The organism is Blastococcus sp. SYSU D00868 (assembly GCF_054050575.1).
In genome coordinates, this window is sequence record NZ_JBJGZO010000010.1 from 1 (window position 1) to 115,343 (window position 115,343).

The following is a 115,343-nucleotide window of genomic DNA, read 5'->3' on the forward strand; positions in this document are numbered from 1 at the left end:
GGCCGCCGGAGGGTGCGCGACACCCCACCCCCCCCCCCCCCCCCCCCCCCCCCCCCCCCCCCCCCGCCCCCCCCCCCCCCCCCCCCCCCCCCCCCCCCCCCCCCCCCCCCCACTCCGCTCAGGCGGCGGTCAGGACGACGGGGCCCTCGTCGGTCACCGCGACCGTGTGCTCGACGTGCGCGGCGCGCCGGCCGTCGGCGGTGATCACCGCCCAGCCGTCCTTCTTGTGCTTGTAGCGCTCCTCGCCGGCCAGCAGCATCGGCTCGATCGCCAGCGTGCTGCCGGCGTGCAGCCGGACCCGGTCCAGGCCCACCGTCGGCCGGTTCGGCACGAACGGCGGCTCGTGCATCGAGCGGCCGATGCCGTGCCCGCCGTGGTCGGGCAGGTGCGCGAAGCCGTGCCGGCGGGCCACCGTGTCGATGGCGGTGGCCACGTCGAGCAGGGTGGCGCCCGGGACCGACGCGGCGATGCCCGCGGCGAGTGCTTCCTCGGTGGCGCGCACCAGCCGCTCGTCCTCCTCGCTGGCGGCGCCGCCGACGAGCAGCGTGATGGCCGCGTCGCCGTTCCAGCCGTCGACGATCGCGCCGCAGTCGATGCTCAGCACGTCCCCCTCGTGCAGCCGCCGCCCGCTGGGCCGGCCGTGCACGACGACCTCGTTGGGCGAGAGGCACAGCGCGCCGTTGTAGGCCGTCGGCGCCCACGCCGGCTTGTAGCCGAGGAAGGACGACGTCGCGCCCGCCTCGCGGATGCAGGTCTGGGCCAGGTCGTCGAGGTCGCGCAGCTTGACCCCGGGCAGGGCGGCGGCGCGCACGGCGGCCAGCGTCTCGGCGACCACCCGCCCCGCGTCGCGCATGGCGTCGAGCTCGAGGGCCGTGCGGCTGGGCAGGGTCGTCGTCTCCACGCCGTCCACGGTACGAGGGCCGCGCCGCGGGCCCTCCCCGTGCCCGGTCAGCCGCGACCGACGTCCCGGGGGTCCGGCGTCCGGAACGGCGGGTCACCCGCGTCGCCCGGGGACGGCGCGGGATCACCCTCGGCGCGGTCGGGGTCCTCCCCCTCGATGCCGAAGCCCGCGGCCGGCGGTGGCGCCCCCGTCCCGGCGTCGGCGGCGGGGATGCCGTCGTCGTGCTTCGGCAGGTGCGGCTCGAGGGGCGCGGACATCGACATGGACCGGCGCTACCCGGGACGGCGGACGCCCGTTCGGGCGACCAGGTGAACAACAGGTGGACAGCGGGCATACACCGGGCCCGAGCCCGCCGGCGACGCCACGGGGAGGCGACGAGAGGAGCGACGACATGACGACGACGCACCCGGCACGCAGCGCCGACCGCCCCGGCGCCGACGGCCGCGACGAGACCCGCGCCGAGCGCATCGACCGCGAGCTGATGGAGCTGCTCAACGAGCTGCGGGTCGCGCTCCCCGGCGTCCAGTTCCTGTTCGCCTTCCTCCTCGTCGTCCCGTTCCAGCAGGGCGGGGAGCGGATGACCGACTTCCAGCGCGACGTCTACTTCGTGACGCTGCTCGCCGCGGTCGTGGCGACCGCCCTGCTCATCGCTCCGGCGGCGCAGCACCGGGCGCTGTTCCGGCAGCACGACAAGGAGGACCTGCTGCGCCGCAGCAACCGCAACGCCTTCCTCGGCCTGACCGTCCTGGCCGTCGCGCTGGTCTCCGCGGTCCTGCTGGTGACCGACGTGCTGTTCAGTCTGTCGCAGGCGCTCGTGGCGGCAGCGGTGGTCGCCGTCCTGGTGGGCTGGCTGTGGATCGGCAGCCCGATCGTCCAGCGGGCGCGGGGCTCGCGGGCCGGCTGACCCCGCGCGCCACCCCCCATCACGGGTGTTCCCCGCGCGTCGCCGGTCCTGCAGCACCCGCGACCCGCGAGGAGCACCCGCGAGGCGAGACCTCAACCGGGGACCGGTCGGCCCAGCGCCCGGCAGATGGCGTCGGCGACGTCGTCGGGGTCCTCGTGCTCCCAAAACCGCAGCACCCGCCAGCCGAGCCCGGTCAGCAGGACGTCGACGCGGCGGTCGCGGGCGACGTTGGCGGCGAGCTTGGCCGCCCACCACCCCGCGTTCACCCGCGGGAGGTGACCGCACGTGGCGCACCCGTGCCAGAAGCAGCCGTCGAGGAAGACCACCAGGCGGCGTCCCTTCCACACGAGGTCCCCGCGGCTGCGGGTCTGCGGACGGGGACGGACGTCGACGCGGTAGCGGACACCGCGCGCGTGCAGGCGCCGGCGCACGGCCAGCTCGTGTGCCGTGTCGCGGCGCGGCTGACGGCGGAACCGGCGGGCCACCACCTCGGACGACGGCGGCGGCGCGGGACCCGGGTCGCGCACCTGTCCTGGACCCACCCGTCACCTCCCGCCGCCGGCAGCGGCACGGTAGGCGCGCGGGACGACGGTCCCGCGGAGCCGGGGGAAGGCTCCCCTACCCTCCCCGTGTGGCGGCGGGAACGGTCGAGGGCGAGCGGGCGCCGGCTCCTCCCCGCGCCGCCCGGGGACGACGGTGGGCGCCGCTGTCCGGGCTCCTCCCGCCGCTGCTGCTCGTCCTGCTCGGCTCGGTGCTCCTCGGCGCCGGGCACGGGCTGTGGTTCGACGAGCTGTTCACCGCCGAGGTCGGCCGGCTGCCGGTCGGCGACATCGTGCACGCGGCGGTCAGCGGCGAGGCGACGACCAGCTACCTGAGCGGGATCCCGCCCTCGTACAACGCCCCGTACTACCTGGTCGTCTCCGCCTGGACCTCCCTCCCCGGGCTGGACGGCGACACGTCGCTGCGGGTGCTCTCCCTGCTGGCGGCCGCGGGCGGCGTCGCCCTGCTCACCCGCGCGGTCACCCGCCTCGCCGGGCGACCGACCGGCGTCCTGGCCGGGCTGACCGTCGCCGCCAACCCGCTGCTGCTGGAGCAGGCCGTGGAGGCGCGCAGCTACGGGCTGGCCGTGCTCGCCACCGGCGGCGCGCTGCTCGGGCTGGTCCGCCACCTGCAGGACCGGCCCCGCGGGCTGCTGCTGTTCGGCCTGGCCGGCGCCGCGATGGGCCTCATGCACTGGTACGCCGTCACGGTCCTGGCCGCCTTCGTCGTCGCCGCGGTGCTGCTCCGCGGCCGGCGCGCGCTGCCGGTCGTCGTCGTGGGCGCGCTGGCCGCGCTGCCGGCGGCAGCCCTGGTGGGCATGAACCTGCTCAACGGCACCGGCGGCCGCAACGCCGAGCACCTGCGCGACACCGGCGGCACGCTGGCCGACCTCGCCGTCGAGGCCTGGGCCGGCGGCCGCACCCCGCTGCTCTACCTCACCGTGGCGCTCGCCGTCCTCGGCGCGGTCCGCGGGCGCGGGGTGCGGGTGCTGGGCGCCTGCTGGGTGCTCGTGCCGCTCCTGCTGCTCCTGCTCGCCGAGCTGGCGCGCCCGGTCTACCTGCCGCGCTACCTGCTGGCCGGGCTGCTCGGGCTGGGCGTCCTCGCCGCGGCCGGCGCGCTGGCCGTGCCGCGCGGGGCCCGCGCCGCCGCGGGCGCCGTCCTCGTCGCCTTCTCCCTGCTGGCCGCCGCGCCGCTGGCCGACCGCGAGCCCCGCGAGCAGGCCGACCGCCTGCTCGAGTCCCTCGTGGCGATGCACGCGCCCGGCGAGCCGGTCGTCGCCGCCGACCTGCGCTCGGCCATGGGGCTGGATCACTACGTGCGCACCCGCGAGCCGGAGCTGCGCCCCGACCTGCTGCTCCCGCCCGACGACGCCCCGCCGGGCGCCGACCGCGTGTGGCTGGTGCGCCGGCAGCTGCCGGGCGGCTACTCCTCGACCGACGACGTCGACCTGCTGACCGCCGCCGGGCTGACCCTGGCCCGCGAGTGGTCGTTCCCGGGCAGCAAGACCGACCTGGCGCTGCAGCTCTGGACCCGGTGACGCCCCGGGACCGATGAGTCCGCCGGGCCGGGCGCGTCCTTGCTGGCGCACCCGTGCGGCGACCCCCGCCGGACGGGACCGGGGAGGTGGGCTCGTGACGGCGCACCGCCGCGACGGGGCACCCGCCGCCCGGGCCGACCCGGCCGTCGAGGCCGTCGGCCTGGTTGCGGGGGTCGGCGGCACCCGCGCCCTCGACGGCGTCGACCTGTGCGTCCCTCCCGGCAGCGTGCACGGCCTGCTGGGACCGGCCGGGGCGGGCAAGACGACGGCGCTGCGCGTGCTGGCCGGCCTGCTGCCCCCCGCCGGCGGCTCGGTGCGGGTGCTCGGGCACGACGTCGGCACCGAGGCCGCGGCCGTCCGCGCCCGGGTCGGCCGCACCGGGCGGTCGGCCGGCTTCGACGAGGAGCGCAGCGGGGCGGCCAACCTGCGGCAGCTGGCCCGGCTGCTCGGCTACTCGCGGCCCGCCGCGGTGATGCGGACCGGCCAGCTGCTCGCCGGGTTCGGGCTGTCCGAGGCGGCGGAGCGCCGGCTCGCCACCTACACCCCCGCGATGCGCCGCCGCCTCGACCTCGCCGCGAGCATCGTCGTCCGCCCCGACCTCGTGCTCCTGGACGAGCCGACCACCGACCTGGACCCGCACTGCCGCGCCGAGGTGGCCGCCGTCCTGCGCGCCCTGGTCCGCGCCGGGACGACGGTGCTGCTGGCCACCCGGGACCCGCGCGAGGCCACCCGGCTCGCCGACCGCCTCACCCTGCTGGAGGCCGGCCGCGTGGTGGCCGAGGGGACGCCGGCGCAGCTGCGGACCGCCGCCGCGCTCCCTCAGTGACGACGGTGCCGCAGCGCCCACCGCAGGGACCGGACCGACTGGGCCAGCCGCGCGCGGCCGGTCCACGCCGACCGGCCGCTCGGCCGGGGGTCGCGGGCCACCGGCACGCTGGTCACCGGCCGGCCGGCCAGCCCCACGGCGAGCACGACGCTCGGCGCGGCCTGCGCCAGCACCGCCGCCCGGACCGCCGGCCCCATCGCCAGGAAGGCGCCGGCGTCCGGCGGCAGCCCGGTGAGCCGGGCCGCGACCCGGCGGTGCACGGCGCCGGTCACCCGGCGCAGCGGCGAGGTGTAGGTGCCGCGCCGGCCGGCGAAGACCGCCTCGACGTCGCCGGCGGCCAGCCGGTCCAGCAGCAGCGGCACCGCCTCGGGCGGGTCCTGCAGGTCGGCGTCCAGGCAGACCCACTGGTCGGCGTGCGGCTCCGCCGACAGCCCCTGCGCGATCGCCGCGTGCTGGCCGACGTTCTCGGTCAGCACGGTCGCGGTGATCCGCGGCTCGTCGTGCGCCAGGTCGTGCGCCACCCGGGCGCTGTCGTCCGGCGACCCGTCCACGACCAGCCGCAGCCGCCAGTCCCGGCCGGCCAGCGCCGCACCCAGCCGCTCGGCCAGGGCCGGCAGGGTGTCGGCGTTGCCGTAGACCGGGACGACGACGGCGACGCGGGCGCCGCTCACCGGTACTCCTCGGCCCAGATCCGGCGCAGGCCCTCCTCCAGGCCCACGGTCGGCCGCCAGCCGAGCAGCCGCGCCGCGGCCCGCGGGTCGCACACCCAGTCGGCGGTGTCCCACGAGCGGCCCGGGTGCGCGCCGGGGGCGGTGGCGATCGGCCGCCCGGTGGCCCGCTCCGCGGTGGCGACCAGCTCGTCGGTGGCGGTCTGCCCGCCGGTGCCGATGTTGAGCACCTGCCCGGCCGGCAGGTCGTCGGTGGTGGCCGCCCGCACGCAGGCGTCCACCACGTCGTCCACCCACACCCAGTCCCGCCGGCTGACCGCGGCCGGCAGCGGCACGGTGCCGCCGTCGCGGGCGGCGGCGAGGACCACCGGCACCAGCCGGGTGGGGTGGTCCCCCGGCCCGTACACCTGGAAGGCCCGCAGCACCGCCGACCGCACGCCTCGCTCCGCGGCGGCCGCCTGCAGCAGCAGCGAGCCCGCGGCCTTGGTGGCACCGAAGAAGCCGCGCGGGCGCAGCGGCGCGTCCTCGGTCAGCGGCGCCGGCCCGGCCGCGTACTCGGTGGAGGAGCCCAGCCGCACCACCGCGCGGCAGCGGTCGGGCAGCGCGTCGACCAGCCAGGGGCTGGTGTTGACCGCGACGGTGGCGGCCCGCTCGGCGGCGGTCGCCTTCGCCCGCCCCGCGGCGAGGGAGAAGGCGACGTCGGGGTCGGCGGCGCGCACGGCGGCCGCGCCGGCGGCGGGGTCTGCCAGGTCGACGTCGGCCCGGGTCAGGCCGGTGACGTCCCAGCCGTCGGCCCGGAGCCGCCGCACGAGGTGCCGCCCGACGAAGCCGCCGGCGCCGGTGACGAGCGCCCGCACGTCAGGCCGGGGCGGTCACGGAGGAGGCGGGGGCGGCCCGGCCGGTCACGGCGGCGACGAAGTCCTCCCGGCGGCCGGCGGCGAGGACCGGGTCGGCGGCCGCCAGCTCCCGCAGGCCCGCCAGCAGCGCCGGCACCTCGACGAACGGGTCCCGGCCGGCCATGTCGGCGGTGAACGACCGGCGCAGGAAGGTGAAGTCGGTGCCGAGCCGGACCAGCTCGGCGGCCAGCAGCTCGCTGGGCACCGGCGCGCCGCCGCCCAGCAGCGTCAGGCCGCCGACGCCGAACGGCTGCGCGACCGCGGCCCGCACGGCGTCGACCGTGCCGTCGACCAGCGGCTGGAACAGGGAGGTGCTGCGCCGGTCGATGCGCAGGTCGTTGAGGCCGACGTAGAGCCGCGACAGCGGCCGCCGGGCCAGCGCGGCGACCCGGTCGACGGCGTCCTGGGTCTCCACCAGGATGCCCACCCCGCAGCGGCCGGCGACCAGGTCGAGGGTGCGGTCGACCTCTTCGGTGCCGCGCACCATGGGCAGCAGCACCTCGTCCGCGCCGGCGGCGACCGCGTCGGCCACCTCGCCCGCCGTCCAGGGCCCGTACCCGTTGACCCGGCACAGCAGCCGGCCGTCGGTGGCCGCCCGCATGCGGACGAGGTCGTCGAGGGTGTCGGCGTTGATCTGGGTGCCCTCGCCGCGCTGCCGGCGGTGCTTCCCGCGGCGTTCCCAGTCGACGACGATCCCGGCGGCGCCGGCGGCGACGACGTCGCGCCCCCAGCCGGGGTCCACGGTGAAGAGCAACAGGTCCACGGCTCGTGAGCTTAGGCACACCTAAGCGTTTCCGTGCGACCGCGTTCCCCGGGGCGCGCCGTCAGCCGGCGGCGGGCACCTGCGGGGGCAGCGCCGGCGCGGGGGCGGGATCGCCGGCGTCGCCGTCCGGCCGACCGGCCGGGGCCGCGTCCACCGGGAACGGCAGCGCCCCGCCGAGCACCTCGATCGCCACCTCGTCACCCGGGGCGGGCAGGGCCCGGCCCTCCAGCCGGGCGCTCACGGTGCGGCCGGAGGGCAGCTGCAGCCGCACCCGGGCGTCGTGGCCGAAGAAGTCGACCGCGGCCACGCGCGCGGCCACCGCGCCGGTGTCGGGCGCGGCCAGCCGCAGCTGCTCCGGGCGCAGCAGCACGGCGGCGGGGCCGTCGGCGAAGCCGTGCTCGAGCGGCAGGACGCCGAGCTCGGAGTGCGCCCGGCCGGCCCGGACGTCGGCGGACAGGACGACGGCCTCGCCGACGAACGTCGCCACGTCGAGGTCCCGCGGGCGGCGGTACAGCGTCCGCGGATCGGCCAACTGAACGAGCCGGCCGCCGCGCAGCACCGCCACCTGGTCGGCCATCGACAGCGCCTCCGACTGGTCGTGGGTGACCAGGACGGCGGTGGCGCCGGTCGCCGCCAGTGCGTCGGACACGGCCCGGCGGGTCTCCTCGCGCAGCGAGGCGTCGAGCGAGGAGAACGGCTCGTCCAGCAGCACCAGCGACGGCCGCGGCGCCAGCGCCCGGGCCAGCGCGACCCGCTGCTGCTGCCCGCCGGAGAGCTGGTGCGGCGAGCGGTCGGCCAGCGCGGCGTCCAGGCCGACCAGCGCCAGCAGGTCCGCGACCAGGGCGCGATCGCGCCGCTGCCGCCGCGGGAGGCCGAAGGTGACGTTGCCGGCCACCGTGAGGTGCGGGAACAGCCCGCCCTCCTGCGGCACGAAGCCGATCCCCCGCCGCCGCGCCGGCACCCGGCGCCCGCCGCCGGCGACCACCCGCCCGCCGAGCTCCACCGTGCCGGTGTCCGGGTCGTCGAAGCCCGCGACGATCCGCAGCAGCGTCGTCTTGCCGCAGCCGGAGGGGCCGAGCAGCGCCGTCGTCGTCCCGGTGGGCACGTGCAGGTCGATGCCGGTCAGGACCGGGGTCGGACCGTAGGACTTGGTCACGTCCAGGACGGTGAGGGCGCTCATGTGGTCAGACCTCGGCAGGGCACTCAGGTCGTCAGACCGGATCGGACATCGCGGGAGAGCAGCACGGTAGCCGGGGCGGACAGCAGCACCATGACGAGGGCGTACGGCGCGGCGGCGCCGTACTCCAGGGCGCTGCTCGACGACCAGAACGCCGTCGCCAGCGTCGTCGTCCCGGTCGGGGCGAGCAGCAGGGTGGCGGTCAGCTCGGTGACGACGGCGAGGAACACCAGCGCCGCGCCGGCGCCGATGCCCGGGGCCAGCAGCGGCAGCGTGACCCGCCACAGCCGGGACGGCGCGGAGGCGCCCAGCGACGCGGCGACGTCGTCGTGCAGCTGGGGCGACTGCTCGACGGCCGCCCGCACGGTGACGATCGCCCGCGGGAGGAACAGGATCGCGTAGGCGGCCAGCAGCACCGGCACCGTCTGGTACAGCCACGGCGTCACGCGGATGCTCACCGTGACCAGCGCCAGCGCGATCACGATGCCCGGCACCGCGCTGCCCAGGTAGGTGCTGCGCTCCAGCAGGGTGCTGACCGGGCCGCGGCGGCGCACCGCCAGCCAGCCGGTGGGCAGCGCCATCGCGGTGGTCACCAGGGCGGCGACGGCGGCCAGGCCCAGCGTCGAGCCGGTGGTGGTGGCCAGCTCGCCCAGGTCGAGCTCGGTCGAGGCACCGCGGACCAGCCAGGTGACCAGGCTGGCCAGCGGCACCACCAGCGCCAGCCCGACCAGGGCGGCCACCCCGGCGAGGGCGGGCGCGGTGAGCCCGCCGAGCCGCACCGGCCGCGGCGGGCGGGCGACCCCCGCGCCGGTGCGGGCGTACCCGCGGCGGCCGCGCAGCCGGATCTCCGCGACCAGCAGGACCAGGCAGAGCAGGACGAGCACCCCGGCCAGCGCGGTCGCGCCGGGGCCGTTGAACGTGGCGCGGTACTGGTCGTAGATGGCGGTGGTGAAGGTCGGGTAGCGCAGCATCGCGAACGCCCCGAACTCGCCCAGGACGTGCAGCGCGATGAGCAGGCCGCCGCCCAGGACGGCGACGCGCAGCTGCGGCAGCTGCACCCGCCGGAACACCGCCCAGGTCGACAGACCCAGGCCGCGGGCGGTGTCCTCCAGCGCCGGGTCCAGCCCGCGGAACGCGGCGACCGCCGGCAGGTAGACGAACGGGAAGTAGGACAGCGACACCACCAGCAGCGCGCCGCCGTAGGTGTCCAGGCCCGGCAGCAGCGAGATCCAGGCGTAGCTGTTGACGAACGCCGGCACCGCCAGCGGCGCGACCAGCAGCACGTGCCACACCCGGCGGCCGGGCAGCGCGGTGCGCTCCACCAGCCACGCCGCGCCGACCCCGAGGACGGCGCAGACGGCCACCGTGCCGGCCACCAGCCGGGTGGTGTTCCACAGCAGGTCGGCCACCCGGCGGCGGAAGACCAGCTCGGAGATGCCGCTCCAGCCCATCTCCACGGCGCCGGTGACGATGTGGCCGAGCGGGACCAGCGCGAGGGCGGCGACGGCCGCGGCGAGCAGCAGGGTCACCGGCGAGCGGCGCAGCTCGCGCAGGCCCGCGGGCGCGCGCCGGCCCCGGGGCACCGGCCGGTCGGCCGGCGTCCCGGGGGCCGGGAGCGACGCCGGGGCGCTCAGAGCAGCCCCACCTCCTGCATGAGCTCGGTGACCCGCTCCTGGTCCAGCCCGCCCGGGTCGACGTCGGGGGCGCCCAGGGTGTCCAGCGGGGGCAGCGCCTCGGCCGAGGCGACCCCGGTGCCCACGGCGTACTCCAGGGCGGAGCTCTGCGCGAGCCGCTCCTGCGCCTCGGGGCTGGTCAGGTACTCCACCAGCCGCTGGGCGTCGTCGGGCTGGTCGGAGGAGGCGAGCACGCCGGCGCCGGAGACGCTGAGGAAGGCGCCGGGGTCGGCGTTGCCGAAGAAGTGCAGCGCGGCGTCGTCCCCGCGCAGGGCGTTCTCGGCCTGGTCCCGGTACCAGTAGTAGTGGTACATGATCCCGGCGTCGATCTCGCCCTCGTCGGCGGCGGTCATCACCGCGGTGTTGCTCTGGTAGACGTCGGCGTTGCGCTCCAGCCCCTCCAGCCAGGCCCGGGTCTCGTCCTCCCCGCGCAGCGCCAGCACGGCGCTGACGATGGCCTGGAAGTCCGCGCCGCCGGCGGCGATGCCGATCCGGCCCTCCCACGCGGGGTCGGCCAGCTCCATGATCGACGCCGGCAGCTCGGCCTCCGGGAGCTGCGCCGGGTTGTAGACCAGCACGGTGCTGCGCGCGGCGAAGCCGGTCCAGGTGCCCGACGCCGGCCGGAACTGCGGGCCGACCTGGTCGAGGGTCGCCTGCTCCAGCGGGGCGAGCAGGCCCTCGCGGTCGAGCACGTCGATGGCCGGGCTGTTCTCGGTCAGGTAGACGTCCGCGGGCGAGGCGTCGCCCTCCTGGATGATCTGGTTGGCCAGCTCCGCGTCGTTGCCCTCGCGGAACTCCAGCTCGATGCCGGTCTCCTCGGTGAAGTCCTCGAGCATCGTCCGCACGAGGCTCTCGTGCTGGGCGCTGTAGACGGTGAGGGTGTCGCCGTCCGCCCCGGCGGTGCCGCCGCAGGCGGCCAGCGTCCCGGTCACGGTGAGGGCGGTGAGAACGGCGGCGGTCGCGCGCCCAGGGCTGTACACGGGTCCTCCAGCGATACGTAGGCCAGCCACACCTAAGCAGAAGACGGTACCTCCGCGGCCACCCGGCGCCGTGGGCTACAACGGGCGGGTGGCCGCACCCGTCTTCCGCACCGCCCCCTTCGCCGACCTGACCCCGTTCGAGGTCTACGCCCTGTGCCGGCTGCGGGTCGACGTCTTCGTCGTCGAGCAGCAGTGCCCCTATCCGGAGCTCGACGGCCGCGACGTCGAGCCGGCCACCGTGCACCTGTGGGCCGAGGTCGACGGCGAGGTGGCGGCCACCATCCGGGTCCTGGACGACGGCGCGACGCGCGCCATCGGGCGGGTGGCGACCGCGCCGGCGCACCGCGGGCTGGGCCTGGCCGCGCAGCTCATCGAGGCCGGCATCGCCCTGTGCGACGGGTACCCGATCACGCTGGGCGCCCAGGCGCACCTCGAGGGCTGGTACGAGCGGTTCGGCTTCCGGCGCAGCGGACCCGGCTACGACGAGGACGGCATCCCGCACGTCCCGATGCGGCGCGAGCCGGCCTGACCCCCGCTCACCGCCGGGCGACGCGGCGGACCTCGGGCTGCACGCCGTCGCTCTTGTGCACGTTGCTCGACCAGACCGGCTCGGGGTGGGTGTCGGCGCCGGCGGCGACGTCCTCGGCGGTGCGCAGCTTGGCCACCTTGTGCACCAGCACGCCGAAGCCGATCTTGGCGATGACGTCGGCGACCGAGTAGGCGACCTGCATCGCGGTGTACCAGGCCGGCGTGACGTCGGCGAAGACCGGCACCGCGTAGACCAGCGGGTAGATGCCGAAGCTGCTGAGCAGCACGATCGTGGCGTTGCGCAGGCTGGTCGCCGCCTCGGCACCCATGGTCGGCAGCGACGCGCGCACCGCCGCGATCAGCGCCACGTAGAGGTAGGCGAAGAAGGCGGTGCTGATCAGCCCCCAGACGACCAGCGCGAGCCGGTCGCGCCCCTCCCCCACCACCTGGGCGCCCACGTATCCGGTGACGATCATGAGGAAGGCCGCGGCCATCGCCCCGGCCCGCACCCGCCGGGCCCGCGCGCCGGCCAGCGAGCACACGGCGAGCAGCTCGACGGTCAGCAGCGGCACGGTGACCGACCAGTCGATGTACCGCGTGCCCTCCGTCGTCCGGGCCTCCTCGGTCGGCGCGTACACCCCGTCGACCAGCCGGAAGCCGCCGTCGACGTCGGACCAGAGGACGGCGTACGCCACGGTCGCCACCGCGGCCAGGCACACCGCCGCGTACGCCGAGGGCCGGTACCGCGCCGACACCTCGTCCCGGCTCACCAGCGCGTACAGGAAGTAGGCCAGCAGCGCCAGGCCGGCGCCGAGCACCGCGAACTGGACGACGTCGTACTGGCCGGGGGTGAGCGTCTGCAGCTCGGGGGCACGGCTGTCGGCAGGGTCCACGGGTCAGCTCCGGGGGGACGGCGGGCGGGATCCCCCGGCAGTCCCCCCGGGTCGGTGCCGCCACACCCGCGGCGGGCACCATCGCCGGCGTGGACGACGCCGACCTGCTGCGCGCCGTCGCGGCGCGGCTCGAGGCCCTGGCGGCCCGGACGACGCGGGGCGACTGGCGCACGACGGGCCTGCTCGCCAGCCGGCCGGAGGTCGTGGCGGTGCGCCCGGACGGCGGGCGGGAGCACGTGGCCGAGGCCCGGGCCGGGTCCGGCCCGTGGATCGCCGCCCTCTCCCCCGCGGTCGCCGCGCCGCTGGCCGCCGCGCTCCGGGCCGCCGCCGCGGACCCCGCCGGGGCGCCGGAGCTGGTCGCGCTCGCCGCGGTGCTCGCCGGCCGGCTGGGGGTCGCCGACGCCGGCCTCCGCGGCGTCTGACGACCCCGGTCAGGTCGCGGCGGGCGCCAGGTCGGCGGCGCCGAAGGCGGCGTCGAACCGGTCGCACCAGATGACGACGCTGGTGAAGCCGGTGGCGTCGACGCCGGCGGGCACCACGTAGTTCTGGTCGCCGACGTTGCCCTTGAGCGCGCCGAGGTCGACGAACTCGTCGTCGAAGGCGGCCTCCGTGCCCGCGGCGGGGTTCTGCGACAGGTAGACGTACAGCGCCGGGCCGTTGGAGGTCTCGAAGCCCTCCAGGCGCACGATCACCTGCCCGTCGGGCAACTGCACGACGCGGGCGGTGCCCACGGTCTCGTGCTCCCGGGAGACGAACGTGCCCGTCGCGAGGTCCACCGGCTGCGCCGGCGCGGACGGCGTCGCGGTGCTGCCGCCGGTGCCGCCGTCGCCCCCGCCCGCGTTCTGCTCGGCGGCCGAGGGCGCGGCGGCGGTCGGCAGGGCCTCGGACACCTCGTCGTCGTAGAACAGCTTCTGCGGCTGGAACCAGACCAGCACGAACGCCCCCAGGGCCGCCACCACGAGAGCCGCCGTCAGCCAGGCCCAGGTCCTCCGCCGCATCGCCACGGCGCGGCAATGTAGACGCCGCGCCGGCGTCCGGACAGGCATCCGCGCGCGGGCTCCGCGTGCCCTCCGGCCGGGGCGGGTAGGGGCCGGCGATGGCTGACGACACGACCCCGGGTGGCTTCGCCGGCCGGCTCGGCATCCGGGTGGCGGACACCGGGGACGGCGGCGCGCGGCTGGCCTTCGAGGTCACCGACGAGCACCTCAACCCGGCCGGGACGCTGCACGGCGGCGTCCTCGCCACCCTCGTCGACACCGCGATGGGTCAGGCGGTGCGGACGGTGACCGGCGAGGGCGACGTCCCGGCGACCAGCCAGCTCACGGTCACGTACCTGCGGCCGGGCAGGCCCGGACCGCTCGAGGTCACCGCCGCCGTGCGCACCCGCGGTGAGCACCTGACGGTCTGCGAGGCCGACGTGGAGCAGGACGGGAAGGCGGTCGCGCACGCCGTCGCGACCTTCGCGCTGCTGCACGACCGGGCCTGAGGCCGCCGCTACTCCGCGGCCACCACCCCGGCGACGGCGGCCGGGGCGGGGCCGGCCCCCTGGTCGTCGCGGCCGCCGACGCGGTCCTGGTCGTGCGGATCGTTCGGGGACTGCGACACGACTGCCTCCGAGCACGGGTGCCGCTCCACCGTGGCAGCCGGCTCTGGGCCGGCGGAGCCGTCCGGACATGCCAGGCGGGCGCCCCCTCACACGTGCCGTGCGCGAGGTGGCGCGGGAGGGGCACGATCGGGGCATGACCACCGCCACCTGGAACGGCACCGTGATCGCCGAGTCCGACGACATCGTCACCGTCGAGGGCAACGCCTACTTCCCGCGCGCGTCGGTGCGCGAGGACGTGCTGCGGCCGTCCGACACGCACACCACCTGCCCGTGGAAGGGCCAGGCGTCCTACTTCTCGATCGAGGTGGACGGGCAGGTCAACCGCGACGCGGCGTGGTTCTACCCCGAGCCGAAGCCGGCGGCGGAGGAGATCACCGGGCGGGTGGCGTTCTGGCGGGGCGTCGAGGTCCGCTGACGCCCTCGGCCGCCTGAGACCGCGGCCCGGCCGGGCGCGGCGTGGTCAGCGGCGGGGGCGGGCGCCGGCCAGGTCGCGGGCCGACGCGGCGTCGTCCGGGTCGAGCGCGCGGCTGCGCTCCTGGTGCTCGATGAGCCGGTGGTAGGCCGTCCAGGCCTCCTCGGGGGCGACGTCCAGCGCGGCGGCGATCTGGTCCCACCCGGCCCCGCCGCGCAGCGCGGCGCGGATGCCGATCAGCTGGCTGTCGCGGGCCTTGCGCGCGATGACCTCACCGAGGGCGAGCAGCTCGAGGGACTCCGGGACGTCGAGGTTGGTCTCGGTGTCGCGGATGGCGCTCCAGTCGTCGGGGTCGTCGCCGGCGACGGTGTTGAGCGTGGCGGCCCCGCTGTCCCGGCGGCTGAGGAAGTCCAGGCGGGTGGCGGCGGTGTTCAGGGAGAACTCCCGCTCGAGGGCCTCGGGCGTGATGTACATGGCCTCCACCATGCCCCGGCGGCGCCACCCGCGGCGAGCCGGGACGACGCGACGCCGGACACGCCGGCGCTCAGCGCGGCGGCGCGTAGTCGGCCGAGATGCCGAGCTCGGCCGCGATCCGCTGCATCTCGGCCTCGAACATCGGCTCCGGGTCGTCGAGGGCGAACCGCAGGTGGCCGAACACCTCCATGCAGACCATGCCGTAGAGGCGGATCCAGCAGGAGAGGAAGACCGACATCACGCCCAGGGGCAGGGCGACCGGCAGCTTCGCGCACCAGGCCCGCAGCTGGGCCTGCAGCTGCGGCGAGAGCTCGTCGTCGGCCGGCACCGGGAACGACCGCTCGCGGTGGACCTGGGCCATGAGGGCGGCGAAGACGCCGCCGAACCGGGCGCCGGCCTCCTGCTCGGGAGCCGGCGGTGCGGGCGGCGCCGGCACCATGCCGACCGGGGCGCTGCCGAACAGCAGCCCGAACTCGGCTGGGTGGCCGGTGGCCCACGACCGGAACGCCCGCGCGGCGGCGAGCAGCTGCGCCCCCGGCCGCGGCGGGACGACGGCGTCGCGGGCGGCCTCGAGGTGGTCGGACAGCTCGTCGTAGAGGTCGGCGACCAGGCGGTCGAGCAGGTCCTCGCGGCTGGCGAAGTAGCGGTAGAGCGCCGGCGCGCTCATCCCCATCTCGCGGGCGATCGCGCGCAGCGCCAGCCCCTCGGGACCGGCGTCGACGAGCAGCTTGCGGGCGGTCCGCAGGATCTCCGACAGCGTGTCGGCGCGTGCCCGCTCGCGCCGCGAGCCGATCCCGGCGACCTCCGACATCGCGTCCTCCCGACGGACCGCTTGACGACAGTGAACGGTGTATGCACAGTTATCGGCGTTAGCTAACGCCGTTCACTCAGTCTAGCCGCCTCCCGAGGAGGACCCGTGTTCGAGACCCTCGGTCGAGTGGTGTACCGGCGGCGCCGAGCCGTCGTCGCCCTCGCCGTGCTCTTCCTGGTGGTCGCCGGAATCTGGGGCACCGGCGTGTTCGGCCGGCTGACCGGCGCCGGCTTCGAGGACCCCGACAGTGAGAGCTCCCGCGCCGCGGCGCTCGCCGAGCAGGAGCTCGGCCGGGACGCCGCCGACGTCGTCGTCCTGTACTCCGCCGACTCCGCCACGGTCGACGACCCCGCCTACCGGGCGGCCGTCGAGGAGTCGCTCGCCGCCCTCCCGCAGGACCTGCTCGCCCGCACCACCACCTACTGGGACGGCGGCGGCGAAGCGCTGGTCAGCGACGACCGGCGGGAGACCTTCGCCGTGCTCACCCTCGCCGGCGGGGCGGACGACGCCGACGCGGTGGCCGCCGTCGACGAGGCGCTCGAGGCCGCCGCACCCCCGGGGCTGCAGACGCAGCTGGGCGGGGCGGCGGTGGTGAACGCCGACATCTCCGAGCGGGTCAGCGCCGACATCGCGCGGGCCGAGACGATCTCCATGCCGGTGCTCGCGGTGCTGCTGGTCGTCGTCTTCGGCAGCCTCGCGGCGGCGAGCCTCCCGCTGGCCATCGGCGGCACGGCGATCCTCGGCGCCTTCCTCGCGCTCCGCGTCATCAGCGGGTTCACCGACGTCTCGGTGTTCGCGGTCAACGTGGTCACGATCCTGGGCCTGGGCCTGGCCATCGACTACGGCCTGTTCGTCGTCGGCCGGTTCCGCGAGGAGGTCCGCCGGCGGGCGACCGTGGAGGACGCGCTGGCCGCCACCATGGCCACCGCCGGGCGCACCGTCGCCGTCTCGGGGATCACCGTGGCGCTCTCCCTGGCCGGGCTGCTCGTCTTCCCGCAGGTGTTCCTGCGCTCCATGGGCTTCGGCGGGATCGCCGCCGTCCTCGTCGCGGTCCTCGCCGCGCTCACGCTGCTGCCGGCGCTGCTGGGGATGCTCGGGCACCGGGTCGACGCGCTGTCGGTCCGGCCGTTCCTCCGCCGGCTGCGCCCTGGCCGGCGCGCCGCCGTCGCCGACCCGGCGCGCGAGGGCGGCTGGGCCCGCGTCGCGCGCGGCGTCATGCGCCGGCCGCTGCTGGTCTCCGTCGCCGTCGTCGCGCTCCTGGTCGCGCTGGCCCTGCCGTTCCTGCGGGTCCAGTGGGGCGCGATCGACGCCCGGGCGCTGCCCGCCGGGACCGAGAGCCGCGTCGTCTCCGAGACCATCGAGCGGGACTTCCCCGCCCCGCCGGCCGCGCCGATCGACGCGGTCGTCACGCTCGCCGACCCGGTCGACTCCCCCGCCGGGCGCGCTGCGCTGGACGGCTACCTCGCCGACGTCGCCGCCGTCCCGGGCGTGGACGGCGTGGCCGTGACCGGCGCGGAGGGGACGACGGCGCGGGTGGCGGTCGGCTACGACGGCGACCCGGCCGGCCCCGCGGCCCGCGACCTGGTCGGCGCCGTCCGCGACGTGCCGGCCCCGGACGGCGGCGCGGTGCTCGTCGGCGGCGAGAGCGCCGTGATGACCGACCTGCTGGACAGCCTCGGGTCGCTGCTGCCGTGGATGGCGCTGCTCGTCGTCGCGACGACGTTCGTGCTGCTGTTCCTGGCCTTCGGCTCGCTGGTCCTGCCGCTCAAGGCGGTGCTGGTGAACGTCCTGTCCTTGGGCGCCTCGTTCGGCGCGCTGGTCTGGATCTTCCAGGAGGGCAACCTCTCGGGGGTCCTGGACTTCACCCCGACCGGCTTCGTGGAGGCCACCCAGCCGATCCTCGTGCTGGCCATCGTCTTCGGGCTGTCGATGGACTACGAGGTCTTCCTGATGTCGCGGATCCGCGAGGAGTACGACCGCACCGGCGACAACGCGGCCGCCGTGGCCACCGGCCTGCAGCGCACCGGCGGGGTGATCACCAGCGCCGCACTGCTGCTGGTCGTCGTCATCGGGGCGTTCTCGCTGTCGGGGATCACCTTCATCAAGATGATCGGCGTCGCGATGGCCATCGCCGTCGTCCTGGACGCGACCGTCGTCCGGCTGCTGCTGGTCCCGGCCACGATGCGGCTGCTCGGGCGGGCCAACTGGTGGGCCCCGACGCCGCTGCGCCGGTTCCACGCCCGCTACGGCATCCGCGAGGGGGACGGCGACCCCGTCCCGGCACCCCGGGAGCCGGAGCTCGCGCCGGTTCCCTGACCCCGGACCCGGCCGCGCCGCACGTCGTGCGGCGCGGCCGGGCCGCTCGGCGGGCGGGCCGCGGGCGTGCGCCAGGTGTCGGGGCGGCCGCGGTCGTCGTCCCTCGCCGCGTCCTCACCGCAGCGCGTCCTCCTTCACCGCAGCGCGTCCTCCCTCACCGCACACCGCGAGGGAGGACACCGCACGATCAGGTCACCTGATCCCAGCGGGCGGGGCGCTCAGCGCGCGGGCACCGCCGGCGGGACCGGCGGCTTGCGGCGGGTCTCGATCCGCAGCACCGGCTGCGTCAGGGCCAGCAGCTCGGTGCCGCAGGAGACGCAGAAGCGGCCACGCTGGTCGTGGGTGCCGCAGGTGGGGCAGGGCACGGGTTCTCCTCGCTCCGGGAGTCCGACGGGACTCGGGGGTGGCAGACGTTGCCACGCCCGGCCCGCGGCGCCGTTCCGGGTGGGGCGGGTGGGACGACTCGTCAGCCAACCGTCACGCGGGGGCGGCGGCGGGCCGGCCGGCACCGCCGTGGGGCGTGCGACTCGTGGGACGGCTGCGTCCGTACGAGACGGTCGGTACCCGAAAAGGGTCAGACTCGGTTCCGCCTCCTTGTCGGAGCGCACACGAACCCTCACGCTCTGTACCGAGGTCGGAGGTGCCGACCATGAGCCACGGGGGACCTCGTGACCACTGAGCAGTTCTCGAACGCCACTCCGCAGCCCTACGGCGCCGAGCAGCAGATGTACCCGCAGCAGCAGCAGCCGGTCTACGCGCAGCCGGCCGTCTACGTCCAGAACGCCCCGAGCAACGGCCTGGGCACCGCCGGCTTCGTGACCGGCCTGCTCGGCCTGCTGTTCTGCTGGGTCCCGGCGCTGGGCATCGTGCTCGCCCTGCTGGGCGTCATCATGGGCGGCGTCGGCATCTCGACGGGCAAGAAGAAGGGCGCGCCGACCGGCCTGGCCATCGCCGGCCTGGTGCTGGGCATCATCGCCCTCATCCCGGCGATCATCTTCATCAGCGCGGTCGCCTCGGTCGGCGCCTCGCTCTGACGACGCACGGCGGGGTCGCGTGACCCCGCCGCACCGGAGCGCCGGAGGACCTGCTCGACGCAGGCCCTCCGGCGCTCCGCGCGTTCCCGGGCCCGGCGGTCAGCGGGCGCCGTCGACCGGCTCCCCGACCAGCGCCGCGAGCCGGTCCAGGTAGGGCACCTGCCCCTTCACGAGCTTCTCCCGCGCCTCGGCGAGGCCGAACCAGGCGGCCCGGTCGATCTCCGGGAACTGCTGCACCCGGCCCGACCGCGGCGGCCACTCGAGCGGGAACGCGTTGCTCCGGCAGGTGGCCGCGTCGAGGTCGCCCTCCGCCGTCCACACCGACAGCACCTTGCCCGAGGCGCGCAGCTCGCCCAGCGGCCGCAGCTCGTCGGCCGGCACCGGGCTGCCGAGCTCCTCGGCGAACTCGCGGCGCGCCGCCACCTCGGCGTCCTCCCCCTCCGCGTACTCGCCCTTGGGGATCGACCAGGCGCCGGCGTCCCTGCGCGCCCACAGCGGCCCGCCCATGTGGCCCAGCAGCACCTGGAGCCCGGCCGGGCCCCGCCGGTGCAGCAGCACGCCCGCGCTCCGTCTCGGCATCCGCCCACCCTGGCACGGCCGGACGCCGGGTCAGCGCGGGGCGGCGCCCCGCGCGGTGCGGGTCCAGCTGGAGCGCACCCGCACGATGGCGGTCGCGGCGGTCCGGGCGCAGGCGGCGCAGCGGCCGCGCGGGGTGCAGGACGGGCAGGGCATCGGGGCCTCCCTCGGATCCGGGTGCCCGCACGGTGGCAGACCCGCGCCCCCGCGCACCGCGCCGACGCGCCCCGAGACCAGGACGTCACCCGCCCGACACGCGCCGTTCCGACGCCGGCCGGGTCAGGGGCAGCGGGCGCCCCCGTTGCCCTGCCCGTTGCCGCTGTTGCCGCGGCCGCTGTTGCCGTTGGCCCGGCCGGCGCACCCGTCCGCCGGGTCCGGAGCCGCCGGCGCGGGATCCGCCGACGGCGCCGCGGGCGCCGGAGGAGGCGCCGGCACGACCGCCGCCGACGACGCCGGCGCGCCCACCGGCTCGGGAGCCGGCGTCGTGCCCGTCGCCGGCGCGGCGGACGGGGGCGTGCGCCAGGCGCGCGGCGACGGCGTCGGGCGGGGCTCCTCGGAGACCTCGGCCGGCAGCCGCACCGCCGCCGCCGGCGGCTCGTCCACGCCCGGCGGGACGAGGACGGCGAGCCCGGCGACGGCCGCCAGGAGGACGGCGACGGCGGCGGCCGGCCACCCCTGCCACCACGGCGCGCGCGGCGCCCGGTGCCGCGATGACACGGCCATCCGCTCGGTGTCGACGTCCGCGAGGGGGGCCGGGTCGGGGTCCGGCGGGCTGCTCGGCATCGGTGCGAACGTACGGCCGTCCCGGCCCGGGCGCGGGTGCCGCACCGCCGTCCCGCGCAACGATCCTCCCCGTCCGTCACACCAGTCCCAGACGCGGGCCGGGCCTGACCGGACCGGTCCGTCCGGACCGGTAGACAGGACGCCATGAGCACCACTCCGGTCCGCCCGGCGCCTGCCGCCCCCGGCAACGCGCGGCCCGCCGTGGCGATCTCGGCGACGACCAGCCCCGTGCTGTCGTACGCGCTGGCGCACAACCGGGTGCCGGTGGTGTCGCGGCTGGCGCTCACCAACCACGGCGGCGCGGCGTCCGCGGCCACGGTGCGGCTGGCGGTGCGCGACTCCGAGGGCCCGATCGGCGGCGCGGTGGAGCGGCTGGTCGACCTCGACGCCGGCCGGACGACGGTGCTCGGCGACGTCGGCCTGGTCATGGACCCGGCGGCGATGCTGCAGATCGACGAGCAGCGGCCCGGCTCGATCGAGATCGACGTGCTGGTGGACGGCGAGGACGTCGCCGGCACCGCCGCCCCCGTGCAGGTGCTCGCGGCCAACCAGTGGCTGGCCACCCCGGTGCCGCTGGCGCTGGAGATGCTCGCCGCGCACGTGCTGCCCAACCACCCGGCGACCGGCGCCCTGGTCGACGAGGCGAGCGCGCTGCTCGCCGAGCGCACCGGCGACCCGTCGGTGCAGGGCTACCAGTCCGGCCCGGAGCGGGTCGACGAGATCGTCGCCGCGCTCACCACCGCCATGGCCGCGCGCGGGATCCGGTACAGCGAGCCGGCGGCCAGCTGGGCCGACGTCGGGCAGAAGGTGCGCACCCCCGGCGACGTGCTCGACGGCCGCGTCGGCACCTGCCTGGACACCGTGGTCGTGCTGGCCGCCGCACTGGAGCAGGCCGGCATCCGGCCGCTGCTGTGGATCGCCGACGGTCACGCGTTCCTCGGCTACTGGCGCGAGGAACGCGGCGCCGAGTGCGCGGCCACCACCGACGTCGCGCCGCTGGTCAACCTGGTCGACCTGGGCTACGTCCGGCTGGTCGAGACGACGCTGCTCACCAGCCGCGCCGGCGACGCCCCCACCCCGGACCCCGACGAGCTGCACCGCGCCGCCTACTCCGCCTGGCTGGCCGGCGCGGCGGGCGGCACGAGCCTGGACCGGGTGCTCGGCGTGACCGACGTCCACCGCGCCCGCCGGGACGGGATCGTGCCGCTGCCGGCGCGCACCCGCGGCCCGGACGGCACGGTCCAACTGGTCGAGTACCGGCCCGCCACGCACAGCGTCGCCGCCCGGCCGGTCGAGCGGCCGGCCCTCCCCCAGCTCAGCCGGCACGGCCGCCCCGAGGCGCCCGCGCGGGTGCAGCAGTGGAAGAACAGCCTGCTCGACCTGTCGCTGCGCAACCGGCTGATCAACTACACCGAGCGGTCCGGGCTGCCGCTGACCGTGCCGGGGGCGTCGCTGGCCGCGCTCGAGGACCTGCTGGCCGCCGGCACCGCCGTCACGCTGCTCCCGGCGGACCGGCTGGCCGCCGTGCAGCGGGAGCGCGGCGCCGCCACCGCGCGCGACCTGCCCGAGGAGCTGCTGACCGAGACGCTCACCGAGCGGCGCTCGGTGCACGCCGACGTCACCGAGGGCGGCTACCTCCCGCGGCTGCGCGGGCTGGCCTACAAGGCCAAGACGGTCCGCGAGGAGACCGGCGCCAACAACCTGTACCTGGCGCTGGGCAGCCTGGTGTGGGAGCTGGACGGCCGGCCGCTGCGCTCGCCGCTGGTCCTGGTGCCCGTCGTCCTCACCCCCGCCTCCCGCGGCGGCGGCTACCGGCTGACCCTGGACGACACCGGGACGAGCACGCCGAACTACTGCCTGCTGGAGAAACTGCGCCAGGTGCACGGCCTGGTGGTGCCCGGGCTGGCCGAGCCCGACGGCGACGGCGCCGGCATCGCGCTGGACCGCGCCCTGCACGCCATGCGGGAGGCGCTCGCGGAGGCCGGGCTGCCGCACCGGGTCGAGGCGACCGCCGACCTCGCCGTCCTGCAGTTCGCCAAGTACCGGCTGTGGAAGGACCTCGACGACCACTGGGCGGACTTCGCCGAGAACCCGCTGGTCGCGCACCTGCTGCACGAGCCGACCGAGCCGTTCGCCGACCCGGCGCCGGACACCGCCGGCCGCGTGGACCTCGACGAGCTCGCCGCCTCCTGCCCGGTGCCGGCCGACGCGTCGCAGCTGCGCGCCATCGCCGAGGCCTCGGCCGGCCGCACGTTCGTGCTCGAGGGCCCGCCCGGCACCGGCAAGTCACAGACCATCACCAACCTGCTGACCCGGGCGGTCGCCGACGGCAAGCGGGTGCTGTTCGTCGCCGAGAAGCGGGCCGCGCTCGACGTGGTCGCCCGCCGCCTGGACGCCGTCGGCATGGGCCCCTTCGCGCTCGACCTGCACGACAAGGGCAGCAAGGCCGCCGCGGTCCGGGCGCAGGTGCAGGCGGCGCTGGAGCACGCGGTCGCCGTCGACGAGCAGGGGCTGGCCACCGACCGCGAGGACCTGCACGCCGCCCGCCGCACGCTGGCCCGCTACGCCGAGCGGCTGCACGCGCCCAACGCCGCCGGGCTGTCCTACTACTCGGCGCGGACGGCGGTCCTGGCCGCCGGCGACGACGCCCCGGTGCTGCCGGTGCCGCCGACCGTGGTCGCGGCCGCCGCCGCCGACGACCTGACCGCCGTCCGCCACGCCCTGGCGCTGCTGCCCGACGTCGCCGACCTCGCCCGCCCCTCCCCCCGGCACGCGTGGGCGTTCGTCGACACCCCGCAGGTCGACCTGCTCGCCGCGCAGCAGACCGCCGCCGCCGTGGACGCCGCGATCCGCGCGCTGCCCACCGAGGAGCACCTGGCCCGCGCGCTGCGCGAGGTGCGCACCCCCGCCGACCTGGACGGGCTGGCCCACCTGCTGGCGGGCCCGGCGACCACGCTCGACGTGCTCGACGAGGTGCCGACCGAGCGCTGGGCGACGGCGACCGGCCAGGTGCTCGGCGAGGTCGCGGCCTTCGCCACCGGCGTCCACCCCGGGCTGGACGTCGCCACCCCCGAGGCGCTCGCCCTGCCGCTGGCCGACCTGTACGTCGAGGCCCAGACCGCGCAGGCGGCGAGCTGGCTGGCCCGCCGCGGCGGCCTGGCCGCGGTCCGGGAGAAGCTCGCGCCGGTGCTGCGGCCCGGCGTCAAGCTGCGGCTGCGCGACGTGCCGGACCTGACCGCCGCGCTGTGGCGGCTGCAGCAGGCCGCCGGCATGCTCGCCGCCCGCGCCGCCGTCATCCCCGGACTGTCGGTGCCCGCCGGCTGGAACCCGATCCTCGAACCGGACCTGCTCGAGGGGCAGGTCGCCTGGCTGCGCCGCTCCGGCGCGCTGGCCGACAGCGCCAGCGAGTTCGCCGTGCAGCTGCGCCGCTACGTCGTCGCCGGGCCCGGGCCGGACCCGGCCGCCGCCGCGGCGGTGGGCCGGCTGCGCGACGCGCTGACCGCGCTGCTCGCCGTGTGCGGCAGCGACGCGCGGCGGCTGGCCGCCTGGTGCGCCGACGACGGCCTGGTGTTCCGCTGGACGATGACCCGCCCCGAGCGCGGCGTCGAGCACACCGGCCTGATGTCGCTGCGCCGGTGGGTGTCGCTGCTGGACACCCTCGAGCCGCTGCGCGCCGCCGGGCTCACCGACGCCCGGACGGCGCTGGTCCGGGGCGAGCTCCCCGCCGACGACGCGCTGCGGGCCTTCGAGCTCGGCGTCGCGCGGGCCTCGGTGGCCGAGCGGCGCGACGCCTCCGGCCTGGACGCCTTCGACGCCGAGGTGCACGAGAAGGCGATCGGCCGGTTCGCCGCCGCCTCCCGCGCGGTCCGCCGCCACCTCACCGCCGCCCTGCCCGCGGCGCTGCTGGCCGCCCGCCCCTTCGACGCGCACACCGGCGACGGCCGCGTCGGCGGGCTGCAGCGCGAGCTGGCCCGCTCCCGGCGGGGGCTGGGCGTACGCGGGCTGCTCGAGCAGTACGCCGACCTGGTCACCGCGGTCATGCCGTGCGTACTGGTCAGCCCGGACTCGGTGGCCCGCTTCTTCCCCGCCCGCGCGGGGCTGTTCGACCTGGTGGTCTTCGACGAGGCCTCGCAGATCCGGGTGGCCGACGCGGTCGGCGCCCTCGGCCGGGCCCGCGCCGCGGTCGTCGTCGGCGACAGCCGGCAGATGCCGCCCACCTCGTTCGCCGAGCCGGTCACCGGCGGCGAGGACGACCCGGCCGACCTGCTCGGCAGCACCGTCGAGGACGAGGAGTCGATCCTCTCCGAGTGCGTGCAGGCGCGGGTGCCGCGGCAGTGGCTGTCCTGGCACTACCGCAGCCAGGACGAGTCGCTCATCGCCTTCAGCAACGCCAGCTACTACGACAACCGGCTGTCGTCGTTCCCCGCGCCGACCCACGGGCGGCCGTCGGCCGAGCCCGACGGGCGCGGCATCTCGCTGGTGCGGGTCAACGGCACCTTCCACCGCTCCGGCGCCGGCCGGCTGCTGCGGACCAACCCGATGGAGGCCAAGGCCGTCGTCGCCGAGATCCGCCGGCGGTTCGACGCCTCCCCGGACCGGCTGCCCTCGATCGGCGTGGTCACCTTCAACGCCCAGCAGCGCTCCTACATCGAGGGGCTGCTGCGCGACGCCGACGACGACCGCCTGGTCGAGGCGCTGGACCGCACCGACGGCGAGGGCCTGTTCGTCAAGAACCTGGAGAACGTCCAGGGCGACGAGCGCGACGTCGTCTTCTTCTCGACCGCGTTCAGCGTCAACGACCGCGGCGTGCTGCCGCTGAACTTCGGCCCGCTCAACCGGGTGGGCGGCGAGCGGCGGCTCAACGTGGCGGTCACCCGCGCGCGGCGGCAGGTCGTCGTCTTCACCTCGTTCGACCCGGCGCAGCTGCGCGCCGAGCAGACGGCCTCGGTGGGCGTGAAGCACCTGCGGGCGTACCTGGACCTGGCCGCGCACGGCCCCGACGCCCTGCCGCGCGAGGCCCGCCCGCTCACCACCCTGGACCGGCACCGCGAGGAGATCGCCGAGGCGCTGCGCGGCCGCGGGCTCGGGGTGCGCACCGACGTCGGGCTGTCGGAGTTCCGGGTCGACCTGTCGGTCGGCGCGGCCGACGCCCCCGACCGCCCGGTGATGGCCGTGCTGCTGGACGGGCCGGCCTGGGCGCGGCGGCGCACGGTCGGCGACCGCGACGGCCTGCCGGTCGAGGTGCTGTCGGGGATGCTCGGCTGGCCCGCCGTGGAGCGGGTGTGGCTGCCCTCGTGGCTGCGCGACCGCGACGCCGTCCTCGACCGCCTGGTGGCGGCCGTGTCCGCCGCAGCCCCGACGGCCGCCCCCGCGCCGGCGCCCTCGCCCGCTCCCGCGGACGGAACCCCTCCCGCGGCCGAGCCGGTGGTCGCGCCGGTGCCGCGGGTGCGGCCGGTCCTCGCGGTGGTGGACGACGGCCCGGCGCCCGCCCCCGCGGGGCCGGCCCCGCTGTCGCCCGCTCCCCCGCTGGCCGCCGTGCGGTCGGCCCCGGCCGCCGCGGTGGCGCCGGTGCACGTGCCCGCCGCGGCGCCGCGCGCCGAGCTGTCGGTGGTGGAGGCGCTCCCGGCGCCCGTGACCGCCGAGCCGGAGCCCGCCGAGCCGGAGCCCGCCGAGCCGGAGCCCGCCGAGCCGGAGGCCGCCGCGCCGGAGCCCGTGGCCGCCGCGGAGCCCGTGCCGGCCCGCCGTCCCGCCGCCCGCCGCGCGGCCGCTCCGGCTCCCGCCGGCGAGCAGCGCTTCACCCCGTGGGCGCCCAAGCCCGCCGGCGAGCGCAAGGTCCTGGACCAGCTGGCCGACGCGAGGACCGCCCGCGCCGTCCGCCGGCTGCTGCTGGCCGGCGTCCGGGCCGAGGGGCCGGTGCACCGCGACCGGCTGACCCGGCTCGCGGCCGCCGCCTACGGGCTGACCCGGGTGACCGAGGCCCGCCGCGACGCGCTGCTGGCGCTGCTGCCGGCCGACCTGCTGGCCGGCGACTTCGTCTGGCCGGCGGGCGTGGACCGCGCCGGCTGGACCGGCTTCCGCCGCCAGGCGACCAGCGGCGACCGCCCGCTGGAGCACGTGGCGCCCGAGGAGGTCGGCAACGCGATGGTGGCGCTGTGCCCGGCCGGCGGCACCACCGCCGAGGGGCTCCTGCCGCGCACCGCCGAGGTGTTCGGCTACCGCCGCCGGACGCCGTCGCTGACCCCGCTGCTCGAGGCCGCTCTGGCGCAGGTGCTGGAGTCCGGCCGGCTGGTCCGCACCGACGACGGCGCGATCGTCCCGCCGGGGCCGGTCCCCGGCTGATCCCCCCGCGCCACCTGCCGCCCGCCCCCTGGCCCGGATGCCCCGCCGTGGCGCACACTCGCTGCCTCGTCACGGAGGAGGGTCCATGCGCGAGCCCGGGCGAGGTGCCACCCGGCGAGGCACCGGGCTCGCGGCGTTGGGCGTGGCGATCGCGCTGGGCGGCTGCGGGAACGACCCGCCGACCGACCCGGTCCCGGCCGCGCCGGCGTCCCCGTCCGCGGCCGATCCCACCGGCATGCCGGCCGGATCCGCCGTCCCCGATGCCCTCCCCGGCTCGCCGCCGGAGGTGGAGGCGGCCCTGCTCACGACCGACGACCTGGGCGCGGGCTGGACCGACCTCGGGCCCGTGCCGCTGGAGGAGCGGGGCTCTCCTGGCTGCCCGCAGGCCGGGGTCATCTCGGCCGGGGAGGACCCGGCGCGGCTGGGCGAGGCGCAGAGCTACTACGCCGAGGACGACCCGGACGTCGTGACCTTCGGCGAGTCGGTCTCGGTGTGGGCGTCGGCCGACGTGGCGCGGGAGCGTCTGGCCACCTTCGCGTCGCAGGCGAGGGAGTGCCGGTCGTTCGAGCAGCAGGTGCTCGACGGCAGCACGGTCACGGTGCGGACGGAGGAACGCGACGTACCACCGCTGGGCGACGAGGCCGTCGCACTCGTGCAGAGCTTCGAGCTGTCCCCGGAGCTCACGGTCCTGCGGGACGTCGTGGTCGTGCGGATCGGCGACGCGCTCGTCCTCGTGGACGGACCCGACGTGGCCGAGGGCGACGAGACGGCCGACTCCCAGCGGCAGCAGTTCGACGAGCTCGCCGCGCAGGCGGTCGAGAAGGCCGCCCGCGCCCTCTCCTCCTGACCCGGCCCCGTCGCGGGTGCCGGCGGGGCGCTCGGCGAGGATGGCAGCGTGGACTTCACCGCCGATGTCGCCGACGCCGTGGAGCGGCTGGCCGGCGTCGCGCACCGCACGCCGCTGCAGCGCAACGCCCGGCTGTCCGCCGCGACCGGCGCCGAGGTGTGGTTCAAGCGCGAGGACCTGCAGGTCGGCCGCTCCTACAAGGTCCGCGGCGCGTACACGACCATCAGCCGGCTCGACGACGCCGCCCGCGCCGCCGGCGTGGTGTGCGCCAGCGCCGGCAACCACGGCCAGGGGGTCGCGCACGCGTGCGCCGTCCTCGGGGTGCGCGGCTACGTCTTCGTCCCGGGGACGACGCCCCGGCAGAAGCGGCAGCGGATCACCGCGCTCGGCGAGGGCACGGTCGAGCTCGTGGTCGCCGGGGACACCTACGACGACGCGGCCGCCGCCGCGGCCCGGCACGCCGCCGCGACCGGCGCGACGCTGGTGCCGGCCTTCGACGCGCCGGGCACCATCGCCGGCCAGGCCACCGTGGCCGTCGAGCTGCTGGCGCAGCTGCCCGCGACGCCGGACGTCGTCGTCCTCCCCGTCGGCGGCGGCGGGCTGCTCGCCGGCGCCGGCGCCTGGCTGGCCGAGCACAGCCCGCGCACCCGGCTGGTCGGCGCCGAGCCGGCCGGCGCGGCGAACATGGCGGCGGCGCTGGCGGCCGGGCACCCGGTCGAGCTGGCCGAGATCGACACCTTCGTCGACGGGGCGGCGGTGCGCCGCGCCGGGGACCTGACCTTCCCGATGGTGCGCGACTGCGGCGCGGAGCTGATCACCGTCCCGGAGGGGCAGATCTGCACCGAGATGCTCGACCTGTACCAGGTGGACGGCGTGATCGCCGAGCCCGCCGGCGCGCTGGCCACCGCCGCGGTCGCCGGCGGCCACGTCGCGGTCGAGCCCGGGCAGACCGTCGTCTGCCTGCTGTCGGGCGGCAACAACGACGTGAGCCGCTACGCCGAGGTCGTGGAGCGGTCGCTGGTGCACCGCGGGCTCAAGCACTACTTCCTCGTCGAGTTCCCGCAGGAGCCCGGCGCGCTGCGCCGCTTCCTCGACGAGGTGCTCGGCCCCGACGATGACATCGTGCTGTTCGAGTACGTCAAGCGGGACAACCGGGAGACCGGCGCCGCGCTGACCGGGATCGAGCTGGGCAACGCCGGGGACCTGACCGCCCTGCTCGCCCGCATCGAGGCCAGCCCGCTGCGGATCCAGCACCTGGCCCCGGGGACGACGGCCTACCGCTTCCTGGTGTAGCGGAGTCGCTCGAGTGCGGTCTCCGCACCCGAGCGACTCCGCTCAGGCCACGCGGCCCAGGCCCAGGAGGGTGACGTCGTCGCGGTGCGAGGGGTCCAGCACGGCGAGGACGGCGTCGAGCAGCCCGGACACCTCGGCCCCGCCGGCCGCCGCGGCCGCCTCCAGCGCGGCCAGCCCGGCGTCCACGGGCTCGCCGCGCCGCTCGACCAGCCCGTCGCTGAACAGCAGCAGCCGCTCGTCGCCGGTCAGCCGCAGCCGCGTCTCGGCGTAGTCGGCGTCGTCGAGGACGCCCAGCGCCGGTCCGCGGCCGGCGCGCAGGAACCCGCTGCCGGTCGACAGCACCGGCAGGTGCCCGGCGCTGGCGACGGCGACCTCCCCGGTGGCCGGGTCCAGCTCGGCGACGACGACGGTCGCCATCTCGCCGGGCAGCAGCGCGGTGAGCAGCCGGTTGAGCTCGCCGAGCGCGGCGCCGGGACCGAGGTCGCGCAGCAGCGTCGCCCGCAGCGCGTGCCGCAGCTGGGCGGTGACGGCCGCGGCGGACAGGCCGTGCCCGGCGACGTCGCCGAGCACCAGCGACACCCGGCCGCTGGGCAGCGGCACCAGGTCGTACCAGTCGCCGCCGACCACGTCGTCGGCGCTGGGCAGGTAGCGGGCGGCGAGGTCGACGCCGGGCACCTTGGGCAGCTCGTCGAGCAGCAGGGTGCGCTGCAGGGCCGCGGCCATCCGGTTCTCCTGCGCGACGCGGACCCGCCCGGCGGCGGCCACCTGCCCGCCCAGCGCCCGGGCGGCCGCCACCTCGTGCTCCCGCCACGGCCGGGCGGTGCCGCGGACGGTCTCGGTCCACGCCTCGAACGACCGCCGCGGGGACAGCCGCCCGCTCGCGGTGACCTCCGTCTTGTGCGGGTTGCCGCCCCAGGTCACCTCGCGCGGGGTCTCCGGCCGGAACCAGGCGAGGAAGTCCCCGCCGTCCAGCCCCACGGCCAGCACGCCGCTGGCGACGCCGGCGAGGTCGGCGGCCGCGGGCAGCACCCGGGGCAGCGCGTCGGTGACCGGCGTCCCCGCCGCCAGCAGCGCCTCCACCAGCGGGCCGACCCGCTCCGCCGGCGGCGTCTCGCCCAGCAGCCGCAGCCGGCCGTCCAGCCGCACGGCCGCCCCCGCGGCGGGCAGCAGGTCGAGCACGGTCGGCCGGCTGGTGTCGTCGGCCTCGGTGAGCGCCGGCAGCGGCGTGCGCCCGGCGCGGCCGACCGCCGCGAGCAGGTCCGCCGAGCGCTGCGCGACGCCGACGACGTCCTCCTGCGCGGCGGCGGCGGCCTTGGTGGGCAGCAGCAGCGAGGCGGTGCGGCCGAGGAACTCCGCGGCCACGCGGTCGGGGTAGGAGGGCCGGCGCGGCCCGGCGTAGTGGTGGCAGGCGATGAGGCCCCACAGCCGCCCGCGCTCGATCAGCGACACCGACATCGACGCGACGACGCCCATGTTGGCCAGGTACTCCAGGTGCACCGGCGACACGCTGCGCAGCATGGAGCCGGCCAGGTCCAGCGGCTGGCCGGCGCCCGGCACGGCCGGGGGCTGCAGCGGCACGCGCGCGTAGCGGGCGTCGGGGATCAGCCGCAGCCAGTTGGTGGCGTACAGCGCCCGCGCCTGGGCCGGGATGTCGGCGGCCGGGTACCAGAGGCCGAGGAACGGCTCGAGGTCCGCCCGCCGGTCCTCGGCGACCACCTCGCCGTTCCACTCGGCGTCGAAGCGGTAGACCATGACCCGGTCGAACCCGGTGAGCCCGCGCACGTCCCGGGCCAGCACCGCGGTGAGCTCCTCCAGGGTGGCCGTGTCCGACAGCCGCTGCAGCACCGACGGCAGCCGGCGGTGCCACACCGGGCCGGCCTCGGCCGCGCCCGCCAGCGGCTCCCACTCGGTGACCAGCAGGCCGCCGGCGCGGTGCACCACCAGGTCGGCGGGCCCGCCGGGCAGCTCCACCCGCAGCGGGTTGAGCTCCGCCAGGTCGCCGGCCAGCCCGGCGCGCAGCCGCGCGGTGTCGGCCGGGTCGAGCAGGTCGCCCAGCCTCGCGCCGGCCGGCTCGCCGCCGAGGACCGCGGCGGCGTTCGCCGAGGCGACGACGACGGCCAGGTCGGGCTCGGTCACGGCCAGCAGGGCCCCGTGCGGCTGGATCGCCCCGGGGACGGCGATCGGCTCGTCGGCGCAGCGCAGCAGCGCCTCGGCGAGGAGGGTCTGCTCGGCCGTGCTCTCGGCGGGGGTCACCGACCGACCCTACGAGCCGACTCCCCCGCCCGCGAACCCCGCCTTCTCGACGATCGGCACGGCCAGGTGCAGCTCGAGCAGGTCGAGCACCAGCCGCACCGGGCGGTTGTCGGCCGGGCAGACCACCTGCAGGCCGACGCCGAGTTCGCCGCAGTGCCGCGCGGTGCGGGTGAGCTGCCGCGCACCGGAGGAGTCGAGGAACGTGGTCTCGGTCAGGTCGACGACCAGCGACGTCGCGCCGGACTCGAGCGCGTCGGCGACGGCATCGCCCAGCTGGGGGGACGTCGCGATGTCGAGCTCACCGCGGACCCGGAGCGCCGAGTGCCCCTTGACGGTCGTGCGCTGGACCTCGAACTGCACCGACTCCCAGCCTCTCGCCCGACGTCCGGCCCGCTGCTCCTCAACAGACCGCCCCGGTTCCCGCTACACCGTAGGCGTCACCCGTCCCGGTGTCGCGACAGGTCGCCCGACCGGTCGGCATCCCCCCAGGTTGAGGGGAGGAGCCTCCCCCCGCGCGGGCGCTGCCCCCGCGGGGCGCGGCCAGCACCCTCGTCCTCGCCGATGTCGTCCCGCCGTCAGGAGCCGCCGTGAAGACGCTCACCCTGCTCGCGCTCGCCGGTCTGGGAGCTCAGCTCGTGGACGGCAGCCTGGGCATGGCCTACGGCGTCACGTCGACGACGCTGCTGCTGGCCATCGGCACCAACCCGGCGGCCGCGTCGGCCACCATCCACCTCGCCGAGATCGGCACGACGCTGGCCTCGGGCCTGTCGCACTGGAAGTTCGGCAACGTCGACTGGCGCGTCGTCGCCCGGGTCGGCGTCCCCGGCGCGATCGGCGCCTTCACCGGCGCCACCGTGCTGTCCTCCCTGTCGACCGAGCTCGCCGCCCCGGTGATGAGCCTGATCCTGCTCTCGCTGGGGATCTACCTGCTGGTCCGGTTCACCCTCCGCGGGATCGACCGGCGCAACCTGGGCAAGCCGGTGCGCACGCGGTTCCTCGGCCCGCTCGGGCTGGTCGCCGGCTTCGTCGACGCCACCGGCGGTGGCGGCTGGGGCCCGGTGGGCACGCCGGCGCTGCTGGCCAGCGGCCGGATGGAGCCGCGCAAGGTGATCGGCTCGATCGACACCTCCGAGTTCCTCGTGGCGCTGGCCGCCAGCCTCGGCTTCCTGGTCGCCCTCGGCAGCCAGGGCATCGACTTCGCCTGGGTGGCCGCGCTCCTCGTCGGCGGGCTGATCGCCGCGCCGATCGCCGCCTGGCTGGTGCGGCACGTGCCGCCGCGGCTGCTGGGCTCGCTGGTCGGCGGCGTCATCGTGCTCACCAACAGCCGCACCCTGCTGCGCAGCGACTGGGTGGACGCGCCCGACGGCGTCCGCTACGCGGTGTACGCGGCCATCTACCTCGTCTGGGCCGCCGCGGTCGCCTGGTCCTTCCTCGAGTACCGCAGGGACCGGGCCCTGGAGTCGGCCGACGCCCTGGCCGCGGAGGCCGCGGCCCTCACCCGGTCCGCCGCGAGCGGGTCCCGCGGCTGAGCCCGCCCCCCGGCCCCTCCCCCGCGGATTGGGGGGCCGGGGACCCCACGGGCGCGTCTGTCCCGCCGTCCCGCCACCGCCGATGGTGGTCCCACCACGGTCCAGCACCCCAGCCGACACCAGGAGCGATCCGGATGCAGCCGAACGACGGAAGCCAGGCCGTGTGCCCCTTCAGCGGCGCGGGCGGCGGGAGCCGGATCGCCCGGCGCGGCTTCCTCACGGGCGCGATGGCCGCGGCGATGACCCCCGCCCTCGCCGGTCTCGCGGGCACCGCACGCGCCGAGGAGGCGCCCCTCCCGACCGACCCCACCGCCACCACGGAGCCGGCGCCGGTCCCCGCCGAGACCGCGGCGCACGCCGTCGGCGACCCGCGGGGCGCGGACATCGCGGTGCGCACGGACCGCAGCCAGGAGGCCCGCTTCGGCCTCATGTTCAAGACCCTGCCGGCGTACGCCCCCACCGACGGGCTGCTGCTCTGGCTGGCGGCGGACATGAACGACCAGAAGCCGCCGCTGACCGATGTCAAGGACAGCGACCGCGCGTTCGACAACCCCGGCATGCCGGCCGGCTACATCTACTTCGGCCAGTTCGTCGACCACGACATGACGTTCGACAAGACCCCGCTGAGCCACCGGCTGCAAGACCCGCTGGCCATGCGCAACTACGACACCCCGTGGTTCGACCTCGGCAGCGTCTACGGCAAGGGCCTCCAGGGCAGCCCGGAGCTGTACGAGCAGGACCCCGCCCGCCAGGGCTGGCTCAAGGTGAACCCGCACGACGACCTCGTCGACCTGCCGCGCGACGACCGGGGCGCCGCCTACCTGGGCGACCCGCGCAACGACGAGAACCTCATCGTCGCCCAGCTGCACACCGTCTTCATCCGGCTCCACAACAAGTTCATGAGCCAGGGCATGACCTACGCCCAGGCGCGGCGGCAGACCCGCTGGCACTACCAGTGGCTGATCGTGAACGACTACCTGCCGCGCATCGTCGGCCGCGACGTCGTCAGCAGCCTGATCCGGCGCGACGGGACGATCAAGTACACCGGGACGCTGTACCGGCCCACGCACCCCGAGAACCCGTACATGCCGATCGAGTACTCCGGGGCCGCCTACCGGTTCGGGCACAGCATGATCCGCGCCGAGTACGAGATGCAGGACGGCCACACCGTCCCGATCTTCGGCGCCGACGGGTTCGAGGACCTCCGGGGCAACCGGCCCATCCCGGCCAACCTGTGGGCCGACTGGAACTACTTCTTCGACATCCCGGGCCTCGAGCCGCCGGACGACCGGAACATGGCCCGGCTCATCGACACCGACATCTCCCTGCCGCTGTACACGCTGCCCTCCACGGTCGTCGCGCCCAGCAGCAAGGCCATCGTGGCCCTGGCCGAGCGCAACCTCCTGCGCGGCAAGCGGCTCGGCCTGCCCTGCGGCCAGGACGTCGCCCGCGCCATGGGCATCACCCCGCTGACCAACGAGCAGCTGGGCCTGCGCCAGCCGGGCTGGGGCGGCAAGGCGCCGCTCTGGTACTACGTGCTCAAGGAGGCCGAGCTCGTCAACGCCGGCCGCCGGCTCGGCCCCGTGGGCGGGCGGATCGTCGCCGAGACCATCCTCGGCATCATGGCCCTGGACCCCGAGTCCTACTTCAACCTCAAGCCCGCCTTCCAGTGGCAGGAGCGCAAGACGATCGGCGACCTGATCCTGCTCGCCGACGCCCTGGACCCCCGCTCCCGCATCGTCCTGCCCGACGACGAGGTGCAGGAGACCGGCCCGCTGCCCCTGGCGCCCGACGAGCAGATCAACCCCGAGGCGACCACCCCGGTGAGCTCGCTGTCGCTGGTCGAGTGACCGGCCGCGTCCCGCAGGAGTGGGGCAGCCGCGGGGCGGCCGGCGGAGCTACCGTGCGCACCCTCGACAGCTGACGAACCGACCAGGAGGACGACCGATGTCTCGAGCTGTGGTGACCGGCGGCGCCGGTTTCCTCGGATCCCACCTGTGCGAGGCGCTGCTCGACCGGGACGTCGAGGTGCTGTGCCTCGACAACTTCCTGACCGGGACCCCGGCGAACGTGCAGCACCTGCTGGAGCGCCCCGGGTTCCGGCTGGTGCGCGCCGACGTGACCGACTACGTGCACGTGCCGCAGGACGTCGACTACGTCCTGCACTTCGCCTCCCCGGCCTCCCCGATCGACTACGCCGAGCTGCCCATCCACACGATGAAGGTGGGCTCGATCGGCACCCTGCACACCCTCGGCCTGGCCAAGGAGAAGGGCGCGCGCTACCTGCTGGCCTCGACGTCGGAGACGTACGGGGACCCGCTGATCCACCCCCAGCCGGAGACGTACTGGGGGAACGTGAACCCGGTCGGTCCGCGCGGCGTCTACGACGAGGCGAAGCGCTTCGCCGAGGCCCTGACGTCGGCCTACCGGCGCACGCACGGGGTGGACACCGCGATCGTCCGGATCTTCAACACCTACGGTCCCCGCATGCGGCCCCGCGACGGCCGGGCCATCCCCACGTTCATCCGGCAGGCACTGGCCGGCGAGCCCATCACCGTCGCCGGCGACGGCAGCCAGACGCGTTCGGTCTGCTACGTCAACGACCTCGTCGAGGGGCTGATCCGCTTCCTGCTGTCCTCCGAGCCCGGCCCGATGAACATCGGCAACCCGCACGAGTACCCGGTCATCGACCTGGCCCGGCGGATCGTCGAGCTGACCGGGTCGACCTCCCCGATCGAGTTCATCCCGCGCCCCGAGGACGACCCGACGGTCCGCCAGCCGGACATCGCCCTGGCCCGCCGGACGCTGGGCTGGGAGCCGCAGGTGGCCCTGGACGAGGGCCTCAAGCGCACCATCGACTGGTTCGCCCAGCACCCGGAGGTGGTCGGCGCCCGGCGCTGACCCGCGGCCGGCCGCCGGTCAGCGCCGGCGGCCGCGCAGCGCCTGCGCGACCGAGACGGCGCCGCCGGCCAGCACCAGGCCGGCGACGACGCCGACCAGCACGCTCTGCCGCAGCGACCCGTTGGCCCGCTCCTCCGGCAGCTCGGCCGCGGTGCTGACGAACGCGAGGGCCTGCGGGTCCTCCATGACCCGCAGGTCGACCGTCAGGCCGGCGATCTGGTTGTTCACCCGGCGCAGGTCGTCCTCCACCGGGTCGAGGACCGGCGCGAGGCCACGCTGGATGGCCAGCCGCTGGTTGAGCAGCCGGGAGAGCTCGACCGGGTCGGTCTCCGCCGCGACGGCCTCGTCGAGCGCGGCGACCGGCGCGAGGATCTCCGCCTGACGGAGCAGGAGCAGGTTCCGGTCCTCGATCAGGAGGTCCAGCAGCTCCCTGCTGTCCGCGACGTCGCTCTCGTGCCGGACCGTCACGTAGGTCTCCGCCCAGGTCTGCGCGGCCTCCTGGGCCTCCCGCGCGCTGTCGGCCTCGGCGACGAAGACCAGGGAGCTGGAGACCGGGACGCCGGGGTCCAGCGGCCGGCCGCGCACCTCGACCTCGGCCTCCTCCCCGGCGGCCTCCTCGGCCAGCTCCCGGAACTCGTCGCTGTCCACGTACACGAGCTCGGAGCTCGGCGAGCGCACCAGCGCGCCGGCCGAGGCACCGCTGGTCCGCGGGAACAGCTGCCCGCTCTCCTCGGTGCGCAGCAGCACCTCGGCCTGGGCGCGGTACACCGGCTCGATGACGTACAGCGAGCCGATGGACGCCGCGAGCACCACGACGAAGGTCAGCAGCGCCAGCCACCACCACCGCCGCAACGCACGCAGGTAGTCGCGCAGCCCCGACCCGTCGTCCTCCGCCACGCCGTCCCCCCGCTGTCCGTCGGCGCGCTCCGCCGACGGGCGCGTCTCCGCACCGGCAGTCTCGAGCACGGCGGCAACGTACGGGATCCGGCAGACCTACGGAACCGTCCGCGTCACTGATCCCACCCTCTGAGTGACCGACCCAGCAGGTCGCTCAGGACCGCGTTCGGCTCCGCGAAGCGCTCCCGCAGCCGCGCGGCGGTCCCGGGGTCCAGGGGCGGCAGCGACGCCGGCTGCTCGTTGAGCCGGTTGACCAGGTGCCGCACCCGGTAGAGCGTGCGGCTCGGGACCCGGGCCGCGAGCCGGCGCGCCGGGCTCCCCGGCCGCTGCACCGCCAGGAACGCCCGGGCGAAGCGGGCCGACCGCGGCGCCCGCCCCTCGTTGTGCCGCCTCGTCACGTCCGGCTCGAACGGCGCCAGCCCGGCCAGCTCGAACAGCTCGGCGCAGATCCCCGCGGCGCCGGCGCGCAGGTCGTCGGACAGGTACACCCGCAGCCGCTCCGGCGGCACGGTGTCCAGCAGCACCCGCACGTGCGGCGCGTAGACGCCGTTCCCGACGTACTGCATGTCCCGCGCCTGCGGCGGCGAGCTCACCGCGCGGCCCGGCTCGCGGGCCAGGCCCTCCTCGAAGGTCGCCGCGTCCTCCCAGCCCCGCAGCCGGGCGTAGTAGAAGTGCGAGTGCGCGCGCCGGACGGGGTCCCGGAGGACGGCGACCACGACCGCCGGGGTGCTGTCGACGACCCGGCGCAGCGCCACCGGGTCGTACATCGCCATCGTGTGCTTGGCGACCAGCGGCCCCCCGCCGGCCCCCGGGGGGTAGTACTTGTCGACGGCGTACCCCCAGCCGTGCCCGAACTCGTCGTCCCGGCCGAAGAACGGCATCTCCCGGTGGACGTGGGCGGTGACCTCGGGGTGCTCCGCCAGGTACTGGAACAGGGCGGTGGACCCGCTCTTCGGGGCACCGACGATCATCAGCCTCGGCCCGGCACGCATCCACCGGATGGTAGGGCCGGACGGCGGCCGCGGGCGGTCCACCCGCGCGGAGGACTCCGCAGCGCCCGCTCCGCTGCTTTACTGTCCCGCACCCGCGCCCGAGGTGGAGGAGCGCGGACCGGCGGAGGATGCGGTGGGCCCCTCGAGCGGCGCGGAGGCGCGGTCGTGATCGTGCCGGTGCTGGCCGTGCTCGCGTCCGTCGTCGTCTGGGCCCTGGTCTACCGGAGCCTGGTCCGCCACCCGCTGGACGCGATGGCGATCACCCTCTACTACCTGGCGCTGCAGCTGCTGGTCCGGCCCCTCGTCCTGGCGGTCGGCCTCGACAGCCCCTTCCCCACCACGCTGTTCGAGGACCGCGACACCGAGGCCCTGCTGTTGCGGGGCCAGCTCGTGGTCACGCTGTTCCTGGTCGCGCTGTGGGCCGGCGCCCGCCTGCTCACCCCGCTGGTGCGGCCGGTGGCGGTGATCTTCCCGCAGTCGCGCGGCCCCCTGGCGCCGCGGACGCTCGTCGTCCTCGCGGTCGTCCTCACGGCGGTCGCGTTCCTCGCGACCGTCCTCCTGTGGGTTCGCTACGGCGGGCCGGCCGGGCTGCTCCGAGCCGCGAAGGTCGACCGCGACCTCACCGACAGCCGGGCGCTGCGTGCGATCCCCATGCTGGCGGCGCTCGTCGGCATCGCCGCCTTCTTCTCCGTCCGGCGGGGGTCGCTGCAGCGCATCGCGGTCCTGGGGCTGATCGCGGTCAACGGCTACCTCAGCTGGACGTGGGGCGCCCGCGACGTCCCCGTCCTCTCCGTGGTGGCGCTGCTGGCCGGGGCGCTGGTCTTCGGTGCCGCCGGGCGCCGCGCCGCCGGCCGTGCCGACGGGCGCTGGCTGCGCGACCCCCGCTGGCGCCGCGGCTTCCTGCTCGTCCCGGTCATCGCGCTGCTGCTGGCGTTCTCCCTCCGGGCCGCCCGCGACACCGTGCTGTGGGGAGAGCTGGCCTCCACCATCGAGGGGCAGGGGACCGTCCGTCAGGTCGCGGTCGCCACCAACAACACCTTCTACGACTCGCTGCTGCTCTACCTCGACGACTGGCCCGACGTGTACGACTTCACCGGCGGGGCCGACTTCGTCGACGGGTCGGTCGCCGCGCTGCCCACGGTGCTGGTCGGCCCGCAGGACGCGTTCGTCTCCCCCGCGGTCCAGCTCGCGCAGACCTACATCGACCGCAACAACGGGTTCCCCGCGACGGCGGTCGGCGACTGGTACGTCAACCTGGGCGTCCCGGGGGTCCTCCTGGGCGGGCTGCTCGCCGGGCTGGTCGCCCGCGCCGCCCAGTTCGCCTTCCGCCGGTTCCTGCGCGACCCGCTGGTCTGGGGTCTGAGCCTGGTGTTCATGATCCGCATCTTCCCGGGCGGGGTCTGGGCCACCTCGCCACCCAAGTGGGTGGCGATCGGCCTGCCGCTCATCGCGTTCACCGTGCTGGTGAACCTGTTCGTCCGCCGGGCGGACGAGCGCCGCGCCCTGGCAGCGCCCCCGCCGTTGGGTGCCGACGGCGCGGCCGGCGTCCCCGGGGTGTCCGGTCGTTGACCGCTCCGCTCGCGCCCGGGCCCGGGGAGGCCGGGCAGCGTCAGGCGCTGCGCCGGGACACCACCCTGACCGCGGTGGGTCAGCTGCTCGCCGTCGGCAGCGCGTTCCTGGTGACCCTGGTCGGCGCGCGGGTCCTGAGCACCGGCCAGTTCGGCGCGCTGTCGTGGGCGCTGAGCTGGCTGACGTTCCTGACGGTCCTCGCCCAGGTCGGGCTCACCCAGGTGGCCACGATCGCCTTCTCCCAGCGGGCGCGGCGGCTCCACCTCGCCCTCTTCGGACGGCTCCTCGGGGCCCTGGCGGTGGGGACCGCGCTCACCGCGGCGCTGTGGCAGGGGGCCCTGGGGCCGGCGACCGCTGCCGCGGGCGACCCGGCCGCGGCGTACCGGCCACTGGTCCTGCTGGTGACGCTGTGGCTGCCGGTCGCGGCGGTCGGCCCCGTGCTGGCGGACGTCCTGCGTGCACGCGGCCGGTTCGGGGCGGCCGTGGCGCTCGGCGAGCACGTCCGCCGCGTGGTCCTCGTCGTCGTCCTGCTGGCGGCGGCGTCCGGTGCCGCCGGCGCCGCGACCGCGCGGACCACCCTGGCGTGGACCCTGGCCGCCGAGTGGGTGGTGTACCTCGTCGGGCTGCTGCTCGTGGCCCGGCTGCTGGCCGCGGGCGTCGGCCGGCACGCGGCCGGCCTCGGGCCGGGCGACGAGCCGGCCGGCGGCGCGGTGGCCGACGGGCCCGACCCGGGCGGCTCGCCGTGGGGGCTGCTGCGGTGGGGCAGCACGTTCGCCCTGGCGACCCTGGCGTCGGTGACCGTGCCGCAGGCGGGGGTGTGGCTGCTGGCCGTCGTCGCCCCGGTCGAGGAGGTCGCGGTCTTCTCCGTCGCGGTGCGGATCGCGGTGCTGCTCGCCGTCCCGACGGCGATCGGCATGCGCACCCTGGCCCCACGCATCGCCGCCGCCGCGGCCGCGGGCCGGTTACCGGCGCTGCACGAGCCGGTCCGGCGGTTCGCGGTCTGGTCGACGGTCGTCACCGCGCTGGCCGTGGTCGTCCTCGCCGCCGCGGGGCAGGTGCTGCTGCCGGCCGTCTTCGGCGAGGAGTACGAGGCCGCGCTGGCACCGGCGCTGGTGATGTGCGCCGGCGTCCTGGTCAACGCCTGGACCGGGCCGTGCTCGGTGGTGCTCTCCCACGCCGGCCGGCAGCGCGTCGTCGCGGTCAGCGCCCTGCTGTCCGCGCTCGCCTTCGCCGGGCTGGCCGTGTGGTGGGGCGGGATCGGCGGCGGCACCGGGGTGGCCGCCGCCGCCGCGGTGGCGATGAGCTCGCGCAACCTCGTGCTGGCGCGGGCCGCGTACCGGACACTCGGGATCCGCACGGTCGCGTTGCCCGCACGGAGGAGGTCGTGATGGCCGGTCCGCAGTTCCTCGTCATCGGCGCGGCGCGGTCGGGGACGACGGCGCTGTACCAGTACCTGGCCGAACACCCGCGGCTGTTCCTCACCGAGCCCAAGGAGCCGCACTACTTCGCGCTGGCCGGCACCACCCCGGCGTTCACCGGCCCCGGCGACCGGCAGACCATCAACCGGCTCGCGGTCACCGGCACCGACGCCTACCTCCGGCTGTACGAGGGGGCCCGGCCCGACCAGCTGCGCGGGGAGGCGTCGGTCTCGACGATGTACTTCCCCGAGGCCCTCCCCCGGGTCCGCGAGATGGCGCCCGACGCCCGGCTGGTCTGCCTGCTGCGCGACCCCGTGGACCGGGCGCTGTCCGCCTACGGCTTCATGCGGACCCGCGGCTGGGAGCCGTGCGACACCTTCGAGGAGGCGCTGGCCGACGAGCCGCGCCGGATCGCCGCGGGCTGGCACCACATCTGGCACTACACGGGGATGAGCCGGTACGGCGAGCAGCTGCGGCACGCGCTGGAGGTGTTCCCCCGCGAGCAGCTGCTGGTGCTGCGGCACGAGGACATGACCGCCGACCCCGACGCCGTCCTGGCCCGGGTCTACGCCCACCTCGGCGTGCCGCCGGTCCCGCGCACCGTCGCCCCGGACCCGCACCGCTCGGGCCAGCCGCGCAGCCGGTTCCTGGGCCGGGTGGTGAGCACCCACCACCCGCTCAAGAAGCTGCTGTCGCCCGTGGTCCCGGTGTCGCTGCGCCGGCGACTGCGCCGGCGGATCGTCGCCCGCAACATCGTGCGGATCGGCTACCGGCCCGAGACCCGCCGGGAGCTGGTGCAGGCGTTCACCCCCGACCTCGACCTGCTCGAGCAGGTGACCGGTCTGGACGTGGCCGCGTGGCGGGACCCGGAGCGGCGGGCGAGCGGCCGCGGATGAGCGCCACCGGCGGACGCCTGTTCATGACGCTGCGGCTGCCCGACCGCACCGGCGCGGCGAAGATGGCGCTGGAGTTCGCCCGGGCGCTGCGGGCGGACGGCTTCGACCTGACGCTCGTCCACGGCCCGGCCCCGCGCACCGGCCCGAGCATCCTCCCCGACCTCGCGGCCCTGGGCGTCGCCACCGTCCCCGAGCCGCGCCTGGAGCGGCCCTGGGACCCGCGCCTGGTCGGTGCCCTCGCCGACCGGGTCCGCCGCGACGGAGGCCGGTGCGTCATCGGGGTCAACCAGCGCGACCGCGGGCCGGCCCTGCTGGCGGCCCGCCGCACCGGCGTGCCGGGGGTGCTCATGGTGCAGAACCAGCACCACTTCTGGGGCCCGCGCCCGCTGGCCGCCCTCAAGCGGCGGGGCTACCGGTCCGTCGTCGCGCGGGCCACCACGCTGGCCGTCTGCACCTCCACGGTGGTGCGCGACGAGATGGTCGCCTTCGGCGTGCCCGCCGACCGGACCGTCGTCCTCCCGAACGGCATCGCGGTGCCGCCGCCGGTGGAGCTGACCGGCGAGGAGCGTGCCCGGCTGCGGGCCGAGATGGGCGCCGGGGAGGGCGACGTCCTGCTGCTCAACGTGGGGCGGCTGGACCCGCAGAAGGGCCAGGACGTCCTGCTCGACGCGCTCGCCGGCCTGGCCGCGCCGGTGCACGTGGCGCTGGTGGGCTCGGCCGGCGACTCGGTCGCCGCCCGGCGGACGGCGGACTTCGCGGCGTCGCTGCACCGGCGGGTCCGGGACCTCGGCCTGGCGGGCACCGTCACCTTCCTCGGCTGGCGGGACGACGTCCCGCGGCTGCTGGCCGCGGCCGACGGCTACGTGCACACCGCCCGCTGGGAGGGCCCGGCCCTGCCGCTGGCGGTGATGGAGGCCATGGCCGCCGGCTGCCCGACCGTCTTCACCGACTGCTCGGGCCGGCCGCCGGTGTTCGCCGAGGGCCGGGACGGGCTGATGGCCCGCACCGGCGACTCGGCCTCGGTGCGGCAGCGGATCGGCGAGCTGGCCGCGCTGACGCCCGGGGACCGCGCCGCCATGGGCGCCGCCGGCGCCGCGCTGATCCGCGGCCACTACCGGGTCGAGGACCTCGGCCGCACGTTCAGCGGGCTCGTCCGCGGCGTGCTCGGCGACGGCCGGCCCGCCGGCTGAGCAGCTGGTCGTAGAGCGCGACGTGCGCCCGGACCATCTCCTCCGGCGTGAAGTTCTCCAGGAAGCGGCGCCGCCCCGCCGCGCCCAGCCGGGCGGCCAGCTCCGGGTCGGTGAGGACGCGCACCAGGTCGCGGGCGAGGTCGTCGACGGCGCCGGCGGGTGACAGCAGCCCCGTCTCGCCGGCGACGACGACCTCGGGGATCCCCTCGACGGCGAAGCCGACCACAGGCTTGGCCGCCGCCATCGCCTCCAGGTTGACGATGCCGAACGCCTCCCACCGCGAGGGGATCGCCAGCACGTCGACGGCGCGCATGACGTCGGCGAGGTCGTGCCGCCACCCGGTGAGGTGCACGCGGTCGGCGACGCCGAGCTCGGCGGCCAGGGCCTCGACCTCCGCCCGCCGGGTGCCGTCGCCCACCACGACGACGTGCGCGGCGGGCACCGCCGCCGCGACGGCGGGGACCGCGCGCACCAGCAGGTCCACGCCCTTCTGGTCCTCGATCCGGCCGACCAGCGCCACCAGCAGCGCCTCGGGCGGCAGGCCGAGCTCCGCGCGCAGGCGGGCCCGATCGGCCTCCGACGCGTCGCCGACCGTCATGCGGCTGGAGTACGGGATGACCGTGACGTCCGCCGGCCGGAACAGCCGCTGCCGGACGCCGACGTCGCGGATGAACCGGGACCCGGCGACGTAGTGGGTGGTGACCAGCCCGAGCACGCGCTCGACGAGACGGAACAGGGAGCGCTTCGGCTGCGGCACCCCGTCGTGGCCCGCGTAGGCGTGCAGCATGTGCACGCGCACCGGCGTGCCGGCCGACCACGCCGCCACCCGGCCCATCGCGCCGGCCACCGACGTGTGGGTGTGCACGACGTCGTAGCGCCGCTGCCGGATGTGCGCCCGCAGCCGCAGGAACTGGCGGAGCAGCTCGACCGGCCCGTCCGGGGTGGCCTGCTTGAAGTGGCCGGTGCCGTGCGAGGGGGCGTAGTCGACCACGGGCAGGCCGCTGGCCCGGATCGCGTCGTCCAGCGGGCCGCCGCCCGACAGCGCGATCGTGACGTCGAACCGGTCGGCGGGCAGCAGGGCGGCCAGCTGCAGCAGGTGCTCGGCCGAGCCGCCGACGGTGATGCCCGTCAGCTGCAGCACCCGGATGCGGTCGCTCACGGCCGCCCCTCCCCGACCGCCGCGGTCGGCCACACCGTCAGCCGCCGGCCGAGCAGCTCCTCGAGGTCGCGCACGTCGCCGGCGAGGTCCGCGGCCAGCCGCGCGCGGGTCGCCGGGTCGATCGTCGTCCGGTCCAGGTTCGCCGTGCGGATCCGCTCCCGCTGCCGCTGCGGCACCGCCGCGGTGACCGCGCGGCGCAGGGCCGGGGAGCGCCGCAGGGCGTTCAGCGCCGAGGTGACCGCCCGGCTGCGCGGCAGGCCGGAGGCGTTGACCCGGCGCGAGGGGTCGATGGCGACGTCGGGGTCCACGTCGAGGAACTCCAGCACCCGGCGCAGCTGACCGGTCGGGTCGGCGGCGAACTCCTCCTGGACGACGACGAGCAGCCGGTCCCCGAACCGCGCGGCGAAGGGCGCCAGCTGCTCGGCGTAGCGGCTGAGCCGGGCCAGCTGCCACATGTGGCTCCACCCGGCGCGGGTGCGCTCCTCCTCCGCGGCCAGGCACTCCTCGAACGTCCCCGCGTCGTGTCCGCGCGACCGCAGGTACGACCAGCTGGAGAAGGCCCGGTCCACCGGGTCCCGCAGCATGACCACCAGCCGGCAGTCCGGCGCGCAGAACCGCTCGACGGCCGGGACCGCGGCCTCCGGGTACGCGAGGGTGGTCACCGACCCCTCCCCCCGCCGCCGCTCGGAGCGGCCCCGGAAGAGGTCGCGCCACGTCTGCTCGTCGCGGACGACGGTCCGGTTGATCAGGTCGTCGTCGCCGAGGCCGGTGAACCGCGGCGCGCCCCCGGGGAAGGCCAGGAAGTGCGGCTCCTTCGGCGTGGACACGAAGACGTCCGGGTGCTCGCCGAGGAACGAGGTCAACGCGGTCGTCCCGCTGCGGGCCGCCCCGATGACCAGGAAGTCCGGGGCGCCCGTCACGGGCCGGATGCTACCGGCGCGCGGCCCGTCCGCCCGGTCCTCCGGCGCCGCCGGCGACCCCCCGCATTGGGGTGCCCGGCGACCCACGGCCGGGAGTGTGAGCGGAACGGCCTGAGCCGGAACCTTCTCGGCAGACGAGAGAGGCGGGCAGGCGATGACCGAGGTGTACGAGGGCCGGCGCGGATCCCTGGACGCGGCGCACACGGAGCCGGACGTCCGGGCCGTCGAGCTGACCGCTCCGGCCCTCGCCGCGGCCGACCTCCTCCTGCCCGAGCGCGAGCCGCGGGACCACCGCTGGTCCATCCGTGCCGGCCTCGTCGCCCTGGACACCGCCGCGCTGGCCCTGCCGGCCGCCTGGCTGGGCCTCGACCGCGCCGTCGTCCCCCTCGTCGTCGTCACCCTGCTGGTGCTGGCGGCGGGCGGCGCCTACCGCCCCCGGATCACCCTGAGCGCCCTGGACGAGGCGCCGCGGCTGCTCCCCCGGCTGGGCCTCGGCCTGCTGCTGGTGGCCCCGTTCGCGTCCCTCGCGGGCGGCGACCCGGCGCTGGCGGTGCACGCGCTGTGGGCCGTGCCGTGCTTCGTGGTGGGTCGCGGCCTCGGCTACGCCGCGATCCGCAGCGCCCGGCGGCACCGGCTCGTCGAGGAGCCCACCCTCGTCGTCGGCGGCGGCCGGCTGGGCATGGACCTGCTGGCCACGATGCAGGAGCACCCCGAGCTGGGCCTGCGCGGCGTCGGCTTCCTCAGCGGCGGCAGCCCGCTCGACGACCGCGAGCCGCTCGGCCGGATGGACGACCTCGACCTGGTGCTGGACACCTACGGCGTCCGCAAGGTCGTCGTCGCCTACGGCCCCACCCGGGAGGCCGAGCTGGTCGGTCTGGTCCGCAGCGCGGCGCTGCGCGACATCGAGGTGTACGTCGTCCCGCGGTTCTTCGACGTGGGCACCGCCGCCGGCGGCCCGGACGTCGAGGACCTGTGGGGCATCCCGCTGCACCGGATGCGCCGGGCCGCGCTGCGCCAGGGCGTCTGGCGGGTCAAGCGGCTCATCGACGTCGTCGTCTCCGGGACCGCCCTGACCCTGCTGTCCCCCCTGCTGCTCCTGCTCGCCGGTGCGGTGCGGCTGAGCGGTCCGGGGCCGGTGCTGTTCCGGCAGCCCCGCACGGGCCACGACGGCGAGCAGATCTCGATCCTGAAGTTCCGCACCCTCCGGGTGGCCGCTCCGGAGCAGCACCCCGACCGGCTCGGGTCGGGCGGCTCGACGCGGAGCACCATGCACGCCCGGCAGATCGACGTCGAGCAGCGCAAGACGCGCATCGGCAACCTGCTGCGCCGCACCAGCCTCGACGAGCTGCCGCAGCTGTGGAACATCCTGCGCGGCGACATGTCCCTGGTCGGCCCGCGCCCCGAGGAGTGCACCTACGCCGCCCAGTTCGCCGACACCGTCTACGGCTACCGCGACCGGCACCGGCTGGCCGTCGGCCTGACCGGCTGGGCCCAGGTCCACGGCCTGCGCGGCGAGACGTCGATCGAGGAGCGGGCCCGGTTCGACAACTCCTACATCGAGCACTGGTCGCTGTGGCGCGACGTCGTGATCCTCGTCCGCACCGTCGGCGCGGTGCAGCGGCAGGCGTTCAACACCGCCGTCCGCTCGGCCACCAACCGCTGACGCACCCCCTCCCCTCCCCCTCCCGCTCGGGCGCAGCCCTGCCCGACCCTCCGGAAACGGAAGACCAGATGACCCTCCGCATCGCCAGGACGCCGTCCTCCCGGGGCGCCGCCGACGGGCGGCTCGGCCCGCTGGTGAGCCGCCGCAGCTTGCTGTTCCTCGGCGCGGCCGGCCTCGCGAGCATCCCGCTGGCCGGCGCGACGCCGTCCACCGGCTCCGGCTCCGGTCTCGCCCTCGCCGGGGACGAGGACGACGTGCTCGACGCCCGCGACTTCGGCGCCAAGGGCAACGGCAGCACCGACGACACCCGGGCCCTGCAGCGGCTGCTCGACTCCTCGGCCCGCCGCGGCGCCGTCGCCTTCGTCCCCGCCGGCACCTACCGGTGCACCACCGGCCTGCTGCTGCGGTCCGACGTGCAGCTGCAGCTCGACCGGCGCGCCCGGCTGGTCAAGGACTGGGCCGCCCCGCCCGGGATGATCGACGCCTTCCTCCGCAACGCCGACTTCGCGGTGAAGTCCAACCGGGTGCGGATCACCGGGGAGGGCAGCATCGGGGCGGCGGACCACAGCCGCACCGGCGTCGTGCTCGCCCTGTACGGCGACGACGTCGAGGTCTCGGGCATCACCGTCGACACCTACGCCGGCGGGCAGGCGGTCATGTACGGCGGCGACCGCGGCCGCATCACCGGCATCACCGTCCGCAACAGCGCGGCCGAGACCGGCACCGGCGGCATCCGGGTGATCGGCGGTGAGGACTTCCTCGGGACCGGGTGCCACGTCGAGTCCGGCGACGACTGCTTCCAGTTCGTGCCGATCGGCAACCCCGAGGCCGAGCCGACGCTCTACAACCGGACCATCTCGGGGGGCAGCTTCGTCGGGTGCACCGGCGTCAGCTCCGTGAGCCGGTTCCTGGTCGCCCTGCTGGAGTACACCGGCGGGGACCCTGGGACGACGGACATGGACGCCTCGGTGGTCGACTGCTCCTTCGTCGACTGCCACGGCGCGGCCGCCAACCGGGGCATCGTCGTGAAGAACACGCACAGTCGCGGAGCCATCGAGCGGGTCGCGTTCACCGACTGCACGGTCGACATGGCGAGCGCGCCCGACGCCTCCACCCAGGAGATCCGGGTGCAGACCGACCCGGCGTCCCGGGGCGCGATCCGCGACGTCACGTTCACCCGCACGGACGTCCTCAACCCGCGGAACAGCACCTTGCGGGCCGGCGGGCCGAACATCAGCGGCCTGACCTTCGACGGCTGCACGCTGACCGCGCCGTCGGGCGCCGCCCCCATGATGGTCGTCGTCGACGGCACGGACCGGGCGCGGTTCACCGACTGCACCTTCGTCGGCGCCGCCGGCAAGCGGCACCTCGTGGCCGGGCCCACGACCGCGGTCACGGAGCTGTCCGTGGAGAACTGCCGGTTCACCGGGATCGACGGCGCCTGGGCGGTCGACGTGCTCAACGGGGCCGGCGTCCGCATCGCGGGCTCGACCTTCCAGCCGGCCGCGGGGAGCACCACGGCCCGGGCGATCCGGACGTCGCCGACGACCAGCGGCGTCGTCATCGAGGGCAACGACTTCACCGGGATCACCAACCCCACTCCGATCACCGACCGCGCCGTCGGCACCACCCTGAGCAGCAACCGCGGCCTCTGAGCCGCTCCCGTGCCGGGCGCCTGGCGCGCCCGGCACGAAGACCCTGGTCCTGACGGCGATCCGTCGTCATCGTGACCCGTACGGCGGCCGGCCGCAGGGGCCGGGCGCACGAGCCCGCGCAGCGTCGCGCGTCGGAACGGGGATCCCATGGACGACGGACCGCACACCGCCGACGAGGCCGACGGCCCGGACGCCGGCGGGGAACCGCATGCCGAGGAGGTCACCCGCCGCGCCGTCCTCGCCGTCAGCGGAGGCCTGGCCGCCGTCCCGGTCCTCGACTGGCTCACCCCGGACCGGGCGGCCGCGGCCGGGACCCTGTACGCGCGCGACTTCGGCGCCACCGGCAACGGCACCAGCGACGACACCGCGGCGATCCAGCGGCTGGTCGACGCCAGCGCGCGGCAGGCAGCGGTCGGGGTGCTCCCGGCCGGCACCTACCGCTGCACGCGCAGCCTGCTGCTGCCGCCCGGCGCGCAGCTGCAGCTGGCCAGCGGCGCGCGGCTGCTCAAGGACTGGGCGGCCGCCCCCGGCCTGGCCAACGCCTTCCTCCGCAACGCCGACTTCGCCGTCCGGTCCAGCGGCGTCCGGATCACCGGGCCCGGGACGATCGGCGCCCGCGACCACAGCCGCACGGGCGTGGTCATCGCCCTCTACGGCGACGACGTCCTGCTGCGCGACCTGACCATCGACACCTACGCCGGCGGGCAGGCGGTCATGTACGCCGGCGACCGGGGCCGCATGGACCGCGTGCGCATCCGCAACAGCCGGGCCGAGACGGGGACCGGCGGCATCCGCGTCCTCGGCGGCGCGGACTTCCTCGCCACCGCGTGCGACGTGCAGTCCGGCGACGACTGCCTGCAGTTCGTGCCCATCGGCGACCCGGCCGCGCTGCTGTTCGACATGAGCATCACCCGCGGCACCTTCTCGGGGTGCACCGGCACGAGCACGGTGAGCCGGTTCATGGTCGCCCTGCTCGAGTGGACCCGCGGGGACGGCGGGATGTCCGCGTCGGTCACCGACTGCGCGTTCACCAGCTGCCGCGGGGCCGGCACGGACCGGGGCATCGTCGTGAAGAACACCCACAGCTCGGGCGCGATCGCGCGGCTGCGGTTCACCGACTGCGCCGTCGACATGGCCCGCGCGGCGAACGCGGGCACGCAGGAGATCCGCATCCAGACCGACCCGGCCTCCGGCGGCACCATCCGCGACGTGACCTTCACCCGCACCGACGTCACCCGGCCCGTCAACAGCGTGCTGCGCATCGGCGGGCCGAACATCAGCGGCGTCACCTTCGACAGCTGCACGTTCCCCGCGCCGTCCGGCACGGCCGACGCGGTGGCCGTGGTCGACCAGGCCGACCGGGTGCGGATGGTGCGGTCGTCCTTCGCCGGCGCACCGGGCAAGCGGCTGCTCGTCGCCGGCCCGATCGCCCCGGCGACGGCGTTCGCCGTCGAGTCCTGCCGGTTCACCGGGATCCCGAACGCCGCCTGGGGGGTCGACCTGGTCGGCGCGCCGGGCGCCCGCGTCGCCGGCTCGACCTTCCAGCGGGCCACGGGGACGACGACCGCCCGCGCCGTGCGGGTGTCGGCGGCCTCCCCCGGCGTCGTGATCGAGGGCAACGACCTCACCGGCCTGAACAGCTCACCGAAGATCACCGACAACGCGGCGGACACCGTCGTGCGCGCCAACCAGGGCGCCTGAACCGGCCCCCGGGGCCCGGCTCCTCACGCCCCGCAACGGGCCCCTGACCTGCAGCAACACCAACGACTCGGCCCCCCCAACATGGGGTGCCGACGCGTCCCCCTGTTACGGCTGTGACGGAGCGGTCTCCCCCCGGAGCATTCGGAGTGCCTCATCCGGGAGGCATCGACCACGGGAGCCACGATGGAGACGCCGACCCTCAACCGACGGGACATGCTCAAGCTGTCCGCCGCGGGGACCGCCGCGATGGCGATCCCGCTGCACAGCGCCCTGTCGGCGGCGAGCGCCTCGACGCTGCCGGCGAGCAGGATGCCGGTGCCGTACACCCAGACCTTCAAGGCGCCGCCGGTGCTCGAGCCCACGGTCAAGGACGACATCCGCGACGACGTCTACGGCTTCGTCCCGGCCGACTACGTGCCGCCGGCCGGCAGCGAGCACTACCCGGGCGAGCCCATCCGCGGCAGCCAGTACCTCGGGACCGACTACTACCGGATCACCGAGACCAACGTGCAGGCCCAGATCATCCCGGGCATGTGGACCAAGCTGTGGTGCTACGCCGGGCACAAGCCCGACGGCAGCCTGATCCGCTCGGTGCCCGGCCCGACGATCCGGAGCTACCTGCAGAAGGACCCGGTCACCGGCAAGAAGATGCCCCGGCGCACGGTCATGCAGGTCGTCAACGAGCTGCCCCGCATGCACCCGACGATGGGCTACGTCCCGTGGACGTCGCTGCACCTGCACGGCTCGCCGTCCAAGCCGCAGTACGACGGCTACGCCGGCGACCTCACCAACCCCGGTGAGTGGAAGAACTACGAGTACCCGAACAACTGCACCCCGCGGACGCTCTGGTACCACGACCACGGCGTGCACCACACCGCGCAGAACGTCTACATGGGCCTGGCCGCCCAGTACCACCTGGTGGACGAGGACCTCGAGCGGTCGCTCGGCATCCCCCGCTACATGCGGGAGAAGGCGACCCCCGGGCACCCGCTGTTCGGCAAGCCGCAGTACGAGTTCCCGATGATCCTCAGCGACGCGATCTTCAACACCGAGGGCCAGCTGCTGTGGAACGACGACGGCGAGTCCGGGGTCTACGGCGACGTCGTCCTCGTCAACGGCGTGGCGTGGCCGAACATGCCGGTGGAGCCCCGCAAGTACCGGTTCCGGATCCTCAACGGCGCCCTCGCCCGCGGCTTCCAGCTGCGGCTGAGCAACAACATGCCGTTCAAGGTGATCGCCACCGACGGCGGCTTCATGCAGTTCGCCCAGACGGTGACCACGCTCAAGATCGGCATGGCCGAGCGCTACGAGATCATCATCGACTTCTCGAGCCTCAAGCCGGCGGCCGGTCAGCCGAACACCAAGGTCCAGCTGCTCAACGACGGCGTCGCCAACGCCCGGGACTTCGACCACACCGGCAAGGTCATGCAGTTCGAGGTCGGCCCGCGGGTGACCCCCACGACCACCGACCCGGCGATCGCCCCCGTGGGCGACAACGCCTGGCCGAACGCCCTGGCCCCCGCCCACCCGGTCATGGGTCTGCAGGCCGCCAGCCGCTCCGCGGTCCGCAGCATCCGGCTGCACCGGAGCAACGGGATGTGGAAGATCAACGACACGACGTGGGAGGACGTCGTCCGGTCCAACTACCGGAACATCTTCGCCAACCCCGCGCGCGACGCGATCGAGATCTGGGACGTCACGAACGACTCGGGCGGCTGGTTCCACCCGCTGCACATCCACCTCGTCGACTTCAAGATCCTGAGCCGCACCATCAGCGGCGTCAGCCAGCCGCCGCGCCCGGAGGAGAAGGGCCCCAAGGACGTCGTCTACGTCGGGGAGAACGAGACCGTCCGGCTGCTCATGCGGTTCGAGCACGAGGACGGCCGGTACATGATCCACTGCCACAACCTGTCGCACGAGGACCACGACATGATGTTCCAGTACCAGGTGGGGCATCACGACGTCGACTGCGACGCGATCAACTCCTGCCCGCCGAAGCCGCTCCCGGCTCCGCCCCTGGTCCCCCTGACGGCGCCCGTCCAGGCACCGCCGCGCCCGGGGACGACGGACACGAGCGGCACCTCGGAGACGAGCGGTAGCTCGGAGACGAGCGGTACCTCGGGCACCTCGGAGACGACCGGTACGACGCCGACCGAACCGACCGCCCCGTCCGGCACGGAGAGCACGACCGGCACCACCGGCGGTGGGGCGTGAGTGCGCCGGCGACGGCGCCGGGAGCGGTCGGGGACGCCCCGGACACCGGGGCCGCCCCGGACACCGGGGCCGCACCGGGCCGGGGCCTCGCCCGGTGGCTGTGGGCCGGTGCGCTCGGCGCCGCGGCCGCGGGCGGGCTGCACGTGCTGGTGGCCTACGACCACATCGAGGCCGGGGGGCTGGCCGTCGGGTTCTTCCTGCTGACGGCGCTCGCCCAGCTGGGCCTGGCGGGCTGGCTGGTCGTGAACCGGGTGACCGGCCTGCGGCCGGACCGCCGGGTCGTCACCGCGGCCCTGCTCGGCACCGTGGGACTGCTGGGGCTCTACGTCCTGGCGCACTCGACCGGTCTGCTCGACGCGTTCGCGGTGACCCACGGCTCCGACGGCGGAGCGCACGGCATGCACGAGACCACCGGGCACGACCCGGGGATCGACCCGGTGACCGGGGTCGATTACTCGACCGGCGTGGCGGTGCAGACCTCCCCGATCATGCCCATGTCCGGCGAGGCCGAGCCCGTCCGGCACGAGCCCGACGCCCTCGGCTCCTGGACCGTCGCCGCCGAGGTGCTGACCGTGGCCGCGCTGGCCGCGCTCCAGCCGGCCGCCTGGCGGCGCCGCACGACCAACGCCCTGCTCGCGCTGGCCGGCCTCGCCTGGGCGCTGTGGTTCACCGGAGTCCTGAGCTAGCCGGCATCGACCCGGCCGCGACCGGCGTCCCGCAGTCCGCGGGGACGCCGGTCCGGCGTTCAGACCGTGAGCTTGGCGGCGTCCTTCTTGACCGTCACCGGCTCGGCCAGGCGCTGCTCGTCGACGACCTGCTGCAGCCGGTCGACGGTCTCGGCCAGGCCCGGGCCCAGGCGCTCGCCCGGGGTGAAGGTGGCCGGCAGCTTCTTCAGGCCGTTGATGACGCCGACGGTGTCGTAGTGCACCGCGCCGTCCGGGACGCAGACGAAGTCCGGCATCCGGTCCAGGACCGCCTTGAGCATGGTCTTGAACGTCGCGCGGGCGACGTTCGAGCCGATGCACCGGTGCACGCCGAGGCCGAAGCTGGCGTGCCGGTTGCCCTTGCGGTCGAGCTTGATCTCGTGCGGGTCCTCGAACACCGTCGCGTCGCGGTTGGCCATCGCCCAGGACAGCCACAGCCGGTCGCCCTCCCGCAGCTGGACGCCGTGGATCTCCTCGTCCTTGGCCACGGTGCGCCCGTCGCCGGGGGCCGGCGTGTAGAAGCGGAGGAACTCCTCGGTGGCGCTGTCACGGAGCTCCTCCCACTCGCGGATGAGCCGCTCGCGCTGGTCGGGGTGCCCGCTCAGCCACTCCAGCGCGTGCGCCGTCAGCGCCGTCGTCGTGTCGAACCCACCACCGATCAGCAGGCCGACCGCGCCGAGCACGGCCATGTCGTCGGGGCTGGTCCCGCAGATGTCGGCCTTGATGAGGGCGTCCACCAGCCCGGGCCGGGGGTTGGCCCGGATGTCGGCGATGTAGCCGAACGACCGCATGCCCATGACCTGCATCTGCTGCAGGACGACCTCGTGCTCGGGGGTGCCCGGCTTGGTGTAGACCTGCGCGTGGATCGGCTCGACGTAGGTCATGTAGTCGTTCATCGGGAAGCCGAGCATCGCCATGGTGAGGACGGCCGGGACGATGTTGGCCAGGTCGTCGACGAAGTCGATCCGGCCGGTCTCGATCACCTCGTCCAGCGAGGCGCGGGTGATCTCGTCGATCACGGGCTGCCAGCGGGCCACCGCCGCCGGCGACAGGTAGGGGTTCAGCGCGTTGCGGTAGTGCCGCTGCGCCGGCGGGTCCATGCCGAGGAACATCCCGCCGAGCCGCCCGGGCGGGCCGTAGGACATCCGGCGGTTCTCCACCGGCGGCGGCGGGATCGAGATGCCGGTGTACTTCTCACCCCTGCGCTCGTTGTACGGGTCGTCGTCGTTGGACAGGACGTCGGCCCGGCGAGCGGTGTCGAACAGCTCCTGGTTGCCGGTCACGAACCAGTAGCCGCCGTGGGTGTCGTTCCACGCGATGGGCTTGCTGGCGTGCAGTTCGTCGGACAGCCGCTCGAACTCGGTCCGGTACTGGTCGCCGTGCCGGTCGAGCTCGATCCGCAGTGCGCTGCGCTGGTCTCCGGTCCGGAGGGTGTCGTCGACGGTCATGCGGGTCTCTCCCAGGTGGTCGGGCTGGTGGGCGGTGGGGTGGCCGCGGTCGCTCCGGGACGACGGCCGGGCTGGTTCAGGCGAGGCGGGCGGCCTCGCGCCGGACGGTGACCGGCTCGGCCAGCCGCTGCTCGTCGACGACCTGCTGCAGGCGGTCGATGGTCTCGGCCAGGCCCGGGCCCAGGCGCTCGCCCGGGGTGAAGGTGGCCGGCAGGTGCTTCATGCCGTTGATGACGCCGACGGTGTCGTAGTGCACCGCCCCGGCCGGGTCGCAGACGAAGTCCGGCATCCGGTCGAGCACCGCCTCGAGCATGGTCTTGAACGTCGCGCGGGCGACGTTCGAGCCGATGCAGCGGTGGATGCCCAGGCCGAAGCTGGCGTGCCGGTTGCCCTTGCGGTCGAGCTTGATCTCGTGCGGGTCCTCGAACACCGTCGCGTCGCGGTTGGCCATCGCCCACGACAGCCACAGCCGCTCGCCCTCGCGGAACTGCGCGCCGTGGATCTCGGCGTCCTGGGTGACGGTCCGGCCGTCGCCCGGCGCGGGGGTGTAGTAGCGGAGGAACTCCTCGGTGGCGCTGTCGCGCAGCCCCTCCCACTCGCGGATCAGCCGCTCCCGCTGGTCGGGGTGCCCGCTCAGCCACTCCAGCGCGTGCGCGGTCAGCGCGGTGGTGGTGTCGAAGCCGCCGCCGATGAGCAGCTGGACGGCGCCGAACACGTCGCTGTCCTCGGTCCGCCGGCCGGTGATCTCGGCGTTGATCAGCGCGTCGACCAGGCCCGGGCGCGGGTTGGCGCGGATCTCGGCGATGTACCCGTAGGTCCGCATGGCCATCTCGATGCTCTGCTCGATCACCCGCTCCATCTCGGGGGTGCCGGGCTTCGTGTAGACGGCGGCGTGGGTCGGCTCGACGTAGACCTCGTAGTCGGCCATCGGGAAGCCGAGCATGGCCATCGTCAGCACCGCCGGGACGATGTTGGCCAGGTCGTCGACGACGTCGATCCGGCCGGTCTCGATCACCTCGTCCAGGGCCGCCCGGGTGATCTCGTCCAGGACCGGCTGCCAGCGGGCGACCGCGGCCGGCGACAGGTAGGCGTTGAGCGCGTTGCGGTAGTGCCGCTGCACCGGCGGGTCCAGCAGCAGGAAGTTGCCGCCCAGCGACCCGGGCGGGCCGCTCATCGCCTTGGCCTGCTCCGGGCTCATCGACGGGATGCTGATGCCCCGGTAGCCCCGGCGCTCGCCGTGCGGGTCGTTGTCGTTGGAGAGCAGGTCGGCCCGCCGGGCGGTGTCGAACAGCTGCTGGTTGCCCGAGACGAACCAGTAGCCGCCGTCGGTGTCGTTCCAGGCGAGGGGGGCCGTGGCGTGCAGCTCGTCGGCCAGCCGGACGAAGTCGGTGCGGTAGGCGTCTCCGTGCCGCTCCAGCTGGATGACCCGCGGCGCCCGCTCGTGCACCGGTGCGGGGCTGACCTCGTCGACGCTCACGCCTGCTCCCTCTCCCTGCCCGCCCGGCCGCTCCGGGCGCGGACGTCCGCCGTCCCCGTGACGGCGTTCACAGTTCGATGAAAGAGTATCGATCGAATCGTTCGGAGCAAACCCTTGCCCCGCGCGTCCCCCGATCGGCCGGGCGCCGGTCAGTCGCCGCGGAGCAGCCAGTCGGCGGCGGGACCCCGGAAGCCGGTCAGGCCCTTGTAGGCGGCCATGTCCTCGGGCAGCTCGGCCAGCACCGCGCCCAGCCGGCGCCGCCACGGCGGCACGGCGGCGAGCTCGCCCAGCGACAGCAGGTGGGTGCGGATGAGGAAGCAGACGGCGTTCGAGACGCCGAGCCGGATGAGGTGCTGCACCTCCACGCGCAGGTGCAGCCGGTCCGGGAGCGCCGGGTCCGCGCCGATCCCGCGGCGCTCGGCGGCCCACTCGGCGCGCGTCTCCGTCGAGGTGTCCAGCCGGCGGCCGACGGTCATGGACCAGTTGGTCCGGCGGAACTCCTGCCCGGGCTGCAGCCGCAGCAGGAACTGCTCGGCCCGGGCGACGACGCCCTCCTCGGCCACCCGCGGCACCGGCCCGTGCACCTCGGCGAACCGCATGCCGACGTCGAAGCCCAGCGACCAGTCGGCGGCGAAGGTGACCAGCCCGGCGTCGACCCACAGCGCCCCCTCGCGCTCGTCGAGCAGGACGACGTCCTCCTGCACCTGGCTGCCGAGCAGCGCCAGCGGCCCGCCCGGCAGCGAGTCGTCGTCGCCGACCGTGAACGAGACGGCGGTGCCGGTCAGGTCGTTGCGCCAGTCCCAGCGGTCGCCGCGCACCCGCAGCGCGGTGACCCCGGGGAGGGTGGCGGCCAGCTCGGGCAGCAGCGTGGTGAGCGCGTCCCACGCGGCGACCCGCATGTGCGGCAGCTGCCGGCACCGGCCGGGGTCGGCGGCCAGCACGTCCCGGCGCAGCGCCAGCTCGGCCGCGTGGTCCGCGTCGACGTCCAGCACGCCCGCGCCCCAGCTGCCGGCGGCGGTCGCCACGACGCGGCGGGCCGGCTCGACGTTCACCGAGTACCGGAAGGCGTCGGCGGCGAACGGGAACGGGAAGCGGGCGGTGCGCTCCGGCAGGACGGCGGCGGTCACAGGTCGAGCTCCAGCTCGTCGCCGGCGCAGCGGGAGACGCAGGCCATGACCGCGTTCCCGGCCGCGCGCTCGGCCTCGGACAGGTACAGGTCGCGGTGCCGCGGCCGGCCGGCGGTCACCGGCAGCCGGCACTGACCGCAGACGCCCTGCCGGCACAGCGACGGGACGGCGACGCCGGCGACCTCGAGCGCCTCGAGCAGGCTGGTCCCGGCCGGCACGGGCACCCGCCGGCCGGTGCGGGCCAGCCGGGCGACGAAGGGCTCCCCCGCGTCGAGGTCGGCGGCGGAGAAGCGCTCGGCGTGCACCCGCTCGGCGGGCCAGCCCAGCGCGGCCGCCGTCTCCTCGACGAAGGCGATCAGGCCGGCCGGCCCGCACACGTGCACGTGCGTGCCGATCGGCCGGTCGGCGAGCACCGCCCGCACGCGGGCGCGCAGCGAGGCCGCGTCGGCGTGCTCGGTCAGCCGGTCGCCGCACAGCTCCCGCAGCTCGGCGAGGTGGGCGCCGGCGCCCGGGCGGCAGCCGTAGAGCAGCTCGAACGACCGCCCCCACCGGACGGCGGCGCGGGCGTGCGACAGCAGCGGCGTGATGCCGATGCCGCCGGCGACCAGGACGGCGTGCCGCGCGGTCGAGACGGGCGCGAAGGCGCTGCGCGGCCCGGTCGCGCCGATCCGGTCCCCCGGCCGCAGCCGGTGCACGAACGCCGATCCGCCGGCCCCGTCGGGGCGCAGCAGCACCGAGATCCGCCACTCCGCGGCCGGGGAGCCGTCGCCGGTGAGCGAGTAGGCGTTGTGCCGGCCGCCGCAGTCGAGCAGCAGGTGGCTGCCGGGCGGGTATCCCGGCAGCGTGCCGCCGCCGGCCCGGCGCAGGGTGAGCGTCCGGATGCCCGGCGCGGCGTCGGCGACCGCCGCGACCTCCAGGGTCGGGCCCGCACCGGCGGGGGCGGCCGTCGCCGGGGCGGGGAGCAGCGCCGTCACGTCCGCTCCTCCGGATCGGCGGCGGAACCCAGGTGGGCGCCCAGCCGGCGGGAGAGGTGGGCGTGCACGTGCAGCCGCCGCCCGCAGCCGGCGCAGGCGGCCTCGCCCGGCGCGGGCGCGCTGGTCTCGGTGGTGGCGCCGCAGGAGGCGCACCAGACCCGGCGGCGGCGGGTGTCGGTGACCGCCGCGCGGATCTCGGCGTCGAGCACGCCGAGCGCGGTCGCGCGCGCCCGGACGGCGAGGACGTCGACCTCCGGGCCGGCCACCATCAGCCGCCAGCCGACCCGCGCCCGGTCCACCTCCGCGGTGAGCAGGTCCAGCACCGCGTCGTCGGCCCGCGGGGCGGTGTGCGCCCGCAGCGGGACGTGCGCCGGCGCGGCCGCCCGCCAGCGCGCGACGACGGCGGCGCCCCGCGGCCCGAGGCCGAACAGGGCCAGCCACCGCGCGGCGGGGTCGACGTCCGGGACGCCCGGGTCCTCCCGCGGGTCGCTCGTGACCGCCGTGCCCACCGCCGTCTCCCTCCGCCGTCGTCCGCCACGGTCCCACGGCGACGGCTCCCCCGGAGGAGGGCGGAGTCGTGGTCCCCGCGTCCACCTGGCAGGCTGGCGCGCACGGGCCGACGGGAGGGGCGGGATGGACATCGCGTTCAGCGTGACCCTGCCGGTCGAGACCGACAGCGTCCCGTTCGCCCGGGGACTGTGCCGCCAGGCGCTGGAGCACCTCGGCGTGCAGCAGGCCGTCATCGACGAGATCGCGCTCGCCCTCACCGAGGCGTGCGCGAACGTGGTGCAGCACAGCGGCGAGCACGCCCGCTACGAGGTCGGGGTCTCCATCGACGACCGGCGGTGCCTGATGACCGTGTGGGACGACGGCGAGGGCCTCGACCCCGCGGCCGCCCCCACCACCCGCGCGGGCATCGAGCGGGCGGAGGGCGGGACCGGTCTGCTGCTCATGCAGGCCCTGGTGGACCGGCTGGACTTCCGGCACGACGACGACGGCCGGCACCGGGTGACGCTGGAGAAGCAGCTGGCCGGCCGCCCGCCCCTGCGCCTGCTCTAGGCGTGGCGGGCCGGGACGGTCGTCAGCGGACGGCGAGCGCCCCGACCTCGTCGAGCTCGAGGAGCCGGGCCAGCCGGGCGGCGCGGGCGGCGGCGTCGCGGGCGGCCGGGTCGGACCCGGCGGCGCGCTCGCACAGGCAGGTGAGCTGGCGGACGGTGATGCGCCGCCACGCCAGGCGCCGGCGGTCGGCGTCGACCTCCGCCGTCGCGGTCGGCGCCGTCGGCTCGGTTCCGTGCATCGCCGTCCTCCTCGGTCCTGCCGTCGCACCCGTCTGCCGGGGCGACGCTCCCGAAGATAGATCGGGAACTGTCGAAACGTCCAGTCCGTGGGGCCGCGCAGGCCGGCGGCGGGGGTACGGACCTGATCCGGCGGCCCCGGCGCTCACCCGGCCGGCCGGCTGCGCGGCAGCCCGAGCCGGCGCTCGGCGACGATCTCCCGCTGCACCTCGCTGGTGCCGCCGTAGATGGTGCTGACCGGCGCCTTGCGGAACGCCTCCTCGACGTCGCCGCGCAGCGGACCCTCCCGCAGGAGCGCCCGCTCGCCCAGCAGGCCGGTGAGGACGGCGACCCGCCGCTGCTCGGCCTCGCTGGAGAACAGCTTGGCCATCGACCCCTCGACGCCGGGCATCCCGCCGGTCGAGGCGACCCACCGGACCCGGAGCCCGAGCAGCCGGGCGACCTCGTCGTCGACGGCCAGCCGGGCGAGGGACTCGGCGACGGTGGGGTCGTCCAGCAGGGGCGCGCCGTCGTCCCCGGGGGTCTCCCGCGCCCAGGCCGCCACCCGCTCCACGAGCGTCGGGCCGCCGGGCGCGACCGCGGTGCCGCGCTCGTGCACCAGCGCCACCCGCATGACGCCCCAGCCGCCGTCGACGTCGCCGATCCGCATCCGGTCGGGCACCCGGACGTCGGAGTAGAAGGTGGCGTTGGTGCGCTGGCCGCCGAGGGTGTGCACCGGCTGGACCTCGACGCCGGGCGCGTCGAGCCGAGCCAGGAGCAGGGTGAGCCCCTTGTGCTTGGCCACCTCCGGATTCGTGCGGGTCAGCAGGAACACGTGGGTGGCCACGTGCGCGGTGCTGGTGAACATCTTCGAGCCGTTGACCACCCACTCGTCGCCGTCGCGCACCGCGCGCATCGAGGCCGCCGCGACGTCGGAGCCGGACCCGGGCTCGGTGTAGCCGAGCACGATGACCACCTCGCCGCGCAGCGCGGCCGGGACGATCTCCCGCTTGGCCTCCTCGGTCGCCACGGCGAGGATCGTGCGGGCGACCATCTCGGTGGTGATCCAGCCGTCCATCCGCAGGCCACGGGCGCCGATCTCCTGGAACACGGCCAGCGCGTAGCCGGGGTCGACGTCGGTGCCGCCGTACTCGGCCGGCCAGCCGGCGCCCAGCAGCCCCTGCTGCCCGAGCAGCGCGTGCAGCTCGGGGTTGTGGTGCGTGCCGGTGGCGTGCTCCAGCTCCGCCCACTCGGGGCGGACGTGCCGGTCGGCCCACGCGGCGGCGGCCGCGCGGAACGCGGCGAGGGAGTCGTGCTCGGTGAAGTCCGGTGAGGACCTCGTCCTCCCCACCCCTCGCACGCTCGGGGCGGTGCCCCGGACGAGGCCGCGGGCTTCGGAATCCGGGCCGAACAGGTCGGCGGCCAGGGCGCGCAGCTCGTGCCGGGGCGCGCCCAGCGCGAGCGGCCACGCCGTGGCCCGCCGGTGGTACAGCTGGACGTCGTACTCGAGCGTGTAGCCGTAGCCGCCGTGGAAGTGCAGGCTCGCCGCGGTGGTCTGCTGCGCGGTCCCGGCGGCGAACAGCAGCGCCATCCGGGCCAGTGCCCCGGCCCGCGGGTCGCCGGTGTCGCGGGCCCAGGCCGCCTCGTGCACGAGCAGCTCGGCCCCGTCGCCGGCGGTCGCCACGTCGGCGAGCCGGTGCTGCACCGTCTGGAACCAGCCGATCGGCACCCCGAAGGCGTGCCGCTCCTTGACGTAGTCGACGCCCAGCCGCAGCGCCTCCTGCCGCACGCCCTCCAGGGCCGCGGCGGTGAGCACCCGCAGCAGCGACAGGGCCGCGGCGTGCGCGGTGCGCGCCTGCTCCCCGATCGCCAGCACGGTGCGCCGCGACCAGGCGGCGGTCGTGACCTCCGCCAGCGCCGCCGAGCCGAGGTTGGGCAGCAGCCGCGCCGCCGTCCCCTCGGGGCGGGACAGCGCGACCAGTTCGTCGCCGTCGAGGGCGACCACGACGTCGGCGACCGCGGCGCCGGAGACCGGGCCGGCGGAGCCGGCGCGCAGCGGCCGCGGGGCGAGGACGGGCAGCACCCGGCCCTCCCCCGCGCCGTCGAGCAGGTCGCGGGCGCCGGCCCGGGCCAGGGCGTCGGCGGCGGCCAGCGCCTCGACCAGCGGCACCGGCGCGACCCGGCGGCCGGCCTCGATCGCGACGACCACGAGGTCGGCAGTGCCGGCCCCGCCGCCGCCGAGCTCCTCGGACACGCCCATCGTCGGTGCGCCGGCGGCGACCAGCGTCCGCCAGAGCGCGTCGTCGTGGCCGCGCTCCTCGGCGGCCCGCACCCGCTCGGAGCTCGCCTCCTTGCCGAACAGCTCGGCGAACGCACCCCGCAGCGAGAGCTGGTCCGCGCCGAGCGAGAGGTCCACGTCAGGCCACCGTGGCGGGCTGGTTCGCGGGGTCCAGGGCGGCGTCGGCAGCGGCGTCGGCCCGGTCGGGCTCCGGGGCGTCCGCCGCGGCGAACCGGTAGACCGTGACGTCCTCGCCGGGGATCTCCTCGAACACGATCCGCAGCGGCATCCCGACGTACAGGTCGGCCGGGTCGATGCCGACGGTGTTGCCGAGGACGATGCAGCCGCGCGGCTCCTCGGCCAGCTTGGCCAGCACCACCGCGTAGGGGACCTCGGCGTCGAACGCGCCGGGCCCGCGGTGGACGACGCTGAAGCTCCACACGGTGGCGTCGCGGCTGACCGGCGTCCAGGTCTGGTCCTCGCTCAGGCAGGAGCGGCAGGCCGGGAACGGCACCCAGTTGTAGTGCCCGCAGTCGTCGCACCGGGGCACGCGGAACTCGCCCGCGGCGAGGCCGTCCCAGAAGGGCCTGTTGGCCGGCTCGACCTGCGGCAGCGGCTTGAGGTAGGTCATGTCTGCTCCTCGGGTGGGTGGTCGGACGGCGGGTTCAGTCGGCGGCCATGACGAGGACGCCGGCCATGCCGTGCACCGCCCAGCCCTGCTGGAGCGAGACGCCGATCCGCGCGTCGGGGACCTGCCGCTCGCCGCACTCGCCGCGCAGCTGCCGGACCACCTCGATGGTGTGCATGCCCGAGGGGTCGCCCGCGTGGCTGTTGGAGAGCAGGCCGCCGTCGGTGTTGGTCGGCATCGAGCCGCCCAGCCGGCAGTGGCCCTCCTTGACGTAGGCCGCGCCCTCGCCGAGCTTGCAGAAGCCCATCTCCTCGAGGTCGCGGATCGTGGTGATGGTGAAGCAGTCGTAGAGACCGGCGACGTCGATCTCGTCGCGGCCGATGCCGGCGATGTCGAACGCCCGGTCGGCCGCGCGGCGGACCGCCTTGCCCTCCTCGGGGAACCAGGGGTCGTTGATCGTGGTGTAGAAGTCGGTGTAGGTGGACTCCGCGCCGCCGAGCACCCACACCGGCGTCGTCCGCGCCGACCGCGCCCGCTCGGCCGAGGTCATGACGATCGCGTAGCCGCCGTCGTTGTCCAGCGAGCAGTCGAGCAGGTGGAGCGGCTCGCAGATCGGCCGGCTGGCCAGCACGTCCTCGACGGTGATCTCGCCCTTGCGGCCCATGATCGACTCGGGGTTGAGCGTGGCGTGGTACCGGGTGAACACGGCGACCTCGGCCAGGTCGGCGTGGGTGACGCCGAACTCGTGCATGTACCGCTGGGCCCACAGCGCGTACCACGTCGTCATGTAGGCCCCGGACCGGGAGAAGCTCCAGTCCGGCACCCGCGGGGCCCTGTCCTGCACGGCGGTGCCCCGCGGGCCGACCAGCGAGCCGGCCTTGCCGTAGAAGAGGACGACGACCTCGCACATGCCGTTCTCGATGGCCAGCGCCGCCTTGGCCAGCGCGCCCGACGCGCCGCCGGTCTCCATCAGCCCCAGCGGGCGCTCGCCCAGCTGCGCGGCCCAGAACTGCGTCGCCGACGTGCCCGGCAGGTGGTCGGACATGCTCATCGGGATGATCCCGTCGACCTCCTCGATCGGGATCCCGGCCTCGTCCAGCGCGCCCTTGATCGCCTCGAGCTGCAGCGAGAACGAGGTCCGCTCCGGCAGCTTGCCCTGCTTGGTGGTGTACACGCCGGCGATCGCCGCCTGCCTGGGTCGGGGCACGGTTCTCCCTCTCGCTCGGCCACCCTCCGGGCGACCCCGATGAGACACTTGCTACCCAACTTGTATCGCACGTATCGTCCGCCGGGCAAGGGCCGCGGACGAGGGCCCACCGGGGACCGGAGGAGGCGGGCATGGCCTCCGGGCTGAGCGAGGAACTCCCGCCGCCGGCCGACCCGGACACCCGGGACCGGATCCTGCGGGCGGGCATGGAGTGCGTCGCCCGGTACGGCCGGGCCAAGACGACGATGCGGGACGTCGCCCTCGCGGCCGGGCTGTCCCGGGCGACGCTGTACCGCCACGTGGCCGACCGCGGCGAGCTGTTCAACGCCATCCGCGAGTTCGAGCGCGCCCGCGACCTCGCGCTGATCACCGAGCGGGCCGCGCGCACGACCACGCTGCCCGATGCCGTCGCGGTGATCGGCGAGGTGCTCGCCGCGACCGGCATCCGGTACCGCCAGGGCGAGCACCTGGCCGCCGGCGACGAGAGCCTGGCCCGGTTCCTCGGGCTGCGGCTGGGGCGCGACCGGGAGCGGGTCGCCGCGCTGGTCCGGCCCTACGTCGCGCGGGCCGCCGCGGCCGGGGAGCTGCGCCGCGGGGTGTCGGCCGCCGAGGCCGAGGAGTGGATCGCGCTGGCGCTGACCCCGGCCGGCGCGCTGACCGGCCTGCGCTCGGTGGACGTGCGCGACCCCGCCGCCGTCGGCCGCTGGCTGGCCCGCCTGACCTGCTCGGGCCTCGTCGCCTGACGCCGGCCTGCGCGACGGGGTGTGCCCGACCGCGCGCGGATGGAAGTGCGCAGCCGGGCGGCTCAGCCGCCGAGCACCGCCCAGCCGCCGGCCGGCAGCGTGACCCGGTCGCCGTCCAGCCGCGCCTCCCCCGCCCGCACGTCGCGCGCCCCGGGCGCCCGCAGCGTCACCGGCGCCGGAGCCGTGGAGAGGGCGACGAGCAGCCGGCCGCCCGCCCCCGAGGACGCGTAGACCAGCGTCTCGTTGGCCACGTCGAGCACCTCGGTGCGCGCGGCGTGCAGCCAGGGGTGGCGGCGGCGCAGGCCGAGCAGCTCCTGGTGCAGGGCGAACGTGGGCAGGCCCAGTCGGGAGAGCTCCTCGGGCGTGGCGGGGAACGCCGGCCGGACGGCGTCGTCCCCGCCGGGCCGGTCCTCCTTGACGCCGCGGAAGGCGTGCTCGTCGCCGGCGTAGACGGCCGGGGTGCCGCCGACGGTGGCCAGCACGGCGACGGCGTGCGCCAGGTGGGCGGGGTCGGTGAGCCGGCTGGCGATGCGGGTGACGTCGTGGTTGCCGAGGAAGGTGTACGGGACGAACCGCTCGACGAACCCGTCGTGCCGGCGCAGCGCGTGGGCGAGCTCGTGCAGGTTGCCGTCGTTGAGCGCGCTCCACACGGCCTTCCACAGCTCGTACTGGGTGACCGAGTCCAGCCGGCTCTCGGCGACGAAGCGCGGGTAGTCGCCGTGGATCACCTCGCCCATCAGGTAGGCGCCGGGGTGCCGGGCCCGCACCCGGTCGGCGACCTGCGCCCAGAACGACGTCGGGACGGCGTAGGCGGCGTCCAGCCGCCAGCCGGCGATGCCGCGGTCGAGCCAGTGGCACATGACGTCGGCGACGTGGTCGACGACCGCCGGGGCGCCGTGGTCCAGGGCCACGAGGGAGGAGTGGCCCTCGAAGTCGTCGTACCCCGGCTCGACGCCGGGCCGCCAGGCGTCGGGGCCCCCGGGCCAGCGCAGCCGGAACCACGAGGCGGTCGGCGCCGACGGGCCCTGCTCGAGCACCGCCCGGAACGCCGGGTGGCCGCGGCCGACGTGGTTGAAGACGCCGTCGAGCAGCACCCGGATGCCGCGGGCGTCCGCGGCGGCGAGGAGGGCGTCGAAGTCCGCGTCGTCGCCCAGCCGGGGGTCGATCCGCCGGTGGTCGGTGGTGTCGTAGCCGTGGGTCTCCGACGCGAAGACCGGGCCGAGGGCCAGGCCGTTCGCGCCCAGCTGCGTGACGTGGTCCAGCCAGGCGGTGAGGTGGCTCAGGCGGTGGGCGACCGGGGCGTCGGGGCCGCGCTCGCGCTCGGCGCCGACGAAGCCCAGCGGGTAGACGTGCCACCAGATGACGTGCTCGACCCACTCCGGCTCGCTGACCACGGAACCCACCCTGACATCCGTGTCGGCCCGCCGGTCCGGGCGGGTAATCCGCTCACGCCCGAGCCCGCGGCCGCGAACACTCCGCGTCCTGCCCGGACGCCCGTCGGGGCAGCAGCGAAGAGAGAGGACGATGGAGAAGATCAACGACCGGCTGCTCAACTGGGCCTCGATCCTGGAGGACTCGACCCGCGAGCAGGCCGAGCGCACCGCCGCGATGCCGTTCATCCACCCGCACCTGGCCCTCATGCCCGACGCGCACCTGGGCAAGGGCGCGACGGTGGGCTCGGTGATCCCGACCGACGGCGCGATCATCCCGGCGGCGGTCGGCGTGGACATCGGCTGCGGGATGATGGCGGTCCGCACCCAGTTCGACGCCGCCGACCTCCGGGGCGACCTCGCCGTCCTGCACGGCTGGATCTCGCGGGCCGTGCCGCTGTCCGCGGGGCGGTACAACAAGCGGCTGACCGAGACGGCCGCGCCGCGGGTCGAGGAGCTGCGCGCGCTGCCCGGCGCCGGGCAGGCCGACGGCGCCGCGCCGAACTGGCCGCTGCAGCTGGGCTCGCTGGGGTCGGGCAACCACTTCATCGAGGTGTCGCTCGACGAGGCCGACCGGGTGTGGCTGTTCCTGCACTCCGGCTCGCGCGGGGTCGGCAACAAGCTGGCGTCCAAGCACATCGCGATCGCCCAGCAGCGCTGCCGCGAGCAGGGCGTCGAGCTGGCCGACCGGGACCTCGCCTACCTGGAGGAGGGCACGCCGGAGTTCGACCGGTACATCGAGGCGCTGCGCTGGGCGCAGCGGTTCGCCTTCCTCAACCGCGAGGAGATGATGGACCGCGTCGCCGACCAGCTCGGCCGGTTCCTGAAGACGGACGTCGAGCGGCGCGACGAGATCTCCTGTCACCACAACTACACCGAGCGCGAGGAGCACTACGGGCGCGAGGTGTGGCTGTCCCGCAAGGGCGCGATCTCGGCGCGGACCGGGCAGTGGGGGCTGATCCCGGGCTCGATGGGGGCGGCGTCCTACGTCGTCGTCGGCCGGGGCAACCCCGAGTCGCTGATGTCCTCGCCGCACGGCGCGGGGCGCAACCACTCGCGCAACGCCGCCCGGCGGCTGTTCACGCGGGCCGACCTGGAGAAGCGGATGGCCGGCATCGCGTGGGGCCACTCCGACGCGTTCCTCGACGAGCACCCGGATGCGTACAAGCCGATCGACCGAGTCATGGACGACGCGGCCGACCTGGTCGAGATCCGGCACACGCTGCGCCAGATCGTGAACGTCAAGGGCGACTGACCCGCCACCCGGCCGGTCCCCTGAGCGTCGTCGTGCTCTGCCCACCCCTGAGGGCAGAGCACAACGATCCGCGCACCGAGGTGGTCCCGGGAGCCTCCGCCACTGCCCACGGCCGGTGGGCAGTGACCGAGCGTCCGCGGAGCACATGTGCTTCCGGGAACCTCCGCCACTGCCCACGACCGGTGGGCAGTGACCGAGCGTCCGCGGAGCACATGGTCGCCGCCGCCCTACGGCCTACGGTGGCCCGGTGCCGGATCCTGACCCGACGACGGCGGCGTTGCCCCTGCTCGACGAGCACGCGACCACCGTCGCGGCGCCTCCGGCGGCGGCCTGGCGGGCGGTGCTGAGCACCCTGCACGACACCTTCGCCGCACCTGCCGCCCGCGCGGCGGCCCGCGCCCTCGGCTGCGACCCGGCGACGGCAGAGGGCTGGGGCCGGCCGGGGCCGGGCTCGACGCTCCCCGGCTTCCGCGTCGTCACCGCCGACGAGCCGCGGCTGCTGGAGATCGCCGGCCGGCACCGGTTCTCCCGGTACGCGATCGTCGTCCGGCTCGAGCTCACCGCCGGCGGCACGCGGGTGCGGCTGGAGAGCCGCGCGGCGTTCCCCGGCCCGCACGGGCGGCTGTACCGGCTGGCCGTGGTCGGCAGCGGCGGGCACGTCGTCGCCGTCCGCAGGCTGCTGGCCGGCGTCCGGGCGGCGGCCGGGAGGAGCATCGACAGCGGGCCGACCTAGGGTCCGCGGCATGGCGGAGCGAGAACTTCGGACGGTCCTGAGCGGCGGCGCCTTCTTCGAGGGCCCGCGCTGGCGCGACGGCACCTGGTGGGTGTCGGACTTCTACCGGCACACGGTGAGCCGCGTGACGACGGACGGCGAGGAGACCGTCCTGTTCGAGGTCGAGGGGCAGCCGTCCGGGCTGGGCTGGCTGCCGGACGGGTCGCTGGTCGTCGTCTCGATGAGGGACCGCCGCCTGCTGCGCTGGGCCGACGGCGAGCTGTCCACGTACGCCGACCTCGCCGGGCACTGCGGCGGGCACCTCAACGACCTGGTCGTCGACGGGCAGGGCCGGGTGTTCGTCGGCGACTTCGGCTTCGACCTGATGGGCGGCGGCGACGCGCACGCCGCGACGCTCAAGCGGGTCGACCCCGACGGCTCGGTGCACGTGGTCGCCGACGGGCTGCAGTTCCCCAACGGCGCCGTCATCACCCCCGACGGCGACACGCTGGTCGTCGGCGAGACCCTCGGCAACCGGTACACCGCGTTCGACCTGGACGGGGACGGCGGGCTGTCCAACAGGCGGGTGTGGGCGTCGCTGGGACCCGAGGTCACCGGCCGGACCACCGAGGAGGTGCTCGGCCAGGTCACCGTCGCCCCGGACGGCTGCGCGCTGGACGCCGAGGGCCACATCTGGTCGGCCGACGCCGTCGGCGGCCGGGTCGCGCGGATCTCGCCGGAGGGGTCGATCGTCGAGTCGGTGCCCGCGCCCGAGGGCCTCGGCGTCTTCGCCTGCATGCTCGGCGGCGAGGACGGCACGACGCTGCTCATGTGCTGCGCGCCGGACTTCTACGAGCACAACCGCGCCCCGGCACGGGAGGCCGTGCTGCTGGCCACCGAGGTGGGCGTCGCCCACGCCGGCCGCCCGTGAGGCCTCTACCACACGTGTGACGCATCCCCTCCTCCGGCCGGGTCCAAAGGCCCGGTCGGAGGAGGCCCGGCGTCCCTAGCGTTCGTGGCACCGACGAGACGGAGGCGCCGTGACCGCAGTCCAGCACCCACCGACCGCAGCGACCACCCGCACCCCGGCGGTGACGCCCGCCCGGGAGACCGCCACCCCCCGCTCGCGCCGCGGCACGGCGCTCGCCGGCTCCCGCGCGCTCGGCGCGGAGACCGTGCGGCTGAGCCGCGAGCTCGCCGCGATCGGCCTGGGCCTGGAGCGGGAGCCGGCCCCGACCGCGGACGAGCGGTTCGCCGACCCGGCCTGGCGTGACCACCCCGGCTACCGCCGGCTCGGCCAGGGCTACCTCGCGTGGTCGGCCTCGCTGGACCGGCTGGTCGACCGGTACGAGGCGAGCGGCGCGGGCTGGCGGGAGGTGGAGCGGGCCCGGTTCGCGGTGCGTGCCCTGGCCGCCGCGGCGTCCCCCACCAACACCCTCGCCGGCAACCCGGCGGCGCTGAAGCGGGCGCTGGACACCGGCGGCGCCAGCGTCGTCCGCGGGCTCGGCCGGATGCTGGAGGACGTCCGGAGCAACGGCGGGATGCCCGCGCTGTGCGACCCGGCCGCGTTCACCGTCGGCCGGAACCTCGCGACCAGCCGCGGCGCCGTCGTCTACCGGGACGACGTCGTCGAGGTCATCCAGTACGCGCCGACGACGGCCGAGGTGCACGCCCGCCCGCTGCTCGTCATCCCGCCGGTGATCAACCGCTACTACCTGTTCGACCTCCGCGAGGGGCGCAGCTTCGTGGAGCACGCCGTCGGCCGCGGCTTCTCGACGTTCATCGTCAGCTGGCGCAACCCCGGCAGGCAGCACGCGCACTGGGACCTGGACACCTACACCGAGCGGCTGCGGCGGGCGGTGTCGGTGGTCCGGCAGGTCACCGGCTCCCCCGACGTCAACACGGTCGGGTTCTGCGCCGGCGGCATCCTGCAGACCCTGCTGCTCAACCACCTCGCGGCGATGGACGACGCGAGCGTGCACAGCGCCGCCTACGGCGTGACCCTGCTGGACTTCGGCGAGCGCGCCCCGATCGGCGCCTTCGCCGGCAAGTTCGTGACCGGCCTGGCCCGGCGGGTGTCGCGGGCGCGCGGCGTGCTCGGCGGCAGGTCGCTGGGGTCGGTGTTCAGCCTCATGAAGCCCGGCGACCTGGTCTTCGACGGCCTGGTGAACCAGTGGCTGCAGGGCGAGCCGGTGCCGGCCTTCGACGTCCTGGCCTGGAACGCCGACGCGACCAACCTGCCCGCCCGGCTGCACGACCAGTTCCTGCGGATCTTCCGCGACAACACCCTCGTCCAGCCCGGCGCGGTGACCGTGCTCGGCACCCCGGTGGACCTCGGCGAGATCACCGTGCCGACGTTCGTCACCGGCGCGGTCACCGACCACCTCACCCCGTGGCGCGGCTGCTACCGGACGACGCGGCTGCTGTCCGGGCCGAGCACGTTCGTGCTGAGCAACGGCGGCCACATCCAGAGCCTGGTCAACCCGCCGGGCAACCCGAAGGCCCGGCACTGGGTCGGCGGCGAGACGGTCGCCGACCCCGAGGAGTGGCGGGCCGGCGCCGAGGAGCGGATCGGCAGCTGGTGGGAGACGTGGGCCGACTGGACGGCGGTGCGCTCCGGGCCGCGGGTGCCGGCGCCGGCCGAGCTGGGCAGCGTCCGGCACCCGGTGCTCGACCCGGCGCCCGGCCTCTACGTGCGCGACCGCACGCCCGCCTGACGCGCAGCGACCCCCGCCCGGCGGGTGCCGGACGGGGGTCGCTGCGCGAGGTGCGGTCGATCAGTGCACGGGCCCGCGCCCGCGCCCGGCGCCGCCGCCGCGCTTCTTGTTCTGCTCGCCGATCTTGGCGATCATCTGCTTGATCTTCTCCTGGTTCTGCGGCTTGCGCGCCTCCTGGACGAGCTTCGCCGCAACGCCCGAGGCGATGAGCTTCCGGAACATGCCGGCCATCTGGGATCTCCTCCTGTCGTGGACCGTGTCGTGTCGCTGGACCGTCTCGGGTCCGTCGGACCGTCGATGCCCGGTCGGGGATCGGATCAACCGCCGGGTGCACTCCGGCGACGTCCTGCCCAACGGCCGGTGACGCTGGGTGGTGCCGGTGCGGCGTGTCGGCGATCGGCGTGCCGCCCCGCGCGGCGCGGGCCGGCGGGTCTCGATACGCGCAGGTCCGCCCAGGTCAGGCCGGGGTTCGGGACGCTGACACGCCACGGAACCGGACGCGGTCGCCAGGCGTGTCCGGCCCCGCTCGCCCGGATGTGGGGCGGAAGGGGCGGTCCTACGGTCATCGCGTCCGTCGGGGCCACAACCCGTCGCTGAAGAGCTGGCGACACCCGGCGGACCCGCCGAACCGGGCACGGGCCGCAGCGCCCGCCCGGGCCGGGGACCCACGGTGAGCACTGGGGTGAAGCCTGCGCTCGGACGTCGTCGTCCGGGCGGGGCCGGGCGATTCCCGCGTCCGAACCCGACAGCTAACCCGGTAGGCGGATCCGGAGAACAAGGAGAACCCGCCGTCCATGGCGATCGTCCGCACGTCCTCGCACGCCCGCATGCCCCGCTCCGCCCGAGCCGCCGTCGTCGCCCTGGCGGCCGGCGCCGGTCTCGCGCTGACCCCGTCCGTCGCCTCGGCCAACGCCGTGCCGGCCGCCGTCCCGGCCACCGTGCCCGCCGCCGTCCCGGCGGCGGTGCCCGCGTCGGTGCCGAGCTACGCCGCGCCGACCCCGGCGGCCCAGCGGGCGGTCGACACCGCGCTGGCCCAGGTCGGCAAGCCCTACGCCTGGGGCGGCGCCGGCCCGAACAGCTTCGACTGCTCCGGGCTGGTCCAGTACGCCTACCGGTCCGCCGGCATCAACCTGCCGCACTCCTCGCGCATGCAGTCGCGGATCGGCCTGCCCGTCAGCCTGTGGCACATGCAGCCCGGTGACCTGCTGTTCTTCTACAGCCCGGTCGGCCACGTCGGCATGTACATCGGCAACGGGATGATGGTCCACGCCTCGACCTACGGTCAGCCCGTCAAGGTGGTCTGGGCCGGATCGGTGCCCGGCTACGTCGGATCGGCCCGCCCCGCCTGGTGAGCACCTCCCCGGAGCCCCGTCCGCGCCGTCGCGGCCGGGGCCCCGGGGCGCTCAGCCGCAGGGGGAATGCGGCTGGTCGGCGGGGGCCAGCGAGAACACGGCGTCCGGGTCGCGCGGCCACGAGGTCAGGAACAGGTAGCCGAACCGGGTGTTGAGGTGCGCCTCGGGCCCGGCCTCGACCACGGCCCGCGCCAGCGTCGTCGGCGCGTGGTTGCGGTAGCGGGCGAGCCGGTCGCCGTCGGCCAGCGTGACGACGTCGTCGTCCACCCCGAGGACGAACACCGGCCGCCAGTCGGCGAGCCCGCCGGTGTGGCAGAGCAGGATCGTGCTCCGGTGCGGCGAGTGCCCGGCCGCCCGCCGGGAGCAGGTGCTCCCGGTCGCGAGGCCGGGTCGAGGCATCGGGTTCACGTCGTTGGGCACGGTGTCCTCCCCCAGGTGGTGCTGTCGGCGACGGTCCTCCCCCGCCCGCGCGCGGGCATGCGCCGGACCGGGCCGGGACCACGACGACGGGTGACGCGCTCCCCCGCCCGGGTGGCCGGCGCCCGGCCGGCGTGACGCTGCGCGACCACGCGCGGACGCCGCGCCGCCCGGCGGGCCCGTCCGTGACGTAGCGCGACGAACTCCCGCCTCCCGGCGCGGCGGCGGGTGTAGGACCACTGCGTCCACCCCGCCGAGACCCAGCGGAGCAGCGATGTTCCTCACCGACACCCCGATCGTGGAGCACTCCGCCGACCCGACGGCGGTGCAGGACGCGGCGATCGCGTTCGTCCTCGCGCAGGAGGCGGCGGCGGGCCGGGCGGCCCGCGACGTCCGCGGCAGCCGCACCCCCGGCGACGTCGTCAGCGGCGACCGCACCGTGGAGGTGCGTGCGGTCCCCGGCTCGGTCCGCGGTGAGGACGTGTGGCTGGAGTCGCGGCTGTACGACATGGCCCGCGCCCACCCCGACCGGTTCTGGTTCTACGTCGTGGAGAACACCGGGCAGGGCGACCCGGCGGCGTTCCGGCTGCTGCGCCTCGGCGGCGAGCCGCTGCAGCGGATGCTCGAGCAGGCGACCAAGCGCCGCTACTACGCCGTCCCGGTGCCGGCGGGGTTCGGCGAGGAGCCGGTCGTCGCCTCCTGACCGCCGCCGGCGGGCGGACCGCCGAGAAGGCCGGCACGGCGCCGATCAACCCGAGCGCGGCGATGCCGATGGCGATGCCGATGGCGATGCCGATGGCGATGCCGACCTGCCGGAACGTCCGAGTGCCCCCCACCGCCATGCGGGATCGCTCCGGCGCCCGGTGAACAGGACGTGAGGTCGAAACCCGGACGCAGTAAGAACTTGTACTGGGTACAGGTTCGGGTCTAGCGTCGGCGCCCATGAGGAGATCGGCGGACGATGCGCAGACCCAGCGCTGTCCCGTGTCCGCCGTCATGGGGCTGCGGGAGCGCAAGAAGCTCGCGGCCTGGCGCCTCATCCGGGCGACCGCGCTGCGGCTCATCGGCGAGCGCGGGTTCGACGCGGTCAGCGTGGAGGACATCGCCGCCGAGGCCGGGGTCTCGCGGACGACGTTCTTCAGCTACTTCCCCAGCAAGGAAGCCGTCGTCTTCGACCTGGACCCCGAGGAAGTACGCCAGTGGCGGAACCTGCTGGAGAACTGTCGTACCGACTTGCCACTCTGGGACGCGCTGACCGACCTCGCGTTGGGCCTGGCGCGGATCCTGGCCGAGCGGCTGCCGCTGCAGAAGCGGCTGCTCGAGCAGTCCCCGGGGTTGTGCCGGTCGGCGCGCGGTGCCTGTGACGGCTTCGAGCCCGAGCTGCGCGAGTGGCTGGGCCGGCGCTGTCCGGACGCCGACGACGTGCGGACCGCCCTGGTCCTGAACACCGCGCTGGCCGCGATCACCACGGCGGTCGACGCGTGGGACCCCGACCAGCCCTTCGAGGAGTTCCTGCAGCTCGTGAGCGACTGCCTGCGCTGGGCCGGCGCAGGACTCGCCACTCCCTGACGCACCGCGCACCTGAGATCCGAGGCCCGGCTCTGACCCGCCGGGCGCACCACCGCACGGGACGACGCACCGGCGGCCGTCCCGCACCGCACCACCACTCGATGCACTGCGCCCTGCGCAGGAAGGACGGCTCCACCCATGTCCGCACCAGAAGGACTCGTCACCCCCACCGCGGGTGGCATCGCACCCGACCAACCGCCGCCGGCGCCGCCGGTCACCGACGGGCCGGACCCCAAGCGGTGGCTCGCGCTCGGGGTGATCGCGATCGCCCAGCTGATGATCATCCTCGACGCGTCCATCGTGAACGTCGCGCTGCCGGTCCTGCAGGCCGACCTGCTCATCAGCGACGCGAACCTCCAGTGGGTCGTCACCGCGTACACGCTGGCGTTCGGCGGGCTGCTGCTGCTCGGCGGCCGGATCGCCGACTTCATGGGCCGCAAGCGGGCGTTCATCGTCGCGCTCGTCGGCTTCGCGATCGCCTCCGGCCTCGGCGGCATCGCGCCGAACGAGGGCCTGCTCTACACCGCCCGCGCGCTGCAGGGCGGCTTCGCCGCGCTGATGGCGCCGGCCGCGCTGTCGCTGGTGACCATCACCTTCACCGAGCCCAAGGAGCGGGCCAAGGCGTTCGGCGTCTTCGGCGCGATCTCGGGTGGTGGCGCGGCGATCGGGCTGATCCTGGGCGGCGTGCTCACCGAGTACGCCTCGTGGCGCTGGACGCTGGGCGTCAACGTGCCGATCGCGCTGGCCGCGGCCGTGCTCGCGATCCCGCTGGTCCGCGAGAGCCGGGCCGAGGGCGACCGGCACTTCGACATCCCCGGCGTGCTGCTGTCGGGGCTGGGGCTCGTCAGCCTGGTCTACGGCTTCACCAAGGCCGCGGAGGAGGGCGCGGGGTGGGGTGACCCCGTCACCGTCACGCTCCTGGTGGTCGCCGCCGTCCTGCTGGTCGCGTTCGTCGTCTGGGAGTCGCGGACCGCGAACCCGCTGCTGCCGCTGCGCGTGGTGCTCGACCGCACCCGCGGCGGGTCGTACCTGCTGTTCCTGCTGGTCGGCGCCGGGCTGTTCGCGATGTTCCTGTTCCTGACGCTCTACTTCCAGCGGACCCTCGGCTACACCCCCCTGGAGGCCGGCTGGGCGTTCCTGCCCTTCAGCGGCGGCATCATCGTCGGCGCCGGCGTCGTGTCGCAGCTGCTGCCCCGGGTGGGGCCCCGGCCGCTGATGATCGTCGGTCTCACGCTCGCCACGGTCGGCATGCTCTGGCTCACCCGGATCGGGGTGGAGAGCGCCTATGTCACCGACGTGCTGCCCGCGGAGCTGCTCATGAGCCTCGGCCTGGCCGCGACCTTCGTGCCGACGGCCAGCACCGCGCTGATCGGGGTGGAGCAGCGCGACGCCGGCATCGCCTCGGCGGTGCTGAACACCGCGCAGCAGGTCGGGGGCTCGCTCGGCCTGGCGATCCTCACCACGGTCTACGCGTCGTCGGTGACCGGGTGGTTCGAGGACAACGCGGCGCGCCTGGCCGATCCGGCCTTCGCCGCCACGGCCGAGGCCCAGGCGTCGGTGAACGCCTACCAGGGCGCGTTCTTCACGGCGGCGGGGCTGTTCGCGGTCGCGTTGGTCCTGGCGGTCGTGCTCATCCGCGCCAAGAAGGAGGACCTGCCCACCGAGGCCGCGATCGCGGCCTGACGGACACCTCCGGCGCGGCGGCGCCGGTGGCCGGGTGCGCCCGGCCGCCGGCGCCGTCGCCGTTCCCGGCTGCTCCCGGTCGCACCGTTCCGGGCTCACGGGTTCCGGTTTCCCCGATCGAGGTGTAGGACGGGAGGACGTCGGCCGGAGGGGGATCCGCGATGACGACGACCGAGCTGCGCGAACCGAGACAGATCGAGGACGCGGCGATCGAGTACGTGATCGAGCGGGAGCTCGCGGAGGGCCGGCAGGCGCGGCGGGACGAGGCCGCCGACGGGGTGGTGCGCGGCGACCGCATCATCGCGGTCAAGGCGTGCGGCACCACCTCGTGCGGCGCTGAGCTCCTGCTGGAGTGCAGCCAGTACGTCGCGGCCCGGGACGACCCGGAGCGCTCGTGGCTGTACCTGGTGGAGAACGTCGCGCAGGGCGACCCGGCGCTGTTCCGGCTGATCCGGGTCGGCGGGGAGCGGCTGCAGGAGCTGGTCGAGTTCGCCCGGGAGCGGCGCTACTGGACGGTGCCGGTGCCCGTGCGGGTGTACGACGACGAGCTGCGGATGGTCTGACCGCCGGGCGCCGGGAGCTCAGGACGCGACGCCGTCCACGATCTCCTGGCAGGCGGTGCACCGCGGCGCCGAGCGCTCGAAGTGCTCCGGCGGCAGCAGCAGCCGGCAGGTCGGGCACCAGCGGAACGACTGCCGGCGGCGGGTGGCGATGTCGCGCGCCGCGGCGCTGAGCGCGGCCGGGCGCAGCCGCAGGTCCTCGCCCGCGAACGGCCGGTCGTCGACCGGCTCGTAGCGCAGCCGGACCGGGCCGTCCCAGTGGCCGCGGGGGCGGGCGAGGACGAGGTCGCGGCCGTCGGCGCCGATGAGCACCTGCACCGGCTCGCCGGTGCCGAACCACTGCCGCTCGGGGCGCAGGTCGACGACGTCGTCCCGGCGCTGCCAGCCGCGGCCCAGCAGGCGGTGCAGCATCGGCACCGGCACCTGCAGGAGGCCGGCCAGGTCGGCGTCGTCCACCCGGCTGTTGTTTCCCCGTCGCGCACGCGGTCACGCATGCGGGCGGCGGGGCGGGTCTACGGTCCTGCCCGTGGCCGGGCTGCTGGTGACCGTCAACTCCTCCGCGGGGACGGCGGACGACGAGGCGGTCGAGGCCGCGCTCGCCGAGCTGCGGCGCGGTGCGGACGTGGCGGTCGTCGAGACCTCGCATGCCGACGAGCTCGTGGACGCCATCCGCGCGCACCCCGACCGGCGGCTGGTCGCGATCGGCGGCGACGGCTCGGTGCACGCGGCCGTGCGGGCGCTGGACGCCGCCGGCGCGCTGTCCCCCGACCGGCCGCTCGGGGTGATCGCCCGCGGGACGGGCAACGACCTCGCCGGGTCGCTGGGCCTGCCGCGGGACCCGGCCGAGGGCGCGCGGGTGGTGCTCGAGGGCCGGCCGCGGCCGCTGGACCTGGTCCGCGACGACGCCGGCGGCATCGTGGTGAACGCGGTGCACGCGGGGGTGGGAGCGCGGGCCGGGGCGCTGGCGATGCACGTCAAGCCGGCGCTGGGGACGGCGGCGTTCCCGGTCGGCGCCGTGGCGGCGGGGGTGTCCACGCCGGGGGCGGACCTGCGCGTGGAGGTGGACGGCGCGGTGGTGTCGGCGCCCGGCTGGGCCGCGGACGGCGAGACCGGCGTGCTGATGGTCGCCGTCTGCAACGGGCCGACGATCGCCGGCGGCCGGCCGCTGGCGCCCGACGCCGAGCCGGACGACGGGCTGGCCGACGTCGTCGTGGTGACGGCGACCGGACCGGTGGCGCGGACGGCGTTCGGGCTGGCGCTGCTGCGCGGGGACCACCTGGCGCGCGCCGACGTGACCGTCGTCCGGGGGGCGCGGGTCGCCTACTCGGGGGTCGCGGTGGACGTCGACGCGGACGGGGAGATCACCGAGGACGTCGCCGCGCGGACGTGGACGGTGGACCCGCGAGCGTGGTCGGTCGTCGTCCCGGGCTGACGGCCACCTCTGATCAGGGCGCCGCCGGCGTACGGAAAACGCAGCGGGGTCCGGACGCGGCGGCCAGCCGGCGATCCAGCGTCCAGAGCGGCACGGCCAGCTCCTCGGCCAGCGCGACGTAGGCGGCGTCGTAGGCGGTCACGGTCGGGTGCAGTGCCCAGACCCGCTCCCCCAGCGGCTCGAACGGGAAGACCGCGATCGGCATCTGCACGAGATCCCGGTGCGCGAGGGCGGCGGTCTCGCGGCCGAGCCGACCGGTGAGGACGGCCCGCCGGAGCACGTTGGACACCTCGACGTACAGGTGCGAGGGCGCCACCGGCTCGTGCTGCCGCAGACCGCCGCGCGCCCACTCCCCGTCGGCCCCGGCATCTGCGAGAGCCGCCACCACCACGGAGGCGTCGACGACGATCGTCACCGGCGGTCGTCGTCGCGCAACCGGGCGATCTCCTCCGCGGACAGGTGCGTGCGGGTCGCCAGCAGCCGGTGCTCGACGCGATCCCACAGCTCAGCCGGGCTGGGCCGGCGAGCCAGCTCGACCAGGCGTGCACGGACGTACTCCTGCAGGGACTGGCCGGCCCGCGCCGCCCGCGCCGCCAGCTCCGCGCGCGTCTCGTCAGGGACGTCTCGGATCGTCATGGAGATCGGCATGCATGCAATCTAGCAGCGTCACCTGCAGTGTGCTGCACCCGCTTGCTGCGTGCGTGCGGCAGGCTGTCCGCCATGACAGGCGATGGTCCTGAGTGGCCTCGTTCGGCGGGCTCCGGTCCGGTGGTGGTGGTCGGCAAGCTGGTGGCCGACCAGGTGCTGGAGCTGTCCGGGCCGCTGGTGACCGGCGGGCAGCAGCGGGTGGTGCGGACGACGACGGCCGGCGGCGCGCCGGCCAACGTGACCGCGGGGCTGGCGCGGCTCGGGGTGCCGGCGCGGCTGGCCGGCTGGACGGGGGCCGACGCGCTGGCCGACGGCCTACTGGCGGGGCTGGCCGACCGCGGGGTGTCGCTCGCGGTGGTACGGCGGGGCCGGGCGCCGCTGTCGGCGGTGCTGGTGCACCCCGACGGCGAGCGGACGCTGCTCACCGACCGCGGCGAGGGCGGGCTGGAGGCGGCCGACGTCGCGCCGGCGTGGGTCGCCGACGCCGCCGTCGTCCACCTGGACGGCTACGACCTGCTGCGCTATCCGCGGGCGCTGTGCGAGGCGGCGGCGCTGGCACACGAGGCCGGGGTGCCGGTGAGCGTGGACGTCGCGGCGGCGACCCGGATCGCGCGGCACGGGACGGCGGCGTACGTCGAGCTGCTGGCCGAGCTGGAGGCCGACGCGCTGTTCTGCAACGCCGCCGAGGCCGCGGCGCTCGGCCTGGGCGGCGAGCTGCCCGGGTGGGCGCCGGAGCTGGTGCTGGTGCACGCGGGCGCCGGGGCGACGCGGGTGGTCACCCGGTCGGCCGCGCTCGAGGTGCCGGTGCCGCCGGTGGCGTCCGTGCGGGACACCACCGGCGGCGGGGACGCGTTCGCCGCCGGGGTGCTGGCGGGGTGGCGCGCCGGGGTGCCGGTGGCCGAGGCGGTGGCCGGCGGGCACGCGGCGGCCGCCGTGGTCGCCGGGGTGGTGGGCGCTCTGCCGCCCCGGTGAGACCGCAGGGTCAACGGGCGCGCGCGTCCGGCCGCGGCTTCGGCAGCGGCTGGCGCTCGCGGAGGCCGGCGTCGAAGCGCAGCGTCGGCTCGAGCGGCGTCTCCTCGTCCGGGCCCGCGTGCCGCCCCGGCCGGGGGAGCTTGAACTCAGCGGTCTCGTCGAGCAGGTGCTTGGCCACAACGCCGTCCTTCCGTAGTCGGTCGAGCACGCAGAGTATGTGGCTGCTGCCACTGGCGGGCGACTTCTGGGAGAAGCGGGATGGGTGGGACATCGCTGTGACGGCGGTCATCCCCCGCCGGCGCTAGAAGGCTGGCGGTGGTCTGCCTCGCCGGTGGACCACGGTCGACATGCCGGCAGGAAAGTAGCTCTGACGGCGGCGGGCCAGCCGTTCCAGCTCCCAGGTCCACGGGATGCGGTTGGCTTTGCGCGAGTTGTGGGTCCGGCACAGGACCTGCCCGTTCGTGAGGCTCGTCGCTCCCCCGCGGCTGTGCGGGTGCACGTGATCGGCTTCCAAGCGCTGGGTGGCGGTGCAGCGGCCGAACAGCCAGGCGTGGTGCTCGCACCGGTGACCCGCCCGCGCCATGAGGGCAGCGCGCTCTGCTCCGACGAAGACCCGTTGCGGGTCGCGGGCGCGGCGCCCGTGAACGAGTGCGCGGACTCCCCCGAGGAGCCGACCTCCGAGCACGAGAGCGACGAGGGCGGCGAGCCACGGGTGGGCGGACACGGCCTCCGGGACGGATGAGAGCACGTCCTGGAGGAGGTCCGTCGGATCTCCGTCCGGCTGCTCGTGGGCCATGGGGCCCTCTGGTCTCACCATGCGGCTATCGATCGGTGCCGCGCGGGTCTTGAGGCCTGGCCTGCTGGTTCCCCCGAGCGGCGTACACGACGCTCCGCGCGGCTGGAACGGGCATGGCCCATCCGGGAGGGGCCACGTGTCGTCTACTGGGCTGGTGCACCGCTCTCATCGTGTCGCCGGCGCGCTCGTCGGCTCAGCCGTCGGAGACGCGCTCGGGGCGCCGTTCGAGTTCGGCCCGCCCGGGCAGTTCACCGCGCGGTTCCCCACCCCGGCCCGCGGGTCGAAGACGGAGATGTGCGGTGGCGGGGCGATCGGCTGGGAGCCGGGCGAGTTCACCGACGACACCCAGATGGCGCTGCTGGTGGCGCAGTCGCTGGTCAAGCACGACTGCCTGAACGAGGCCGACGTCTTCCACCGGTTCCGCGCCTGGGCGGCTGCCAACCCGCCGGACATCGGCAACCAGACCCGCGCCGTGCTCGGTTCGGGGAGGCCGTGGGACGTCGCCGCGGCCGAGCACTTCGCCCGGTCCGGGCACGCGGCCGGCAACGGCTCGCTGATGCGGACGACGCCGGCGGCGATCCGGTTCGCCAAGGACGGCACCGCGGCCACGATGGACGCCGCCCGCCGCATCTCGGCGCTCACCCACGGCGACCCGTCGGCCGGCGAGGGCTGCGCGGTCTTCCACGAGCTGATGCGCGTGGCGCTGGACGGCGGGGACCCGCTGGCGGCGATCCCGGCGGCGCTGGACTTGGTCGCCGAGGAGCACCGCGAGCGCTGGGCCACGGTGCTCGCGCCCGGCTGGACGCCGGACCAGGCGACCGAGCGCAACGGCGCGGTGTGGCCGACGCTCGGCCAGGCGGTGTGGGCGCTGCGCACAGGCCGGGACTTCGCCGAGGTGCTGCGGCTGGTCATCGACCTCGGCGGCGACACCGACACGGTCGCCTGCGTGGCCGGTGCACTCGCTGGTGCGGTGTACGGGATGGGCGGCATCCCGAGCCGGTGGGCCTCGGCGGTGCACGGCCGGGTGCCCGGCCACGGCGACACGGTGTGGCGGCTGGCCGACCTGCAGCAGCTGGCCGCCGCGCTGGACTCCGGCGTGCAGCAGAGCTACGACCCCGGCGTCATCCCCCGGATCGGCCCGACCGAGGTGCTGCCCGGCATCTGGGCCGGCAACCTCGACGGCGCCCGGTACAGCGACACCGACTTCGCCGTCATCTCGCTGTGCCGGCTCGGCGAGCCGTTCCCGCACCCGGTGCACCGGATGGCCTACATCGCCGACAACGACTTCAACGCCGACCTGGACGTGATGCTGGCCGACGTCCTCGACGACATGAAGGCGCTGCACGACGAGGGCCACCGCATCCTCGTGCACTGCCACGGCGGCGCCTCGCGCACCGGGCTGGTGCTTCGCGGCTACCTCGTGCGCGAGCAGGGGATGTCGGTGGAGGAGGCGACCGCGCACGTCGCCGAGCGCTGGCCCCACCTGGGCCTGTGGAACGCCAGCTTCACTGCCGCGCTGGAGCGCCTCGCCGCGCGCTGACGCGGGCGCCCGCGTCAGCGGGCCCTACTGCTCCTGGGCCGCGGGCGGGGCGGGCTTGGGCCGCTCGCGGAAGCCCGGGTCGAAGCGCTGGGTGGCCTCGGGCTCGGCAGCCTGGGCGGCCTCGTCGTCGTCCTCGGCCGCGTGCCGCCCCGGCCGGGGCATCTTGAACTCGGCCGTCTCGTCGTTCAGGTGCCTCGCCACGATGGCTCCTCCCCCTGCTCGTCTGGGCACAGACTACGGAGCCGGGACAGGGCTCGCGGCCGCGCTGCCCTTACAGGGCCGCCAGCACGTGCCCCAGGACTCGGGCATGTGCCGCATGCCCTCTCGACTGGACGAAGTCCCACAAGCCTCATTCGTTCACAGTGGTCCCACATCCGGACCGTCGAGTTCCGCCGAGGGGTCGAAGCGCCGATAGGCGATGTGCACCCGCCTCACGTTCGGAGAGAGATCGACATGGTCATCGCACGCCAGCTCCCCACCGCTCGGACGACGCGGTGAGCGAGCTGGCGAAGAGCGGCCATGTCTCGCTGGCGAGCGAGCAGGTGGAACCACGCCGCATCCGCGTGCAGTTCTCCTGGACCAAGCGCCGGTCGCAGCCGGCCGTCGCCTTGACGGTGATCGCCACCGACGAGGAAGGACGGGCGATCAGCCCCGACCACCACGTGAGCTACCAGGACCCGACCCTCAAGGACGGGCGCAGGACCTTCGAGCTGCTCATGGACCTCGAATCGGCTCCGGAGGAGGCCGCGGCGGTGGCGTTCAACCTGGTCGCCAGCAGCCGGAGCCTCCGCGATCTGCCCGGCCTCACCGCGAGCGTTCGCGACCAGGCGGGCGAGCTCCTCGTCGAGTACCCGATCAGGGACCTGGCACGGGAACGTTCCTTGCTCGCGCTCGAGCTGCACCGCCGGACCGGCGAGTGGCGTGTGCACGCGGCGGGAGAGCCACGCCCTGACGGCCGGGTCGGGTTGTTGCGCTCCTTCGGCATCGACCCCTGACCTCCCGCGGCCATCCACACCGCGCACTGGCGCTCCGCCAACCTCGCCCGAAGGAATCAGATGCCACGCCTCGTCACGCGCACATCGCGGTGCGCGTCCACCTGCTCGTCGAAGTGCCGCCGATGAGCACGACTCCCTTCCCAGGGCTGGGTTCCGGCAGCTCTTCGACGTCCAGCGGTGCGGGTCTCGGCTTCCCCGGCTCGTCAACGCCCGCCTTCCCGGGGTTGACCGGCGGGGACGGTCCACTGTCGGGATCGGCCGACCTGCTCGGTGGATCCGGGTGGTCCTCCCCGGGCCACCAGCGCGACTCGGACGCGCGCCCTCCGATGACCGTCCTCGGCGGAGCTGTGCTGACGCCCCTGCTCACCGTCCCGCTGCTCCTCCTCGACGCGTGGTTCTGGCACGTGATCGGCTGGTCGATCGCTGCCTTCGGGACGGCCGCCTTCCTCATCGCCTTCACGCTGATCGACACCGGTCGCCGCGCCAGCGCGTGGTACCTGGGCCGAGAGGGCGCGGTACGCACTCTCCGGCTGTCCGCGATCGCGCTGGCGCTCCTGATCGCCGCCGCGCACAGCTACCTGTTCGCGGACTGGTTCTCCCGTCTCGAGATGTTCGCGTGACCCGCCCTCGCCGCCGTGTCCGGTGGCCTCACCTCGTGGCTGTGCTCGGCGCGGCACTCGTCGGAGTCGTCGCCGTCGCGGGCCCTTCGGCGGCCGCGCCCTCCGGCACGGGGACCGAAGCTCTCCAGCAGCTCGGAGGATGCCTGACGTCCTCCCACCACCTGGACGTCCTGCTGCTCGTCGACCAGAGCAGCAGTCTCAGGACGAGCGACCCGGAGGGCGCCCGGGTCACAGCTGCACAACTGCTGCTGGCACGCCTGGCCGACACGGCGGAGCGAACGGGGAGCACCGTGGACCTCGCCGTCGAGGGCTTCGATGCCACCGTCCAGGTCACGACGGCATGGACGTCCCTGACCGGCGACACGCTCCCGGCGGCGCAGCAGCAGATCGCCGAGTTCGCCGAGCGTGACAACGGCGTCGACACCGACTACTGGACCGCTCTCGGCACGGCACGCCAGCACCTCGTGGACCACAAGAGCTCTGACGATGCCAATCCGTGCCAGGCCCTCGTCCTCTTCACCGACGGGAAGTTCGATCTGACTGTCCGGGACACCCCGGAACTCCAGGAGCAGTACGGGACGACAAAGCCGATCCCTGGCGCCGAGGACGTGGACATCACCACCCCGGAAGGCGTCGACGCGGTGGTCGCGGCCGGCGAGGCAGACCTCTGCCGCTCGGGCGGCATCGCCGACGCCATCCGCAGCGACGGGATCCTGCTGATCGCCCTCGGGCTCAACGCCAACGGCGCTCAGGACCTCAGCTTCCTCGCCGGCATCGCCGAGGGTTTCCCCCAGTCCTGCGGGGCGCAGCCCCCGTACGGCTACTTCATCGCCGCGAACGACGTCGGAGACTTGGTCCTCGCGTTCGACGCAGTGGGGGACCCGGGCAACCCACCCTTGCCCCCGACCGAGATGGGGGTCTGTCCGGGTCGTGTGTGCGCGCAGCAGGCGCACACCTTCACGCTCGACTCGTCGATCCAGGGGATCCACGTCGCCGGCACGAGCAGCGCTCGCGGCATCGACGTCTACGTCCAGCCGCCGGGGACCGATCCAGTCGGGCTGAGATACGACGCTGCCAGTCCTGCGGGGAGCACGGCTGCCGGCGACGTGACGCTCGACTACACCTGGTACGCGGACGGCGCCTTCTCCATCGACGCCCAGGCGCCGGCCAGCGGGGACAACTGGTCGGGCACCTGGCGGGTCGTCTTCGTCGACCGGACGGGGCAGAACCCCGAGGCCGTGTCGAAGATGCAGCTGACGATCCAGGCAGATCTCCAGGCCGCCCTGGCACCGGCGCCGCCTCTCGAGTGGCGAGCAGGCGAGAGCGTCGGGCCGGCGTTCTTCGAGCTGGTCCGGGCCGACGGCACCCCCGCCATCCTCGGGGACCCCGCCCCCACCCTGGCCCTCGACGTGTTCCTGCGGCCGAGCACCGGTGCCGACGTGCCTCTGGCTGGCGGCCTCACCTTGCAGCAGATGCAGGCGGGGGTGGCCCTCCCCGTTCCGCCGGACTTCCCCGCCGGGGGCGCGCAGCTCGTTACCCGGCTGCACGTGACGACGGTGAGCGGGCTGGTCCTCGACCCCCAGGTGCGCAGTCAGCCGATCACCGTCGCAGCGGCCTTCGGCTTCCCCGCCCCGACGGGCTCGGTCGACTTCGGCACAGTCGCGGGGCTCGATGCCACGAGCGGGCAGCTGAGCATCGAAGGCCGGGGCTGCGTCTGGGTGTCCGATGGCGGCGCCGTCTCGCTGCAGACCCAGCCGGCGGACATCGAGGCAGGAGATCTGTCGGTCTCCGGCGGCTCGCCATCGGATGAGGCGCCTACGTGCAGCGACAAGCCGGTCTGGTCGGTTCCTGTCGAACTCGCCTCGGGCCGATCGGCCGCAGGCAACGTGACCGGGCTCTTCACCGTCCACCTGGCACCGGTCGACGCCGACGGTGCCGCGGTGACCGACCGGGAGGTGACCGCGCAGGTGCCGTTCACCGCGACTCTCGAGCGGGTCGCGAACGGTTCCGTGTTGTGGCTGGCGTTCGCGGTGGCCCTCCTGGTCGGGATCGGGCTGCCCGCCCTGGTCCTGCTGCTCGGGCGCCGGCTGGCCGCCCGATTCCCCGCGCGACCGCTGCAGTCGGCGCTCCTCGACGTCCTCGTGGGGCCGAGTGGCGTCCGGATGGCCGGCGGTGGCGCGCTGGCGGCCCCCGAGCGCTGGGACGTCGTCGCCCCGCCCACGTCCGGCCGACGACGAGCTCGGCTGTCCGGCGTCCCCGTCCGGGCGCGGGCCGGCACACGGCTCAGCGATGCGGGATTCGCCGAACCCGAGGAGGAGCACCGCGTCGGCGTCTCCGGCGCGCCGGGGAGCCGCTCGTCGCGGACCCTCCGCCCGCGCCTCCCCCTGGCGCTGCAGGGGTCGTGGACCTTGCTCCTCGATCGAGTCCGGGCTGGATCGGACGCCGCGGAGGTACCGGCCCAGCTGCTCCTGGTGACCGATTCGGCATCGACCGCGCAGCAGCGCGAGGACCTCGTCGCGCGGGCCCGGGACGAGGCACCGGCGGCCGTGGACTCGCTGCGTGACGCCGCCCGGGCACAGCAGCCCGACGGAGCTGACGGCGGTCAGACGTCGACGCCGGATGCCGCAGAGCGGTCCCTGAGCACCGATGATCCGTTCGGACCCCATCCGGTCTCGTCCCCGGAGCCGGGCAGCGCGCCGGCCACCCGCCGGAACGCCGATCCCTTCGCCCGGGCGGACAGCCGTGCGACGGACCCCTTTGCTCTGGGCGGGTCACCGGCTCCTGCCGCCTTCCCGGTACCGGACCCCCGCCCGGGATCGGACGACCGGCGGAGCACGCCGCAGGTCGACGACCCCTTCAGCCGCTGACGACCCCGATCACCAGGAGAAGCAACCGTGTACAAGATCTGCGTCGTCGGCCTCGGCGGCTCCGGCGGGAAGACGCTCCAGTTCCTCATGGACCAGCTCGGCGCAGAGCTGGCCAAACTCGGCTGGGGCGAGGACCACCTGCCTCGCTGCTGGGAATTCGTGCACGTCGACGTACCGCCGGTGCCTGACGGAGTCGGGGCCGGGCTCCCGCCGACGGTCCCGAAGCAGGGCGGCACGTACATCCCCGTCAGCAGCCCCACGGACAGCTACGCGGTGCTGGACCGGGCGCTGCAGTCGAACCTGATCAGTCAGCCGACGGGGAGCCAGCTCCGCCAGCTCGTCCGCTGGCGCCCGCACGCTGCCCGCGTCACCACGCCCATCACCTTGGGGGCAGGTCAGTACCGCGCCGTCGGTCGGCTGCTCACCCTCGCCCGCGCCGGCGTGGTCTACGACCGGCTGGTGCCCGTCGCCGAGCGGCTCAACCAGGCCGGTTCCGACCACGACCTGGCAGCGGTCGCCCGTCTGCTCGGACTCCCCTCCTCCGGGACGCAGGGATCGATGGTCCTCGTCGTCTCCTCGCTCGCCGGCGGCACTGGCGCGTCGATGACGCTCGATGTCTGCAACCTCCTGCGGGCGGTCGCCGCGCAGGTGCCGAACTTCCGGGCCGAGTCGCTGGCCTTCCTCTACACGCCGGACGTCTTCGACAAGCTCGAGCCCGGGCAGCGCGCCGGTGTCAACGCCAACGCCCTGGGCACGGTCTCCGAGCTCATGTCGGCGATGGCTGCGCGGCAACGCACGTGGACGCCGGCGGAGTGGTCGGTCTACGGCGGCGTGCCCCGGCCGCCGGGTGTCGGCCGCGGCCCCGAGCTCGTCTTCCCGGTCGGGTCCTACAACGGGATCAGCGGAGCCCGGTTCGGGGACGGCAAGGCGGACACCATCTACCGCGGGTTCGCGCGCTCCTTGACCGCTCTCTTCATGTCCGAGGCCCAGCAGAACCAGCTGATGGCCTACGCCATCGGGAACCTCGGCGTCATCGCCGGCTCGGTGGCCGACAACTCACTGCTCAGCCTCCAGCCCGCCCGTGGCGGGGCAGATGTGGAGTCCAACGAGCCGCTCGTCTTCGGCTCCCTCGGATTCGCGTCGATCGGCCTCGGCCGTGACCGGTATGCCGAGTACGTCGCGCAGCGCCTGGCGCGACAGGGCGTCGAGCGGCTGCTGCGGGGTCACGTCGACCTGGCCGTCCGGCAGGGGCTCCGGAGCCCACAGCAGGCCGTCACCGACACCGCGGTGGAGTTCTACCCGCAGTTCCTCGCCTGGGCCGGCCTCCCGGACGTGCGCGCCCGGGACGGCCAGGTGCTGCGCGGGCTCGTCCATGACGTCTGGCCCGAGGACGCGCGGGAGGCGCTCAGCGCCCGACTGACCCGGGACGTCCTCGGCCCCGCCCTGCAGCCCGGCGTCACCGGCAGCGGCGACTTCTTCGCCCACCAGATGGCCGGCTACATCACCTCGACCTTCGACCGGAATGTCCTCCCACAGGCAGACAGGGAGCTGCGGGAGGGCGCGGTCCGTTGGGTCCCCGCGATCCAGGCCCGGCTGGAGTCCGCTCTGCTCCAGGTCATCGGCGACCGAGGCATCCCCGCCGCCGAGCGGATCCTGCAGATGTTCGCGGCCGACCTGCAGTACGCCGCGGAAGCCCTCGACCAGGCCGCCGGGATCGCCCAGTCACCGCAGGCCATCGCCCAGAACGTCACGGCCGAGCTGCAGACGCTGACCAACACCATCGACGTGCACCACGGCGCCATCGGCCAGGCCACGGCGAAGCTGCGCCAGCACTACACCGAGGCCTTCCTCCGACGCGCGGCGGCGATGGTCGGTGACCTCCTCACCCAGGCGCAGAGCGACCTGCTGCAGCCGCTGACGACGGCGCTCGGCCAGTGCCGCGGCGAACTGGAGTCGTCGGAGGCGGTCTCGGCCCTGTCGGCACCCACCGCGACGGTCGCGACCGACCTCGTCCAGCAGTGGCCGGTCGGCGACGACGTCCCGCCCCGGTTCGCCACCGCACAGAACGAGGTGCTGCTGGAGGACATCGGCAGCTATCCCCGCTCGTACGCCGACCACCTGGTCAGGACCTTCAGCGCGGGCGGCGGGTCTGCCTCGCTCACCCCCGCGCGGAGCGAAGAGCTGGCGCTCTTCGAGGCGCTGACCTGGCTGCACTCCGACTCCCGCAGCCGGCTTCGCAGCGCAGACCGACTGGCCGGGCTCGATGCGGTAGGGGTCCCCGCCCGGATCGGGCGGCGCTCGGAGTGGTGGCCGCAGGCGCTGTCGAACGTGAGCTCCTCTCGGCCGGCGAGCTACGAGCTGCAGCTCCACCACCGGGCAGTCCTCCAGGGCGCACGAGCGTGGGTGGGCCGGCGCGGCGAGGTGCTCGGCAACTTCATCGCCGAGGGACTCGACGTCTACCTCAACCGCCCGGGTGCCAGCGCGCACGAACAGGCCGAGATCGCGCGGCGTTTCGCCGATCGGTTCGGTGCGGCACTGCAGCTCGCGGCCCCGCTCGTCGGTGTCGACGCGCAGATGGTGCGTGCGGTCCACGACCGCCCGGTCATGGTCGGGTATCAGTTCAGCGAACTGCCCTTCGGGACGAGCCCGGGCGTGGTCGCGCAGCTGGTGGAGGGTCTCAAGGCCGACTCCTCGGTGGAACCGCTCACCGTCGAGCGCTTCGAGCAGGCGGTCAGCACCGTCTCCCGCAACCGGATCGACATCCTCGGGACGTACGCGCACCTGTACAACCCGATCGTCTTCTCGTCCCTGCAGAAGCCGATCCGCAAGCAGTGGACCGAGTCCGCCTCCGCGCAGCTCCGAGGGGCGTTCTGGACCATGCGTCGCGGGCGCTCGCTCACCGACTTCACGCCCGTCTCCAGCACGTGGCTGCAGTCCGTCGTCACCGGGTGGCTCGTCGGTCGCCTGACCGGCGAGGTGCTGCTCCCGGGCGAGGGCCCGATCGTCGACGGCGGCGTCGCCGTCTGGTCGACCGACCTGCGCGAGTTCGCCCGCCTGCCCCACCCGCTGCTCGGCGCCGAGGTCCCGCAGCGGGACGCGCCGGGCTGGGGCCTCGTCTCAGCGGTGGTGGAGTCGCTCCCCCTGGCCATCGCGATGTGCGATGGGGACACGCAGATGTCGGCGCTCCGGCCCTACCAGTCACTGTTCCAGCTCGGCCGGCACCTGCAGGACCCTCGGGGCGGCACGCCGTCCGAGGCACTCCTGCCCTGGCTGCGTGACGGGATCGGCCGCAGCGGAGAGGGCCCCCGGGGGGTCCTGACCCCGCCGACCAGCGTCGAGGAACGCCTGCTGGCGGCTCAGGAGTGGTGCCAGGCGTTGCAGGCAGACGCGATCAAGCTGCTGCCGCAGGACCCGCAGTTCCCCGGCCCCCGGGGCGGCTTCAGCGAGATCACCCCGCACAACTTCTGGGACGTCCCGCGGGAGTGGGAGCTCGCCCGTCAGCTCGTCACCGCGACCGAGCAGCTCCTGGTGAACCTGCAGGTCCCCGCTTACACCGGCGCCGGTCACCAGCCGCCGGCGAACCCCGACCACATCCAGGTGCAGGTGTGAGCACCGACCAGACGCCCAGGACCCTGGTCCTGGCGCGACTGCGGGACGAGCCCGTCGCCGACGTCCTGGACGTCGTCCGGGACTGGACGGCGTTGGACCTCCTCGCACCGTCGCTGTGGCTGGACGTCGATCCCGAGTCCTCGGGGCCGGCGCTCTCCCTCGTCGACCGGGATGGAGCGCGGACGTATCCGGCGGAGTCGTGGCTGGCCCTCAACGGCGTGGTCGACCTGCGGATCGTGCTGCTCCAGGTGTTCGCCGACAGCGAGCCGGTCCCGGTCAGCGACGGCGTGACGCACCAGCTGCTGCAACGGATCGGACTGGGCGACCTCCCGCTGGTGAACCTCCTGGTGCCCGCCACCGCGGACACCGTGGTGCCGGTCGAGGCCACGCTGACCTCCCGTCCCAACGTCGTCCTCCAGACGCGCGACGGGCAGGGGCCGGGGGCGGTGACACGGCCGGTTCCGCACGAAGAGCTGCCCCAGCACGCCGCGGCCGGCCTGGCGATGGTGGGCGGCCTCTGGACGGCGATGGACGAGGCGCCCTTCGATCGCTCCGGCATCTGGCCCGGCCAGCAGGTCGTCGTCGCGCGAGCCCACGCACGCCTGCTCGACTCGCGCGCCGTGCTCGCGGGTCTGTCCGACGCGGTCCACAGGGATGAGGGACCGCTTCCCCGTCCTCGGTCGTCGTCCGGTGAGCGGCTCACCGAGGTCACCGAGACACAGGCGCTCCCCACGGCCGAGAGTGCGGCCGTGGGAGTGGTCGACGCACACGCCGGCATCACCCGCTTCCGGCCGCCGGCCGCCTTCCAGGCGGCGCGGCCGAAGCCGGTCGGCTTGTTCAGCGCCGTGTGGATGTTCCTCACCTACCTGTGGGCGGCGGTCCGCAACGCACCGCGCTCTTGGGTGGACGCGGTCGTCCGGCGGACGGCGCGCGGCCTGTCTGCTGCAGTCACGTCCGCGTTGTTCGGCTCCGACTCCGCCTACGAGGTCGTCGTCCTCGGAGTGAGGCCGGACGGCTCGCCCGCGGCCGCACACCACGAGGACGACGTCTCGGCCCTCGTGGAGTGCGCCCAGCAGATGGCGCACGTCGCGTCCCCCGGTACCGAGTTCGCGGTCGTGGACACGAGCGTCTTCTGGAGCGAGATGACCGGCGTGGGCGTGAGCCTGGCCGACGGCTCGGACACGCCCTCCGCCGTCCACATGCCGATGCTCGGTCCGGATCGGCAGGTGGTCGACCGGCCCGAGCTGATCGTCCGGCCCAGCTCCACGGCTCCGCACGGGCTGCCGGTCGGGGCACTGCCGAACGTCAGTGAGCTCACGATCGACTTCGATGACCCCTATGCGGCGCTGCAGGCGTACCGGCTGCTCGGCGAGCAACTCGAGCGGCCGGCGTCGTCGGACGACCCGTTGCGCTTCCAGGTCGTCGACAACGCTCGCAACTCGCTGAGCGCTTGGATCGTCCGCCAGCGCAGCTACGCCTGGCGGGTGGGGTTGGAGCTGGCGCAGGAGCTGGAGGCCGCCCGGCAGACGCTCGCCGAGGTCGTGCGCTGGGAGTCGGCGGACCTGTCGGCGACCGCGCCACGGCAGGTGCTCGACGCCCAGCGCCGGTCCCGGCGCTTCGTGCTCGCCTCCCTGGCCGTACTGGTGGTCCTCCTGAGCGCGGACGTGGCTCTCGTCCGTCTGACCGACCTGGTGACCTGGAAGGTCGGGGTGATCAGCGGAGTGGTCCTCACCCTCGTGTGGCTCTTCCTGTCCACCCGGGTGTTCGTCCGCAACCAGCGTGAGCTGTTCCGGTGGCTGCACGTGCGCGACGAGGGACGGCGCCACCGCCAGTGGGCCCTGGACTGCTCGGTCCACGTCGCTCGCGAAGTGCACCGCCTCGGAGTCCTGTACCGGCAGAGTCGGCAGTGGGCCCGGGTCCTCAGCGCGGTGGTGCACGACCCGTTCGGGACCGGCGTCGCCGCACCGGCGGACGAGCCCTATCCCGACGACCTGAGCGGCTCGCTGCCCCTGGCCACGGCGGTCGGTGTGGCCGAGTTCGATCAGGAACGACACAGCCAGCTCGTCCACGAGGCACGGCGAGCCCAGCTCGGCGTGGGGTGGCTGACCGCCCAGCTGCACCGCCGGATCGAGCACGCGTTGTCGGTGAGATCGAAGCGCTACGGCCGCGCGGAACACCGCACCGTCTGGGGGGACCCGGCCTACAACCCGCAGGGACCGCTGGCGGAACTCGTCCGGAACCTCGGCACCGTGGAGGACCGCCGCACGGCCGCGGTGCAGGCCGACGACCACCTGGTCTCCTGGCTGCGCGCACTGGGTGAGGACCGCGGTCTCACCTGGTCTCTCGACGAGGTGTATCCGCAGGTCACCGTGACCGCTGGTGCGGTGCCCGGGACGATCTCCGGGCAGGGCTTCCTGTTCCCCATGCTGCGACCCATCGACCACCTCGATGCCATCGGGTTCAGCGCGACCGGTGCCGCTTCGCTGTCCAATCAGGTCGAGCGGAGCGTGCTCGCCGCCGTCGGAGTCCCCGTCCCGCCCGACACCGCCGAGCTGCTCCGGGTCCGCTCACAGGACGCGCGCACGTCCATGGACCGCTTCGTGGCCCGCCTAGACATGACGCGGCAGGTCACGCCGGATCACGTCTCGCACTTCGCCTCGGCGTCCGAACCGATCGTGCCGACCCCTGGGCCCGGTGAACCGCCGTCGTCCGGGATCACCGTTCGGCTCTGAACGTGGCCGTCGACCCACTCCGCGGCCGAGGCCCGGTTCGGCGGGCGAGGAGCTTCTCGCCCGCCGGACCGGCCGGCGTCTCAGGAGGCTGCGGATGCGCGGGCGAGCGCCGTGATCACGGTTCCGGGCGCCGGGGTGGGCTCGCTGAGCACCACCGTCCCCGGTCGGTGCGGCCCCGGAGCCGCGTTCGCGTCCGGCGCCGTCAGGACGACGCAGCGGCGGGTGACGGCCGCGGTGACGGGTTCCTCGTCCGGTTCCTGATCGGAGATGGACACGACCAGCCCGGACTGCACCTGGGTGGCGATCCACTGCTCGGTCGTCCCGCGCACTCCCGTCCGGAACCCGATCTCGCCGACCCACTGCCGGAGAAAGCTCTCGGCGTCGTCAGCGAGGTCCAGGGCCCGGGGACCGTGAGCGCGGTCGCTGACTCCCACGACCTGGACCGTTCGCTGGTCTGCGGCGCCGGCGATCGCCTGGAGCCCGGTCAGCACCCCGGCGACGGTCCCGGCGAGCAGCCGCGGACGCATGGAGGCGGAGAGATCGACCACCGCGGTGATCGTCTCCCCGCGGCGGGCGACACTCACGCGACGCGCCAGGACGGCGGGCTCGCGCAAGGACCCCGGAACGGGGATCGAGCCGCTCTCCTCCCCGGAGGCATCGACGAAGGCGCCGTCGTACGGAACCGCCGTCCACGTCTCACCACGGCGCTCCAGGCGCAGGACGAGCATGGGCGCGCCGGCGACGGTCGTGATGCCCGGGTGCTGGAGCACCTGGGCGATCACGCCCGGCTCCGCGCCCGCGACCTCGACGGCCAGCGAGAGGGCCGACGACGTCCGGGGCTCGACCAGGAGGTCGATTCGCTTCACGTCGCCCTCGACCACATCGAGGTCGAGCAGCCACGTGCCCTTGGGCGAGAAGGGTTGTTGCCGCAGCCCGCTGGTGGTGTCGCGCGGGAAGACCAGCGGCCCTCCAGCCGTCACGAGCCGCGCCGACACGTCGTCGGTTGCGCTCAGCCCCTGCCACTCGATCCGGCACCGGCCGCCCGCCAACATGTACTGCTGGTTCGGGGTCATCAGGACCGTCATCGACTAGCTTCCTCCTCCGGCCATGCCGTCGGCCCTCAGCCGCGACGGGATGCGATCGCAGTGTGACAGAGCGCAGTCCCTTCGTACGTCACCTCGCCCGACCGCTCTCGTCGAGGCTGCCGACGCACGGCAGACCGATCACCAGCCAGAAGGGGACCACCCGTGGCCTCGTCCCTCTACCGTGAGCTCCGCACGGCCCGTGACCAGCACGGCATCGCCCCGGATGCCAGCGACGGCGTGCTCATGCTCGTCGCACAGTCCATGAGCCAAGACCCGGAGCAACTCACGGACCTGCTGGCGGCGAAGGGCCTCAGCCTCGATCCCGCATCGGTGGTCGGGCTGGTGTCGGTGGTGCAGGCCAACGGGAGCTCGTCGACGAGCTCCGCGAGTGACGACGAGCCGATGTCCTTCCTACAGCGCATCGACCACCTCCCCGAGGCTCCGCCGGCGCCCCCCGCGGCGACGTCAGACGCGGCCCCCTCCGAGCCCACGGTCGTGTCTCCTGGGGTCACCCCTGGCCCCAGGACCAGCCAGTCAGCGACCGCGCGCCGGCAGAAGCAGCGGCCTCCTGTCCCTCCGCCGGCCGCTGAGGGGGCGGCGACCGAGGAGGCCTCCTCGGACCCCGCTCAAGGCCCGACGCCGGACGAGGCCACCGCCTCGTACGACGACGGGATGCCAGACGATGTCGGGACGACGACGCCGGTCGAGGAGAACGAGCCGCCGGCTGTGGAGCCCGCTGTCTCGGACCTGGACCTCGACGCGATGTCCGACCACGTCGACGTCTGGTCGGCAAGGGAGAACGGCATCGACTTCCACCGCGTCGACCGGGGCGCGGTCGAGCTGAGCTGGCCGCGACTGGATGCACACCAGGGCGCGCTGGTGTACCTGGTCGTCGGCTCTGCGGTGGGCATCCCGGTACGGCCGAGCAAGGGCACCCGCCTGGCCCTGACCGAGGGCGACTCCGCTCGCGTCACGGCCGGGAGTGGGCCCTACTTCTCCGTCTTCAGCTACTCGTCGGCGGACATCGCCTCCCTGCCGACGGCGGTGGCGGTGCACCACGCTGCCGGCCAGATCGTGCCCGAGGTGTCCGATCTCCAGGTCAGCACGCGGCCCGACGAGGTCGTCCTCACGTGGACCACGCCTCCGGGAGTCGAGAGGGTGCGGGTCCTCCGGGGTCGTGAGGCCGAGTCCCTGCCATCCGGGTTCGACGCGAGCCTCGAGATCCCCGCCAGGCACGGGCACGCGAGTGACCGCGACGTGTTGCCTGGACGTCGATACCAGTACCGCGTGATCAGCCAGTTCACCGGGAGCGCCGGCGAACTGGCGCTGTCGTCCGGTCGGGAGATTACGGCCGAGATCCCTGCCATCCCCGAGCCGGTCGTGGGCCTCACCGCGGAGGTCACGGGCGAGCCGCCGGTGGGCAGGGTCGAGCTCCGCTGGCCGACACCGCCGCTGGGCCGTGTGGTCATCTACCAGTCGTCAGCGGTTCCCGAGCACGCGGCTACGAACCTGGTCATCTCCACCGCCCAGCTGGAGGCCCTCACCCTCGGCGATCCCGTCGGCGAGCCGGCGCTGGAGGACCAAGGCTCGTCGGCGATCACCGGACTGCCCCTCGCGATCAGGAACGGACCGCGACGGGCGTTCACCCCGGTCACCGTGATCGGCACGCACGCGGCGGTGGGACCGGCGGCCGTCGTGAACCTGCTGGGACGGGTCACGGACCTCGAACTGACCGAGCGCGTCGATCGTCAGCTCCTGCGATTCGCCTGGCCCGCGGGCGCGACCTTCGCGGTGGTCGAGCGCGGCAGCATCGGCGCGGCTCCGGATGGCACGCCACCGATCCGCGTGTCCCTCGAGGAGTACGAGCGGCAGGGTGGTCTGCGCCTGCAGCTGCCCGTGACCGGCTGTGACGTACACGTCCGCGGCGCCGTCATCTATGCCGGGGAGTGGACGACCGGGCCGGTCACGTCCCTCACCTACCCGGGCCGGTGGGTGCTGCGCTACCGGTTCGAGAAGGTCGGCTTGATCGGACGCCGCCGCAGTCTCCAGATCCGGGTCGACCGGCCCTGGCGTGACGTGCGGCTGGCCCTCACCCACCGCGACGACCGGCTTCCGCTCCACGTGTACGACTCGCCCGGGTCGCCGCGCCCCTTCCAGCCCATCGACGGGGCGAGCGTCCCGCCCGGCGAGTGGCACACCGTCGACGAAGTGACCCTCCCAGCGCGCGGGTTCTCCCGTGTGTTCGCCCACCTGCAGGACGCCGTCCCCATCGTCATCGACCCGGCTTTGGGCGCCCGGGTCCGGGAGACGCCGCCCACTCCGCTCCGGAGCGGTCGAGTGCGCTGTGTGCGCTGCATGCAGCCACAGGACGAGTCACCGCAGCTGTTCCGCTGCGCCGGCAGTTGCCCAGTCGGCGTCGACCACGTCCGGTCGACGTTCGCCGGGTACGCGGTCCAGGGCCGGCCGGTCTTCCCCTACGCCGGGCACCCGGTGTCCGTCGCCACCTGTCCCAGCTGTCACGAGGCGTCCGAGGAACGGGTCTGCAAGCTGTGTCATGGCGTCCTGCCGCCGGACAGCAGCATCAGCGACCCGGTGAGCGTCGCCATCGTGGGTGCTCGCGGCACGGGCAAGACCACCTACATCCTGAGTCTGCTGGCCTTCCTCCAGCAGGTCTGGGGCCCTGCGAGCGGTGCATCAGCGGCTCCCGTGGACGCCCACACGAGCGGGCGCCTGCGACAGCTGCTCGAGCCGGCGGCCATGGGACGGACGGTGGGCTCCACGGTCCGGGCCGAGCAGAACCCGGACGTGCTGGCTCCCATGCTGCTTCGGCTGGACCACCGGGACGGCCGTCAGCGGACCCTCGCGCTGTACGACGTGGCCGGCGAGGACGTCGAGAACCCACTGGCGGTTCGCCCCTACGGAAGCACTCTGGCGAACGCGGACGCCCTCCTGTTCCTGGTCGACCCACTCCAGCTGCCGCCGATCCGCAGCCTCCTCGAGGGGCAGGTCCCACTGCCACCGATCGCGGGCAACCCGCTCGTGGTGATGGAGAACGTGATCGCCGAGATTCGCCGGCGCACCGGGAGCCCCACCATCGACGTGCCGATCGCCGTCGCGCTGAGCAAGATCGACGGGATCCACCGAGCGGTCCGCACGCCCGGGACGAACCTGACCGACCTCCTCAACGGCGGCTCGGCGCTGATGTACGACCCCACCGCCGACGACTCGCTGATCATGGACCCGGCCGACCGCCAGCGGACCCATGAGGAGACCAGGAGCCTGCTGCTGACCCTGGGCGCCGGCCAGTTCGTGCACATGGTGGAGGCCGCGTTCACGCGGACGGAGTACTTCGCACTGTCGGCCCTCGGGCATGCCCCGGCAGGAGGCACGACACTGTCCGCCGCCGGCGTCTCGGCCTTCCGCGTCGCCGATCCCCTGCGCTGGCTCGTCGACCGGCGCTGGCCCGTGAGGCGCTGAGCACGTGCTCCGAGGTCAGTTCACTTACACCGCGTCCAGCCGACCGGGGGTCTGGGACACCCATCCCGGATGGAAGGTGCAGTCAGTGGCCGAGGTGCCCGGCGGTACCGGGCTGGGCAAGGACGTCGTCTCGGCGGCCGCGCGGAACGTCGGGGGCTTCGCTCCACCGGCGATCCCCGAGCTGGCCTCGCGCGCAGACGTCCAGGCCCTGCCTCGATGCCTGCGGCTGGACCTCCTCGACGACGAGCTCGTCTGCGTCAGTCACCTCGTCGCGGCCGGCCCGGACTACTCGGGACGCCCGAACTTCTTCGCGCACGGTCTGGTCGTCGAGCCAGGAAGCGGGTTCGACGCCGACGAGGACGCCGAGGAGGGGATCGTCCGCCCGGCCGATCTCTGGGACGCGGAGGTCTGGCTGCGGCCGGTCGGCGCCCAGCAGGTGGAAGCCGCGGAACCGCGAGACGACCTGCACACATTGCAGCCTGGACGGCTGGGGGACGCCGAGCTCGAAGAATTCGTGAAGGCCCACCCGAACCAGCGGGACTTCGTCCTGGCGGCCATCGAGCGTGCTGTCGATGGCGGTGGCCCACTGGTGCTGGTCGGTGACCACCCCGAGTCGGTCGTGCACTGGCTGCGTCTCGTGGGGTCCCTGCTCCTTCCTGCCGCCGTCTGGCGGCTGCCATTCAGCACCTACGAGCGGATCCAAGAGACTGAGACACCGGCTGCGTGGCGATTCGCTGCGGTGGGAGTGCCCTCGACGGACATGGCCACAGCCGCCAGGCTCCCTGGCACCCGCTTCGCCGTCCTCGACGACGAGGGCTCCCCGGTGCGCGCCGCTGCCGGCCGGTGGATGCTCCCCGACGGCAGCGAGCTCGTCGCCGGGGAGTGGTCCAGGCTGGCCGAGGTCGTGGTCCTCACAGGCCTCCTGCCCGCAGTCGCCGAGCAGCTCGAATGGCTCGCCGACGAGCTGGGCGACAGCACGATCGACGAACCACTGTGGGCACTCGGCGCGGCCGTCCTCCTCGTCGACGACCTGCCGTGGGACACCCTGGCCGAGGACGCCGCCGCTCTGGTGCTGGGACGTTGGCCTCGGGATCTCGACTCGGGCGCGGTGGTGCCTGCGCTGCTCGAGCGGGTGCGGCTGCAGCGGAGCGCGTCGGAGATCGTGGCCGCCCTGCAACGTCGATCCGCGGGTGCCCCGACCGGCCTCTCGAGGCAGCTGGTGTTCCTGGAACCGGTCCGAGAGGCACTGGCCTCCCCCGCCGCCTTCTGGCGTTCGGACCGCGCCCTGCCGCGAGAGCTGCCGGACCTCGGGCCGGCCGCTCGGGAAGAGCTGGACCAGATCCTCGCCGCCGCCCTGGACTGGGCCGCGAGCAGCGGAGCTGTCGGTCCTCGCGCGTTGCTCGAGATGGCCCGATTGGTGGACTCGGCCAGCGACGTGCGCGGCCGGATGGGGATCGTCGCGCGGCAGCTCATCACGCCTCGGCTGCTGGAGCCCGAGCTCAACCCGCGCCAATTGAAGTGGCCGCCCATGAGTGCGTGGCTCTGGCACCACATCCGACCGGCCCTAGCGGAAGACCTCAGGCGCGGGCAGGAATCGGGCCAGGACGATCCAGGCAAGGTCCTGTCCCAGGCCACTCACGAGTGGCTCTCGAGCATCTCGCTCCCGACAGGGCCCCTGACGGCGATCGGACTTCGCGGCACTGGCCCGGTCGAGTGGGAGCTGGCCGCCTATCGGACGTTCCGGAGACGGCCGGGGGCGCCGAGCCGGTTCGAACGGGCCGCCGCATTTCTCTCCGTCGTGAACAACGCGGGCTACGAGACGGCCGACCGAGCCGTGGAGGCCCTGCGAGCCGCCTATGGCGCCACGACCGGGCTGAGCGCTGGCGAACTGGCGATTCTCATCGAGTGCGCCCCGCAGTCCATGCCGTTCGCCCGGATCGTGGTGGAGCTGCTGGGGAAGACCGCGCCTTCCGCTGAGTCGGCTGCGCTCGCCGCGCAACTCTTGGCGCGTGAGGAGCTGACCGGCGGCCAGGAAAGGGTCCTGGCTCGTCACCTCGCGGTTGCTCGCCGACGACCGGCGGTTCGACAGGCACCTCATTTCTGAGGCGGATGCCGTCACGGGTGTAGCGCAACACCTGCCAAGAGCCGGACGAAGAAGTAGCGGAACACGCTGGGTCTAGAACTGCGGTGCTGCCCAGCTTCTGCACGAGGGTGGCGTGGAGCAGACCACCCTCCAAACACCTCCAGGAGCAACAATGCGTCTCCGTAGTGCCGCGGCATCCGGCCTCTTCCTCACTGCTGTTCTCTCTGTCGGTTTCACCGGCACGGCTGGCGCGGCCGATCTCAACTGCAGCGACTTCGCCACCCAGCAGCAGGCGCAGGCGGTCCTGACGGCGGACCCCAGCGACCCCAACAACCTCGACTCGGACCACGACGGCATCGCATGCGAGAGCCTTGCGAGCGGCGGCCCGGCCGAGGACGGCACGGTGACGGGCGCTGGGGCCAGCACGACCCAGGTCACCACCCGTCCTGCGGGCGGTGTCGCCGCCGGCGATGGCAGCTCGTCCTCCGAGGACGGCAGCGTCCTGCCCTACGCCCTCGGTGGGCTTGCTCTCGCTGCGGCCGGCGGAGCCGCGGTGTCGGCGCGCCGGAGCTCGCGGGCGCGCGCCTGACCGACGGCGGTGCTCGATCGCGCGCCGATGACCACCCGTCGAAGCCTCATGGAGGCCTCGACGGGTGGTCCGGTGCGCATCGCGGGGGTCTACCCCCCGCCGCTCGTTCCGGGGCTCGCGCCGGCGGCCCACGAGGACGTGCTGGCAGCACACGCCAACCGCCCGCCGACGATCACGCGGTACGACCGGGCACGCCTGTACGGCCGCAACAAGTTGGACCGATCACGCGCCCCACAGGTGTGGGCCGGGGCATCCGCCTGCCTGACCGGCGCTGCGGTCCTGGCAGCCCTCGTCATGCCGCAGTCCGAGCCCCGGCATGTTCGCGTGGACGATCCCGTCGCGGCCATCTCGGCGTCGGACTCCCCGTTCCTGCTGGATCTGCAGGTTGCGCAGGCCGCACCGACGGTTGAAGAAGCCCTCGCACCGCAGCTGCCCGCGAGCGAGCCTGTCCGCGTGCGCATACCCGCCCTCGACGTGACGACCCGGGTGATGGAGCTCGGTCTCGAAGAGGACGGCTCGATGGAGGTGCCTCCGGGCGCCTACCCCGTCGGTTGGTACGACGGCAGCCCCACCCCAGGCCAGATCGGACCTGCGGTCCTCGCAGGTCACGTGGACTGGGCAGGCGAACCGGGCGCCTTCTACGGCCTGCGCGAGCTCCTGCCCGGCGACGAGGTCGTCATCGACCGCGCCGATGGCACGACTGTGGTCTTCGCCGTCGACCGGGTCGAGGAGCACGCGAAGGACGACTTCCCCACCGACGACGTCTACGGCGACCTGACCTACTCCGGGTTGAGGCTCATCACGTGCGGCGGCCGCTTCGACGAGGACTCCGGCGACTACATCGACAACATCGTCGTCTTCGCCAGCCTGGTCGCCGTGGACTAGGCGTGCGCGCTCAATGAGCCAGCAGGCGGTGCACGAACTGGATGGCGATCGACCCCTCCCCCACCGCCGAGGCCACCCGCTTGACCGAGCCGTGCCGGACGTCGCCGGCCGCGAGCACGCCCGGCACGCTGGTCTCCAGCGGCAGCGGGCGCCGGCCGAACGCCCGGAGGGCATCGTCGCTGAGGTCGGCGCCGGTCAGGACGAACCCGTCGTCGTCCCGCTCGATCGACGGGGGCAGCCAGTCGCTGTGCGGCTGGGCGCCGATCATGAGGAACAGCGCGTAGGCGCTGACGATCTCCTGCTCGCCGGTGGCGCGGTCGCGCAGGACCAGGTGGTCCAGCCAGCCGTCGCCGCCGCCGTCGACGACCTCGGTGCCCGTGCGGACGTCGATGTTCGGCGTCTCCTCCACCTGGCGGACCAGGTAGTGGGACATGCCCGCCGCCAGGGACGCGGCCCGCACGACGAGCGTGACGCGCTTGGCGTAGTGGGCCAGGTGGATGGCGGCCTGCCCGGCGGAGTTCGCGCCGCCGACGATGTAGACCTCCTCGCCGGCCACCAGCGGCGCCTCGGAGGAGGCGGCGCCGTAGAAGACGCCGGAGCCGCGCAGCGCCTCGAGCGGCGCGACGCCGAGCCGCCGGTAGCTGGCGCCCATCGCCAGCACGACCGCGCGGGCAACCACGTAGCCGCCGGTGTGGAGGGTGACGACGATGCCGTCGCGCTCCCGGGCCAGGTGGGTGACCTGCTGCATGAACGCGAAGCGGGCGCCGAAGACCCAGGCCTGCTGGTAGGCGCGGCGGGCGAGGTCGGCCCCGCTGAGGCCGCGCGGGAAGCCCATGTAGTTGCGGATCGACGAGCTGGTCGTGGCCTGCCCGCCGATGCTGCCCGAGTCGATGACCAGGGAGCGCAGCCCCTCCGACGCGCCGTAGACGGCGCCGGACAGTCCGGCCGGCCCGCACCCGATGAGGACCAGGTCGTAGCGGTCGCCGGAGGACTCGATCGTCGTCCCCGCGCTGCGGGCGATGTCCATGTTCGAGGGGTTCTCGACGACCCGGCCGTCGGGCATCACGATCAGCGGGAGCCGCCGGTCCAGGCCGACGTCGGCGAGGATCGCGCGCCCCTCCTCCGAGCCGGCCAGGCTGAACCGGTGCGGCATCGCGCACCGGCCGAGGACGTCGCGCAGCTCGTAGGCGCGCCCGGACCACGTCTCGCCGATCACCTCGATGGTGTTGGGCACCAGGCGGCGCGCCTCGGCCCAGCGGAGGAGGAAGGCCGACACCGCCTGGTGGAAGAGCTCGTCGGGCGGCGGCGCGGGCCGCACGAGGTACTGGTCGATGCGGCCGCGGGCGATCGCCTCGAAGATCGCGTCGCCGGCGTCCGCCCTGCCGACCTGGCTCCAGGCGATGAGCAGGGCGCGCTGGGCGTGTGGGAACAGCGGGCGGACGGCGGCGAGCAGCTCCAGGCCGCCGGCGCTCTCGGGCGCCAGCACCAGGGCGACGTCCTCGCCGGTCGCGGAGAGCTCGGTCAGCGCGGCGAGCGCCGCCTCGGCCGAGCCCAGGCAGCAGACGCGGTAGTCGGTGGCGTACCGGGCGCGCAGCTCGCGCTCGACGTCGGCGAGCAGGGCGGGGTCGTCGTCGACGGCCACGATCAGCGGCGCGCTCCCGGGCATGTCCGGGGACCGTAGGAACGGCCTGTCCGCGCGCACCAGGTACGAAGGTCACTGCTCGGGCCTCGCGGGTCACTCCGTGAAGCGCGCGTAGGCCTCCAGGCAGGAGGTGCAGGTCATCCGGGTGCTGTCGAAGGCCTCGGGAGCGGCCGGCCGGCGGCAGGTGCGGCACCAGCGGAACGAGCGGCGCCTCCGCGTGGCGATGGCCCCGGCGACCTCGATGACCTCGGCCGAGAACCACCGGAGGTCCTCGCGGGTGAGCCGGCGGCCATCGGGCGGATGCACCTCCTGGCGCGGGGCCCAGTCGGCCATCGGACGGGCCAGCACGAGGCCGGCCGCGTCGACGCCGACCGACAGCTGGGCCGGCTCGCCGCTGACGAACCACTGCATGCCGTCGTCCGGACCGGCGTCCTCCCGCCGCCAGCCGGCGCCCAGCGCGCGGAGCACCTCCGGCCAGCCGACGCGAAGCAGGTCGGCGAGGGCCTGCTCGTCGGCGGTCGGGTCACCCTCGCGTCCCCAGGCGAGTCCGCAGGCCCGGCACTCGAGAACCGGGTCGCTCTCCGGGTCGCGCAGGCATCCGCCGAGCGCGACCAGCCCACGCTCGGCCAGGTCGAAGGAGTCACCGGCCGGTAGCCCCCACACGATCGGGACCGACTCCTCGCGCCCGCACTGCGGGCAGATCCGCCCCGCCTGGATCCCCACCGAACTGCTCATGACCCTCCCCGTGCGTCTCCGCCGCCCCCCGTGACGGCGGAGCCGGAGCGTGGCAGCGGCCACCGACAACAACCGGAGCGACATCCACCCGGTTCACCCCATCCGACGCCTGGGGCATCGCCCTTGCTGGCGCGTAGAGGCCGCCAGGAGCAACGCGCGTCGCTCTGCAGCCGTTCGCATCCCCGGCCGCGCCGGCCTGACTCGCTCTCATTCCGCGGGCTGTCGCTCGAGGCAGTCCGGCCCTCATCGCGGTCCGGTATCGACGGCCACGCCAGCGCCGCCGTGTTGACCGGCTCGGTCGTCTGATCGGCGCCTCCGCGACATCGGCCGTACAGATGGGGCCGTTGTGAGTATCGATGCGACTCGCTCCTCGAGGAGATGGGGTAGTTCCCGTCTCGGAACTACGGTCACTCGGGTGAGCAACAAGGCAGCGCTGCAGGGGATGACCGAGGAGCAGGCCGAGGAGATGCTTGACCTCATGCGTCATCAGGTGGTCGTGCTCACTCGGATCCGCAATGAAGTGGGCTTCCTGTCCGTGCTCCTGGTGGTGCTGGTCGTCGTTGGACTCGTAGCAGGCTTCGCCCTCTGACCGCGTGCAGCGCCGCCAGCTCGGCACCCCTGTGAACGGCGGCTGTTACCACTCGGGTCCCACCACAGCCGCCGGGGCTCAGTCAGCTCGCACCTTGCGAGGAGGTCGCTCGAAGTGCCTCCCGTCCACCCCGAGAGCGCCGGCGCCGTCTCTTCGAGAGATCGTGTCGCCGGCCATCTAGCTGATGTGCCCGGCGAGGTCTGGGCAGCGACGGACCACGCCATCGCCCAACACACGCCCGCGCCCCCTTGGGCGTGGCAAAAGCTTCCATACGAGTCACATTCCGTGCGCACGGCATCACCTCTCTTTACTTAACCCGGCCGTCACGCCGGAGGGACGGTTTCTCGCTGGTCATCTGACGTGGTAGCCCGAGACCGGTAAGACGGACCGAGATCCGTGCGGGGCGTCCTCGGCGTTGGTCGATGTCATCGAGGCCAATTCAGACATCAGTCTCGACAGGCGAGGGGCCCTCACTGCCATGACCCGGAGCGCATGCCGGAGTCAGAGATGCAACTGTCCCTGCCGATCTACTCAGGCAGGGTGACGCGATGCCCCACAGTGAAGCCAATCACGGTCTCGGGCGCGCAGTATGCGTTCGCCCATCAACAGCTACCGGTCAGTGAGGACAAATGACACGCGCACTCCGGCCCGACTTCGCGACTGCATCGGTAGGCCTCACCCTTCCGGCACAGCACAAAAACCTGGCACGACTGCACGACTGGCTTCTCGATGAGGTGGGCCTTCTAGAAGGGGAGTCCGTCCTCGCGACGACGAACTACCAGCAGGGCTCCTTCGGTCGGTTGCCCAATCACGTCCTACTCGTGACGAACAAGCGCATCGCATTCACGCATGATGGCGGAGTCCGGTCCATCCCACTGTCAAAGATCGACACCAGCCGTATCGGCTTGAAGGCCGGGATGATCAACGGAGAACTGACTCTCCAGACCGACGCGGGCGAATCCCTGCACTTCAAGAAGGGCGTCAGCCTCTCCATCCAGGAGGTGGCCCAGCTGATCATCCACAGCGCTGATGGGGAACGGATGCAAGGAGCGCCCACGCAGCGAGTCAACGAGGCTCCGACCGCCGCACGGTCGGGCGCTGCCGACAACACTGCCAAGGTCACAGGGTCCGGCAACCGAATCCTTCGGGCCAGCGTGACCGGCGTCCTGCCCATTCGGATTGAACACTTCGGCAGCGAGCACATTGCCGTGTGGGAAATTACCGAAGCCGGCGATCAGGGAGACCTGCTGCTGAACACCATCGGTCGCTATTCCGGCACCTTCGTGTGTGCGCAGCAGGGCCCACTGTCGGGCTTCGAGGTCTCAGCCGATGGAGGCTGGAGCTTGGAGTTCGTTGGCTGGGATGGGCTCAAGGCATGGGACGGCATCGTTCGAGGCGCCAATGCGGACGTGCTGCGGCTCGCCAATCCTGCTCGCGGTCTCATGAGCGCCACCCTCACCTATCGAGGAAATGAGCACCTCGCGGTCTGGGCTCACGGGATGAACGAAGACCTGTTAGTCAATCACGTGGGCGCCTGCCACGGCCAGATTCGAATCCCTCCGGGTACCGAATTCCTCACCATCGATACGGTGGGTCCCTGGGAAGCTGCCCTGGACTAGCCGACCAATCAACAGCTCATCTCCTTGATTGCTACGCCGGCATCACACCAACACACAGTGAGCCAGAGGTAGGGGCATTGATTGCCGTTCCTTCGAGCGATACCGAACAAGTGCTCAGCAGGCTGTCCTCCCTGCGACAGCACCGACAGGACGGGCACCGCTCCCCCCACAAGCCACTGCTGGTCCTCCTAGCGTTGGGCCGGCTAGCCACCACGGGTTCTAGCGACCTTCCCTGGTCGGTGGCCGAGGAGAAGCTGGCGAACCTCCTGGAGGAGTTTGGGCCGACGTCGAAGACCGGCCGCGCGCAGAGCGCGGCGTACCCGTTCACGCGTCTTCGGGCCGATGGCGTGTGGATGCTCGACCGCGACGTACCCATGGACAACGTCGGACCGCTGCGGGAAGGAGTGACCGGCCGCCTGGAGTCCTCCCTAGAGGCCGCCCTCCAGGATCGGCCCGAGCTCGTCGACGAGGCCGCACGAAGCCTCGTCGAGAGCCACTTCCCCGGCACCGTTGCGCCGGACGTGCTGGTGGCTGTTGGCCTAGACCCCGACCTGCTCGAGGGCGGAGCACCATCCCGCCGGGTCGGCACCGCCGACCGTCGCCGCAGCAGCGCCTGGCCCGCCGCCGTGATCGAGGCCTGGGACCGGCAGTGCGCCTTCTGCGGCTTCGACGGGGCCGCCGGCGGAGGGGTCGTCGGCATCGAGGCCGCGCACGTCCGCTGGTTCAAGCTCGGCGGGCCCGACGACCTGGACAACGGGCTGGCCCTGTGCTCCCTGCACCACAAGCTGTTCGACCGAGGGATGCTCGGACTGGACGACGACCTGGCCATCGTCGTCTCGCAGCGCTTCTCCGCCCGGACGGCGCAGGGGCGCGCCATCTACGACTTGCACGGTCACCGGCTTCAGCCAAGGCCGGGCACTCCCCTCCCGGCCCCCACCCATGTGCGCTGGCACGCGGAACAGGTCTTCCAGGGAGCGGCACTGGCGAGGACGGCGTGAGCGAACGCCTCGACGACGCGGTGGCGCGGTTCCTGCGGCCGGAACAGCTGTGGAAGCGCGAAGAGGTCCTCCGGCGTCCCTGCCCCATCCCCGCCGTGCCCGGCGTCTACGGCTGGTGGTTCGACAAGTTGCCAGCATCAATGGACGTCTCCGCATGTCGGCGGTTCGGCGACCGCGTCCTGCTCTACACGGGCATCAGTCCGAAGCGGCCGCCGATGAACGGACGACCGCCGAGTCGAGGTCAACTCCGCCAGAGGATCAAGACGCACTACACGAACAACGCCGAAGGCTCGACACTCCGCAAGACGCTCGGCTGCCTGCTCGCCGACGAGTTGGGCATCCAGCTGAGGCGGGTGGGCTCCGGGAACCGCCGGACGTTCGTGGATGGGGAGCACGACCTATCTGCCTGGATGGCTGCCCATGCGCGCGTCAGCTTCATTGCGCACGAGCGGCCTTGGGAGCTGGAGGACGAGCTGATCAAGCGGCTCGACCTGCCACTCAACCTCGAGGGAAACGCCCACAACGCCTTCCACCCCGAGCTGACCCGCGTCCGAAAGCTGGCCGTGGAGGCGGCGAATGCCCTGCCCGTCCTCCCCAATCCGGGGCGTCGGAGTCGCTAGTTGCCAGCAGAGCACCCAGATCGACGAGTCGGACCACAGCGGAGCGTTGCCGCCCGGTTACGTTCCAGTACATGGGGGACGTGCCTGCCGGCCTGTATCAGCACCTGGTCACCGAGCGTCTGGAAGCCGATCTCGACGGCCTCTCGCCGGAACTCACGCAGCTGGGCGTGCTGGACCCATCAGACGCCCACGTCGCCCTCACACGACACGTCGCCCAGGCCGCAGCTCGGGCGATCCAGGCGGCTGGCGGCAGCGACGACCGTGCGGTTCTCCGGCAGGTGGAGCTGACCAATCGCATCCTCGCGGCGATCGGCGAGCTGACCGCGGATTCGACGGCCGACGAGCAGAGGATCCTCACCCCGCCCCGGACACTCCTCGGGATCGCCGAACCGAGTGGCACCCCCGGCCCACCAAGCCTCCCGGCACGCCCCGACATCCCGCTCAGCACCAGCGCCCTACTCGTTAACGGACCCAACGAGCCGCGGATCGGACGCGAAGTCCAGCGCGAATTCGCCTCCGCCGATCACGTCGATCTCCTCTGCGCTTTCATCAAGTGGCGCGGCCTGCTGCTCATCGAGGACGCCGTCCGTCGACTGGTCGCCCGCGGCGGCCGACTCCGCGTCATCACGACGACCTACATGGGCGCCACTGATCAGCGCGCGCTCGACCGCCTGGTCGAGCTCGGCGCCGAGGTCAAGGTCTCCTACGAGACCCGGACGACCCGGCTACACGCCAAGGCATGGCTGTTCCACCGGTCAACTGGCCTGTCGACGGCCTACGTCGGCTCCTCGAACCTCTCGCACACGGCCATGCACGACGGACTCGAATGGAACGTGCGCCTGTCCGCCGTCGAACAGGCCCACCTGCTCGCCACCTTCGAGGAGACCTTCGCCAGCTACTGGGCCGACGCCTCCTTCGAGACCTACGAGCCCACGCGCGACGGCGACCGGCTGCGGCAGGCCCTGAACGCCGAGAAGGGCGGCCCCTCAGACCTGCCCATCCAGATCACCGCCCTCGACGTCCGGCCCTTCGGGTACCAGCAGGAGATCCTCGACAAGCTCGACGCCGAGCGCACGGTGCACGGGCGCTGGCGCAACCTCGTCGTGATGGCCACCGGCACGGGCAAGACTGTGGTGTCCGCGCTGGACTACCGCCGGCTGCGAGCCGCCGGCGAGGTCGACAGCGTGCTGTTCGTGGCACACCGCGAGGAGCTGTTGACCCAGAGCCTCTCGACCTTCCGCCACGTGGTCCGCCAGGGCGACTTCGGCGAGCTCTTCGTCGGTGGTCAGCGGCCGCGGGAGTGGACGCACGTCTTCGCCTCGATCCAGTCCCTCAGCCACCTGTCGCTGGACGAGCTGGATCCGACGCGCTTCGACCTCGTCGTGGTTGACGAGTTCCATCACGCGGAGGCATCGACCTACCGCCGGCTGCTCGACCACCTCAAGCCCAGGGTCCTACTGGGGCTGACCGCTACTCCGGAGCGCACCGACGGCGCCGACGTCCGGTCGTGGTTCGACGGACGGACGGCGGTCGAGCTGCGGCTGTGGGAGGCGCTCGAGCAGGGCCTGCTGGCGCCCTTCCAGTACTTCGGCATCCACGACGACGTCGCGCTCGACCAGCTCCGCTGGCGCCGCGGCCGGGGCTACGACACCACCGAGCTGACCAACGTGTACACCGGCAACGACTACCGCGTCCGCCTGGTGCTGCAGGCCGTGCAGGACAAGGTCGAGGAGCCCCGTCGCATGCGCGCCCTGGGGTTTTGCGTGAGCGTCCAGCACGCCGCCTACATGGCCGAGAAGTTCACCGCGGCCGGCATCCCGAGCCGCGCGGTCACGGCCACGTCCTCGCGGGAGGAGCGGAAGGCAGCCCTCGACGCACTGCGGGACCGCACCGTCAACGTCCTCTTCGCCGTCGATCTCTTCAACGAAGGCCTCGATGTCCCCGCCGTCGACACGGTGCTGTTCCTCCGCCCGACGGAGAGCGCCACGGTGTTCCTGCAGCAACTCGGCCGCGGTCTACGGTTGGCCGAGGACAAGCCCTGCCTTACCGTGCTCGACTTCATCGGCGCCCAGCACAAGGAATTCCGCTTCGACTTGCGGTTCCGGGCGCTGACCGGCAGCTCGCGGCGGGGCCTGCAGCGTGACGTCCAGGCGGGCTTCCCGCGTCTACCCGCCGGTTGCCACATCCAGCTGGACCGAATCGCCGAGCAAGTCGTCTTGGACAACATCAAGCAGTCCCTCTCCGTTTCGTGGAAGGGCCTAATCAGCGAGGCAAAGCAGACCCAACGACCGTTTCTGGGCGAGTTCCTCGAGGACACCGGAATCGAGCTGGAGGACCTGTATCGAGGAAGTGGCCGGAGCTGGCTCGACCTGAAGCGTGCCGCTGGCTGGGACGAGACCCCAGCTGGACCCGACGACGCAACCCTGGGTGCCGCCTTCGGACGCATGCTGCACGTGGACGACGACGAGCGGCTGCGGTTCCTCCGAGAGGCCGCCACGGGCGCGGGCACTGACGCCGACGAGCGGCGCAGTCGGTTGGCCGCGATGCTGCACTTCTCCCTCTTCGGAGCGCGCACGCCATTCAGCAGCATGGAAGCCACGCTGGCTCGGTTGCTGGAGAACCGCGGGCGCGCCGATGAGCTGGGTGAACTCACTGGCGTGCTGCACGACCGCATCGAGCGGGTGACTCCCGCGCTGGAGATTGCCGGCCCCCGGCCGTTGCACGTCCACGCGCGCTTTAGCCGCGACGAGGTGCTGGCCGCCTTCGGCATGCGCGACCTCAACGGGACATGGGGTTCGGGCGTGCGCTGGGTGCCCGCAGACCAGGCCGACGTCTTCTTCGTGACGCTGCTGAAGACGGAAGCACACTTCTCTCCCACGACGATGTACGCCGACCGGGCTATCTCGCCGACGCTTTTCCAGTGGGAATCCCAGAGCACGACGGCCGAACGTTCGCCGACGGGCCAGCGGTACATCAACCACCAGGAGATGGGCACGACTGTCCACCTGTTCATCCGCGAGTCGAAGACCGCCGACGGCACCCTCGGCACGCCGCCCTACCTCTACGCCGGGCCGATGACGTACCTCTCTCACACCGGGGAACGCCCCATGCGCATCTTGTGGCAGCTCGAGCGCGCACTGCCCGCTGATGTCTTCCACGTCGCCAAGGTCGCCTGAATGAAAAAGGCAATGCCGGCGAACGGCTAGACCGTTAAACGAGGTGCCTGCACCACCTGACCTTCGGATGACGGGCAGTCATTAGGCGAGCGGGCCCTGCCCTCAATCTTGTCGCATAAGCGCTGAGCGACCGGACCCTCAACATGCACCGCGTCCCGGTGGACGCTGTTCCTCGACCGTGTGATGTCAAAGGGGCTTGGGCGCGATGCCTCGAAACTCCGCGGCGGGGCAGCTCCCCTCGTTGCGGGCTAGCTTGGCGAGAGCCACGGCACCAAGATTGACGCCGACGACGTCCGCCAGACGCAAGAGATAGAGCAGCACCTCGGCCAGTTGGTCACTGAAGCGGGCCTTCAAGTCGCCCTCGATTCTGGCGCCGGCCGGGAACCACCGCACCATCTCGGCAATTCACCGATCTCCCCGGTCAAGGCCAGGGCTAGCGACTTCACGTCGTGAAAGCGGCCCCAGTCCCGGGCTTCGGTGGACTCCCGCCTCCGCGCCATCGAGTCCTCAAGGTCCGCCACGCGGGCCAGTATGGGTGACCGAGCCGTCCAGGAATCGCCTCTACAGTGACGCCAGCGGCCCGACGGGCTTCCCCGCAAGGACATGCCCCCACCCGCACGTTCATTCGTGCTGCCCGGGGACAGGTCCTTGCCACTACTTCGCACGTCCGCTGCCGGACTCGCCGACCTCGCGCGCGCCGGCCGGCTGGGCTCCACACTGGCCAAGCAAATGACGCACCGGATGAACCGCACCGCGTCGGCGTCCGAGATCCGCTCGTGGGACGTCAGCCTCGCCGCGCTGGCCGCCGACCTCGAGCAGACCGACCTCGGCGGGGTCGAGGTGCTCGTCGAGTACCAGCTCCCCCTGTCGAGCAAGCGGGTGGACGTCGTCCTGGCCGGTGAGCACCCGCGCCGGGGCGGCCCGTCGTACGTCGTCGTCGAACTCAAGCAGTGGACGGCCGCAACACTCTTCGAGGAAGAACCCGAGCTTGTCGTCCAGCCGACGTACGGACCACGACCGATCCTGCACCCGGTGGCTCAGGTCCGCGGCTACGTCGAGTACATGCTCGACTTCCTCGGCACGCTGCACGAGACGGACGATGTCCTCACCGGCCTGGCCTACCTTCACAACGCCACCGACGATCGCGTGTCGGAGCTCCGCAACTACCCGCAGGACGCCCTCGGCCGGTTCTTCACCGCCCAGGACAAGGGCGCCTTCCTCGCCCATCTGCGCAGCCGCCTATCCCCCACCAACGCCTCGGTCCACGCCGATCGGCTGCTGCGATCCTTCGTCGCCCCGAGCCGGCAGCTGCTTGCCGTCGCCGCCGAGGAACTGCGCATCCGCGAGCAATTCGTGCTCCTGGACGAGCAGCGCGTCGCCTACGACCTCGTCCTCCACGAGGTGGAGAAGGCGCGGCGGGGCAACTCCAAGAGCGTTGTCATCGTCTCCGGCGGCCCGGGCACCGGGAAGAGCGTCATCGCGCTCTCCCTCCTCGGCGAGCTGGGCCGGCGCGGCATCCGGGTCGCACACGCCACTGGATCGCGGTCGTTCACCCAGACGCTGCGCAAGGTGACCGGACGGCGGGTGGCCTCGCTGTTCCGCTACTTCAACCAGTTCATGGACGCCGAACCCAACAGCCTCGACGTCCTCATCGCGGACGAGGCGCACCGCCTACGTGAGACCTCGGCGAACCGCTGGACCAAGGCTGAGCTGCGTACGGACAAGCGGCAGGTCGACGAGCTCATCGACGCCGCCCGTGTGCCGGTGTTCCTCCTCGACCAGAACCAGGTCGTGCGTCCCGGCGAGATGGGCACCATCGAAGACATCGAGAAGCACGCCCGCGAGCGTGGCCTCGACGTCCACCAGGTCGACCTCAACGCTCAGTACCGCAGCGGCGGTAGCGCCGAGTACGTCGAATGGGTCGAGCGTCTGCTCGGCCTCCTCCCAGGCGGGCCGGTCCCGTGGACGGGCAACGAGCGCTTCGAGGTGCGGACGGCGCCCTCGCCCTCGGCGATGGAGATGGCCCTCGCCGAGAAGCTCGCGTCTCGGCAGAACGCGCGCATGGCGGCCGGCTACTGCTGGCCGTGGAGCGACCCTCGGCATGACGGCTCACTCGTGCCTGACGTGCAGATCGGCGACTGGGCTCGCCCGTGGAACCTCAAGGGCGACCGAGCGGTCGGCGACGCCCCGCCCGCGGCGCTCTGGGCCAGCGACGAGCGCGGCTTCGCCCAGGTGGGCTGCGTCTACACGGCACAGGGATTCGAGTACGAGTGGAACGGTGTGCTGCTCGGACCGGACCTCGTGTGGCGCACCGACCGCTGGGAGACGGTCCGCAGCGCGAACCGCGACCCCGATTTCCGCAGCACCAAGCGGGTCAGTGACTCCGACTTCGATCTGCTGGTGCGCAACGTCTACAAGGTGCTGCTGACCCGCGGCCTGCGGGGCGTCTATCTCCACTCCACCGACGCAGAGACCCAGCAGTTCTTGGAGGAGCTCGTCCGGTAGCCAGGCCGTGCGGGCGCTGCTCGCAAGCACGCCGGGTGCTGCCTGCGCCGGTCGCTGATGGCACAGTGACCCCCACCAGGCGCTGCCGCCCGGGCGTCGCCCGACCAAGGGGAGCGGCGGCATGCACGCACGGTCCACGAACATCCACGGCGACCCGGCCCGCATCGACGAGGGCGTCGCCTACCTGCGCGACGAAGTACTGCCCGACCTCGTCAAGCTGGACGGCTCCATCGGCATGTCGGTGCTCACCGACCGGGACACCGGCCGCTGCATCATCGCCACCGCGTGGACCGACCGGGACGCCATGCGCGCCACCGCCGAGGGCGTCCGCCCGTGGCGGCACAGCGTCGAGCACATGCTCGACAGCCAGCACTCCGACGTCCAGGAGTGGGAGATCGCCGTCATGCACCGCGACCGCCCGGCCGGCGACGGCGCCGGCGCGCAGGTCACCTGGGCCCGGATCACCCCCGACCACGTCGACGAGCTGCTCGACGCCTACCGGCTCAACCTGCTGCCGCGGCTGCGGGAGCTGCCGGGCTTCTGCAGCGTGAGCCTGCTGGTCGACCGGCGCGCCGGCCGCACCGTCAGCGTGACCAGCTTCGAGACCCGCGACGCGCTCGCCCTGGTGCGCCGGCACGCCCGCTCCCTGCGCGAGCAGTTCGCCCAGGCCACGGGCGCCAAGATCGTCGACGCCCACGAGATGGACCTTGCGCCGGCGCACCTCCGTGTCCCCGAGACGGTTTGAGCAGCACCACGGCCGTCGGTCAGTTCTCGCAGCCGACGCCGTCACCGTCGCGGTCGAACTTCTGCTCCCATCCCGGATCGCCCGCGTAGATGGGGGCGGCGCCGGCCGCCCGGACGGCATCGCAGTTCTGGTAGTAGACGCCGGAATCGGGTGCGGGAGCTGGGGCTGGCGCGGGAGCCGGAGCAGGCGCGGGGACAGGAGCCGGAGCGGGCGCGGGCGCACCCACCGGCTCCCGCTGGGGCGCTGGCGCCGGCACGACCACGACCGGGGCGGGGGCAGACTGCGTCGTCGCCGGCGCCGGCGTGGGCTGCGGGATGTTCGCGACGACGCCACCCGGCAGGGGCTCGTTCGGGCAGGCCGACAAAACGGTGACCATGGCGTTGCGCTCGGCCTGGGTCACCCACAGGCCGTAGGTGACCTTGACGGCGACCTGCCGGGCGACATAGGCGCAGCGGTAGCCACGGGCCGGGGGAAGCCAGGTCGCGGCATCGCCGTCGCCCTTCTGCTGGTTGAGGCCACCGTCGACGGCGAGCAGGTTGAGCGGGTCGTTGTAGAAGGCGACACGGGTCCCGCTGTCCCAGCCCTGAGCGCCCTTCTGCCACGCGTCCGACACCGCGACAACGTGGTCGATCTGCACCTCGTCGCTGGTGTTCTGGCCGCGCTGGAAGCTGATTGTCGAACCGGAGTACGGGTCGGCCAGCGTTCCGGTGAGGACGACGCAGTTGTGGGTGCCCGGCTTGAAGGTGTCGTTGCTCAGGTCCCGGGCGAGGACGTCGTTGCGGGTGTCGCAGCCGTTGCGGTCGGTGTCGGTCCAGCTGCCGCCGAAGAGGTCCCGGTCGTATCCGGTGCGAGGGGCGCGGCCACGCACCTCGAGGGCCGCGACCGCAGCGAGGGCCGTAGTCGGGGCCGCTGCGGTGACGGCTGCCGTGGCGGCGTCGTCGGTGAGCAGGCCGGTGGCGCTCACATTGGCACCGCTGGCCGCCTCGGCGGCCTCGACGTCGTCCAGTTGCTCCTCGGCGGCGACGACCGCGGCCTCCGGATCCTCCGTGGCGGAGGTCTCGGCCGGGGTGCTGGCGGATGACGAGGACGCGTCGTCGACCGCGGGACCGTCCGCGTCCCCGGTTCCCGGCAGCGCAGCGCCACCGACGATCACAGCGGCGAGGCCGGCCGACGCGAGCACGGTGCCGGCTCGACGCGTCGCGATGAGAGCCCAGCTGGCGCGGCCGGTGACGACCGCAGTCGCCCCCACCGCGACTGCCGTCAGTCCGGCCATGATCAGTGCCCCACCGAGACCACCGGCGGCGATACCGATGACGACCAGCAGTACTCCGACGCCGAGAACTGCCATGAGCGGCTTCGGCACGGCCGGACCGCCGACCGCACGGCTTGTCGCCGGCGCCGCAGCCATGGCAGTAGCGGATGAGAAGGGCTGCGACGTGGGAAGCGGCGCGGTGATCGGCCGGGACTCCCACGGCGGCCGGGGCTTGCTGCGCGGAGCCGACCGCGGCGCCAGGATCGGATCGGGCCTCACCGACACGTCCACGGACGGCCAGCTCACGTCGACCGCGGCACCGGCCGCAGTGCTGGCGCCGTCCCAGGCGGCGAACGCCGCGAGGACCTGCGCAGCGTCAGCCGATCCGTAGCCGAAGCGGACGTCGCGGGAAGTCACCTCGGCGCCTGGCAGGCCGCTGGCGTAGTCCCGCAGGGCCTTTCCACCGACCGTCAGCCGGGTGGCTTCTAGGTACAGCGTGACCTTGGTGCCGTCGCCGGCTGTGCGGACGAGTCGGACATATCGGCCGGTGCCGCTCCCGCCCGGCGCCAGCAGCTCGAAGCCCTGCGCTGCGGCTTGCTCGGCCAGTCGCCTCGCCGGATTCGCGGTGCCCGTCGCCTGGAACCCGTCCAGCACTGCACGAACGGCTCTGCTCAGCATGTGTCCGCTCACTCCCCCGCTCAAGGCCACACCATCCCGTCGTGGCGGTCACGAGCGGTCGCGCCAGTCTGCGGTAGAGAGGGACCCCGACCGCGCTTTGGCGCACCGAGCCGTTCCGCAAGTGAGAGGAGTGACGTGGGCCTGGGGTTCTCGATGAAGGTAGTGCCCGGAGTCCGGGTCCGGGTGTCCAGCCGGGGAGTCCGAACCAGCATTGGACCGCGGGCCGCCCGTGTGCACATCGGCGGAGGACGCACCGGCTTCTCCACCGGGGTCGGACCGGTCAGCTACTACGCCTCCGCCGGCAGCGGACGGCGCCCCCGCCCTCAGCTCCGACCGTCGGCCAGTTCGTATCAGCGTCAGCTCACCGTCAGCCCGGCGGCGGCCGCCAAGGCGGACGAGGCCCAGCGTCTGGCACGCGCCTTCCAGGGGCTGCTCTCCATCCACCGGGAGACCTTTGAGCCGGCGCAACGGCCGGTCGCGCCACCTCCTCCGGCTCCCGACTCTGAGGCCATCCACGCCCGTCACCGCCAGGCTGCTCTGGCGGGCATTGGAGTTTTCGCCCGGGCGCAGAGGACTGCAGCCAAGGAGGCAGCGGGGCGCGCAGCAGAGCAGGAGATCCATGCGCTGCGCCAGGAAGGATCGCGGCAGCAGGCCGAGTACCAGCAGGCGCTCGACGCCTGGTGGCACGCCCTGGTGACGAACCAGCCCGAGACGGTCATCGGCGCCCTGGCCGAGGCCTTCGAGGACAACGAGGCCGCCGCGGCCCCCGTCGGCGTGGCCGGCGACGAGGTGTCCGTCATCGTCGTCATCCCCGGGGAGCACATCGTCCCGGAGCGGATGCCCGGGACGACGGCGAGCGGCAACCTCAGCCTCCGCAAGCTGTCCAAGGGCGACCGGGCCGGCTACTACACCCGGGCCGTCATGGGCCACGTCATGGTGACTATCCGGGAGGCCCTGGCCGTCGCCCCAGGCATCCGCTCGGTGCGCGTCGTCGCCTTGCGCAACGCGGGCGCCGACGCCTACGGCAGGCCCCGCCTTGGCTGCCTCCTCGCCGGTCGATGGCAGCGCTCCGCGCTGGACCGCGTCGCCTGGCAGTCAGCTGACGCTGCCACGGTCGCGCAGGACACCGCCTCGGATCTGGTGATGAACCTCCGCGGCGGAAAGG

At 74.4% G+C, this 115,343-nt stretch carries 100 protein-coding genes and 1 riboswitch (1 of these 101 running past the window's edge); of the genes, 55 read left to right on the top strand and 45 right to left on the bottom strand.

Features of this window, described 5'->3' with window-relative positions; translation table 11 throughout:
• Window positions 1–118: 118 nt before the first annotated feature.
• Window positions 119–901, bottom strand: coding sequence for a type I methionyl aminopeptidase (gene map / locus ACI79F_RS10880; RefSeq protein ID WP_456546982.1), 783 nt, complete (start codon window positions 899–901; stop codon window positions 119–121).
• A 47-nt stretch (window positions 902–948) separates the two neighbouring features.
• A complete protein-coding gene (locus ACI79F_RS10885; RefSeq protein ID WP_456546983.1) occupies window positions 949–1,164 on the bottom strand; it encodes a hypothetical protein in 216 nt (71 codons plus the stop codon).
• 128 nt (window positions 1,165–1,292) lie between these two features.
• Here ACI79F_RS10885 and ACI79F_RS10890 point away from each other — a divergent pair, with 128 nt between their 5' ends.
• Window positions 1,293–1,805 (top strand): DUF6328 family protein, encoded by a 513-nt coding sequence (locus ACI79F_RS10890; RefSeq protein WP_456546984.1) that lies wholly within the window; start codon window positions 1,293–1,295, stop codon window positions 1,803–1,805.
• 92 nt (window positions 1,806–1,897) lie between these two features.
• Here ACI79F_RS10890 and ACI79F_RS10895 read toward each other — a convergent pair whose 3' ends face one another.
• Window positions 1,898–2,332 carry a very short patch repair endonuclease gene (locus ACI79F_RS10895; RefSeq protein ID WP_456546985.1) on the bottom strand — a complete coding sequence of 145 codons (435 nt, stop codon included), beginning with the start codon at window positions 2,330–2,332 and terminating at the stop codon, window positions 1,898–1,900.
• Window positions 2,333–2,436: 104 nt separating this feature from the next.
• On the opposite strand from ACI79F_RS10895, the gene ACI79F_RS10900 reads away from it, so the two are divergent.
• The gene (locus ACI79F_RS10900) at window positions 2,437–3,882 is read left to right on the top strand and encodes an ArnT family glycosyltransferase (RefSeq protein ID WP_456546986.1); all 1,446 of its coding nucleotides are present in this window, start codon (window positions 2,437–2,439) and stop codon (window positions 3,880–3,882) included.
• A 94-nt stretch (window positions 3,883–3,976) separates the two neighbouring features.
• On the top strand, window positions 3,977–4,708 hold the full coding sequence (locus ACI79F_RS10905) for an ABC transporter ATP-binding protein (protein WP_456546987.1): 732 nt from the start codon (window positions 3,977–3,979) through the stop codon (window positions 4,706–4,708).
• Here ACI79F_RS10905 and ACI79F_RS10910 read toward each other — a convergent pair.
• The 6 genes from ACI79F_RS10910 to ACI79F_RS10935 all read right to left on the bottom strand — a co-directional run bounded on the left by ACI79F_RS10910 (window position 4,702) and on the right by ACI79F_RS10935 (window position 10,865).
• Complete coding sequence (locus ACI79F_RS10910) at window positions 4,702–5,379, bottom strand: glycosyltransferase (RefSeq protein WP_456546988.1); 678 nt, start codon at window positions 5,377–5,379, stop codon at window positions 4,702–4,704. The two genes, ACI79F_RS10905 and ACI79F_RS10910, sit on opposite strands and share 7 nt — an antisense overlap.
• Window positions 5,376–6,233, bottom strand: a complete 858-nt coding sequence (locus ACI79F_RS10915; protein ID WP_456546989.1) for an NAD-dependent epimerase/dehydratase family protein — start codon at window positions 6,231–6,233, stop codon at window positions 5,376–5,378. Before ACI79F_RS10915 ends, ACI79F_RS10910 begins: the two co-directional genes overlap by 4 nt.
• A 1-nt stretch (window position 6,234) precedes the next feature.
• Window positions 6,235–7,035, bottom strand: a complete 801-nt coding sequence (locus tag ACI79F_RS10920) for an aldolase/citrate lyase family protein (RefSeq protein WP_456546990.1) — start codon at window positions 7,033–7,035, stop codon at window positions 6,235–6,237.
• A 61-nt stretch (window positions 7,036–7,096) separates the two neighbouring features.
• Window positions 7,097–8,215: an ABC transporter ATP-binding protein gene (locus tag ACI79F_RS10925; RefSeq protein ID WP_456546991.1), complete on the bottom strand. Its 1,119-nt coding sequence runs from the start codon at window positions 8,213–8,215 to the stop codon at window positions 7,097–7,099.
• A 23-nt stretch (window positions 8,216–8,238) separates the two neighbouring features.
• Window positions 8,239–9,795 (bottom strand): ABC transporter permease, encoded by a 1,557-nt coding sequence (locus ACI79F_RS10930; protein ID WP_456546992.1) that lies wholly within the window; start codon window positions 9,793–9,795, stop codon window positions 8,239–8,241.
• 47 nt (window positions 9,796–9,842) lie between these two features.
• Window positions 9,843–10,865 (bottom strand): iron ABC transporter substrate-binding protein, encoded by a 1,023-nt coding sequence (locus tag ACI79F_RS10935; protein WP_456546993.1) that lies wholly within the window; start codon window positions 10,863–10,865, stop codon window positions 9,843–9,845.
• An 88-nt stretch (window positions 10,866–10,953) separates the two neighbouring features.
• On the opposite strand from ACI79F_RS10935, the gene ACI79F_RS10940 reads away from it, so the two are divergent.
• The gene (locus ACI79F_RS10940; protein WP_456546994.1) at window positions 10,954–11,394 is read left to right on the top strand and encodes a GNAT family N-acetyltransferase; all 441 of its coding nucleotides are present in this window, start codon (window positions 10,954–10,956) and stop codon (window positions 11,392–11,394) included.
• A gap of 7 nt (window positions 11,395–11,401) precedes the next feature.
• On the opposite strand, the gene ACI79F_RS10945 is transcribed toward ACI79F_RS10940, so the two are convergent.
• Window positions 11,402–12,286 carry a bacteriorhodopsin gene (locus ACI79F_RS10945; RefSeq protein ID WP_456546995.1) on the bottom strand — a complete coding sequence of 295 codons (885 nt, stop codon included), beginning with the start codon at window positions 12,284–12,286 and terminating at the stop codon, window positions 11,402–11,404.
• A gap of 89 nt (window positions 12,287–12,375) precedes the next feature.
• Between ACI79F_RS10945 and ACI79F_RS10950 the strand changes: the two genes are divergently transcribed.
• Window positions 12,376–12,708: a hypothetical protein gene (locus ACI79F_RS10950; protein ID WP_456546996.1), complete on the top strand. Its 333-nt coding sequence runs from the start codon at window positions 12,376–12,378 to the stop codon at window positions 12,706–12,708.
• A gap of 9 nt (window positions 12,709–12,717) precedes the next feature.
• On the opposite strand, the gene ACI79F_RS10955 is transcribed toward ACI79F_RS10950, so the two are convergent.
• Complete coding sequence (locus ACI79F_RS10955; protein WP_456547004.1) at window positions 12,718–13,284, bottom strand: DM13 domain-containing protein; 567 nt, start codon at window positions 13,282–13,284, stop codon at window positions 12,718–12,720.
• 98 nt (window positions 13,285–13,382) lie between these two features.
• Here ACI79F_RS10955 and ACI79F_RS10960 point away from each other — a divergent pair, with 98 nt between their 5' ends.
• Window positions 13,383–13,772 carry a PaaI family thioesterase gene (locus ACI79F_RS10960; protein ID WP_456546997.1) on the top strand — a complete coding sequence of 130 codons (390 nt, stop codon included), beginning with the start codon at window positions 13,383–13,385 and terminating at the stop codon, window positions 13,770–13,772.
• A 253-nt stretch (window positions 13,773–14,025) separates the two neighbouring features.
• Entirely contained in the window at window positions 14,026–14,307 is a 282-nt protein-coding gene (locus ACI79F_RS10965; RefSeq protein WP_456546998.1) for a DUF427 domain-containing protein, read from the top strand.
• A gap of 45 nt (window positions 14,308–14,352) precedes the next feature.
• On the opposite strand, the gene ACI79F_RS10970 is transcribed toward ACI79F_RS10965, so the two are convergent.
• Complete coding sequence (locus ACI79F_RS10970) at window positions 14,353–14,778, bottom strand: hypothetical protein (RefSeq protein WP_456546999.1); 426 nt, start codon at window positions 14,776–14,778, stop codon at window positions 14,353–14,355.
• 70 nt (window positions 14,779–14,848) lie between these two features.
• Window positions 14,849–15,589, bottom strand: coding sequence for a TetR/AcrR family transcriptional regulator (locus ACI79F_RS10975; RefSeq protein ID WP_456547000.1), 741 nt, complete (start codon window positions 15,587–15,589; stop codon window positions 14,849–14,851).
• Window positions 15,590–15,694: 105 nt separating this feature from the next.
• Between ACI79F_RS10975 and ACI79F_RS10980 the strand changes: the two genes are divergently transcribed.
• Window positions 15,695–17,905: an MMPL family transporter gene (locus tag ACI79F_RS10980; RefSeq protein WP_456547001.1), complete on the top strand. Its 2,211-nt coding sequence runs from the start codon at window positions 15,695–15,697 to the stop codon at window positions 17,903–17,905.
• Window positions 17,906–18,123: 218 nt separating this feature from the next.
• Here ACI79F_RS10980 and ACI79F_RS10985 read toward each other — a convergent pair whose 3' ends face one another.
• On the bottom strand, window positions 18,124–18,270 hold the full coding sequence (locus ACI79F_RS10985; protein ID WP_456546894.1) for a hypothetical protein: 147 nt from the start codon (window positions 18,268–18,270) through the stop codon (window positions 18,124–18,126).
• A gap of 303 nt (window positions 18,271–18,573) precedes the next feature.
• Between ACI79F_RS10985 and ACI79F_RS10990 the strand changes: the two genes are divergently transcribed.
• Window positions 18,574–18,939, top strand: a complete 366-nt coding sequence (locus ACI79F_RS10990) for a hypothetical protein (protein WP_456546895.1) — start codon at window positions 18,574–18,576, stop codon at window positions 18,937–18,939.
• Between the two features lie 99 nt (window positions 18,940–19,038).
• Here ACI79F_RS10990 and ACI79F_RS10995 read toward each other — a convergent pair whose 3' ends face one another.
• Together ACI79F_RS10995 and ACI79F_RS11000 are read right to left on the bottom strand one after the other, a co-directional pair.
• Window positions 19,039–19,518, bottom strand: a complete 480-nt coding sequence (locus ACI79F_RS10995; protein ID WP_456546896.1) for an NUDIX domain-containing protein — start codon at window positions 19,516–19,518, stop codon at window positions 19,039–19,041.
• Window positions 19,519–19,794: 276 nt separating this feature from the next.
• Window positions 19,795–20,298: a hypothetical protein gene (locus ACI79F_RS11000; RefSeq protein ID WP_456546897.1), complete on the bottom strand. Its 504-nt coding sequence runs from the start codon at window positions 20,296–20,298 to the stop codon at window positions 19,795–19,797.
• Window positions 20,299–20,442: 144 nt separating this feature from the next.
• Here ACI79F_RS11000 and ACI79F_RS11005 point away from each other — a divergent pair, with 144 nt between their 5' ends.
• The 3 genes from ACI79F_RS11005 to ilvA all read left to right on the top strand — a co-directional run bounded on the left by ACI79F_RS11005 (window position 20,443) and on the right by ilvA (window position 28,777).
• On the top strand, window positions 20,443–26,637 hold the full coding sequence (locus tag ACI79F_RS11005; protein ID WP_456546898.1) for a DUF4011 domain-containing protein: 6,195 nt from the start codon (window positions 20,443–20,445) through the stop codon (window positions 26,635–26,637).
• Window positions 26,638–26,722: 85 nt separating this feature from the next.
• Window positions 26,723–27,484 carry a hypothetical protein gene (locus tag ACI79F_RS11010; protein WP_456546899.1) on the top strand — a complete coding sequence of 254 codons (762 nt, stop codon included), beginning with the start codon at window positions 26,723–26,725 and terminating at the stop codon, window positions 27,482–27,484.
• Window positions 27,485–27,532: 48 nt separating this feature from the next.
• Complete coding sequence (gene ilvA, locus ACI79F_RS11015; protein WP_456546900.1) at window positions 27,533–28,777, top strand: threonine ammonia-lyase IlvA; 1,245 nt, start codon at window positions 27,533–27,535, stop codon at window positions 28,775–28,777.
• Between the two features lie 42 nt (window positions 28,778–28,819).
• Here ilvA and ACI79F_RS11020 read toward each other — a convergent pair whose 3' ends face one another.
• Together ACI79F_RS11020 and ACI79F_RS11025 are read right to left on the bottom strand one after the other, a co-directional pair.
• Window positions 28,820–31,030, bottom strand: a complete 2,211-nt coding sequence (locus tag ACI79F_RS11020; RefSeq protein ID WP_456546901.1) for a SpoIIE family protein phosphatase — start codon at window positions 31,028–31,030, stop codon at window positions 28,820–28,822.
• Between the two features lie 9 nt (window positions 31,031–31,039).
• Window positions 31,040–31,390, bottom strand: a complete 351-nt coding sequence (locus tag ACI79F_RS11025) for an STAS domain-containing protein (RefSeq protein WP_456546902.1) — start codon at window positions 31,388–31,390, stop codon at window positions 31,040–31,042.
• Window positions 31,391–31,617: 227 nt separating this feature from the next.
• On the opposite strand from ACI79F_RS11025, the gene ACI79F_RS11030 reads away from it, so the two are divergent.
• From ACI79F_RS11030 to ACI79F_RS11040, 3 genes are all read left to right on the top strand, one after another.
• Complete coding sequence (locus ACI79F_RS11030) at window positions 31,618–32,559, top strand: sulfite exporter TauE/SafE family protein (protein ID WP_456546903.1); 942 nt, start codon at window positions 31,618–31,620, stop codon at window positions 32,557–32,559.
• A gap of 134 nt (window positions 32,560–32,693) precedes the next feature.
• The gene (locus ACI79F_RS11035; RefSeq protein ID WP_456546904.1) at window positions 32,694–34,409 is read left to right on the top strand and encodes a peroxidase family protein; all 1,716 of its coding nucleotides are present in this window, start codon (window positions 32,694–32,696) and stop codon (window positions 34,407–34,409) included.
• A 97-nt stretch (window positions 34,410–34,506) separates the two neighbouring features.
• On the top strand, window positions 34,507–35,460 hold the full coding sequence (locus ACI79F_RS11040) for a UDP-glucuronic acid decarboxylase family protein (protein ID WP_456546905.1): 954 nt from the start codon (window positions 34,507–34,509) through the stop codon (window positions 35,458–35,460).
• An 18-nt stretch (window positions 35,461–35,478) separates the two neighbouring features.
• Here ACI79F_RS11040 and ACI79F_RS11045 read toward each other — a convergent pair whose 3' ends face one another.
• A complete protein-coding gene (locus tag ACI79F_RS11045; protein ID WP_456546906.1) occupies window positions 35,479–36,426 on the bottom strand; it encodes a hypothetical protein in 948 nt (315 codons plus the stop codon).
• A gap of 44 nt (window positions 36,427–36,470) precedes the next feature.
• The gene (locus ACI79F_RS11050) at window positions 36,471–37,349 is read right to left on the bottom strand and encodes a hypothetical protein (protein WP_456546907.1); all 879 of its coding nucleotides are present in this window, start codon (window positions 37,347–37,349) and stop codon (window positions 36,471–36,473) included.
• 165 nt (window positions 37,350–37,514) lie between these two features.
• Between ACI79F_RS11050 and ACI79F_RS11055 the strand changes: the two genes are divergently transcribed.
• Genes ACI79F_RS11055 through ACI79F_RS11070 form a run of 4 tightly spaced genes read left to right on the top strand, consistent with a single transcriptional unit; the run spans window position 37,515 to window position 42,422 of the window.
• Window positions 37,515–38,918 carry a hypothetical protein gene (locus ACI79F_RS11055; protein WP_456546908.1) on the top strand — a complete coding sequence of 468 codons (1,404 nt, stop codon included), beginning with the start codon at window positions 37,515–37,517 and terminating at the stop codon, window positions 38,916–38,918.
• On the top strand, window positions 38,915–40,306 hold the full coding sequence (locus ACI79F_RS11060; protein ID WP_456546909.1) for a lipopolysaccharide biosynthesis protein: 1,392 nt from the start codon (window positions 38,915–38,917) through the stop codon (window positions 40,304–40,306). The genes ACI79F_RS11055 and ACI79F_RS11060 overlap by 4 nt, the downstream gene beginning before the upstream one ends.
• Window positions 40,306–41,232 (top strand): sulfotransferase family protein, encoded by a 927-nt coding sequence (locus ACI79F_RS11065; protein ID WP_456546910.1) that lies wholly within the window; start codon window positions 40,306–40,308, stop codon window positions 41,230–41,232. Before ACI79F_RS11060 ends, ACI79F_RS11065 begins: the two co-directional genes overlap by 1 nt.
• On the top strand, window positions 41,229–42,422 hold the full coding sequence (locus tag ACI79F_RS11070; RefSeq protein WP_456578902.1) for a glycosyltransferase family 4 protein: 1,194 nt from the start codon (window positions 41,229–41,231) through the stop codon (window positions 42,420–42,422). Before ACI79F_RS11065 ends, ACI79F_RS11070 begins: the two co-directional genes overlap by 4 nt.
• On the opposite strand, the gene ACI79F_RS11075 is transcribed toward ACI79F_RS11070, so the two are convergent.
• Together ACI79F_RS11075 and ACI79F_RS11080 are read right to left on the bottom strand one after the other, a co-directional pair.
• On the bottom strand, window positions 42,373–43,581 hold the full coding sequence (locus ACI79F_RS11075) for a glycosyltransferase (protein ID WP_456546912.1): 1,209 nt from the start codon (window positions 43,579–43,581) through the stop codon (window positions 42,373–42,375). The two genes, ACI79F_RS11070 and ACI79F_RS11075, sit on opposite strands and share 50 nt — an antisense overlap.
• Complete coding sequence (locus ACI79F_RS11080; protein ID WP_456546913.1) at window positions 43,578–44,501, bottom strand: sulfotransferase family protein; 924 nt, start codon at window positions 44,499–44,501, stop codon at window positions 43,578–43,580. The genes ACI79F_RS11075 and ACI79F_RS11080 overlap by 4 nt, the downstream gene beginning before the upstream one ends.
• A gap of 154 nt (window positions 44,502–44,655) precedes the next feature.
• Between ACI79F_RS11080 and ACI79F_RS11085 the strand changes: the two genes are divergently transcribed.
• From ACI79F_RS11085 to ACI79F_RS11105, 5 genes are all read left to right on the top strand, one after another.
• Window positions 44,656–46,164, top strand: a complete 1,509-nt coding sequence (locus tag ACI79F_RS11085) for an exopolysaccharide biosynthesis polyprenyl glycosylphosphotransferase (RefSeq protein ID WP_456546914.1) — start codon at window positions 44,656–44,658, stop codon at window positions 46,162–46,164.
• A 68-nt stretch (window positions 46,165–46,232) separates the two neighbouring features.
• A complete protein-coding gene (locus ACI79F_RS11090; RefSeq protein ID WP_456546915.1) occupies window positions 46,233–47,819 on the top strand; it encodes a glycosyl hydrolase family 28-related protein in 1,587 nt (528 codons plus the stop codon).
• 147 nt (window positions 47,820–47,966) lie between these two features.
• Entirely contained in the window at window positions 47,967–49,520 is a 1,554-nt protein-coding gene (locus tag ACI79F_RS11095; protein WP_456546916.1) for a glycosyl hydrolase family 28-related protein, read from the top strand.
• 183 nt (window positions 49,521–49,703) lie between these two features.
• Window positions 49,704–51,734, top strand: coding sequence for a multicopper oxidase domain-containing protein (locus ACI79F_RS11100; RefSeq protein WP_456546917.1), 2,031 nt, complete (start codon window positions 49,704–49,706; stop codon window positions 51,732–51,734).
• On the top strand, window positions 51,731–52,420 hold the full coding sequence (locus ACI79F_RS11105) for a hypothetical protein (RefSeq protein WP_456546918.1): 690 nt from the start codon (window positions 51,731–51,733) through the stop codon (window positions 52,418–52,420). The genes ACI79F_RS11100 and ACI79F_RS11105 overlap by 4 nt, the downstream gene beginning before the upstream one ends.
• 59 nt (window positions 52,421–52,479) lie before the next feature.
• Here ACI79F_RS11105 and ACI79F_RS11110 read toward each other — a convergent pair whose 3' ends face one another.
• From ACI79F_RS11110 to ACI79F_RS11130, 5 genes are all read right to left on the bottom strand, one after another.
• Window positions 52,480–53,886: a cytochrome P450 gene (locus ACI79F_RS11110; RefSeq protein WP_456546919.1), complete on the bottom strand. Its 1,407-nt coding sequence runs from the start codon at window positions 53,884–53,886 to the stop codon at window positions 52,480–52,482.
• Between the two features lie 76 nt (window positions 53,887–53,962).
• Window positions 53,963–55,363: a cytochrome P450 gene (locus ACI79F_RS11115; protein ID WP_456546920.1), complete on the bottom strand. Its 1,401-nt coding sequence runs from the start codon at window positions 55,361–55,363 to the stop codon at window positions 53,963–53,965.
• 149 nt (window positions 55,364–55,512) lie between these two features.
• Complete coding sequence (locus ACI79F_RS11120; protein ID WP_456546921.1) at window positions 55,513–56,490, bottom strand: heme-dependent oxidative N-demethylase family protein; 978 nt, start codon at window positions 56,488–56,490, stop codon at window positions 55,513–55,515.
• Entirely contained in the window at window positions 56,487–57,464 is a 978-nt protein-coding gene (locus ACI79F_RS11125) for a PDR/VanB family oxidoreductase (RefSeq protein WP_456546922.1), read from the bottom strand. Before ACI79F_RS11125 ends, ACI79F_RS11120 begins: the two co-directional genes overlap by 4 nt.
• Entirely contained in the window at window positions 57,461–57,973 is a 513-nt protein-coding gene (locus ACI79F_RS11130) for a dimethylamine monooxygenase subunit DmmA family protein (RefSeq protein ID WP_456546923.1), read from the bottom strand. Before ACI79F_RS11130 ends, ACI79F_RS11125 begins: the two co-directional genes overlap by 4 nt.
• Window positions 57,974–58,097: 124 nt before the next feature.
• Here ACI79F_RS11130 and ACI79F_RS11135 point away from each other — a divergent pair, with 124 nt between their 5' ends.
• Complete coding sequence (locus tag ACI79F_RS11135; RefSeq protein WP_456546924.1) at window positions 58,098–58,523, top strand: ATP-binding protein; 426 nt, start codon at window positions 58,098–58,100, stop codon at window positions 58,521–58,523.
• A gap of 22 nt (window positions 58,524–58,545) precedes the next feature.
• Here ACI79F_RS11135 and ACI79F_RS11140 read toward each other — a convergent pair whose 3' ends face one another.
• The 4 genes from ACI79F_RS11140 to ACI79F_RS11155 form a co-directional block, all read right to left on the bottom strand.
• Complete coding sequence (locus ACI79F_RS11140; RefSeq protein WP_456546925.1) at window positions 58,546–58,761, bottom strand: hypothetical protein; 216 nt, start codon at window positions 58,759–58,761, stop codon at window positions 58,546–58,548.
• A 143-nt stretch (window positions 58,762–58,904) separates the two neighbouring features.
• A complete protein-coding gene (locus ACI79F_RS11145; protein ID WP_456546926.1) occupies window positions 58,905–61,154 on the bottom strand; it encodes an acyl-CoA dehydrogenase in 2,250 nt (749 codons plus the stop codon).
• A 1-nt stretch (window position 61,155) separates the two neighbouring features.
• Window positions 61,156–61,647 (bottom strand): Zn-ribbon domain-containing OB-fold protein, encoded by a 492-nt coding sequence (locus ACI79F_RS11150; protein ID WP_456546927.1) that lies wholly within the window; start codon window positions 61,645–61,647, stop codon window positions 61,156–61,158.
• 34 nt (window positions 61,648–61,681) lie between these two features.
• Window positions 61,682–62,851 carry a thiolase family protein gene (locus ACI79F_RS11155; RefSeq protein ID WP_456546928.1) on the bottom strand — a complete coding sequence of 390 codons (1,170 nt, stop codon included), beginning with the start codon at window positions 62,849–62,851 and terminating at the stop codon, window positions 61,682–61,684.
• A 131-nt stretch (window positions 62,852–62,982) separates the two neighbouring features.
• On the opposite strand from ACI79F_RS11155, the gene ACI79F_RS11160 reads away from it, so the two are divergent.
• Window positions 62,983–63,594, top strand: coding sequence for a TetR/AcrR family transcriptional regulator (locus ACI79F_RS11160; RefSeq protein WP_456546929.1), 612 nt, complete (start codon window positions 62,983–62,985; stop codon window positions 63,592–63,594).
• 62 nt (window positions 63,595–63,656) lie between these two features.
• Here ACI79F_RS11160 and ACI79F_RS11165 read toward each other — a convergent pair whose 3' ends face one another.
• A complete protein-coding gene (locus ACI79F_RS11165; RefSeq protein WP_456578903.1) occupies window positions 63,657–64,997 on the bottom strand; it encodes an alpha-amylase family protein in 1,341 nt (446 codons plus the stop codon).
• 121 nt (window positions 64,998–65,118) lie between these two features.
• Here ACI79F_RS11165 and ACI79F_RS11170 point away from each other — a divergent pair, with 121 nt between their 5' ends.
• From ACI79F_RS11170 to ACI79F_RS11185, 4 genes are all read left to right on the top strand, one after another.
• Window positions 65,119–66,279 carry an RtcB family protein gene (locus tag ACI79F_RS11170; protein WP_456546931.1) on the top strand — a complete coding sequence of 387 codons (1,161 nt, stop codon included), beginning with the start codon at window positions 65,119–65,121 and terminating at the stop codon, window positions 66,277–66,279.
• Window positions 66,280–66,526: 247 nt separating this feature from the next.
• Window positions 66,527–67,012, top strand: coding sequence for a hypothetical protein (locus ACI79F_RS11175; RefSeq protein WP_456546932.1), 486 nt, complete (start codon window positions 66,527–66,529; stop codon window positions 67,010–67,012).
• A gap of 10 nt (window positions 67,013–67,022) precedes the next feature.
• Window positions 67,023–67,922: an SMP-30/gluconolactonase/LRE family protein gene (locus tag ACI79F_RS11180; protein WP_456546933.1), complete on the top strand. Its 900-nt coding sequence runs from the start codon at window positions 67,023–67,025 to the stop codon at window positions 67,920–67,922.
• A 109-nt stretch (window positions 67,923–68,031) separates the two neighbouring features.
• The gene (locus tag ACI79F_RS11185; protein ID WP_456546934.1) at window positions 68,032–69,708 is read left to right on the top strand and encodes a PHA/PHB synthase family protein; all 1,677 of its coding nucleotides are present in this window, start codon (window positions 68,032–68,034) and stop codon (window positions 69,706–69,708) included.
• Between the two features lie 60 nt (window positions 69,709–69,768).
• On the opposite strand, the gene ACI79F_RS11190 is transcribed toward ACI79F_RS11185, so the two are convergent.
• Window positions 69,769–69,939, bottom strand: a complete 171-nt coding sequence (locus tag ACI79F_RS11190; RefSeq protein WP_456546935.1) for a hypothetical protein — start codon at window positions 69,937–69,939, stop codon at window positions 69,769–69,771.
• Between the two features lie 396 nt (window positions 69,940–70,335).
• Window positions 70,336–70,486: riboswitch (cyclic di-AMP (ydaO/yuaA leader) on the top strand.
• A gap of 16 nt (window positions 70,487–70,502) precedes the next feature.
• Between ACI79F_RS11190 and ACI79F_RS11195 the strand changes: the two genes are divergently transcribed.
• A complete protein-coding gene (locus ACI79F_RS11195; protein ID WP_456546936.1) occupies window positions 70,503–71,060 on the top strand; it encodes an NlpC/P60 family protein in 558 nt (185 codons plus the stop codon).
• 51 nt (window positions 71,061–71,111) lie between these two features.
• Here the strand turns inward: ACI79F_RS11195 and ACI79F_RS11200 are convergent, their stop codons facing one another.
• A complete protein-coding gene (locus tag ACI79F_RS11200) occupies window positions 71,112–71,480 on the bottom strand; it encodes a hypothetical protein (RefSeq protein WP_456546937.1) in 369 nt (122 codons plus the stop codon).
• 271 nt (window positions 71,481–71,751) lie between these two features.
• Between ACI79F_RS11200 and ACI79F_RS11205 the strand changes: the two genes are divergently transcribed.
• The 4 genes from ACI79F_RS11205 (at window position 71,752) to ACI79F_RS11220 (ending at window position 75,292) form a co-directional block, all read left to right on the top strand.
• Window positions 71,752–72,180, top strand: coding sequence for a protein NO VEIN domain-containing protein (locus ACI79F_RS11205; RefSeq protein WP_456546938.1), 429 nt, complete (start codon window positions 71,752–71,754; stop codon window positions 72,178–72,180).
• A 281-nt stretch (window positions 72,181–72,461) separates the two neighbouring features.
• Entirely contained in the window at window positions 72,462–73,046 is a 585-nt protein-coding gene (locus ACI79F_RS11210; RefSeq protein ID WP_456578904.1) for a TetR family transcriptional regulator, read from the top strand.
• A 138-nt stretch (window positions 73,047–73,184) separates the two neighbouring features.
• A complete protein-coding gene (locus ACI79F_RS11215; protein WP_456546940.1) occupies window positions 73,185–74,729 on the top strand; it encodes an MFS transporter in 1,545 nt (514 codons plus the stop codon).
• 161 nt (window positions 74,730–74,890) lie between these two features.
• Window positions 74,891–75,292 carry a hypothetical protein gene (locus ACI79F_RS11220; protein ID WP_456545039.1) on the top strand — a complete coding sequence of 134 codons (402 nt, stop codon included), beginning with the start codon at window positions 74,891–74,893 and terminating at the stop codon, window positions 75,290–75,292.
• Window positions 75,293–75,310: 18 nt separating this feature from the next.
• Here ACI79F_RS11220 and ACI79F_RS11225 read toward each other — a convergent pair whose 3' ends face one another.
• Window positions 75,311–75,745 carry a hypothetical protein gene (locus ACI79F_RS11225; protein WP_456545038.1) on the bottom strand — a complete coding sequence of 145 codons (435 nt, stop codon included), beginning with the start codon at window positions 75,743–75,745 and terminating at the stop codon, window positions 75,311–75,313.
• A 70-nt stretch (window positions 75,746–75,815) separates the two neighbouring features.
• Between ACI79F_RS11225 and ACI79F_RS11230 the strand changes: the two genes are divergently transcribed.
• Window positions 75,816–76,721 carry a diacylglycerol/lipid kinase family protein gene (locus ACI79F_RS11230; protein ID WP_456545037.1) on the top strand — a complete coding sequence of 302 codons (906 nt, stop codon included), beginning with the start codon at window positions 75,816–75,818 and terminating at the stop codon, window positions 76,719–76,721.
• 13 nt (window positions 76,722–76,734) lie between these two features.
• On the opposite strand, the gene ACI79F_RS11235 is transcribed toward ACI79F_RS11230, so the two are convergent.
• Together ACI79F_RS11235 and ACI79F_RS11240 are read right to left on the bottom strand one after the other, a co-directional pair.
• On the bottom strand, window positions 76,735–77,136 hold the full coding sequence (locus tag ACI79F_RS11235) for a type II toxin-antitoxin system VapC family toxin (protein WP_456545036.1): 402 nt from the start codon (window positions 77,134–77,136) through the stop codon (window positions 76,735–76,737).
• A complete protein-coding gene (locus tag ACI79F_RS11240; protein WP_456545035.1) occupies window positions 77,133–77,369 on the bottom strand; it encodes a FitA-like ribbon-helix-helix domain-containing protein in 237 nt (78 codons plus the stop codon). The genes ACI79F_RS11235 and ACI79F_RS11240 overlap by 4 nt, the downstream gene beginning before the upstream one ends.
• 123 nt (window positions 77,370–77,492) lie before the next feature.
• On the opposite strand from ACI79F_RS11240, the gene ACI79F_RS11245 reads away from it, so the two are divergent.
• A complete protein-coding gene (locus ACI79F_RS11245; protein WP_456545034.1) occupies window positions 77,493–78,341 on the top strand; it encodes a carbohydrate kinase family protein in 849 nt (282 codons plus the stop codon).
• 10 nt (window positions 78,342–78,351) lie between these two features.
• Here ACI79F_RS11245 and ACI79F_RS11250 read toward each other — a convergent pair whose 3' ends face one another.
• Both ACI79F_RS11250 and ACI79F_RS11255 read right to left on the bottom strand, forming a co-directional pair.
• Complete coding sequence (locus ACI79F_RS11250; protein ID WP_456545033.1) at window positions 78,352–78,519, bottom strand: hypothetical protein; 168 nt, start codon at window positions 78,517–78,519, stop codon at window positions 78,352–78,354.
• A 123-nt stretch (window positions 78,520–78,642) separates the two neighbouring features.
• Entirely contained in the window at window positions 78,643–79,158 is a 516-nt protein-coding gene (locus ACI79F_RS11255) for an HNH endonuclease (RefSeq protein ID WP_456578905.1), read from the bottom strand.
• A 115-nt stretch (window positions 79,159–79,273) separates the two neighbouring features.
• On the opposite strand from ACI79F_RS11255, the gene ACI79F_RS11260 reads away from it, so the two are divergent.
• A complete protein-coding gene (locus ACI79F_RS11260) occupies window positions 79,274–80,677 on the top strand; it encodes an ADP-ribosylglycohydrolase family protein (RefSeq protein ID WP_456545032.1) in 1,404 nt (467 codons plus the stop codon).
• 24 nt (window positions 80,678–80,701) lie between these two features.
• Here ACI79F_RS11260 and ACI79F_RS11265 read toward each other — a convergent pair whose 3' ends face one another.
• A complete protein-coding gene (locus ACI79F_RS11265; RefSeq protein WP_456545031.1) occupies window positions 80,702–80,878 on the bottom strand; it encodes a hypothetical protein in 177 nt (58 codons plus the stop codon).
• 293 nt (window positions 80,879–81,171) lie between these two features.
• Here ACI79F_RS11265 and ACI79F_RS11270 point away from each other — a divergent pair, with 293 nt between their 5' ends.
• The 5 genes from ACI79F_RS11270 (at window position 81,172) to ACI79F_RS11290 (ending at window position 91,500) form a co-directional block, all read left to right on the top strand.
• Window positions 81,172–81,672 (top strand): TerD family protein, encoded by a 501-nt coding sequence (locus ACI79F_RS11270; RefSeq protein WP_456545030.1) that lies wholly within the window; start codon window positions 81,172–81,174, stop codon window positions 81,670–81,672.
• A 347-nt stretch (window positions 81,673–82,019) separates the two neighbouring features.
• Window positions 82,020–82,292, top strand: coding sequence for a hypothetical protein (locus ACI79F_RS11275; protein WP_456545029.1), 273 nt, complete (start codon window positions 82,020–82,022; stop codon window positions 82,290–82,292).
• Window positions 82,293–82,327: 35 nt separating this feature from the next.
• Entirely contained in the window at window positions 82,328–85,159 is a 2,832-nt protein-coding gene (locus ACI79F_RS11280; RefSeq protein WP_456545028.1) for a VWA domain-containing protein, read from the top strand.
• A 27-nt stretch (window positions 85,160–85,186) separates the two neighbouring features.
• Window positions 85,187–88,768 carry a tubulin-like doman-containing protein gene (locus ACI79F_RS11285; RefSeq protein ID WP_456545027.1) on the top strand — a complete coding sequence of 1,194 codons (3,582 nt, stop codon included), beginning with the start codon at window positions 85,187–85,189 and terminating at the stop codon, window positions 88,766–88,768.
• A gap of 248 nt (window positions 88,769–89,016) precedes the next feature.
• Window positions 89,017–91,500 carry a hypothetical protein gene (locus ACI79F_RS11290; protein ID WP_456545026.1) on the top strand — a complete coding sequence of 828 codons (2,484 nt, stop codon included), beginning with the start codon at window positions 89,017–89,019 and terminating at the stop codon, window positions 91,498–91,500.
• Between the two features lie 80 nt (window positions 91,501–91,580).
• Here ACI79F_RS11290 and ACI79F_RS11295 read toward each other — a convergent pair whose 3' ends face one another.
• Entirely contained in the window at window positions 91,581–92,585 is a 1,005-nt protein-coding gene (locus ACI79F_RS11295) for a hypothetical protein (protein ID WP_456545025.1), read from the bottom strand.
• A 162-nt stretch (window positions 92,586–92,747) separates the two neighbouring features.
• Here ACI79F_RS11295 and ACI79F_RS11300 point away from each other — a divergent pair, with 162 nt between their 5' ends.
• The 4 genes from ACI79F_RS11300 (at window position 92,748) to ACI79F_RS11315 (ending at window position 99,619) form a co-directional block, all read left to right on the top strand.
• The gene (locus ACI79F_RS11300) at window positions 92,748–96,062 is read left to right on the top strand and encodes a TRAFAC clade GTPase domain-containing protein (RefSeq protein ID WP_456545024.1); all 3,315 of its coding nucleotides are present in this window, start codon (window positions 92,748–92,750) and stop codon (window positions 96,060–96,062) included.
• 4 nt (window positions 96,063–96,066) lie between these two features.
• Window positions 96,067–98,166: a GAP1-N2 domain-containing protein gene (locus ACI79F_RS11305; protein ID WP_456545023.1), complete on the top strand. Its 2,100-nt coding sequence runs from the start codon at window positions 96,067–96,069 to the stop codon at window positions 98,164–98,166.
• Between the two features lie 112 nt (window positions 98,167–98,278).
• Window positions 98,279–98,734, top strand: coding sequence for an excalibur calcium-binding domain-containing protein (locus ACI79F_RS11310; protein WP_456545022.1), 456 nt, complete (start codon window positions 98,279–98,281; stop codon window positions 98,732–98,734).
• 27 nt (window positions 98,735–98,761) lie between these two features.
• Window positions 98,762–99,619 (top strand): class F sortase, encoded by an 858-nt coding sequence (locus ACI79F_RS11315; RefSeq protein ID WP_456545021.1) that lies wholly within the window; start codon window positions 98,762–98,764, stop codon window positions 99,617–99,619.
• Between the two features lie 10 nt (window positions 99,620–99,629).
• On the opposite strand, the gene ACI79F_RS11320 is transcribed toward ACI79F_RS11315, so the two are convergent.
• Both ACI79F_RS11320 and ACI79F_RS11325 read right to left on the bottom strand, forming a co-directional pair.
• Window positions 99,630–101,285 carry an FAD-dependent oxidoreductase gene (locus tag ACI79F_RS11320; RefSeq protein ID WP_456545020.1) on the bottom strand — a complete coding sequence of 552 codons (1,656 nt, stop codon included), beginning with the start codon at window positions 101,283–101,285 and terminating at the stop codon, window positions 99,630–99,632.
• Between the two features lie 69 nt (window positions 101,286–101,354).
• On the bottom strand, window positions 101,355–101,996 hold the full coding sequence (locus ACI79F_RS11325; RefSeq protein ID WP_456545019.1) for a hypothetical protein: 642 nt from the start codon (window positions 101,994–101,996) through the stop codon (window positions 101,355–101,357).
• Between the two features lie 415 nt (window positions 101,997–102,411).
• On the opposite strand from ACI79F_RS11325, the gene ACI79F_RS11330 reads away from it, so the two are divergent.
• The 5 genes from ACI79F_RS11330 (at window position 102,412) to ACI79F_RS11350 (ending at window position 108,998) form a co-directional block, all read left to right on the top strand.
• The gene (locus ACI79F_RS11330; protein WP_456545018.1) at window positions 102,412–102,585 is read left to right on the top strand and encodes a hypothetical protein; all 174 of its coding nucleotides are present in this window, start codon (window positions 102,412–102,414) and stop codon (window positions 102,583–102,585) included.
• Window positions 102,586–103,214: 629 nt separating this feature from the next.
• Window positions 103,215–104,204, top strand: a complete 990-nt coding sequence (locus tag ACI79F_RS11335; protein WP_456545017.1) for a hypothetical protein — start codon at window positions 103,215–103,217, stop codon at window positions 104,202–104,204.
• Window positions 104,205–104,284: 80 nt separating this feature from the next.
• Window positions 104,285–105,202 (top strand): phosphorothioated DNA-binding restriction endonuclease, encoded by a 918-nt coding sequence (locus ACI79F_RS11340; protein WP_456545126.1) that lies wholly within the window; start codon window positions 104,285–104,287, stop codon window positions 105,200–105,202.
• Window positions 105,199–105,822: a GIY-YIG nuclease family protein gene (locus ACI79F_RS11345; protein ID WP_456545016.1), complete on the top strand. Its 624-nt coding sequence runs from the start codon at window positions 105,199–105,201 to the stop codon at window positions 105,820–105,822. Before ACI79F_RS11340 ends, ACI79F_RS11345 begins: the two co-directional genes overlap by 4 nt.
• 71 nt (window positions 105,823–105,893) lie before the next feature.
• Complete coding sequence (locus ACI79F_RS11350) at window positions 105,894–108,998, top strand: DUF3427 domain-containing protein (RefSeq protein ID WP_456545015.1); 3,105 nt, start codon at window positions 105,894–105,896, stop codon at window positions 108,996–108,998.
• Between the two features lie 186 nt (window positions 108,999–109,184).
• Here ACI79F_RS11350 and ACI79F_RS11355 read toward each other — a convergent pair whose 3' ends face one another.
• Window positions 109,185–109,394: a hypothetical protein gene (locus ACI79F_RS11355; RefSeq protein ID WP_456545014.1), complete on the bottom strand. Its 210-nt coding sequence runs from the start codon at window positions 109,392–109,394 to the stop codon at window positions 109,185–109,187.
• A gap of 345 nt (window positions 109,395–109,739) precedes the next feature.
• Between ACI79F_RS11355 and ACI79F_RS11360 the strand changes: the two genes are divergently transcribed.
• Together ACI79F_RS11360 and ACI79F_RS11365 are read left to right on the top strand one after the other, a co-directional pair.
• Window positions 109,740–111,503, top strand: a complete 1,764-nt coding sequence (locus ACI79F_RS11360; RefSeq protein WP_456545013.1) for a DNA/RNA helicase domain-containing protein — start codon at window positions 109,740–109,742, stop codon at window positions 111,501–111,503.
• A 121-nt stretch (window positions 111,504–111,624) separates the two neighbouring features.
• Complete coding sequence (locus tag ACI79F_RS11365) at window positions 111,625–112,248, top strand: hypothetical protein (protein WP_456545012.1); 624 nt, start codon at window positions 111,625–111,627, stop codon at window positions 112,246–112,248.
• A 19-nt stretch (window positions 112,249–112,267) separates the two neighbouring features.
• Here the strand turns inward: ACI79F_RS11365 and ACI79F_RS11370 are convergent, their stop codons facing one another.
• Window positions 112,268–114,178, bottom strand: coding sequence for a GmrSD restriction endonuclease domain-containing protein (locus tag ACI79F_RS11370; protein ID WP_456545011.1), 1,911 nt, complete (start codon window positions 114,176–114,178; stop codon window positions 112,268–112,270).
• A gap of 135 nt (window positions 114,179–114,313) precedes the next feature.
• Between ACI79F_RS11370 and ACI79F_RS11375 the strand changes: the two genes are divergently transcribed.
• Window positions 114,314–115,343, top strand: the 5' portion of a protein-coding gene (locus ACI79F_RS11375; protein ID WP_456545010.1) for a DUF4236 domain-containing protein. 83 nt of this gene lie beyond the right edge of the window; only the first 1,030 of its 1,113 coding nucleotides appear in the window; it begins with the start codon at window positions 114,314–114,316; the stop codon falls past the right edge of the window.

Bases quoted from the DNA above. Each gene is read 5' to 3' on its own strand.
- ACI79F_RS10890 (WP_456546984.1), top strand. From the start codon at position 1,293: ATGACGACGACGCACCCGGCACGCAGCGCCGACCGCCCCGGCGCCGAC.
- ACI79F_RS11000 (WP_456546897.1), bottom strand. From the start codon at position 20,298: ATGCCGAGCAGCCCGCCGGACCCCGACCCGGCCCCCCTCGCGGACGTC.
- ACI79F_RS10970 (WP_456546999.1), bottom strand. From the start codon at position 14,778: ATGTACATCACGCCCGAGGCCCTCGAGCGGGAGTTCTCCCTGAACACC.
- ACI79F_RS11070 (WP_456578902.1), top strand. From the start codon at position 41,229: ATGAGCGCCACCGGCGGACGCCTGTTCATGACGCTGCGGCTGCCCGAC.
- ACI79F_RS11005 (WP_456546898.1), top strand. From the start codon at position 20,443: ATGAGCACCACTCCGGTCCGCCCGGCGCCTGCCGCCCCCGGCAACGCG.
- ACI79F_RS11100 (WP_456546917.1), top strand. From the start codon at position 49,704: ATGGAGACGCCGACCCTCAACCGACGGGACATGCTCAAGCTGTCCGCC.
- ACI79F_RS11365 (WP_456545012.1), top strand. From the start codon at position 111,625: ATGCACGCACGGTCCACGAACATCCACGGCGACCCGGCCCGCATCGAC.
- ACI79F_RS11095 (WP_456546916.1), top strand. From the start codon at position 47,967: ATGGACGACGGACCGCACACCGCCGACGAGGCCGACGGCCCGGACGCC.
- ACI79F_RS10885 (WP_456546983.1), bottom strand. From the start codon at position 1,164: ATGTCGATGTCCGCGCCCCTCGAGCCGCACCTGCCGAAGCACGACGAC.
- ACI79F_RS11170 (WP_456546931.1), top strand. From the start codon at position 65,119: ATGGAGAAGATCAACGACCGGCTGCTCAACTGGGCCTCGATCCTGGAG.
- ACI79F_RS11090 (WP_456546915.1), top strand. From the start codon at position 46,233: ATGACCCTCCGCATCGCCAGGACGCCGTCCTCCCGGGGCGCCGCCGAC.
- ACI79F_RS11220 (WP_456545039.1), top strand. From the start codon at position 74,891: ATGACGACGACCGAGCTGCGCGAACCGAGACAGATCGAGGACGCGGCG.
- ACI79F_RS11240 (WP_456545035.1), bottom strand. From the start codon at position 77,369: ATGCCGATCTCCATGACGATCCGAGACGTCCCTGACGAGACGCGCGCG.
- ACI79F_RS11190 (WP_456546935.1), bottom strand. From the start codon at position 69,939: ATGGCCGGCATGTTCCGGAAGCTCATCGCCTCGGGCGTTGCGGCGAAG.
- ACI79F_RS11335 (WP_456545017.1), top strand. From the start codon at position 103,215: ATGACACGCGCACTCCGGCCCGACTTCGCGACTGCATCGGTAGGCCTC.
- ACI79F_RS11135 (WP_456546924.1), top strand. From the start codon at position 58,098: ATGGACATCGCGTTCAGCGTGACCCTGCCGGTCGAGACCGACAGCGTC.
- ACI79F_RS10960 (WP_456546997.1), top strand. From the start codon at position 13,383: ATGGCTGACGACACGACCCCGGGTGGCTTCGCCGGCCGGCTCGGCATC.
- ACI79F_RS11370 (WP_456545011.1), bottom strand. From the start codon at position 114,178: ATGCTGAGCAGAGCCGTTCGTGCAGTGCTGGACGGGTTCCAGGCGACG.
- ACI79F_RS11110 (WP_456546919.1), bottom strand. From the start codon at position 53,886: ATGACCGTCGACGACACCCTCCGGACCGGAGACCAGCGCAGCGCACTG.
- ACI79F_RS11085 (WP_456546914.1), top strand. From the start codon at position 44,656: ATGACCGAGGTGTACGAGGGCCGGCGCGGATCCCTGGACGCGGCGCAC.
- ACI79F_RS11065 (WP_456546910.1), top strand. From the start codon at position 40,306: ATGGCCGGTCCGCAGTTCCTCGTCATCGGCGCGGCGCGGTCGGGGACG.
- ACI79F_RS10965 (WP_456546998.1), top strand. From the start codon at position 14,026: ATGACCACCGCCACCTGGAACGGCACCGTGATCGCCGAGTCCGACGAC.
- ACI79F_RS11150 (WP_456546927.1), bottom strand. From the start codon at position 61,647: ATGACCTACCTCAAGCCGCTGCCGCAGGTCGAGCCGGCCAACAGGCCC.
- ACI79F_RS11315 (WP_456545021.1), top strand. From the start codon at position 98,762: ATGACCACCCGTCGAAGCCTCATGGAGGCCTCGACGGGTGGTCCGGTG.
- ACI79F_RS11320 (WP_456545020.1), bottom strand. From the start codon at position 101,285: ATGCCCGGGAGCGCGCCGCTGATCGTGGCCGTCGACGACGACCCCGCC.
- ACI79F_RS10975 (WP_456547000.1), bottom strand. From the start codon at position 15,589: ATGTCGGAGGTCGCCGGGATCGGCTCGCGGCGCGAGCGGGCACGCGCC.
- ACI79F_RS11355 (WP_456545014.1), bottom strand. From the start codon at position 109,394: ATGGTGCGGTGGTTCCCGGCCGGCGCCAGAATCGAGGGCGACTTGAAG.
- ACI79F_RS11325 (WP_456545019.1), bottom strand. From the start codon at position 101,996: ATGAGCAGTTCGGTGGGGATCCAGGCGGGGCGGATCTGCCCGCAGTGC.
- ACI79F_RS11215 (WP_456546940.1), top strand. From the start codon at position 73,185: ATGTCCGCACCAGAAGGACTCGTCACCCCCACCGCGGGTGGCATCGCA.
- ACI79F_RS11350 (WP_456545015.1), top strand. From the start codon at position 105,894: ATGGGGGACGTGCCTGCCGGCCTGTATCAGCACCTGGTCACCGAGCGT.
- ACI79F_RS11255 (WP_456578905.1), bottom strand. From the start codon at position 79,158: ATGGTGAGACCAGAGGGCCCCATGGCCCACGAGCAGCCGGACGGAGAT.
- ACI79F_RS10925 (WP_456546991.1), bottom strand. From the start codon at position 8,215: ATGAGCGCCCTCACCGTCCTGGACGTGACCAAGTCCTACGGTCCGACC.
- ACI79F_RS11040 (WP_456546905.1), top strand. From the start codon at position 34,507: ATGTCTCGAGCTGTGGTGACCGGCGGCGCCGGTTTCCTCGGATCCCAC.
- ACI79F_RS10995 (WP_456546896.1), bottom strand. From the start codon at position 19,518: ATGCCGAGACGGAGCGCGGGCGTGCTGCTGCACCGGCGGGGCCCGGCC.
- ACI79F_RS11050 (WP_456546907.1), bottom strand. From the start codon at position 37,349: ATGCGTGCCGGGCCGAGGCTGATGATCGTCGGTGCCCCGAAGAGCGGG.
- ACI79F_RS11195 (WP_456546936.1), top strand. From the start codon at position 70,503: ATGGCGATCGTCCGCACGTCCTCGCACGCCCGCATGCCCCGCTCCGCC.
- ACI79F_RS11035 (WP_456546904.1), top strand. From the start codon at position 32,694: ATGCAGCCGAACGACGGAAGCCAGGCCGTGTGCCCCTTCAGCGGCGCG.
- ACI79F_RS11205 (WP_456546938.1), top strand. From the start codon at position 71,752: ATGTTCCTCACCGACACCCCGATCGTGGAGCACTCCGCCGACCCGACG.
- ACI79F_RS11360 (WP_456545013.1), top strand. From the start codon at position 109,740: ATGAACCGCACCGCGTCGGCGTCCGAGATCCGCTCGTGGGACGTCAGC.
- ACI79F_RS10955 (WP_456547004.1), bottom strand. From the start codon at position 13,284: ATGCGGCGGAGGACCTGGGCCTGGCTGACGGCGGCTCTCGTGGTGGCG.
- ACI79F_RS11160 (WP_456546929.1), top strand. From the start codon at position 62,983: ATGGCCTCCGGGCTGAGCGAGGAACTCCCGCCGCCGGCCGACCCGGAC.
- ACI79F_RS11010 (WP_456546899.1), top strand. From the start codon at position 26,723: ATGCGCGAGCCCGGGCGAGGTGCCACCCGGCGAGGCACCGGGCTCGCG.
- ACI79F_RS11180 (WP_456546933.1), top strand. From the start codon at position 67,023: ATGGCGGAGCGAGAACTTCGGACGGTCCTGAGCGGCGGCGCCTTCTTC.
- ACI79F_RS11140 (WP_456546925.1), bottom strand. From the start codon at position 58,761: ATGCACGGAACCGAGCCGACGGCGCCGACCGCGACGGCGGAGGTCGAC.
- ACI79F_RS11295 (WP_456545025.1), bottom strand. From the start codon at position 92,585: ATGACGGTCCTGATGACCCCGAACCAGCAGTACATGTTGGCGGGCGGC.